We start from the raw sequence: 111142 nt of genomic DNA on the forward strand, positions 1-111142 counted from the left end.
GTGCCAGCGCCATGCCGTTTTTTAGCTGGGTGCTACTCAGCAGACGCGCCTGCGTCTGTCTCATCCTGGGATAGTGGTTCAAGGTATCGGTGAACATTGGCGGCTCCTGGGCACTGCGTTAACAGTACTCAGGCTTAGCACGAAACTCAATCCAGCGAACCACTCAACCGCAAGAATAGACAAACTGGCGCAATCGCGGGCAAGCCAACCAGCCGGGGTGAGCCGACACTATGGCTGACACTAACCACTCTGGAATGGCGAGCCATGAATAGCTTTTTGTATATCTCAACGGTTCTGATCTGGGGCTCGACCTGGCTGGCTATTGCCTGGCAAGTGGGCGACGTGGCAGTGCCGGTCTCGGTATTCTATCGTTTTCTCATCGCCGCGCTGGTGTTGTTAGCCGGGCTTACGTTGTTTCGCCGGCGCCAGGCTCTGCAGGCCAGGGATCATCTTTTCTGCCTAGTGCAGGGTGGCTGTGTGTTTGGTCTGAATTTCTACTGCTTCTATACCGCTGCGGGTTATCTCCCCAGCGGCCTGATCGCTATTCTGTTTTCGATGTCGATACTGTTTAACGCTGCCAATGGCTACCTGTTCTTTCGCACACCGGTGCCGCGAGTATTTTACTTGGCACTGGCCCTTGGTTTGCCGGGTATGGCGCTGATTTTCTGGCAAGACCTGGTCACCGTTGAGGCTACCTGGGAACTACTGGGTGCCATTGGCTTGACGTTGCTGGGTACCTACGGGTTTTCGCTGGGTAACATGGTGTCGGTCAGGCACCAGCGATGCGGTCTGCAAATCAACACCACCAACGCCTTTGCCATGTTGTATGGGGGGATGTTGATGGGGGTGATTGCCTGGGTTCAGGGGGCCAGTTTCAGCCTGCCAGCGGAACCGATATATCTAGGTGCCCTGGTTTATTTAGCCGTAATAGGATCGGTGGGAGGCTTTGGTGCCTACTTTATGCTGGTTGGCCGTATTGGGGCCGGTAAAGCGGCCTACGCGACGGTACTGTTTCCTTTGGTTGCGCTGGCACTGTCAACGGTATTCGAGGGTTACCAGTGGCATGCGGATGCACTTATAGGGTTAGCAATGATTGTGAGTGGCAACCTGCTGATGTTTAACGCCCATCGTTGGGTCTGGCGGTGGCGGCAGCCTGTTTAGTGACGAATAAAGAGGTCTCTGCCTTTCAGTTGCTGTGGTTGAATGCTACTACACTGTGCTCCAAGCATGCCTCAAAGCCGGATCCAAGGAGGAACTTTGAACCTTCTATTTATTCAGCTAAAACAGGCTGCGTAGCCCTGCCTGTTAACGGCACCGGCGCTGCATTTTTATCTCCTGCCCTTGGATCTCATGCTTTTCCAGACCAACCCCACCAGCGCAATCACCAACACGGCGAAAAGCGTTGTTGCGCCCGTCGAATCCAACACCTGCAGAGTCAGACCTGACACGACCAGCCAGAGTGTGGGAATGATGACGGCGACCCAAAGGGCGAACCCTCGTAGCAGAATAAGCACCAGGCCAAGCGTGGTCACTGCTGTGGGATCGGCATGGATGCCGAAGACTTCTGCCTGGTACCAGGAACCACCGCTCAGCGGCGCCACCAGCGGCATGATGATCAGGCCGTAGAGGGTGATGGCTATGCCGATAGTAACCGGTGGGTTTGTTGCGCGTGGCGTGTTATCCAAACCCCATCCCGTAAGCGCCATCACTATCAGTAGAACGACCTGGGCGATAAAAGTGAAACCGACATAGCCCCCGGCCCAGTTGAGTTCTGCATAGCGCTGAAAGAAAAACGCCACGGCGACAAAGGCCCAGAGCGGGGCGGGTAACAGGCAGGCGAGTCGCGTGCGGTGTCTTAGCGCCAGTGCCAGGGTGGCGGCGCCCAGGGCGAGGGTCAGTAATTGCAGCGGCCAGAAGGTTTCGCCCATGCGTTCCATCAGGCGAAAGTACACCTCCGCCGTGAAGGGAATAAAGTCCTGTAGCCGGTAACTTGTCCAGGCGTTCATAGCGACTCGATATAGTCAGCCATCCGCTGCCGGGCATCGGCAGAGGGCATAGGGGAGTGGCCGGCGCGCATGTTCTCGCGCATATGTTCGACCTGGGTGGTGGCGGGTATCGCGCAGGTGATCGCTGGCTGGCTGACGATGAATTTCAGCAGGAAGTCCGCCCAGGTTGTGCAGCCGCATTCCTCGTTGGCCCACTCGGGCAATGCCGCATTACGCTGCTTGAGATGCTTGATCAGGCTGCCGCCATCGTAAGGCCGGTTGGCGATCACGCCGATGCCCCGTTCTTCTGCCAGGGGCAGTAGCCGGTTTTCGGCTTCGCGGTGGGTGATGTTGTAGGTGAGCTGAACAAAGTCGATATCCTCAGACGACATGATCTGCTCGACCTCGTCGTGGCGGCGCCCGTGGGAGGTGGTAATGCCGACATGGCCGATAACGCCTTCGGCCTTCATTTCCTGCAGCGCAGCCAGGTGCTCGCGCCAGTCGGTCAGGTTATGCACCTGCATCAGGTCGAAGTGATCCACCGTCCAGCGCTCTTTTAGCTTCGCCACCTGCTCCCGGGCGGAGCCACCAGCGGGGCTCCAGACTTTTTCGGCGGAAAACAGGCTTTCGGGCATTCCAAGCTCTTGTAAGGCATAACCCATCACATCCGGCGCCGAGCCGTACATGGGCGAAGAGTCGATCAGGCCGCCGCCATGCTCGAAAAAAGCCTTCACCACCTCGGTACGCGCGTCGAGCAACTTCGGATCACTGCCAACGTTGAAGGTGCGCCAGGTGCCCATGCCAATCACGGGCAGCTTTTGGTCACTCCCCGCGAAGGCCTTCCGGTGTATACCGCCGGTGTTGGCAAGCAGCGGCACGCTTGGCAACATCGTCGCGGCCAGCGTGGCGCCGATGAGCGTAAGGCTTTCTCGGCGCGTGATGCGATGCTTGATGAGATAGCTCATAGCGGTCGCTCCTTCCATTTTTTGGGGCTCGGCACCGTGGCCGCCAACACCAGCACAAAGCAGGTCAATACAAACACCTTATTTACAAACCAGTTGGTACGCCAGATCGACCACTCGGGGTCATTGAGAAAGCGCACGGACAGGGTGCCGATGATGAGGATTTCAATAACGGACATGCCCACCGCCAATGCACGCGTGTAGCGGGGCTGTTTGAGCAGCGCCCAGCCTAGCCAGACGTGGGCCACTGGCCAGAGATCCCAATAGATATACCGCGCCCAGGGCTCGCCGTATGCCAGTGCATAGCCAACGGGGAATAGGTATTTGATAAACAGCGTCCACGCAGCGAGGATAAACAGCAGGTGGGCGAGGAAGCGGATCCAGGCATTGGGTGGGGCGGGCAGTGGCATGGCATCTCTCCAGTGCAGGGCCGTTGACGGCCTAGCCTTACACCATCTGCAAGGAGTGCTTGCGCGTTGGCGGAGGAAAGGCGGCGTCGATCTGAGCAAGGTCATCGTCGTCGAGTCTGACGGTATCTGCCTTGGCGTTCTGTCTGAGGTGATCCAGGTTGACGGCTTTGGGAATAGCGATCACCCCAGGGTGGCGCAGGGCCCAGGCGAGGGCGACTTGGGCGGTGGTGGCGTTGTGTTTGTCGGCAATGTGTTGCAGGGTGGCGTCACGCAGTAGCGTGCCGCCTTGGCCGATGGGGCAGTAGGCCATGAGCGGCATGTTGTGCTGTGCTTGCCAGGGTAGCAGATCGTATTCAATGCCGCGTGCTTCGGGGTTGTAGAGCACCTGATTGGTGGCGCAAGCGGGTGCGTCGAGCTCTGCCAAGTCGTCAATGTCAAAGTTCGACACGCCCCAGCGCAGGATCTTGCCCTGCTCGCGCAGTTGCTCAAACGCTTCCACTGTTTCGCTCAGCGGGTACTGGCCGCGCCAGTGCAGCAGGTAGAGATCGATAGTGTCGGTGCCCAATCGGCGCAGGCTTCGCTCGCAGGCGGCTTGCACACCCTCGGCGCTGGCGTTGTGGGGGTAGACCTTACTGACCAGATACACCTCATCGCGCCGACCTTGAAATGCTTGGCCAACGACCTCTTCTGCGCCGCCTTCCGCATACATCTCGGCGGTATCGATCAGCGTCATGCCCAAATCCAGACCTTCACGCAGCGCCCTGACCTCCGCCTGCCGCTGCCCGGCATTCTCGCCCATATGCCAGGTGCCCTGGCCGATACGGGGTACGCTTTCTCCGCCTAGCTCAATCGTCTGCATATTGCTATCTCCTGCTATGATGCAGCTCTGACAGCCCACATCCATCGCAGTTCATAGACTTAAAAACTGCACCTTGCGCAAACCTGCTTTCTGCGTCGTACAGCTTGAGGAAGTGCGTTTTGTCATCCAGCTTATCGGTAACTTAATCACCAAAGATAAGCGGCGTTAAATACATATTGGAGTGCTATGTTTAGGCTCGAAGTCGCGGCATTAGCTACTGGTTTAGCAAGTGTTGTAGTTGCTTTGTTCATCCCTCTTATCTGGAGTGTGTTCCCCGAAATAATGCGCATCTATTTCCTCGGTGGCGAGCCAGGGGCAGTGGTCGTTGGGTTCGGTGTTTTAGTTGGGATAGTAGGAAGTATGCTGTTCGTTATAAACCTGTTTCGCAGGCAGTTTACTCTGTGGTGGGTTAGGTTGTTAACGGTGTTGGCCCTCTACTTGGGTTTAGCCACCGCGGGTGCAGCCGGAATTTAACAAATGTAAGCATCAGGCAGCTATCCGCCCATCACGAACCACTTTAAGGGTGTGATTAGCTCCCCTTTACGCAATCTGCCTAGTTAACAATAAATTGCGCACCGTCTAATTTCTAATTGATTGATATTAATCTTTATTAGAGTATGAGAGCGAATCGGTTAGAAATGGACATATGATTAGCAACTTCACGATTGCCGGGTGGGGCAGTTATCGCCCTCGTATCCAGCAAACTTCGCGCGCCCTGGATGAGCGGCATGGTCATCCTCCTGGCTGGACTGAACGCCAGTTTGGTATCGCTTCGCGCCATGTCGCTAGCGAGGATGAGACCACCTCAATGATGGCGACCGAAGCCGCCCGCGAGGCGCTGAACCGCGCCGGCTGGCACAACACGCCGCCCGACGTGATCATCGGTGGCTGTGGCGTTATGGAGCAACCGATCCCGTCTACAGCCGCTTTAGTTCAGAACCGTCTCGGCTTTAGCCAGTTCGGCGTGCCTAGCTTTGACGTCAACCAGACCTGTTTATCCTTTATGGTGGCACTGGATATCGCCGCCATGGGCATTGCTTGTGGACGCTGGCGGCGCGCGCTGGTGTTCTCTAGCGACATCGCGTCGGCAGGGCTTAACCCCGATGAACCGAAAACGCGTTCCATCTTTGGCGATGGCGCAGCGGCACTGGCGATTGAGGCGACGACAGACACAACGTGTGGAATGCGTTCAAGCGTTTCGGTCACCCATGGTGCTCACCACGCGCTAGCGCAGCTTCGGGCGGGCGGCACAAAGTTGCGTATCGCTGAAGGTTACCAGGCTCTGGTCGCCGGTTCCTATTTCGAAATGGATGCCTTTGGTATTTTCAAGGCCGCTGCCAAAGCGTTGCCTGGTGTCATCGAGCGTGCGCTCGAGCAGGCGGACATAAGCAAGGAGGATCTCGCCTGCGTGATTTGCCATCAGGCCAGTGCACCTGGGGTCGAGCATATTAAGCGGCTTTTCGCGCCCAACAGTGACCGCGTGGTCAATATCTTTCCGAATACCGGTAACCAGATCGCTGCCTCAATCCCGACCGTGCTCGCCCACGCACTTACGGCGGGTGTCGCCAAGCCGGGTGACTATATCCTGCTGCTGGGCACCGCCGCGGGGATCAGTGCCAGTGCCATGGTGCTCAAGCTATGAGCCAACGGCGTATCCTTATCACCGGGGCGACCGGCGGGCTGGGCATGGCGCTGGTGCGCGAGGCGCTAAAACGCGGGCATGCTGTGCGTGCCACAGGGCGTTCGCAGGTTGCGGGCGAGGCGCTAACGTCACTCGGCGCGCAGTTCGTTAGGGTGGAGCTTACCCACCCAGAAACTGATTTTCGCGAGCTCCTGAAGGATGTCGATAGCGTGATTCATGCCGCCGCCTTATCGGCCAGCTGGGGCCCACCGCGAGCATTTGAGATCCACAACCTTCAACTGACCGAACAACTGCTTGAAGCGGCCAGCCGCTCGGGCGTAGAGCGTTTCGTGTTTGTTTCTTCGCCATCAATTTTTGCCGCGTATCGTGACCGGTTAGCCATCGGCGAATATGACGCCCCTACGCTTCAGCCACTTAACCACTACGCACGTACCAAGCTCGCGGCGGAACGTAGCGTGCTTGTGCGGTGTGAGGACGCCATGGCCTGCTGCGCCATTCGCCCGCGCGCACTGGTGGGGCCGGGCGATCGGGTGATCTTGTCCAAGTTGGCCGAACTGGCGGGGCGCGAGCGGATGCCGCTTCCGCGTGGCGGCCGGGCGCTGATTGAGTTGACCGATCTGCGCGACGCCGCATGGGCCATCTGCGCCGCTGAGGAGCAGGCAGTCGGGCTTGCCGGAAAGGCAATCAACATATCGGGAGGTAGACCCATTGCGGTACGAGAGGTGGCTGGTAAGCTCGCCAAGGCGTTGGGAAAAACACCGCAGCTTGTCTCACTGCCGGTTGGCTTGGCGCGTGCTATTGCTGTGCTCAGTGAAAACGCTGCGCTGCTGATGCGCTCTGCTCGCGAGCCGATGCTGACCCGTTACAAGCTGGCGACGCTGGCCTACTCTCAGACCTTTGATCTCGAGCCTGCTCAGCGACTACTCGGCTACCGACCCCAGCATGATGCACTGGCAACCCTGCTGGCCGAAGCGCGGCAGCTTGCCACGCAGGAAGAGCAGCCATGATTCGCGTCGGATTTCGTTGGCTTGAACGCGGTTTATGCCGCCATCCAGAGGTCGCCACTCTCTCGGGTGGGAGCCTATGTGCGGTTGATTTTCCCGCCATGGTGGGGGTGATTGAGCACCCCACGCGGGGTATTTTGTTGTTCGATACCGGCTATGATCCTGCTTTTATCGATGCAACCGAGACGTTCCCCGAGCGGTTCTATCGCTGGACAACGCCGGTCAACATTGATGCACAGCAGGCGTGGAGCGCCTGGCTCGCGACCCATGGGATTGAAGACAGCGCGATTGTTGGCACCATTATCTCGCATTTTCATGGCGATCATGTCGCCGGGATGTGCCACCTTGCCCAGCGGCCGCTCTATTGCGCCCGTGCGGGTCTGTCCGAATTGCGCCGGCCGGGTCGCTTTGGCCGCGTGCGCCAGGGCCTGCTGCCTTCACTGGTTCCCCAGGCAGCCGATGCCAATGCTCGCTTTTTTGAAGATGCGCCAGCAGTGTCACTACCCAGCGGGTTCGCGCCCTTTAGCGAAGGCCGTGACATCCTGGGTGACGGCAGCTTGGTCGCCGTCGAACTGCCCGGTCATTGCGTTGGCCACTGGGGGCTGGCACTGCGCACCAGCGACGATCGCCAGGTCTTGCTGGCTGCCGATGCGGTGTGGCTTGGCAAATCAATCACGCAACGCCGACCGCCGCCGTGGCTGACCACCGCACTTCTCGGCGATACCCGGCGTTATCGCGCTACGCTAAACCTGTTGAGCGAGGCGGCGTGCTGCAATGGCGACCTGGTCATCCTACCTTCACATTGCGCTGCCAGTGCCAAGCGTTTTGGCGGCCATGATGCGAACTGACCGGGTCTTAGCCGCGTGGATACGAACGCGCCGTGCGCTTAGCATGTCGCCGACGCAACTGGCTGCGCGGCGAGCCAGCATGTGGCGCAAGCTGCAGCCTGTCATTGCCCGTACGCCCGCACTGGCACGCTATGCTGGTCGCGATCTGGCGGAGTTTCCGGTCACTGACATCGCGGATCTTCGTGCTGATTACGGCGCCTGGAACAGCCTAGGCATGAGCGATGAGGAACTGCGCGGGTTGGCTGCCGCCGCAGAGCAAGGCACTGCCGTTGGCGAATTGTCGGCAGGCTGGTCGACTGGAACGGGAGGCGGTGCGCGAGGGCTATTTCTCGCCAGCCCCGCAGAGCGTGCCGACTACATCGGCCAGAGCCTGGCCCGACTGCTCCCAGCGCGTGCCTTGCTCAAGCGCCAACGGCTCGCCCTGCATTTGCGCGCCAGCAATGCGCTCTACAGCGATGTTGGGCGAGGGCGGTTTACGTTTGCCCATTTCCCTCTTGAAGCGTCGATTGATCAGAGCGCTGCAGAACTGGCGCACTTCGAGCCGACGATCCTGATCGCACCGCCGCATCGGCTGGCCGCTTTCGCAGCTGCAGGGGCGCATTTCCCCTCGCTGCAGCATCTATTTTGCGGCAGCGAGCCGACTAGCGAAGCTGAGTGCGATTTCCTCACTGAGCGGCTGGGGGTAAGGCCACGCCAAATATACCAAGCGACCGAAGGGTTTCTGGCCGCTGAGTGTGCGAACGGCCGGCTGCACCTCAACGATCATGCGATGGCTATCGAGCTCGAGCCGGTTCCCGGTACGCCTGGCTATCGACCGATTATTACCGACCTTCGCCGCACCAGCCAACCGATTGTCCGTGTTCGCGGCGACGATTATCTGGAACTCGACGCTTGTTCCTGCCCGTGCGGTTTTGCTGGTCGCGTCATCCATGCGCCACAAGGCCGGGTGAGCGATATCTGGCGCTTTGAGGGTCGCACCGTTACGCCACCTCAGGTGGTAGCCGCGCTTGAGGCGGTGCTGGGGGGCGACAAAATCTGGCAGGCAGAAGCAGGGCCTGAACGCGTCGTACTGCATTTCTCATCGCTTGGCCCTGCCGCTATCTCCACCCCGAGCGCAACGACGGCTGCTCGGGCGCTGAGCCAGGCATGCGATTTACCGGTGCCGGTTGAGGTCTTTCATGATCTGAGCGCGTGGAGCGGCCCCAAACGCCGTAAAGTGGTGTGGCGCGATGGCTAGACGCGTGCTTATTACCGGCGCTCGGGCGGTTGCCGCACTGGATATTGCCCGGGATTTCGCCGCCGCCGGATGGGAGCCGCATCTGGCTGACAGCGTACCGGTGCGTATGGCGCGCTGGTCGAAAGCCCCTGCGCGGGTTCACCGCTATCCCGCGCCCCGGCAGCAGGGCGCAGCCTTTCGCGCGCGTATTGTCGAGCTAGTCGATACCTTCGGTTTCGAGCGGGTAGTGCCGACCTGCGAGGAGGTTTTCCATCTGGCGGCGCCCGCCCTTCAGTGCCGATTGGGTGAGCGCCTGTTTGTGCCTGACCTTGCGACGTTGCGCCAACTTCACGACAAGTTCGCCTTTGCGCGCCAGTGCGGCGAATGGGGCCTGCCTGTACCGGAAAGCCATCCGATAGATTGCGTAGAAGAGTTGGATCGCTTCGCTAGCAGGAGTCGCGAGTGGGTGTTCAAACCGCGCTTCAGCCGATTTGGTGATAGCGCGCTGGTCGCCCCTGACCGGGCTGCGTTGGCCGCTATTGCACCCACCCCCGGCACACCCTGGATGGCACAAGCGCGTATACATGGCGAAGAAGTCTGCTTTCACGGCGTGGCGCATCGGGGAGCGTTGGTTGCCTTTGCTGCCTACCGTTCCAGCTGGCGCCTGGGCGGGGGAGCTGGCTATGCTTTTGAACCTGTCGCAGATCAGCATCGCGAAACGCTGCGCACAATGGCTGCTCGCCTGGCGCAGTGTGCCGCCATTCACGGGCAGTTCGCTTGCGATGCAGTGTTCGATGAAGCGGGGGCTGCCTACCTGCTCGAATGTAATCCGCGCGCAACCAGCGGCGTGCATCTGCTCACTGGTGCCGGTCATCTGGCCCATGCAATCGGTGATGGGGTCGCCGCACCTGAAGCCGCGCCACGCACTCTTTATCTTGGCCCGGCGATGGTCGTATTTGGCCTGCCGCAGGCGGTGCGTGGTGCGCGTATGCGCGATTGGTGGCGCTGCGTTGCTACCGGGCGCGACGTGGTGTCTCGGTCTGGCGATCGCTGGCCTTTGCTAGGCGCGCTTTGCGACGCCGCCTCCTTCGCCCTGACGGGTTTCAAACACAATATCTCGACAAATGCCGCCGCCACTTACGATCTTGAGTGGAATGGTGAGGAGCTGCCTTAATGACATTCCCCCAGTCAGTCCGTGATGCCTGGCACATGGTTGCCTTATCGAAAGATTTGAAGCGCGGTAAAGCGCAAAAGGTCATGTGCTGCGATACACCGATTGCACTCTTTCGCAGTGAAGAGGGGGTTGGCGCCTTGGTCGATCGATGCCCGCACCGCAATTATCCACTGTCTGAAGGGCGTGTTCACAAAGGGGCGCTCGAGTGTCCTTATCACGGCTGGCGCTTCGCAAGCGATGGAACTTGCACTGAAGTGCCCGGTTGCCTGGTCGATACGACCCATGAACAACGGCTCAAGGCTGAGGCATTGCGCGTGGTCGAGCGGCACGGGGGAGTCTTTGTGGCGCTTTCTGACGCGGCACCCGTCGAGCCAGCGTTACCTCCTGACTTCGGTAACCCTGAACTCGATCATTTCTGGTGGCAACAAGGCACCTGGGTGGGTCGCGCCTACGATGCGGTTGAAAATGTGATGGATCCGTTCCACACCAATCATCTGCACCATGGTTTTATTCGTCGTCGGGATCGACGCTTGCCAGTGGAGCTGATTGTTACCAGCTACGGTGACGGAATCGATATGGCCATCGAGCAAACCCAGCCCGACTATGGCCTGATGTCGCGCTTTTTGGAGCGTGATCGCTCGCGCAGCATCTCGCGCTACTATCCGCCCACTACGGTTCAAGCGCGCTGGGAAGGTGAAACCAAGTTGACGTTATGTGTTACTGCCATTTTCACACCAGTGACAGGAAGCAGTTTCACGCCTTTCGCGCGCTTTTCGACACCCAAAGGTATGGCGCCAAGCTGGCTCAAACAGTTGGCCATTCGGCTGTTCCTGGCTCCAGTGGTTTCGCAAGATCGTCGCGCATTAGAGCGCCAGCACGAAGTGATGACTCACTTCGGACAGCCTAAATTCATCTCTGGGCCTGGCGACATTCTTAAAACTCGATTGCATCGGCTCTGGGTGGGTGAGCAGTTAGAGCCTGGCACTGATCCAGCGGTGGAGGTAAGGCTTTAGCCTCGGTGGGCGTTGAGCTAACGAGTCGCTCTCCGTACATTTGGTATTTACATTAAATGATACTTATAAAAATCCTAGTTTTTTAAAGCTTTGGTTAGGTAAAGTTTACTTTTTTGCTCATGAGCCATAACCAGGAGAGAAGCATGTATCGAGTAGTGATCGTTCTATGTATTTTTTTAGCGGGCTGCACCACAAAACTGTGGGAGCCCAAGCCTGAAAGAGTGGTGGCCGTTAACGGCTTCTATGTTAACCAAGAAACGAATGATTTAGTGGTCACCACACGGCGTGAGGCTTATCTATTTCCCTCTCAGCAGCGACTTGGTCAGGCGTTGATGCTCAGCCGAGAGATTGAGTTTCTTCCCGAATTTAGCGGCTTCTCGCTCTCTAGCGCCAATGTGGTGACCGGCAGCATTAAGCTCACACTACATGAACAGAACCCTTCAGCCGAGCTTGTCAGCCAATTAACCGCATTGGGCTTTACGAAAAATCCTGTCACGAATAGCTTCCAGTTGATACGGGAGATTAGGGGCGAGCGATATACCATTGAGGGAAGTTTGCCGCTTGAAAAGCTCGAAAACGAGTATCAAGTCAGGATGAGCATGCCCAGGGGCCCCATCGATACCGCCGGACGTGTTATTGCAACGCCTGTAGCCATTACGTTTGATGCGGCCGCAACGGTCGTGGCAATTCCTCTCTTCGCACTTTTTGCGGTGTCACAGGGTTTGCTTGGGCCATGAACAAGCAGAGTGTGTTAATGAGCGCACAGGGAAAGTTGAAAACAGTTGCCCATAGCGCCAGGCCAATGACTAGTTTTTTCTGAAAAGTCTGCGAGCGGAGGCCAGACAAGGCAAAATCGGCGAAAAGAATCGACTATTGATTGCTCGGGTGGCGGAGGAGATGGCGGCAGTAAGTGAATCAGTAGCAGCGTTAATGTCGTGCTCGATAAACGCGAACCTGAGGCCTGGCTCGGCGACCACCTCATGTGAGCGTTGCGCTATTACAGTTGCTGGACGGCCAGCGCCAAGTTGGGCGCCAAGGGCAGCCGTGGCAGCAGCGTCGCCTGATAGGCGTGATAAAGATCGGGCTTGACGTCGCCCTCGACGGGATCAAGCCGCAGCTGTCCGTCCAACTCCTGGTGCCAGCCGCCCCGTGCGCGATCAATAAAGGCGGTGTCGACGAAATCCCAAAGCTGCTGATACCAGCGCTCGTAGTAGGCTTCGCCAGTGCGCTGAAGAAACACGGCAGCGGCGGCCAGTGCTTCGCAGTGAGTCCAGTGGCGACGCCGCAGGGAGTTTGGGCGTCCCTCCCAGTCCACGGTATACACTAGCCCCGGGGCGCCGTCGGTGGCCCAGCCGTCACGCAGGCTGGCATCAAACAGCGCCGCGGCGTCAGTGAATAGCCAAGAAGGAGCTGCGCGGCTGCGAGATTCAAGCGCCGCCTCCAGGTGCAGCATCAAGCGCGACCATTCGAAACCGTGACCCGGTGTGGCGCCATAGGGGTAGAAGCCATCGTCGGGGCGGTCAGCATTGTGTTCCGGCCATTCCGACCAGTCGCCATGAAAATGCTCGAGGATGCGGTAATCCCGGAGAGCTGCGTGGCGGTGAATCAGCCGTTCGACGATGCCCAGCGCGCGATTAAGCCACAGCGGTTCGTCGCGCACCTCGGCCAGCGCCAAGCACAGCTCTACGCCGTGCATGTTGCTGTTGCCGCCGCGGTAGTCGCTCAGTTGGCCCCAGTCCTGGCTGTAACTCTCCACGAAGGCCTGCTCCTCCGCCGACCAGAAGTGGGTGTTGATCACCCCGACGGCCTCTTCGAGCAGAGCCGCCGCGCCGGGAATGTCGGCATGGGTCGCAGTGGCGGCGCCGAGGGCGACGAAGTGATGGGTATAGCACTGCTTAGTGCGGTCATCGCTGGTGGCGGGGTCGGCGCAGAACCAGCCGCCGTATTGCTCGTCTCGGAGTTTTCCTGCCAACGCAAGAATCGCGTGTTCGGAGAGCGCAGCAGCGCCCGGTACGCCCTGTAGTGCCGCCAAAGCACAACTGTGCGCCATACGTGCGGTCAGCATGGTGTCGGCGCTGGCGCCGTGGGGAACACGCCCGTCTCCATCGAGCGCCGCAAAACCGCCTGAGGCCAGACGCGCCTGACGATGAAATTCGAACAATGCGAGCCCTTCGCGGGTCAGCCAGTGGTGATGGGTGGCACTATTTAGCCAGCGCCGGGGTTTTTGACCGGTGTCGTGGTTCATCGCAGCCATGCCTTATGTGATCAAGTGGGATCTCGCCTCAGCCATTGACGATGGTGCCACCGTTTGGGTGGATCGTTTGACCGCTGATGAAGGAAGCATCCTGGCTGGCCAGAAACACAAAGACCGGGCCGAGTTCGCTGGGCTGACCGGCTCGGCCCATCGGTGTATCCTCACCGAAGCCTTCCAGCCACTGTGAATCGTGGGCGCCTAGGGTGGCGGGCTGCAGCGGCGTCCAGACCGGGCCGGGCGCCACGGCGTTGACACGAATGCCGCGCCCTACTACTTGATTCGACAGGCTACGCGTGAAGCTGATGATTGCGCCCTTGGTAGCGGAGTAATCGACAAGAATTTCGGGGCCGACATAGGCATTGATAGAGGCGGTGTTGATAATCGAGTCACCCTCGCTCAGGTGCGGCAGCGCCGCCTTGGCGAGGTAGAACTGGCTGTGCATATTGACCTCGAACATTCGACGCCACTGCTCATCGGGCAGCTCGGTGAGATCTTCGCTAACCCACTGCGTACCGGCGTTGTTGACCAGCACATTGATCCCGCCCAGGTTATCCAACGTCTCGGCGATGCAGAAACGGCAGAAGTTGGCATCCGACAGGTCACCTTCGATCAGGTGACAGCGGCGTCCTTCCGCTTCTACCAAACGCTTGGCTTCATTGGCGTCCTCGGTTTCGCTGAGATAGACGATAGCCACGTCGGCCCCTTCGCGCGCAAAGTGGATCGCCACTGAACGACCGATACCACTATCGCCACCAGTGATTAGCGCGACCTTGCCAGCGAGTTTGTCGGCGCCCTTGTATCCGTCTCGGATCATCTCGGCCGCTGGATTCATAGCGGCCTCGCTGCCGGGCAGTGTCTGTGCTTGAGCGTGGATCTTAGGCTTACTGACCATGTTCACCTCCATGTGGTATATGAAGTCACGACAACAGGCTGTGCCTGTACCTAACGTAGACTTTGATCTACATCATCACAAGGTCGCTTATCGATGGAAGGCTATAGTGGAGCGTTGCTCAAGGGGAAGAGGTTAGTCTGTCTGGATATTCCCGACCACTACGAGTTAATGCAGCCTGAACACATCACCTTGCTCAAGGAAAGGGTTCCGGAGTACGTGCGGTTGCCGACAGTCGAAACATAGCTAGAAACCTGGGCCCCGGCCAGGCGCCAGCTCGGGCGGGCCTAGCGCTGTTACCATTGCTGGACTTCGCCGGTGCGCCGTAGGATTGAGAATAGCGCTGACGAGTCGCTCTCCGCTCATTTCAGGTTTATAGGAAATTAAACTTATTAAAATCCTGGTTTTTTTAAAGCTTTGGTCAGGTAAAGTTTACTTGGACTGCCATAGACAATAACCAGGAGGGAAGCATGTAGCGTAGTAGTTAACCAGAGGTTCCCTGGTATTTATTAAAGAACGGAGGTTAAGGGTGGGACTATTCGATAACTTCAAGAAGAAGCGCGCTATTAAAGGCTACATAGAGAAACTGCCTAACGTTTTGGTCAACGGTTATGGACGCCAGGAGTATTATACGCAGCTGCAGGTAAGGCGGAGTATTGAGCGCGCGGGGCTAAATAGCCAGCATCAGCACTATGCGCTGGCGATGTATACCAATCATCCAGAGTTTGTCGCTTATCAGAGCGAAATACATGAAAATTTCAGCTATGAAAAACTGCGTGAAGAGGTGGGCGGTGCCTACTTTTCAGGTAGCACTGACTTCAACTGTTCAAGCGTAATAGCAGCGTCAGCGAGTTTTGGAGGTGATACGTCTAGCATCGATTGCTCGGGCGGTGGAGGAGATAGCTCACCATAACGCCGCCGACAAGCTCGGCCCAGTGGTCGACGAACTTGCGCTCAAGATCAACAAGTCGCCGGACGCACTTGGAGCCGAGTGGGGAAATTTGGGCTACCACAACGGACTCTTTGTTGATGGGATAGCGCTCTCCTCTGTTCACGCAGTTTCAGCATAAATATCCTGGCATCGTGCTGGATGTCGCCGTATCCAACCAGCTGTTCAATCTGACGCGCCGAGAAGCTGACGTCGCCATCCGTCCATCCAACGCTCCCCCTGAAAATCTGATTTGGCGACCGCTGACCGCTATTGGACAAGCTATCTATGGACACCGAAGCCTCAATTTGACACCAGGGGCACCCATCAAGGCTCTTGCTAGCCAGCCCTGGATTGATCCGGATCACGATGGCAGGACTCAGCACTGGATCAGTGGATGGATAGCTGAAAAAGGCCTGTGTCTACCGTGTGGGTACCCTGGTTAATATATTCAGCGCTGTTCGTGCACAGAAACAACGCTTGGCCGGGCCATTATTGGGCTAGCTTGGTTCGCTAATATGTGGGCGTCATTGGCTTGACGTTGCTGGTTACCTACGGGTTTTCGCTGGGTAACATGGTGTTGACGGTCATAGGTGAGCTCAAGAATCGTGCAGATAATTGAGGGGGAAGAATGCAATTCATCGTAAACATTGATGTAGAGGACATGGGGAAAGCAATTACCTTCTACGAGAACGGGCTCGGTTTGCAGCTCATGCGGCAGCTATTTGGCGGTACGGTTGCAGAAATGGGGGGAGGGCCTGCCTCCATTTACCTGATTGAGCAGCCTGATGCGAGCATTGCGGCCCCAGGGATCTCTCTCCAACGTGATTACAGGCGGCACTGGACGCCAGTACATCTGGATTTCATTGTTGAAGATATTGACGCAGCAGTCGAGCAGGCAGTTTCGGTGGGTGCTGTCCAAGAAGGAGGAATCAAATCTTTTGATTGGGGGATGCTGGCGACAATGAGCGATCCATTTGGCAATGGGTTCTGCCTACTAGTGTTTGCTGAAGGCGGTTACGATCATGCTGAATAATCCCCTGTACATGACTACAACGCGTTCCGGGTTTCATTGGGCGTTACGAGGTCGGCTGAACCCTACCTAGCGATTGTTCTGAAACAGGCGGTCGTTAAGAGCCTGCTGTTGTGTGGGGCTAACGGCAGCAACGGGTGATATTGCTTCAAAAGATGTCGCGGCTGAGTGGGCAAAAGGCCAACTAGCAAAGGAACACTCAGCTTTATTGGACTACGCTAAGCAAGGTTACCTCGGAAATATTGAGGATCGATGGGAGGAGAAGCAGTGGGAGGGCAAGGCGCTCACCTGTTGTCTGCGAAAATCTTGTGAGGCGTGTCTTGGTATCTGGCAGCGAGAAGGTTCCGACGATCAGAATGAATATTGCTGAAAGCAGTTCATTCATCACTGCGTTATTATTTTCGAATTAGGCGCCATTGTTATTTGCTTGGCGACCAGTTCACCTATGCAGACATTCTCGTGGTTGCTGCATTAAGTCAGGTACCGCATACAAACCTTCTAGATATATTCCCGAATGTGATTTCCGGCTTAACGCGCTGCCGCGACCGGCCAGCGTGGCATAAATGCCTTGATGCTTACAATCGCCGCTTGGCCGTGTCAGTAGCCTTTACCGTCTTGGCTAAGACCCTTAGTGCTGGTGCGACGCGAAGTCACTCATGAAATACATAGGAGAGTGGGGTAATGGCAACCACTAAACAGCCGCTACCAAGTATCGTATCTTCAGAAGAGTGGGAATTAGCGCTGGATCAGCTTCTTATAAAAGAGAAAGCGTTGACCCGAGCACGCGATGCCTTGAGCGCTGAGCGTAGAAAGCTACCCATGGTGAAAGTAGACAAAAACTATGAATTCCATGGCGACGAAGGCCCTATATCTTTGCTCGAATTGTTCGCTGGGCGTCGTCAACTCATTGTTTATCACTTTATGTACGCGCCTGAATGGAAAGCGGGGTGCGACGGGTGTTCGTGGGTTGCTGACGCCATGACTCACCCGGCCCACCTGCATGCGCGTGATACCTCGCTGGTGATGGTGTCACGCGCTCCCTTAGAGAAAATTCAGCAGTACAAAACGCGTATGGGTTGGACGATTCCCTGGTACTCCTCTTTTGAAAGCGACTTTAATTATGATTTTGGGGTGACGACAGCGGAGGGAGAAAGGCACGGCGCCAGCGTATTTCTCCGCGACGGAGACGACATATATCGCACTTATTTTACCGGGGCGCGTGGCGTCGAATATTTAGGTAGCTTCTGGACGTACCTGGATTTAACACCGTATGGTCGCCAGGAAACGTGGGAAGACTCCCAAGAAGGCTGGCCTCAGACTAAACCGTATGAATGGAACCGCCGCCATGACGAGTATGACACTTAATCATCAGGAAACTCGCTTGGAGGGTTGCTGAATGGTGATTCAGATTATTCTCATCAGCTGCGGCAAACCTTTGTTGCTCCGGATCTCTTCTAGTTTGCCTGGTTACTTTTCATCTTAATTGCTACATCAATCAAGCGCCTGCTTCTCGCTCTTAGCTACACAAATATCTTTTACGATGGCTATGCCGATGATCGGGAATACAAGGGTACCCCAACAAGCACCAACAACAACCAGTTTGCATAGCACTAGCGTCTCAACGAAATCTAGCAAGTTTCGGGTCGGCACCAGGTAAGCGGCTTCTTATGATCTTCGCTGTTGATGGGGGGCTCTCCCTATCTCTGAACAGTGATGGAGGTCACAAAGATGGGTGCACTCGAAAATAAAGTCGCCATTGTTACTGGTGCCAGCGCAGGTATTGGCAGAGCGACTGCCCGGCTTTTCGCTAAGGAGGGGGCTACTGTAGTGGTCGCGGCCAGAAGAGCGTCAGAGCTGGATACGCTGGTGGATGCCATAAAAGAGGAGGGCGGCCAAGCGTTAGCAGTTGCTGGCGATGTAGGTGATGAGTATTTCGCCAAAAAGCTCGTTGATGAGACGCTCTCGCGGTTTGGTCAACTAGACGTAGCATTTAACAACGCAGGCATTTTAGGCGCGATGGGGCCAGTGCCCGAGATGTCATTGGCCGATTGGGATCAGGTAATCACGACCAATTTAACGAGCGCCTTTCTGGCAGCTAAGTATCAACTACCTGCCATGCGCTCGGCTGGCGGTGGCTCGTTAATTTTCACGTCGACCTTTGTTGGCCATACTGCTGGAATGCCTGGGATGGCGGCTTATGCATCCAGTAAAGCGGGGCTAATTGGACTGACGCAAGTCCTTGCTTGCGAATATGGTTCTCACAACATTCGAGTGAATGCATTACTACCGGGCGGAACGGATACTGCTGCAGCCAGAGAGTTTGCTAACACCCCCGAAGCATTAGCATTCGTAGCCAACCTACATGCAATGAAGCGAACGGCAAAGCCTGAAGAAATTGCCCAATCTGCACTCTACCTGGCTTCTGATGCCTCCAGCTTTACGACAGGGTCTGCGTTGTTAGTAGATGGTGGGGTGTCAATAAATCGTGTCTGAAGATAGGGCCCCACTCTGGTTGTAATCAGATTTAGAGGCCATGAGCTATCATCCGTACATGGCGACAGGCAGTCCGCTCCAGAGGAGTGGACTGCCCCTTTAAATTGGAGTGCTGTTAATTGCCAGGGTAAAAATTATGACACAACGGGCCGGCGTCACCCCCTGATTGAGTCACGCCTGCCCACTGGGTGGTCTCGTCAACAGAAGAGCCGGGCAGCTTCGCTGTCCCCGGCTCTCTTACTATCAGGCCGGGCGTTTTGAGCGTGGCCCAAACGACAGCACAAGCAGTGTTCCCAGGCTGGTAGTGATCAGGGCTAATAGCGGCCCACCTAAAGCGCCGAGGTAATCCACTAATATACCACCGCCTATGGCGCCACTGGCGATAGCAACCTGAAAGGCTGCAACTATCAAACCCCCTGCAGCTTCAACTTGATCCGGTGCAGCACGAACTATCCAGGTTTGAAACCCGATTGGAAAAGCGCCGAAAGCAAATCCCCACAATGCGATAGATACGGCAGTAACGCTGGCCAGACTGCCCGCGAACAGTAGTGTAATGGTGATCGCAATAATGAGTGCCCCGCCAAAGATAATGGCATTGCGCTCGCTACGCTCAGCGATAAATGCACCGGCGAAATTGCCAAAAAAACCACCAATGCCAAAGCCGAGCAGTACCGCAGAGATTGCACTAACGGATAGTTGTGCCACCTCTTCAAGGAGCGGCCGTATGTAGGTAAATCCGGCAAAATGGCCTGAAATCATCAGCACTACGGCTAGTAGCACAACGCGAACCTGCGTGCGTTTAAGCAGCTGGAAGAGAATGCGCAGGCTCGGGTTGTCTTTTGGCGGCATGGCGGGAATGGCGAAAAGCTGAGTCACGAGCGTCACCAGACTAAGGCAACTAGCGGCAATAAACGCACTGCGCCACCCCCAGAGACCACCAATATAGGCGCCCAGAGGCGCGGCACAAACAGTCGCGACAGATACGCCCGTCAGAACAATAGACATGGCGCGTGCGAACAGATTGTCGGGCACCATGCGCATGGCCATCGCGGCGGCCATCGACCAGAACCCCCCCAAGGCAATTCCCAGCAATACTCGAGCAATAATTAATACCAAAAAGCTATTCGCCGTTGCCGCCAGGGTGTTGGAAACGACGAGCAGCAGCGATAAACCAAGCAGCACAAACCTGCGATCAAAATTGCGGGTCAGGAGGGGGAGTGTAAGCGCGGCAAGCGCAGCGACCGCAGCGGTAGCCGTAACCGCCTGACCCGCGGCGCCAACGGAAATATTGAGGTCTGCTGCCATGGCCGTCAGCAGGCTGGCCGGTAAAAATTCGGCAGTCACTAAACCAAAAACCCCCAGCGCGAGGCTAACAATACCCATCCAATTGGCTGGGGCGGGTTCAGCGGTGGGCGATGCTGTTAGTAACGACTGGCTGGCGGAGCAAGTGGTGTTGTTCATTGCATGCCTACTAAAGTGTTAGTTGAAGCTGCAGTGTAAAATTAAGGGTTTGGCTTTTCTATGATGTAAAATCCATAAAGCATGACTATTTGTCCAAATCGAGTCCATTAACATGCGCGACACCTTAACTGAAATTCTGCTCGGCTTGCGTCTTGAGGGCGTGGAGTATGGGCGCTGCCTACTGCGCGCCCCTTGGGCCGTCGCAACCTCTGCCCAGCCAGCAGCACATTTTCATTTTGTGGCTCAAGGCGGGTGCTGGTTGCGCACCGAGACAACCGAGTGGACATACCTGAACGCTGGCGATGCGGTGCTCTTTCCGCGTGGAGCGTCCCACGGAATGGCCAGCTCGCAGGACGTGCCTGCAGTGGATAAGGCTACGTTGGCTCGTAGGCCAGTCTCTGAGAATATTTATCTGGTGAACAGTGAGTCCAAAGAGGGTGATATTGAGCCGGATGTGCTTTTCTGTGGTGCCATGCACTTCAATCTCGACCCGCTACATCCACTGATCGCGATGATGCCTGACATGATGCGCGCAAGCGATCTGGCGAAACGTGACCCATCGGTACCTGCCTTGCTGGAGGCAATGGAGCGAGAGATTAGTCTGGATCGGATCGGTGCCTGCGGCATACTTGCCCGTTTGGCCGATGTGCTGGCCGCCAGTATTATTCGCGCTTGGATTGAGTGCGCCTGCAGCGACGACTCCAGCGGTTGGATTGCAGCCGTGCGCTGCCCTCAGCTAGGCAAGGTGCTGGCAGCTATCCATACCCAACCGGAGCGCGATTGGTCAGTCGCCGAGTTAGCGGATGTTATGGGGGCTTCGCGCTCAAGCTTTAACGATAAGTTCAGCCGGATGTTAGGTGTGTCTCCTGCCAAGTATGTGGCGCGGGTAAAGATGTTTCAGGCTCGACAGTGGATAGCGCGGGACAATATGCGCATTGCCGTGGCCGCGAACCGGCTTGGCTATGACTCCGAAGCCTCATTCAGTCGTGCGTTCAAACGCATTATTGGACACCCACCGAGTGAGGCACGTGAAGCAGAGACCGCGTGATGGTTAAATTTTTGCTTCAATACCCGGTGAGTTGCTGAACGGCTTCCCGATAAGATACTTGAGCAAGCACAGTCTGCTTTTACGCAAGGTATAAATATGGCCGCCGCACTAAGTGGCGTCACCGTTTTGGCGCTTGTATTGATTAAGACGGGCTTCCAAGTTTAAAAGGGATCAAGGTTATAAATTGCTGGCTAAGCATTAAAAAAAGCCGTGTGCTCTGCCAGCACCGCTAAGCCAATCCCGATTAACACAATACCACCGATAAGCTCCGCCCAGTGGCCAACAAACTTACCGAGTTTATGACCCAGCAGCGTGCCGATAGAGGCCATTACCGTAGTAGCGAGGCCGATAGCAAGGCTGGTAGCGATAATACTGGCATCAATAAAGGCAAGGCTGGCGCCAACGGCCATGGCATCCAGGCTGGTGGCCGTTGCAGTGAGTACCAGTAGCCAGAGCGTTTGTTGACGATTCTCTATTTTGTCTTCTTTTTTGAGCCCGGCGTAAATCATATGCAGGCCTATGGCGGAAAGCAGGGTAAAGGCCACCCAGTGATCCCAGGCTTGCACGTACTGCTGTGAGGCCTTTCCTGCTACCCAGCCAAGAACAGGTGTAATTGCCTCGATAATGCCGAATACCAGGCCAATGCCAATAGCGTGGCGGAACCGGGGCTTGGTTAGCTCTGCGCCTTTGCTGATAGAAGCGGCAAAGGCATCCGCCGACATGGAAACGGCCAGGAATATTAAGGCAATCGGCGTCATGGAATATAAACTCGCTCGCTGGGAAAGTACCGCGATATCTACTCGTCTACAGAGCGGGAACGCTATGCTTGAGTGAAACGGTCGGGTATTCAATAGCGATGAATCCTACCATGATTTATTAAACAAACAAGGCGGAAGTTTAAAAATAAAGTTTGGGTTGGTGAACTAATATAGCCTTGGCTAACAATGTCTGTGTTAGCTTATTTTCTTGGTTTTAATATGTTATTAATGGTTTTTTGAAAAGCTTTATTGTTTTTTTTGGTTTTGTGGAGTGGCTTTTTTAAGTTCTGGGCTTATTAAAAGTTTTATATGGTTTTAACTTAAGAGCTTTACAGTTTGTACGCCGTAAGCTGGCGGGTAGGGAAATGAACAGGTGCCAATCGCGAAGACAGTGTACGTTCAAAGCCTAGGCGGGCAGCGGCGTCGCTCGAGCGCCACGCAACTGGCTAACATCAGCCCGCGGCGGGGCGCCAAACATGCGGCTATATTCGCGGCTGAAGTGGGAGGGGCTTTCGTAACCCACCCGGTAGCTGGCGGTGGCCGCTTCCAGCCCCTCGGCCAGCATCAGTCGCCGGGCTTCGTGTAGGCGCAACTTTTTCTGAAACTGGAGCGGCGACATGCGAGTGACTTCGCGGAAGCTGTGGTACAGCGTCGATTCGCTCATATTGGCAGTGGCTGCCAGCTCGCGGATACGCAGAGGCTGGGTGAAGTTCTCCTTGAGGGTATAGATGACCCGCGCGATCCGGTTAGCCTGGGAATCCGTGGCAGCGAATCGGCGCATGCGTGGACCCAGCCCTCCCATCAGCGCACGGTAGATCAGCTCACGCCGGGCCAGCGGCGAAAGCACCTTTATATCTTCCGGGGAGTCCAGCAGACTCAGCAGTCGGTAAAGCGCTTCCTGCATACGTACATCCATGGGCGCCGAGCTAAGACCACAGTCTATCTCAGAGCAGATGGCTTCATTACCCTCAGGCGGTGCCTTATCGCCTAGCTCCAGTATCAGCCCGGCCACCTCTTGGGGATCCACCGAGACTTTGACCGCCAGGTAGGGCTGCTCAGGGGTCGCGTGGTCAATCCTGCCTAGCACCGGTAGGTGAATGGCGCTTGCCATATAACTCGGCCCACTGTAGACGATCTCCTTGTCGCCCAACTGCACGGTCTTGCTACCTTGAATGACAAAGCAGATACACGGTTCATAGACTGCTGAGCAGTAGCTAGTGGCAGAATCTGCACGCACCAGTTGCACCTCGGCAATCGCCGTATCCTGAAGCTCCTCAAGCGGGCTCCAGCGACGGGCAACGCTGATCAACTGTTGCGACAGGTTGTCGCTGAGCTGGACAATCTGCTCAGGCAAGATAGTGGTCAATGGCTCTCCTCCCTAGTCGTTCGCAGTATATGCCTTCGCTGGGTAAATCGGAGGCTTTTTCAATTGATTTTGCAGAATCAGGCAAGCACCGCGTAGAAACCGGCAACCCGTGCCAGCTGTCACCAAACGGTCATGGTGCTTGAACATCGAAACAGCATGACGATTCAAAGACCCTACCAAGTGAAGCCTTTCACACCTCACGACAGAATTAGGCAATCTTCTCGCAGGAACCCGATACCCTCTTCGTCCCCGCACACCCTATGGTAAGCATTCTCTGGTAGGTGTTTCGCATTCAGCTCGACCCTGTCAGTCCGCCAGCCCTCCTTACTATAACAACACCACTGTCGATTCTGGCGCTACTCAAGCGACTAGATAAAAGCTGACCGCTCACGCGGTACGAAATAGATCACCAACGCTGCTATCGGTTTCCGGTAGCCATTGGAGCAAGTCATCATGGGAAGTTTGAATCAAAGAGCTCGCACAACAAGTGGCCGGGGGATCCTCCCGTTTTTGCTGTTAATGGCTTTGCTGGCGGGATGTGAAGCCAAGAGCGAGGAGGCAGCGACTGCGCCACCACCGCCGCCAGACGTCGACGTGGTGAATATCGTTGCTCAACCGGTCATGTTGAGTGAGTCTTTCACCGGGCGGGTAGAAGCGGCTGAAACGGTTGAGCTAAGGCCCAGAGTCAGCGGCTATATTGAGGAAGTGGCGTTCGAGGAGGGCGAGCTGGTGGAGCAGGGAGATCTGCTGTTCCAGATCGATCCTCGGCCCTATCAGGCGCGGGTCGGCGCCGCCCAGGCTGAGCTTGCCCAAGCCAGGAGCCAACTGGCCCAGGCTGGAAGCGAAGCCGAGCGTGCCCGTGTGTTACTGGGGCGCCAGGCTATTTCCCAGGAGGTACATGATCAGCGTCAATCGGCCCTGAGTAACGCTCGTGCCATGGTCGATGCCGCCGAGGCTGCGTTGCAGACCGCCGAGCTTGATCTTGAATACACCCGCATTACAGCACCTGTTAGCGGCCGTGCCGGCCGGGCGATGGTTACTCGCGGTAACCTGGCCAACGCTGACCAGAGCCTGTTGACCACGCTGGTCACCATCGATCCGATCCACGTCTACTTCGAGGCGGACGAGCAGGCCGCGTTTGCCAGCCATGCACTACTGATTGGAGAGGAGCCGAACAGCCTGCAGATCGAACTGGGTGGCGACGCCACGCGGCACTTCACGGGCACCCTGGACTTTATCGACAACCGTTTGAACCCTAACACGGGCACCCTGCAATTTCGGGCGCTGCTTGCCAATCCCGATGGTCGCATTCGTCCTGGGGAGTTTGCGCGCGTCGAAATGCCGGTAGCCCGGTTGGAGCAGGCACTGCTGGTGGATCGCAAGGCGGTTCTGACCGACCAGGATCGCCGCTACGTCTATGTGGTGGATGAGAATAACCTGACCGAGCGACGCCAGGTCGCCACCGGGCGCCAGGTGGACGAACGCATGGTTATCAGCGAAGGGCTCTCCGCTGGCGACCGGGTGATCGTCAACGGGGTGCAAAAAGTCTTTATGCCGGGCATGGAAGTGAGCCCTCAAACGGTGCCCGCCGCTCCGGCTGCTGACGCCCAACCCGCCATTGCTGCCAGGGAGGACTAGACCGCCATGAATTTCTCGCGTTTCTTTGTGGATCGACCGATATTTGCGGCGGTGCTGTCGATTATTATCCTGGCGGTGGGGCTGATCTCGATTCCCAACCTGCCGATCAGCGAGTACCCGGATGTTGTGCCGCCCTCCGTGGTGGTGCGCACGGTCTACCCTGGCGCTAACCCGAAGGAGATCGCCGAAACGGTCGCCACGCCCTTGGAAGAAGCCATCAATGGCGTCGAGGACATGATGTACCTCAAGTCCGTGGCGGGCTCTGATGGTGTGCTGCAAATGACCGTCACCTTCCGCCCGGGTACCGATGCCGAGGAGGCCGCCGTTCGGGTGCAGAACCGAGTCAGTCAAGCCGAGGCTCGGTTGCCGGAAGCCGTGCGTCGTCAAGGTGTCACCACCCAGAAGCAGTCGCCTACGTTTCTGATGGTCGTTCACCTGACCTCGCCCAGCGGTGAATACGACACCCTCTACCTGCGCAACTATGTGCGACTGAATGTCCGTGATCGATTGGCCCGGCTCGAAGGGCTCGGGGACGCGCAAATCTTCGGCGGAGGGGACTACGCCATGCGGGCATGGCTAGATCCTGATCGCATAGCTGCCCGTGGCCTTACGGCCAGTGATGTGGTGGGGGCCATGCGTGAACAGAATGTACAGGTCTCCGCCGGACAGTTGGGAGCCGAACCCATTGAGGATAGTGACTTTCTCACCCTGATTAATGCCCAAGGGCGGCTGGAAACAGTGGAGGAGTTTGGCGACATCGTGCTGAAGCGCGGCGAGGGCGGCGAGATCCTCAGGCTTTCGGATGTGGCTCGGCTGGAAATGGGCGCCGGAGACTATACGCTGCGCTCGCAGTTGGACGGCAACAACGCGGTGGGGGTGGGGATATTCCAGGCACCGGGTGCCAATGCGCTGGAGATTCGCGAGCAGGTCGTCGCCACCATGGACGAGCTCTCCGAGCAGTTCCCGGAAGGCGTGGAGTATGAAGCGGTCTACGACACCACGATCTTCGTTAATGACTCGATTGAGTCCGTGGTGAAGACGCTGCTGGAAGCCGTGCTGCTGGTGGTGCTGGTCGTCACGCTTTTCCTGCAAACCTGGCGTGCCTCCATTATCCCACTGCTTGCGGTGCCGGTATCGGTGATCGGCACTTTTGGGGCGCTCTATCTGCTGGGCTACTCCATCAACACGCTGACCCTGTTTGGGCTGGTGCTGGCCATCGGTATCGTGGTGGACGACGCCATCGTGGTGGTAGAAAACGTGGAGCGGAATATCGAGGAGGGTCTAAAGCCCCAGGCCGCCGCTCATCAGGCCATGCGAGAAGTATCCGGCCCTATCATCGCTGTGGGGCTGGTGCTGTGTGCGGTGTTTATCCCCATGGCCTTCCTGTCAGGGGTGACCGGTCAGTTTTATAGCCAGTTCGCGGTGACGATTGCCATCTCCACGGTGATCTCCACCATCAACTCGCTAACCCTGTCGCCCGCGCTGGCCGCGATGCTGCTCAAGCCCCATGACGCGCCCAAGGATCGACTCACTCGCGTGATCGATACGCTGTTTGGCTGGATTTTCCGTCCCTTCAACCGCTTCTTTAACGCCAGCTCCAACAAGTACCAGGGCGGCGTGGCTCGCTCTCTTAAGCATCGTGGCGCGGTGTTTGTGGTCTACGCACTGTTGCTGCTGGGCACTGGCGTAATGTTCAAGGCGGTACCGCCCGGGTTTATCCCGGTGCAGGACAAGCTGTACCTGATTGCCGGCGTCATCCTGCCGGAAGGGGCGTCGCTGGAGAGAACCGACCAGATGCTTCAGGACGTCGTGGATATCGCCATGGAAACCGAAGGTGTGGAGCACGCCATCGCCTTTCCCGGCCTGAACGCGCTGCAGTTCACCAACACCTCCAACACCGGGGTAGCCTTTCTAACCCTCAGTGCCTTTGGTGAGCGCAGCCTTAGTGCTGCGGAGATAAACGCCCGCATCAACCAGGGCATTGGTGGCTTGAAAGAGGGTTTTGCGTTCTCCTTCATGCCTCCGCCGATTCTTGGCTTGGGCAATGGGTCGGGGTTTCAGCTATTCATCGAGGATCGCGGCAATCTAGGCTACGGGGCGCTGCAGCAGGCGGTTAACCAACTCCAGGGCGCGATTGCGCAAACGCCAGGGATGGGCTTTCCGATCAGCAGCTATCAATCCAACGTGCCACAGCTGGATGCTGAAGTGGATCGGCTGAGAGCCAAGGCCCAGGGCGTGCCGTTGACCGAACTGTTCGACACCCTGCAGACCTATCTTGGCTCAACCTACGTCAATGACTTCAACCGCTTTGGCCGCACCTGGCAGGTGATTGCCCAAGCGGACGCCCCCTTCCGGGCCAGCGTGGAGGACATCGCCCGCCTGCGCACCCGCAACGACCAGGGAGAAATGGTGCCTATCGGCACGATGGTGAACATCACGCAAACCTTCGGGCCAGACCCGGTGCTGCGCTACAACGGCTACCCAGCAGCAGACCTGGCCGGCGAATTTGATCCCCGCGTGCTTTCTTCCGCCCAGGCGATGGACGCCATCAACGCTCTGGCGGAAGAGGTGCTGCCTCCGGGCATGGCGCTGGAGTGGACCGACCTGAGCTACCAGCAGTCCACCCAGGGTAATGCAGCTCTAGTAGTCTTCCCGCTGTCGATCCTGCTGGTATTTCTGGTGTTGGCGGCCCTCTACGAGAGCTGGACGCTACCGCTAGCGGTGATTCTGATCGTGCCCATGTCGATGCTAGCGGCGCTGATTGGTGTCTGGTTTGGCGGGGGCGATAACAACATCTTCGTGCAGGTGGGGCTGGTGGTACTGATTGGCCTGGCGTGTAAGAACGCCATCCTGATCGTGGAGTTCGCCCGGGAGCTGGAACTGCAGGGCAAGGGCGTAGTGGAAGCGGCCCTGGAAGCCTGCCGGTTGCGGCTGCGGCCGATCATCATGACCTCGATCGCCTTCACGGCGGCGGTGTTGCCTTCGGTAGTCGCCACCGGCGCGGGCGCCGAGGTACGGGCGGCGCTGGGAACGGCGGTGTTTGCTGGTATGATCGGCGTCACACTGTTTGGCTTGTTCCTCACCCCGGTGTTCTACGTGGCGCTGCGTAAACTGTCTGGCCCATTGGTCAGCCATCACAGCGCTACGTTAGAAACGTCACCTCATCCTACCAGCCATCCCCAAAGTTGATGATAGAGCGGAATACCAATCAACACATTGAAGGGGAAGGTGAGTCCTAACGACGCCAGCATGGCAAGGCCAATGTTGGCGTCTGGAATCGCGGCGCGAATGGCGACGGGCGCGGCAATGTAGGAGGCGCTGGCGGTAAGACTCGCCAGAATAACCGCTGAGCCAGCGGGCAGCCCAAGCCAGTATGCCATCGTCAAACCCAAGCAGGAGAGTGCAACGGGCGCTGCCAGGGCAAAGATGATCAAGCGGCTGTGCCCCCAGCGCAGGCTGCGCAGCGTCTCTGCCGCGACCAGGCCCATCTCCAACAGGAACAGGGCCAGAATGCCCTGGAAAGCGTTGGTATAAAGGCTTGTCACCGATTCACCGGCATTCGGCCCGTATAGCCAGCCGATTAAAACGCCGCCCACCAGCAGGATGACGCCGCGATTGGTCAGCGTTTCGTGCCACAGACCCGACATCGTAGTGGTTGAGCCTTCTTGGCTAAAACGACGATAGAGCAAAATCCCGAGCATGATCGCCGGTAGTTCAAGTAGCACCAGATAAAGCGTTACCTGCCCGCCGGTCATCAGGCTGTGTGCTTCGGTATACGCCAGGGCGACGGCGAAGGTACCGGCGCTAACCGAACCGTAGTGGGCAGCAAGGCTGGCGCTGTCTGCCAAAGAGAGCCGAACCAGGTAGCGAACAACGGGGAAGATGATCAGCGGGATTAAAATGCCCAGCAGGGTAACCCCGGCAAGCTCGATTAACAGAGCAGCATTCAGGCTTCCGTGCAGAGCCATGCCGCCCTTAAGGCCAATGGTCAGCATCAGCAGCAGGCTTAAGATGTCATAAGCAGCTTTGGGAATGCTGAGATCGGAGCGCACCACACCGGCCACCACACCTAACACAAAGAACATCACCACAATATCCGGCACGGAAAATCTCCTTTACAGGGTTTTAAAGTGGCTACTTTAGCGACCTAAAGAGATTGATGAAAACAAATAAACTTTATACAGTCATAGATAGTTATCTATGGTGTAAAGAATGAAAGTACGACAACTGACCTTCCGACTGCTGCAGGTTTATGCCGACGTGGTACGCACAGGTTCGATTACTGCCACCGCGAATCGACTTCACCTGACTCAACCAACGGTGTCTCAGCAGTTGAAACGGCTACGGGAAATTGTCGGTGAACCCATTGTGCGCCAGGAGGATGGTCGCGTGGTGCCCACTGAGGTCGGCCAAGCGCTCTATCAGCTAAGTCAGGACTTGCTTAGCCGCGCCGATGTGTTCAGCCAGTATCTGGATGAATATAACCGGGGTGGCCGCGGCCATTTTAGTATTGGCCTGGTCAACACAGCCCAGTACGTGCTGCCCCGTCTTTTAGGGCCCTTTAGCCAGGCTAACCCGCAGGTAGACGTCACGGTGGAGATCGGTAACCGTCAGCAGATGCTTAATCGCTTTGAGCGTCATGAAGACGATATCTATGTATTTAGCCACCCGCCCAGCGATGACGCGGTGCTCGCCGCGCCTTTTCTGAGCAACCCGCTGGTCGTCGTGGGGCCGACGGATTGCCGTTGGGAAGGCATGGAGGGCCTCACCATGGCGACTCTCAAGAATGAGCGATTCCTACTGCGCGAACCGGGATCCGCGACCCGGCATACCTTTGATGCCTGGTTATATAGTGCGGGTATCGAGCTGCGCTCCACCCAGCAGATCGCCAGCAACGAGGCGATTCGGCTTGCGGTGGCATCGGGAATGGGGTTGGCAGTGTTGTCGCGACATGTGGTTGCGGACTCTCCTAAAGGTGTTCAAGAGCTGCCCTTGCAGGATTTTCCGCTGAAAAGCCGCTGGCATTTTGTGGTGCGCCGGGAGCGACGCCTGCCGCCAGCTGCCTATCGCTTTTTGAGCTTTGTACAAGGGGCGCTTGCCCGTGAATTTGATGAGCCTGAAGGCGAAGCTGCCGTGGCTGAATTGCTTAAGGCATTAAATCAAGCGCGGCCCCTCTCCAAGCCGCAGTAGAGTACGGGTAGACGAACAGTTTGGCATCCGTTATTTGCCTTCTTCATGTTGCTCTTGATCCGCTGTCGCTGTCGCTGGGGCTATCGGCGTTGTTAAGGGGGTGTCTACTATTATTGATTCCCTGAATTACCCACTTGGTAGGCGTGGTAGAGATCGTCAAGCAGTGCGCCGATGTGCTCAAGCAGTACATCATCGTTCTCACAACGCTCCCTAGCCCCGGCTAACATGAGTTTCACACCGACTGCTTCGGGTACTGAGAGACCACCCACATCCAGGTAGTGAACTAGCTCGGCCACTCTGGTCAACGCCGGGTCACCTTCCAGGCTAAAACTTGTTATCAGCACCTCAAACGTGACCTTGTCGTCGACATGGGTGAACGTTGCGCCGTCGAAATCGAACCCCAACGCCTCCGGTGGGCACTGCGCTGGGCTTTCTAACCACAGGAAGCGCGCCTCAGAGTCGATAAAGCGCTGGATCAACCAAGCCGATGCCACGCGATCCACCCAAAGTCGGCGGCGTGTGGCCCAGACTCTCCCGCGAAATGCACTTCGAACTCGCCTGGGGATGTCGGCTTGGATAGCTCGGGGTTCATCAGGTACGAAGCAGCGGTTGTAGACCGCTTCAGCCTCTGCCAAAGCCGCGATGGCTCGTTCTCTTCCTAGCCCTGGGAAAAAATCGATGTCTACAATGGTCTGAAAACGCCGCTGAAGCTGAATTAATCGGCGCTGTGCTTCACGCTCCTCGAGGCTAGGGCATGCCTCTTGCCATTCGGCAACTTCCCCCACTAAATCCTGAAAATCTGAGGTACGGTCAAATAGCGGCAGCAGCTGTTCGGCGGTATCCATGGTGGAATCATCCACTTCCAGCAGAAGGGCCTTACCTCCTAGCTCCCGAATAGCGTCAGCCTGTTGCTGCAGCGCTTCTTTACGTAATGGGTTTGCCGGCAATAGGTAGACACCATCACGCATTACCGCTGCACCCAAACTGCGCAGTGCCCGCCAGATCCTCATGCGGGGTGTGCCCGCTCGCCCGCTGAGGCTCATGATCAGTATCAGCCAGCGTTGTGCGCTATCTGTCATGATATCGTTGCCGTTGTATGTGTAACATTCATGTTGTAGATTCTACAAAATAATTCCCCAAACGTCTTTAGAGAGTGTGCCATGCCGCCTATCAATGAGTCTTCTCACCAAATACCGTTCCGAGAGGCCGTTATGGTTTGGTTGCGTGTGGCCATGCTCAGCTTCGGCGGCCCCGCCGGACAGATCGCCGTGATGCATCGTATCCTGGTCGAAGAGAAAAAATGGATCGGCGAGCGGCGTTTTCTGCATGCACTCAACTACTGCATGATGCTGCCGGGGCCGGAGGCTCAGCAGTTGGCCATCTATATCGGCTGGTTAATGCACCGTACCAAAGGCGGTTTGGTGGCCGGGACACTTTTTGTGCTGCCTGGCTTCATCGCCATTCTCGCGCTGAGCTATCTCTATGCGGCATTGGGGAACGTGGGCGTGGTAGAGGGGCTCTTTTTCGGCCTGAAGGCCGCCGTATTGGCGGTGGTGCTTAATGCTGTCGTACGAATAGGAAAACGGGCGCTCCAAAATCGTACCATGCTGGGCCTAGCGGCAGTCGCCTTTGCTGCCATCTTCTTTTTTGATGTGGCTTTTCCGATCATCATCCTGGGTGCGGCCTTGCTGGGTTACTGGGGCGGTAAAAGGGGAATGGCGGCCTTTCAGGTGGGCGGCGGCCATGGCGATGGGAATGATCAGGCCCTAAGCGACCGAGACTCTCTGCTTGGTGAGGGGCTACCGGCCCATGCTCGCCCCAACCGCCGTTGGTCTCTACGCATGTCGGCGACCTTGTTACTGCTGTGGCTGACGCCGGTAGCGCTGTTGTTGGTCATGCTGGGTAGCGAGAACGTGTTTAGCCAGATCGCCGTCTTTTTCAGTAAAATGGCGGTGGTTACCTTCGGTGGCGCCTATGCGGTGCTTGGCTATGTCACTCAGGAAGCGGTGCAGAATTATGCTTGGCTGGCACCTGGGGAGATGCTTGATGGCCTGGGCATGGCTGAGACCACCCCTGGCCCCCTCATTCAGGTAGTCCAGTTTGTCGGGTTCATGGGCGCCTATCGTGAGGCTACGGGGCTTGATCCTATGGTGGCGGCGACCTTGGCAGCGGTGCTCACTACCTGGGTGACCTTCGTTCCTTGTTTTTTGTGGATTTTCTTGGGGGCGCCCTATGTGGAGCGCCTGCGCGACAATCGCGCCCTGAGCGCTGCGCTTTCCGCCATCACCGCAGCAGTGGTTGGCGTTATCCTCAATCTAGCCATCTGGTTCGGGCTCCATGTCATCTTCGCTGAGGTAGAGGAGCGGCATCTTATGGGGGCACGCCTATTGATCCCGAACCTAGCGTCTTTGGATCTGCTTGCCCTGCTACTCGCCGCCGGCGCCATGGTCGCCATCTTTTATTTCAAGGTGGGCATGCTCAAGGTGTTATTTGGCTGCGCGCTGCTCGGCGTTCTAGCCTCCCTGGTTAGCGTCTAACTACTTCGCTCTTTGACAAGGTGGCTAGAGCACTCTTGAAAAAGCTAGCCTACAAGCCCCCACTCAACGACACCAGCCGTTTCACTGAAGTAGGGGCGGTCGCCTTTCACCGTGACACGCTCACCCCTTCGTGCCTGCCCGGAGTAATCAAAAATAGCTCGGTGCTGGGTGCAGCGGTTATCCCAAATGGCCAAGCTGTTGGGTGTCCAATTTAGGCGTACAGTGAATTCCGGTGTTTCCTGGTGGCGATAGAGAAACTCCAGCAGCGCCTGACTCTCTGTGTGGGAAAGCTCAACAATCTCCCGAGTAAAACCGCGATTGACAAACAGGCTTTTGCGCCCGGTTTCAGGGTGGGTGCGTACCACGGGATGTACCGCCTCAGGGTAATCCGCACCGTTCTTAAAGCCGAACTGACTACGATCCGCAGCGGTTTGATTACCGTAATGCAGACGGTAAGTAGCTTCACCTGAATGAACCGCGGTTAAGCCTTCAAGCAGGGATTGCAAAGCGGGGGAAAGTGCTTCATACGCCGCATAACCACTGCTGAATAGGGTGTCGCCGCCATATTCAGGTACATCGCGTAGGTACAACAAACTTCCCAGTGGTGGCTCAACATCGCAAGAAACATCTGAGTGCCAATGGCCACCGTTTACCGCTCGCTTGCCGCCGCGAATCGCTTTCGGGTCGTTAGACGAGTTGGCATCGGCCTCAATGGGGAAAATTTCCGGGTAGCCCTCAGGGCCTTTCGCCATTGGGTGAACGTGCAGGTCGCCAAAGCGTTTACCCAGTGCAATATGCTGATCCCGCGTGAGTGCTTGGTTACGCAAAATCACTACCTGATATTGTAGAAACAGCGACTTTAGCTCTGCAAACGTTTCGTGGTTTAGATTGGCAAGATCAATCCCTTCGATCTCGGCGCCAATATGTCCGCTTAATGGGCGTACATGAAGCGTGCTTTGTGTGAGTGTTAGCGATGTCATGTGCAGTGCTCTCTTAAATGGAGTGTGAACCCACTATCGAAGCATCAGGTCATGAACCCAAATAATTTAAATAACCGTCCTTTTTATGATTTAGATGTCAGCATAAAGTGAATAAGTATTTCAGTTATTCGCTGATAAAGACTTCTCGAAAACTCACTTCTGAGTAATATCGGAGCGCCATAAGGTGGCCTGACATTTAATGCTCAGGAGCACCGTTATGTCTCGAACTCTCATTAGTAAATCTGTTACTGCCTCTGGTTTAGCCACGCTGTTGGCGGTGTCGCTGGTAAGTGCCAGCCCCGCTCAAGCTGCTGAGCAATTGCGTATCGCCGAACAGTTTGGCATCACCTATCTACTGCTCCACGTTGCCCGTGACCAGGGCCTGATTGAAAAGCACGGTGCCGAGCGCGGTGTGGATATCGATGTGGAGTGGTTGCAGCTTTCAGGCGGGGCGGCCGTGAATGATGCGCTGCTCTCTAACAGTATCGATATTGCCGGGGCTGGGGTGGGGCCGCTGTTAACGGTGTGGGATCGCACTCATGGCAACTTGAATGTGAAAGGCATCGCTTCCCTAGGCGAGTTCCCTAATTTTTTGATCACCAATAACCCCGATATTCAGACGTTAGAAGATATTGATGACAATGATCGCATTGCCGTGCCTGCAGTCGGTGTATCTGTTCAGTCACGTTTCTTGCAAAAGGCGGTCGCCGATACTTTTGGGCAGGATCAGTTTGATCGGTTAGAGGGCAATACCGTTGCACTGCCTCACCCAGATGCCACGGCGGCGCTCATCAGCGGCGGCACCGAGATTAATACACACTTTTCATCCATCCCTTTTCAATACCAGGCCTTGCAGCAAGAGGGCATTCACAAAATTACCGACTCCTACGAAATTCTAGGCGGCCCTGTATCTCCGACGGTGCTTTACGCCACCGAAGATTTTCGCAATGAAAATCCTGACATCTATGCTGCGTTCCTGGATGCACTGGATGAGGCCAGATCGGTAATAGAAGAAGACCCGCGCGAAGCTGCGAATATCTATAAACGAGTGACAGGCACGCAGTTAGATATCGATTTCCTGGAGTCGATTATTACTGACGAACAAGTGAGCTTCTCTCTGGTGCCGAACAACACTTTCCCGTTGGTAGAGTTTCTGTTTGACGTTGGCGCTATTCAGAATGAGCCCACTTCATGGCAGGACTACTTCTTTGAAGATATCCATGCCTGGGAGGGGAGCTAATGTCGATTGCACTGCGTAAGCGCCATGTGCTGGGTGAGGCCTCGCTGGATCGCGAGGCTTATTCACCGACAAATACGTCATCCGCAGCAGCAACTCCCAGGCTGGCAGTAGACAACGTTACCCTTGAATACCGGACTCGCCAACATGTCGTGAAAGCGACCCAGCAAGTGAGCTTTAACGTGCAGGAAGGGGATCGGTTTGTACTGCTGGGGCCATCCGGTTGCGGCAAGTCCACGCTGCTCAAAGCCATCGCTGGTTTTCTAACCCCTGCAGAAGGCAGCATTCGTCTGGATGGCAACACCATTCATGGCCCAGGGCCCGACCGTATCGTGGTGTTTCAGGAGTTTGATCAACTGCCACCCTGGAAAACCGTCAAGCAGAACGTAATGTTCCCGCTGGTGGCTTCGCGCACCTTGGGGCGCAAAGCGGCGGAGCAGCGGGCGTTAGAAACGCTAGAAAAGGTTGGGCTGGGGCGTTTTGCGGATGCCTATCCGCATACGCTTTCCGGTGGCATGAAGCAGCGTGTGGCCATCGCCCGTGCGCTGGCCATGCGGCCACGGGTGTTGCTGATGGATGAACCCTTTGCCGCACTCGATGCGCTCACCCGGCGCAAAATGCAGGAAGAGTTGCTGGCGTTGTGGGAGCAAGAAGGCTTTACGCTACTGTTTGTTACCCACTCCATTGAAGAAGCCCAGGTAATAGGTAACCGGGTACTGCTGCTGTCACCCCACCCAGGCCGGGTGCGCGCTGAGCTAGGCTGCGCCGACGATAGCCTGCACAGCTTGGGAAGTGAAGCCACCAAAGCGCGTACTCAAACCATTCATCGGCTGCTATTTGAAAATGAGGTGGCCCCATGAGTGCGTTAGTCAGCCCGCGTGTAGATGAAAAAGTCACTCCCTTAGCAGGTCAGCGTTATAGCTATGTTGAAGGGCTTTACTGCCCGCGCTGTGCTGCTGAATATGCCCATCAACACGTTCAACAGCTGTGCCAGTGTGGCTCGCCGCTGCTGGTGCGTTATGACTTGGAGGCGCTTAAAGCGTCATGGTCGAAGGCGGATCTTGTTTCGCGCCCCTGGAGCCTGTGGCGTTACCACGAGTTGCTGCCCGTGACGACGCCAGACGCCGTCGTCAGCCTAGGTGAGGTGGTTACACCGCTGATCGAATTGCCTGCGCTGGGTGCCGATATGCGCTTGGATAATTTGGTCATGAAAGACGAAGGGCTGCTGCCCACGGGGTCATTTAAAGCGCGGGGCGCGGCGGTGGGCATATCCCGCGCTAAAGAGTTGGGTGTTACCCACTTAGCCATGCCAACCAATGGTAATGCCGGTGCCGCGTGGTCGTTATATGCCGCCCGGGCAGGCATTAAAGCCACGATTAGTATGCCGGTAGATGCCCCCTTTATTACTCGCCAAGAGTGTGCCGCTGCCGGTGCCAGCCTAACCCTGGTCAATGGGGTGATTAGTGATTCAGGCAAGCAGATTGGCGAGTGGGTAAAAGCCACCGGCCACTACGATGCTTCCACCCTGAAAGAGCCGTATCGCATTGAGGGCAAGAAGACCATGGGGCTGGAGTTAGCCGAGCAGCTGGGCTGGCAGTTGCCGGATGTGATTCTGTACCCCACGGGGGGTGGTGTGGGGCTGATCGGTATTTACAAAGCCTTGCAGGAGCTTCAGACGCTGGCATGGGTAACCGGCAAGCTGCCGCGGCTAATTGCCGTGCAAGCCAAGGGTTGCGCGCCCATTGTGAAGGCGTGGCAAGCGGGCGCGCGGGTATCGGAATTCTGGGAGCGCAGTCATACCCATGCGTTTGGTATCAACGTCCCAAAAGCACTAGGGGATTTTCTAGTGTTAGACGCTCTTTATGCCACCGGTGGTCGCGCCATTGCGGTGAGTGAAACGGCGATTCGTTGGGAGCAAACCCGGGCGGCTCAGCTAGAGGGTACCTTTGTATGCCCAGAGGGGGCCGCTGTTCTCGCTGCCGCACGGGAGTTAAGCACGCTTGGCGAAATCGGCACTCATGAGCGTGTAGTGGCGCTGAATACCGGCGCAGGCATCAAATACCCGGATAGCCAATCGTTCCACGTTGACGTGCTGGATAAACAGAGCGCTATTCCCACTACAGGTTTCACGACGGCATCAGGAGATTCACATGAGCGTACATGACCTGCGTGGCCCCGTTGATTCACGGGTTGATCGCTTCTTTGATCTACCGCCCGTTGATGTGCGCGAGCTAAAAGTCGCTCGCAGTGTTGGCCAGCGGCTGTGGGATCAAAGCGTGGTGCGTAAAAGCGTCATTCTGGTGCTGTTGGTGGTCGCCTGGGAGGTGGTTGCCAGGGTACAGAACAATCCGCTGATGCTGCCCAGTGCCATGGAGACCGCGAGTGCCCTTTGGCATGGGCTGGCGTCAGGCGTTCTATTGGCACGGGTAAGTGCATCGCTGAGCGTGCTGCTAAAAGGTTTTGCCTTAGGTGCGTTTCTCGCTCTGGCGTTAACGACCTTGGCGGTCTCAACCCGTATTGGGCGAGACTTGCTCACCACGTTAACGTCCATGTTCAGCCCGCTGCCCGCCATTGCCCTATTGCCGCTGGCGCTGCTGTGGTTCGGCCTGGGCGAGGCCAGCTTGATCTTTGTATTGGTGCACTCGGTGCTGTGGGCCATGGCGATCAATATTCACGCAGGCTTTCAAGGCGTTTCAGAAACATTGCGCATGGCTGGGCGTAATTACGGCCTTAAGGGGCTGCGCTATGTGGCCTTCATTCTGATTCCTGCAGCGCTTCCGGCATTGTTGGCGGGGTTAAAAATTGGCTGGGCGTTTGCCTGGCGCACCCTGATCGCCGCCGAGCTGGTGTTTGGTGCTTCTTCAGGCAAAGGCGGGCTTGGCTGGTACATCTTCCAGAACCGTAACGAGCTTTACACCGATAACGTATTTGCAGGCTTGGTCGTCGTCATTGTGATTGGCCTGCTGGTGGAAAACATTATTTTTGACAGCGTTGAGCGCCTAACGGTGAAGCGCTGGGGCATGGTGCGCTGATGACAAAAAAGGAGACTTCCTAATGCCGTTAACACAAGTAACCAACTACCTTAACGATCACCTTCATGCCTTTAATCCAAATGCCAGCCTGCGACATCATGCAGCGTTTCATTGGGAGAATGGGCGGATATGGGGGCAGCTTTCCAATCTGACGCTGTATCCATCGCAGCAGCCTATCTTCTCATTGGAGTGGTTAGATATTGCCGCTTGGGAAGCCGGGGTAGAAATTCGTGATCAACACGACGTACCGCACCCATCAGACTGGCTTTATTTTCTCTCGTGGAATCAGGAAGATGTGGTTTTTTTAGACCGTTTTTTACGGGTTCTTCATGCCCTGAACCATTTGGCGCTGCATGGAGCCAGTACCAAGCCGCTGATTGTCGATGTGCACTGGCGTCATATCCAAGCAGTTGAGGTATCTCATGGCAGTGTATTTGAAAGCCTGTTAACCCAGTTGGGCCTGCATCCTAGACAAGTGGTCTTGCGGCTAGATGGCTCCGTGGTATTGGAAGAGGAACACGCCCAGACCGCAGCCCATAGTTTTCACCAGCGTGGCTATCCGCTGCTAGCACAAGCCGTGCCGTTGGGTACCACTTCTAACGAGTGGCAGCGCTTGAAACAGAGCGGTGTACGCTGGGTAACGCCACCGGCTGATGCGTTGCCGCTGGCGCGCAAAAGCCGCGAACACTTCCCCCACTTAACGGAGTGGAGCAAGGATGCAAGACGCGCAGGCTTAAAAGTGTGGTGGCCAAAACTTGATCGACCTGGAGACTTGGGAATTATGACTCAGTTGGAGCCGACGTTGGTGAGTGGTTTATTGATGGAGAATAGTGTCGAATTAAAGCTGGCATAAACGTCACTAGCTAAAGCCATCGTTTATATTTAATAGCCCCAGATTGCTCAAGGCCCATCAATCCAGTCGACAATGTCGCGCGGCCCAAACCAGAGAGTTGGCTGGGTTTTGTCAGAAGGGGGAGCGGGACGCTGGTGCAGTTTGCACCAGCGACGCCATTTGCCTACTAAACGCTTAGCCGTTTGCAACACGTTCATCAGGCAAGAACACGCGGCTATAGAGGGGGCGAATCCAAGCATCGCTACCTTGCGCTAAGCCCAAGGCGCGAAAGTGGTGCTTGGTAAGCTCTGCGTGAACAAGCTCTTCGCTATTGTCGGTGCGCAGTTCAAGACGAACGGTAGGGCCTACTACCGATACCAGCTCGATTTTGGCATGCAGTGCATCTGAGTGTTCACGCCCGGCGAATACCTCAATCTCATGTGGCCTTACGTACGCCTGACCTTGCTCATTTTTGTAACCTTGAAATTCAGGTGCAGGCAGTTGCACATCGCCAATACGGGCGATTCCATCATGAACCCGTGCATGGAACAGGTTCACATTGCCGAGGAATTGGTACACAAAAGGGTTGGCCGGGTGGTCATAAACATCCTCCGGTGAACCATCCTGCTCAACGCGGCCTTTGTTCATCACCACAACCCGGTCTGAGACTTCCAGCGCCTCTTCCTGGTCATGGGTAACGAACACGCTGGTCACGTGAATATCATCGTGTAGTCGGCGCAGCCAGCGGCGAAGCTCGGCGCGCACTTTGGCATCCAGTGCGCCGAAAGGCTCATCCAGCAACAGCACTTTGGGCTCCACCGCCAGCGCACGTGCCAGCGCAATTCGTTGGCGCTGGCCGCCAGAGAGCTGATGGGGGTAGCGGTGGGCGGTCCAGTCCAGCTGTACGAGTTCCAGCAGTCGCATGACTTTCTGCTTAATCTCGTCTTTGCTGGGGCGGGTTTTGCGTGGTCGAACGGTTAACCCGTAAGCGACGTTCTGAAACACGGTCATATGCTTGAATAAGGCATAGTGCTGAAAGACAAAGCCAACACCGCGCTCGCTGACATGCAGGTCGGTAGTGTCTTCGCCGTGAAAGCGGATTCGCCCAGTATCTGGCTGCTCTAGTCCGGCTATGATGCGCAAAAGCGTTGTCTTGCCGGAACCAGAAGGGCCGAGCAGGGCAGTGAGCTCGCCATCACGGAACGTTAGGCTGACATTGTCGACCGCGACAAAGTCGCGAAAATGTTTGTTAACGTGATCGATTTCAATACTCATAAATAGTCTCTTATCTCTGTGAAGCGCTAAGGGATCAGGCGGCAGCAATACGCTGACGGCGTTCTTCGTTCCACTCAACGGCGCTCTTAATCGCAATGGTGACTAGCGCAAGGCCTGTCAAAAGCGAAGAGACGGCAAAAGCGGCGGTAAACATGTATTCGTTGTAGAGCACTTCAATGTGAAGTGGCATGGTATTGGTTTCACCGCGAATGCGACCTGACACTACCGCTACCGCGCCGAATTCACCCATGGCGCGCGCGTTACACAGAATGATGCCGTAGATGAGTCCCCACTTAATATTGGGAAGGGTGACGTACCAGAAGGTTTTCCAGCCGTTGGCTCCGAGCGTTAACGAGGCTTCTTCTTCCTCTTTACCCTGCTGCTGCATCAGTGGAATCAGCTCACGAGCGATGAACGGCAGCGTTCCAAAGGCAATCACAATGATGATGCCAGGCACGGCAAAGATAATGCGCATATCGTGGGCTGAGAGCCAGGGGCCCAGCCAGCCTTGGGAGCCGAACAGAATGACGAAGATTAATCCCACCACCACGGGCGATATCGCAAAGGGCATATCAATCAGGGTGATGAGGATCGACTTGCCACGAAACTCAAATTTAGCGATTGCCCATGCAGCGGCAACACCAAACAAGGTGTTGAGTGGCACGACAATGGCGACAATTAGTAGCGTTAAACGAATAGCTGACAATGCATCAGGATCGCTGACCGCCGCATACCAAACCCCAATGCCGCGCTCAAAGGCGCCGTAAAGTACTACCGTAAGGGGCAGCACCAAAAAAAGGGTGAGAAACGTTAAGGCGATCGTGATTAAGGTAATCCGAATCCAGGCAGGCTCTTCTGTCGCGCGTCGCCAGCGTTTGGCAATAGTATCGTTGGTATCAATAACCGTAGAGGGAGTTGTCACGGTTTGCTCCTGTTATCCATGGCGACGGCTGGCCCACCACTGCAGGCCGTTAATAACCAGCAACATTAAAAATGCCGCCACAAGCATCACGGTGCCGATCGCAGCTGCTCCGTGGTAATCGTACTGTTCCGTCTTAGCAACGATGAGCAGCGGTGTGATTTCAGTGCGAAATGGCAAATTGCCGGAGATGAAAACGACGGAACCGTACTCACCTAGCGCGCGTGCAAAGGCTAGCGCGTAGCCGGTGAGTAAGGCTGGAAATAAAGCGGGAAAAATAACCCGGCGAATGGTGGTAAGTCGGTCAGCACCCAAACTTGCAGAGGCTTCTTCTAACTCGGCTTCTAGGTCTTCCAGTACCGGCTGCACGGTACGTACCACAAAGGGCAAGCCGATATAGGTGAGTGCAATTACAACGCCAAGCTGCGTATAGGCAACACGGATACCGAAAACATCCAAATATTGGCCCACCCAACCGGTACTGGCATAGAGCGTCACTAGAGCGATACCGGCTACCGCGGTAGGAAGGGCAAAGGGGAGGTCGACCAGTGCATCCACAAGGCGTTTGCCTGGGAATTTGTAACGCACCAGCACCCAAGCCACTAGCCCACCAAAAACCAGATTAATCGTCGCGGCAATTAATGAGCCACCAAAGGAGAGCTTGTAGGAAGCGACCACTTGGCGCTGGCTAATCGCATTCCAAAACGTCTCCCAACTCATCGTGGTGGTATAAAGCAAAAAGGCACCCACCGGAATAAGAAACACTAGGCCCATATACAGCAGAGTGAAACCCATGGTGAGACCGAAACCTGGAATGACCCGGCGTTTGGCAAGCGTAATTGATGACATATAGACTCTCATTAAAATGCCAGAAGGTAACTAACCTCCTGGCAAGTGGATCAATAAGCTCGTTTACTGTGTGTTGATATCTTCAAGAATGTCGTCGAATACGCCGCCATCGTTAAAGAAGCGCTGCTGAGCTTCCTGCCAGCCACCGAAAACGTCATCAATCGTGAAGAGATTAAGCGCTGGGAACTCATCACTGTACTCAGCCAAAATTTCCTGGTTGCTTGGGCGGTAATAGTGTTTGGCAGCTAAGTGCTGGGCTTCGTCTGTATAGAGGTGCTCTAAATAAGCTTCGGCTACTTCGCGGGTACCCTTCCGGTCAACATTGGCGTCTATAACGGTGACGGGTGGCTCAGCTAGAATGCTCTGAGATGGCACAATAATTTCGTACTCACCCTGTCCGAGCTGCTCTACTGACAAGAAGGCTTCGTTCTCCCAGGCAATAAACACATCGCCAATACGGCGCTGAACGAAAGTATTAGTCGCGCCACGAGCGCCTGGATCAAGAACAGGTACGTTTTCATAAACTTGGCGAACGAAATCATAAGTCTGTTCTTCATCGCCATCGAACTGCTCTAAACCGTAACCCCATAGCGCCAGGAAGTTCCAGCGCGCGCCCCCTGAGGTTTTCGGGTTTGGCGTAATCACCTCAACCCCTTCCTGAGCTAGATCGTCCCAATCTTGAATATTTTTCGGGTTGCCATCACGCACCAGTAGGACGATGGTGGACGTATAGGGAGAGCTGTTATTGGGTAGGCGTGACTGCCAGTCCTGGGGAATCAAATCAGCACGTTCATGGATCGCGTCAATATCGTAGGCAAGCGCCAGTGTCGCTACGTCAGCATCAATACCGTCAATAATTGCCCGGCCTTGCGAACCTGACCCCCCATGGGACTGACGAACAGTCACAGATTGACTCTGTTCGGCTTGCCAAAACTCGTCAAATAGCTCGTTGTATTCGCGATAGAATTCACGAGTAGGGTCGTAAGAGACATTGAGAAGCTCAACGCTTTCGCTTTGAGCTTGAGCGGATGTGCTGAGTGTGAGTGCACCGATGAGCAAGGCGCCGCCGAGAAGGGTGGCAGTGGTGAGTTTGGAAAGTTGCCAAATATTTGAAGTGTTAATAGCTTGCATAGCGGCTGCTCCAGTCAAAGAAACCAAGTAATCGTTTGTTGAGTTGATGATCACAGCCTAACCATGTCTTTTATTCTGATTAACCAATAAAAAATGGATTGCTTATATCTTTTTGTGATTAGCCATTCTTTACAAACCAGCGAGCTTACGTAGTGAAATCAGGCATATTGAAAAGCCACAACGGTCAGGTGGCGTGGTTACCTGCTCGTCATGGGGAGGTTGGAAAAGATGGAAAACGAAGGCGGTGAACGACAGCTAGTCCCTTCGGCCTGCTAATACTTGGTTTACAGTCTCTTCATCCAGGTTTTCGCGGCAAAGCTGCAAAAATTGATAAGCATAACCGCGCAGGAAATGGCCGCGTCGTAGCGCTAAATAAGTAGTATTGCGGGGAAATAGACCACTGGCATCTAGTAGCTTTAGCCCCTGATCACGCTGTTCGTGATACGCCATGGAGGCGATTAACCCAACGCCCATGCCCAGTTCTACATAGGTTTTGATCACATCCGCATCTAGTGCGGTAAGCACGATATCCGGGAATGCATCCGCCGCCGAAAATGCGGTATCAATACGGGTACGCCCAGTAAACCCTTCGTGGTAAGTCACAATCGGGTGTTCAGTTATGCGCTCAAGTGTTAATGGTAAGCCGTCATTGAGCGGATGCTCTTCCGGCACCACGACGCCGTGATACCAGTGGTAGAAGGGAAAGCAGGCGAATAGTTGCCCCTCTTCGTGCAGGGCTTCAGTGGCAATACCGATATCCACTTTGCCCGCTTTCAGCATTGAGACAATTTCTTCAGGGCTGCATTGGTGAAGTTCCAAATGTACTTTTGGAAATGCTTGCTTAAAACGGGCAATGATGGGCGGTAGGGCATAGCGTGCCTGGGTGTGCGTAGTTGCAATGGCAAGGCTGCCTTGATCCACATGGGTAAGCTGATGCGCTGAGCGTTTAAGATTTTCCACATCAAGCAAAATGCGCTCAATGAATTCCATCAGAGTGCTGCCCGCGACTGTCAGCCCAAGAATCCGCTTGCCCCTGCGCTCAAAAATCTCAACGCCTAGCTCTTCTTCCAAATCTCGAATGTGCTTACTTGCCCCAGACTGAGAGGTGAACAAGGCATTGGATGCTTCAGTAAGGTTAAAGTGCTGACGCACTGTCTCGCGTACGATGCGCAGTTGCTGAATATTCATAGCGAGGAGTATCCGATCAGTTGGCAGTTTTGATATTCCGTAAAAGAATATTAAGAATATCTTTTATTCCATAATTATATTTCACGATATCCTTATCGTTTTTTTTGTATTTAGCCGAGAGCGATACTCATCTTGAGGCACTTTGGCATAGAGGATGGGTTTCAGTGCAAAATTATTAAGTTCCAAGTGGAGGTTGATTTGGTGAGGATTTTGGTTTCTTGTCCTTCAAGATTGCCATCGATGTGACTCAAAAAGCTCGGCATGGTGAACGTTGATTCTGGTTTAGTCCGATGGTTTAACGCTTGTGGGGCTATAGTAAAAGAGCACCTAAAAAGTGGCGCTCTGGTGCTATCTAACGGGCCTTTGTGATTATTAAACGCTGCAAACGGAGGTAGCTATGCTGCTCAAAGGATCATGCCACTGCCAGGCAGTGACGTTCAGCGTAAGGTCTCAGCATCCCTATCCATTCAACCGTTGTTACTGCTCTATTTGCCGTAAAACGGCGGGCGGTGGCGGCTATGCCATCAACCTCAGCGGTGATAGTAAAACCCTCAACGTGAGTGGCGATGAGCACATCTCGGTCTATCGAGCGGTCATCGATGGCGTGCAAAGCACGGGCGAGCGGCATTTTTGCAAGCATTGCGCCACGTCGCTATGGGTTTACGATCCCGACTGGCCCGAGCTTGTGCATCCTTTCGCATCAGCAATCGATACACCACTGCCGACACCACCCAAGCGAACACACATGATGTTGGGAAGCAGGGCGGATTGGGTCGAGGTCAATGCGCAGTTCCAGGATAAGTGCTTCGATGAGTACCCCGATGAAAGCCTTGCTGAGTGGCACCAGCGTTTGGGATTAGAGTGTTAATTCTGCTTGCTATGCTTTGATTTTCGGTACAGCCACAAAATGTCAAAACCAAATGAATAGGTGAGAGATATCAATGCGCTAATGGCGAGCAGGCTGGCAAGAAAATGAGATGTGAGAGGGGTCAACGCCAGTAGTAGCGCTACCACCTGCCAGACACAAACAGCCTTGCGTCGAAAGCTGGCAAACAGCGGTTTTGAGAGCCACGGGAATCGCCAACTGGCAGCCATAAACAGGTAGCGCATTCCGCCTATCAACAGCACCCAAAGCCCCAGCGATTCCAGCCGTAGCAAGCCTGCACAGAGCAGTAAAATCAGTAAGGCATCCAGCTCCATATCGAAGCGCGCGCCGAACCGTGTGTGGCTTTTCGTGCGCCTGGCAATCCAGCCATCAACACCGTCCAATAGCAGAGCGACCACTGCAATTGCCAACCACTGCCAGATACCCCCTACAAAAGCATTGTCGGCGAGCGCGCCAGCTACGAGAGCAACCAAAACCGCTCGGGCCAACGTGACCCGGTTTGCCCAGCCCAGCGAGCCGTAGGGCCAGAAGATGAGGATCAGGGTGGAGATAAGCGTGTAGAAGCCTATAGCCAACCCCCAGTTAGCGGGAGTAGCCATCAAAAGGGGCAGACCTTTGCCCAAGGATATTAGCAGCATGCCACCCAGCAGTAGCTCTCCAGCGCCATAGAGACGTTTAGGCAGGGTGTAAGATGAAGCGTTAGAGAAGAGCGGCATGGTGTCTCACGAAGCGGAATCGCTGTCCGCAGTTGAAATAAATGATGCAACTATTTTTATATGTACCATTCTTGTAGAAGAAGGTAGGGTTGTCCATAGGATCAAGAAATAGATGGGTTAGTTTCAATTGTTCCAATTGGTTAATCGAATATTTTCTTTTCACCCGCTAAGCTGAAGATGGTGAACCATTGAAAACTGTTCTGCCTCGTGCCATGCAAAGCATGGTCACACATTACGCTAGGGGGTTGAGTCACACGACTTGCCTCTTACTGCTAACTTGCAGTGCAATGGTGCCAAGCCACATTCAACGGAATGAAAGAGAGCTCGGAACAAGTGGGCTCGTAACGAAAAGGAACGCTCATGTCGGCGCCTAACGATGTTGGCAATGCCTCCAATGCCGCCAAAGAAAACTGGGCCACCGCCTTCTGGGTGGTCAACCCAGGAGAAGGCGAGCTGCGGCGTGAACAACTTAGTCCTCCCGCTCAGGATGAGGTACGTGTACGTACCTTGTACAGCGGTATCAGCCGCGGCACTGAATCCTTGGTGTTCAATGGTCGCGTGCCTGAAAGCGAATTCTCCCGCATGCGTGCTCCCTTTCAGTCGGGAGAATTTCCCGCACCGGTCAAGTACGGCTACTGCAGTGTGGGAAAGGTTAAGCAAGGACCTGATGCCCTGCTGGATAAAACTGTTTTCTGCCTATTTCCCCATCAAGACGACTACGTGGTACCCGCTTCGGCGGTGCTCACCATACCTGACCACATGCCCGCTAAACGCGCTGTGCTAGCCGCCAATATGGAAACCGCCATTAACGGCGTGTGGGACGCAGAGCCTATGCTGGGTGAGCGAGTCTGTGTGATTGGCGCTGGCGTAGTCGGCGCGTTGGTGGCGTATCTGTGTGCTCAGATACCCGGCGTTGACGTGCATTTAGTCGATATTAACCCTGAGCGCCGCCAGCTCGCAGAACAGCTAGGTGTGGTGTTTTGTACCCCCGAACATGCTCCACAAGATCAAGACTGCGTGATTCATGCCAGCGGCCATTCTGAAGGGCTACGCAAAGCGATTGAACTGATCGGCAGTGAAGGGCGCATTGTCGAGATGAGCTGGTATGGTGAAGGCGATGTCGCAATACCGCTAGGCGGTGCTTTCCACTCCCAGCGGTTGACGCTAAAGGCCAGCCAGGTAGGCCAACTGCCGCCTAAATTACGCCCACGCTGGGACTATCAGCGCCGCTTAACATTAGCGCTGAGCCTGTTGGTGGATGAGCGGTTGGATGCACTGATCAGTGGCGAAAGCGACTTTGATCAGTTCCCCTCGCTGGCCCCTAAACTGTTTGGCCCAGGCAGCGTTGAGCTCTGTCACCGCCTGCGCTACACCGCATAACCCATTTGCCCATTTTTTGGAGACGCTATGTTTCGTTTATGTGTTCGTGACCACTTTATGATCGCCCACAGTTTTAAGGGGGAGATCTTTGGCCCCGCCCAGCGCACCCACGGCGCTACCTATGTGGTGGATGTGGTTTTTCAGCGCCCCGAGCTGGATGAGGATGGTCTGGTGATCGATATCGGTCTGGCCAGCGAAACGGTGAAAGCGGTACTGGCTGGCTACAACTTCACCAACCTGGATGAAGTACCTGAGTTTAAGGGCAAAAACACCACCACCGAATTTATGGCCAAGGTGATCTTTGACCAGCTCGCCAAGGCAATTGGTGAGGGGAAAATGGGCTCCACCGCCCAGGGGATTACCCATATGGAGATCAAACTGCATGAGTCCCATGTGGCTTGGGCTAGCTACGAAGGCGCGCTATGAGTCAGCGTTTCACCTTAATCGTTGCCGGTGACCCCACTCAGCGTACCGGCGGCTATATTTATGACGCCCAGATTGTCTCGGCCTTGCGTGACCAGGGTTGGGAAATTGACGTCGTCGGCTTGGCGGGAAGCTTTCCCGACGCGGATGCCGAGGCGGCGATAGCCCTCTCCCAGGCACTTGCGTCGCTTCCCGATCAGGCCGCGGTAGTGATTGATGGCCTGGCCATGGGGGCGCTGCCGGAGGTGGTTGCTCAGCATGCCCAACGGCTCGATATCACCGCCTTGCTGCATCACCCCTTAGGCGATGAATCTGGCCTTAATGAGGCCGATCAGCAGCGTTTTCATCGCAATGAGTTAACCGCCCTTGCCCACGTGGCACGGATTATTGTTACCAGCCAGTTTACTGCCCGGCGGTTACCTGAGCTTGCTGACCATTACGCTCTAACCCTCAATGCGAATGTAACAGTGGTTGAACCGGGCGTGGCCCGGGCGCCGATTAGCCCCGCAGCAGCGCCGGGTGAACCCCTACGCTTGCTGTGCGTGGCAACGCTAACGCCGCGCAAGGGGCAGGATGTGCTAGTGCAAGCGCTGGCGGGCGTTGCCGGTGATCACTGGCAGTGTGACTGCTACGGCGGCGCACGTGACCCTGAGTTCGCTCAGCGCGTAGAGCAACTGATTGAGCAGAACGGCTTGCAGGCCAGCGTGCAACTGCACGGCGAGTGCGATAGCGAGACGCTGGAAGCAGCTTATCGCAATGCCCACGTGCTGGTGCTGCCGTCCTGGTATGAAGGCTACGGCATGGTGGTCACCGAGGCCCTCGCTCACGGCCTGCCGGTAATTACCACCACTGGCGGGGCACTTCGCGATACCTTGCCGGAAGGTGCAGGGTTAAGCGTTGAACCGGGTGATAGTGAGGCGCTGCAAGACGCCTTGAGCCGTTTTTGCCATGATGGCCAGCTACGCCAGCAACTGCGGCAGGGCGCTGCCCAGGCCCGTAATGCGTTGAGCGACTGGCAGGCTGCGGGCGATAAGTTTGCCGTGGCGTTAACTGCGCGCAACGATTTTCCCGATTTGAACGCAGGCAGTCAGTTTGCGTCAGACTGGTTGGCGCTGCGTGAGGCGGCAGATGCCGTGTCCCGCAGCCAGCGCCTTGCAGCGCAAGCCAACGAGTGGCTGAACGTGCGCACTTCAGCGCCGCTGATAGCAGATCTTGGCTGTGGCCGGGGCAGTAATATGCGCTTTCTGGCGCCCCGCTTGGGTGGCCGTCAGCGCTGGAAATTGATCGATCACGACGCCCTTTTGTTAGCCCAGGCGCGGCAATGTTCCGCTGGGTTAAGCGATAGCCAAGGGCAGCCCGTTGCCGTTGAGACCCACTGCTTATCGTTGGAGCCGGTTGCCAATGTGCCGCTCGCCGATGCGCACTTGGTGACCGCATCGGCGCTGTTAGATCTGGTCTCCCAGCAGTGGATCGATACCTTGGTGGCCCGGATTGTCGGGCAGCAACAAGCGCTGCTGATAGCGCTTAGCGTGAACGGTGAATGGCACTTTATTGACCCTCAAGGCGGGCCGGTGCTGGATGACGAAGACCACTGGCTGCTGGCGCTGTTTCTGGCTCATCAGCAGCGCAATAAAGGCCTGGGCGACGCATTGGGCGGTCAGGCGCACCGGGCATTAGTCGCCGCTCTGGAGGCGGCTAATTATCGCGTTGAACAAGCTGAAACACCGTGGCAGCTCGCTGCGGGCAGTCAAGAGCAACTGCCATTAATGATGGCGCTGCTTGAAGGCTGGGCTGCCGCCGCCACCGAACAAGCTCCGCAAGCCGCGGCGCGCATTGCCACCTGGCTGCAACAGCGTCAGCAAGCGGTGGCCAATGGCGAGCAGGGCATTTGGGTGGGGCACTGTGACCTGCTTGCTATGCCTCAGGAAGAGGCGTAAGCCGATGAGACTTGCTGAGCGTTGGCATACTCGCCTGTCCAGTCCGTGGTTTCGCCGCGGGCTGGTTAGCGCTGCTCTGTTAGCGGCGGTGGCGCTGTGGGTTGAACCTCAGGCTGTCGTGGCGGAGGTACGGCGTTTCTCCGCCGAATGGGTCGTACTGGCGTTAGCCATCAGCACGCTTCAGATCATGCTCTGCGCCTGGCGCTGGCAGTTTACAGCGGGACTGATCGATGTGCCGCTGCGCTTTGCTTACGCCCTGCGTGAGTACTATCTGGCGCTACTGGTCAATCAACTGCTGCCCGGGGGGGTATTAGGCGACGCCGGACGGGCGCACCGCCATGCCACCCAAGCGCACTCTAAGGGGCGAGCCTGGCGAGCGGTGATTATTGAGCGCGCTTCAGGGCAGGTCGCCGTGGTCGTGCTTACGTTAACAGCGTTGCTGCTTTCACCGCTCTGGCATGCTGCGTTGGGAGGGGCATTGATCACCGCGGTGGGCTTAAGCGCATTAGCTGTGCTTGCGACGGTCATGGTCATTGGCTTGCTGCTGCGCCAGCGTTTTTGCCACTGGTTAGCAGGACTGCCGCACTGGTGCCAAGCCTTGGCTGGCGATGTAAGACGCGGTCTGTTGCGTCAAGGCGTGTGGCCCCAGCAATTGCTCTCGTCACTGGTGATTGTGCTTAGCTACGGTTTGGTTATGGTCTGTGCGGCTAGGGCGATTGGGGTTGCGTTACCGGCGCTGCAGGTGCTGGCACTGACACCGGTACTGCTGCTGGCCATGCTGATTCCTTTCTCGGTCGCTGGCTGGGGGCTACGTGAAGGCGCCGCTGCGGGTGTATGGGCGCTGGTCGGCCTGCCGCCCGCCCAGGGCGTGGCGGTGTCGTTGGCCTACGGCATGTTGGTGCTGTTGGCGAGTCTGCCGGGCATCTGGGTGGCGCTGAGTCGTCGCGAAAAAGCGCAGCCTTCAAGCGGTGGTATCCCGCAGTCGCAGGTCGAAGAGAGTGTCGTCACCACAGCGGAAAGTTCGCGAGGGCGGACGCAGCGCACTCTCAAGGGTCTCAATGGGCGTCATTTTCAGCCCTGGCCTGCCGGAGCCAATCAGCAGCGGGGCGACCAGCAGATGGAGTCGGTCAACGGCACCCGCCTCAATAAACTGAGACACCGTAATTCCGCCGCCCTCTATCAATATCCGCGGCAGGCCCTTCTCGGCCAGCAGGTTGACAACATCATGGGGGTTGAACTGCCCGCTGGCATTCAGCGGCAGTACGCAGCGTTCAACGTGGGCCAGGCTCGTCGTTGCCTGCAGCTCAGACCTTACGCCAGCCCCCACGATATGCAGCGTCGGGGCGCTATCGGTGTTCAGCAGCGCCAGGTCGCTGGGAATACGACCGCGTGGATCCAGCACCACCCGCGCCGGGTGAGTGCCGCTAACGTGGCGCACGGTCAACTGCGGGTTGTCGGCGCTGGCGGTACCCGCACCGACGACAACGGCATCGACCAGGGCGCGCAGGCGGTGCAAGTGAACCAGACTTTCATGGCCATTGATGTAGTGGGAGTGGCCGCTCTCCGTGGCGATGCGGCCATCCATGCTCTGTCCCAGTTGCGCCACTACCCAAGTCGGTCGACTAGCCAGCGGTGTCAGGCAGTCAAGCAACTCCCGCGCCTCAACGGTGACGCTTTGGGCTGTTTGCCACTCGCCGGTTGGCGTCAAGGTGATCGCGATATCGCAAGAGTGCCGATGACGCAACGCCAACAGCCATTCCCAGGCATCGGCCAGCGCAATCGTGTTGGCATTGAGTTCGGGCATGACGCCTCCGTGCTAAAAAATCCGTTTCATCATGCGGGCGCTATTGGGTCAAGAGCAAGCAGTTCAGGGCAACCATTAGTTCAGTTTAAAGCAAATAGCTCAGCGCAAGCGTGCGCCATCCCCCTTGTAAGGAAGCCAGGAGGCCTACATGTACCAGATTGAACGCGCTATTTTCGATATCCGTCGTGGATTGCCCGTGGTGGTGAATGCCGGTGAGCAACGTTTGCTCGTGCAGGCACTGGAAGGCAGTGATTCAGTCGAAGCGCTTGCCCTATTAGCGGGCGAGAGACCTTCGCTGGTGCTCACTCGTCACCGTCTGACGGCGATGGGTGTGAGCTTAACCGCTGAGGCCGCCAGCCTGCCGCTGCCAGCTCACATTAGCACCAATGAGTTGCATGGTTTGGCCACGTCAGAAACGCCCCCTCAACCTGCCGGTGGAGAGCTAAGCGGGCTAACGCCCGCAGGGCTAGCTGAACTAGGCGCCGTGACACTAATGCGCCGCGCCTTGCTGATCCCCGCAGCGCTGTGTGCCTTTGTTAGCGAAGAGGCCACCGCAGCGATTGAGCAGCAGTTGGCAGAAGGGCGCCTACTGCAAGTCAGCGCTGAAGACGCGGCCCAGTGCCTTGCCGGGGCGCCGGGTATGCTCAAGCGGGTGAGCGAAGCGAATATCCCCCTTGAGGATGCCGCCGACAGCCGCTTTGTGCTCTTCCGTGAGCCGGACGGTCTGCGCGAGCACGTTGCGGTGGTGATCGGCAAGCCGGAACGTTGGGAAAGCGCGGTGCCGCTACGCCTGCACTCGGCGTGTTTAACCGGCGACCTGTTTGGTAGTCTGCGCTGCGACTGTGGCGAACAGCTACGCAACGCCGTGTCGGATATTCAAACCATGGGGGGCGGCGTGCTGCTCTATTTGGCGCAAGAGGGCCGGGGCATTGGCTTAGCCAATAAGCTGCGTGCCTATACCTTGCAAGATGGTGGGCTGGATACCGTGGATGCGGATCAAGTGCTCGGTTTTGGTGATGACGAGCGCCAGTATGCCGTGGCGGTGGATATGCTCAACGCCCTCAATATCGATCAGGTACAGCTACTCACCAATAACCCGCTGAAGATAGAAGCGCTTCGCCAGGGCGGTATCGAGGTGGTCTCACGCCAAGCACTATATGGCAGCGTGACCGACCATAATCAGCGCTATCTGAATGCTAAAGCTACCCGCGGTGGACACTTGCTGGAAGACGTATTAAGCGGCCAGCGATGAACCTAATGGGGTGCTGGCTAAAGTTGCTTCCCGCTGGTTCAGTCATGTTAGTTGGCCAGCGGGGGCAGGTGTGCGGTTTCCGTCACCACGCTAGCCAACTGGCGGGCGTAGTGCTCCACGAGCCGTTTGCCTAATTCAGCGCTGGCGTGGCTGGCATCGCCAGCCACGCCTTGGGCGCTTAAGTCTTCCGCTAACCAGGAAAAGGCGGCAGCGCCTTCTGCGCTCACCAATGCACCACCTTCGGGGGCCGCAGGTGGAGTAGCTTGATAGTTCTCTAGCTGTACCAGCGTGGGTGCCAAATAGTGCATCATCGCGGTTTCGAGGAGCCCGCCATGCAAGCCGTAGCGGAGCTCTTCAGCGTCAATCGCGCCTTCCAGGGGCGGTAGCCGAGTATAGGTGGCTTTTACCACGCGCATGCGATACCGCCGTCGTAGGGTTAGCCCCGCCAAATCCATCACTGCCTTATTGCCTCCATGGCTGTTAAGCAGTACCAAACGACGAATGCCGGCGCGAGCTAAGCTGTCGCCGTAGGCCTCCAGGGTGGCAATCGCCAGCGGTGCGGGCAAGCTGAGCGTGCCTGGGAAACTGGTATGCTCATCGCTGGCGCCTACCGCAATCGAAGGCAGGCAGATAACATTTAAATGGGTATCAAGCATCTCCAGCATAGCGGTTTGCAGGCCTTCGCCAATCATCAAGTCAGTGGCTAAGGGGAGGTGCGTGCCGTGCTGCTCAATGGCGCCAAGCACCAGTACCGCGACCGGGTCACGTTGGGCGAATTCGGCTAACTGTGGAGCGGTGAGGGTTTGCCAGTGGTGAATCATTGCGTGACGTGCCTATGCCTATAGAGAGTTCAAATAGTGTGCGCAAAAATTAAAGCGAGTTAAGCAGTAGCGGATGGTCTGAGCGGCAGGCGTAGAGATCCCCGGATGGTAGGGCTTCGCCCCCTGCGCTGAGCCACTCGCTAAGCGCTTGCGGTGTTTGCCACTCTTCCCAGCGAAAATGGCGCTGCTCGCCCGCCACTACATTGTAGCGGTATTCGCCAAGACGGCTTAAGTGGTTAACGCACTCCTGGTTCACCTCCAGGGCGCCGGCGACAAACTCCACCGACAGCGCTGCCACTGGGCGGCTTAGTCCTGCCAGAACCTCGGCCTCAAAGCCTTCAACGTCAATTTTGATAAAGCTGGGCTCGCCATACTCATCAATTAACGCATCCAGCGTAGTCACCGGTACTCGCAGCCGTTGCTCCCAGCGTACCTGGCTAAAACCTGCGTTGCGTTCGCCAATTTGCTCCCGCCACTCGGTGGCCAGAGTAGAGAGGGTCGGGTTGCCGGGGCTGATAGCGATCTCGGCAAAGCCGCTTGCTGGGCCAGCTGCCATTGGCAGCAGATTAATAGTCGTTGGTTTCACTAGGCGTTTAAACCACTTGGCGAGGTCGGGCTGGGGCTCCAGCGCCACCACTCTGGCGCCCAGCGCATGGAAAGCCGCGCTACGGTCACCTAAATGCGCACCAATATCAAAAGCAACACTACCGGGTTGAATGAAAGGCTTATAGAGGCGTTGGAGGCCTCGCTGGCGCCCTGGCCGCCAGTAAATAAATAGCGAGCGGGCAAGCCCACCCGCGCTGCGCAGTCGTTGTAGCCCCATGTGCCGCATTAGTTAAGCTCTCTGAATGGACGTGCCTTGATCCAGACAGGCGCTGGCGATATAAGTTTTGCTTGATAAGGGCTACTCTTCATCGGGATACCACACGTAATTCCAGGTTTCGCTAACGGGTTCGCCATTTAAGGTGAGCCTTAGGCGCACATCGCTGGGTTGTTCGCTCGCGGGTAGCCGGAAGCTCGCCCGCCAGCCGTCGTTGGGCAGCGGAGTGACCTGGGGGAGCAGAACCTCACCGTGTTGGGAGCTGATATCGAGCTCGACGGGCTGGTCGGCGGTAATATCCGCTAACGCGCCGCCCTGAAAATCGACGATAAATTGGCGCTGCTCCAGCGAGGAAGAGTCCGCTTGCCCCGGCACGCCCGCGCGGCCATGGCGAGTACGAATGGCGCGGCCAAGGTTGTGTGCGTCAGGCTGAGTATTCAAGGTGTGAGTGAGATAGTGCAGGCGGCGGGATTCGCCTGCATCCAGCGTATCGTCTGCCACCCAGTAGGCGACAATGTTGTCGTGGGTCTCGTCGGGAGTGGGGATTTCGACAAGTTCCACATGACCCGGCCCCCACTCATCCAGCGGCACAACCCACTGGCTGGGGCGGCGGTGGTACTGGGCTTCGACGTCCAAGTAGCGATTGAAGTCACGCTCACGTTGCATTAACCCGAAACCCTCAGGGGAGTCGTCTACAAAGGTGGAGGTATGCAGGTAGGAGGGATTACTCAGCGGGCGCCAGATCCACTCGCCGCTGCCAGTGTGCATCAGCAGACCGTCGGAGTCGTGCACCTGGGGGCGAAAATCGTCTGGCCGCTCGTGGCTTGCTTCACCGAAAGTGAACATGCTGGTGAGCGGAGCGACGCCCAGCTTGGCGATATCTTCGCGGGCAAACAGCTCCGCTTCGACCTCGACTTGGGTATTCTCCCCAGGCTGGATAACAAACCGATAGGCACCGCTGACCGAGGGGCTGTCCATTAACGCCAGTAGCTCAATCTGTTCAGCATCCGCGTCGGGTTTATAGAGCCAAAACTCACGAAATGCCGGGAATTCTTCGCCATCAGGGGAAGCGGTATCGATCGCTAGCCCTCGGGTGGAGAGTCCGTACGCCTGGTCACGCCCCACAATGCGGAAGTAGCTGGCACCCAGAAACACAGCAAACTCATCGTCGTATTGATCGCTATTAAGGGGGTAGTGGAGACGAAAGCCCGCATGGCCGCTGCCGGTAAGGTCTTGCTCTTTGAGCGCTGCGGCATTGCCATCATAAGTGTAGTCTGCTGCAGAGAAGGGCAGGGGTGTTGCCGTATCGTTGTCGATAACGTTCAAGGCAATCGGGGTTTGGAAAAGAAAGCCGCTGTGAAATAGCTGTAGGCTAAAAGGACTCTCGTTTTTCCAGTAGGCATGTTCGGGGTCAAAGCGAATCTGCCGGTAGGTATCGTAGTCGAGCTCGCGCAATACCTCAGGTAAGCTCTCTTCCGGGGCTTGGTAAGCCTCTTCAGCAAGCTGCTGTGCGCGCTCAATGACCTTACTGAAATGCACATCGTCTTCAGCCAACGCAGGCACGGCGAGCATAGAGCCAATTAGCACGATCCATTTGCCAGTCCGCCCCTTGGCAACAGGCCTGCTAAAAAACGGTCTTCTACCAACACATTTACAACCCATGGACGAAATCCTTTCTGGTGAAGGCCTGCAAAACGCGTGGGCCTTATGCCAAGCAAAGCGTGAAGTCTTTACACAATAACTATACGATAAAATATGACAGTACATGATTATTGTGTTTTTCAGCAGCCTTATTCCTTGCTCTTGTGTCTTGTGATTGGGTACGCCCTCTCTTCAAGAGAGGGCGCTGGCAGGTTATGAGTGACATTGTAAGCAAGGGTAGTCCCAGATGAGAGTGCGATGAGTCGATTATTACTACTGTTTCTAGCGCTGAATTTCTTACTCATTGCACCGCTCTGGTGGCGTTTTGGCGAGGTTGGCACCCATTTGCTCGCTTGGGAGGCACTTATCATTGCGCCGCTCATGCTGCTGCTCCCTGTTGGCCCAACGCGCCGTGTAGTGGCTGTTGGAGTCGTCAGTTGGGTGATCCTCGCAACTGCCGTCAATTTAGGCACTGCCGCCACCCAAATGGCCTTTGCCCGGTCGCTCAATCTCTATCTTGATGTACCTCTGCTGCGCTCAATTTATCACTTGTTAGTAGGTAATGTAGGTCAACTGTTGGCAGTTTGCGCAATGCTGGCGGGGGTTGCCTCGTTGTTCGCCATCACACTGATTTTAGTGCGCCTGCTGCTGCCCCCTGTCGCCTACTCTGTTAAGCGCCTGCCTGGTGTGTTGGCATTAACGCTGCTAGTCATTGCCACTAGCAGTGCAGCGCTTGAGCTTAGTGGGATCCGGCTAGTGGATAGTGCTCGTTTACCGATGGTGAACACGACACGCTTTCAGTGGCAGCAAATAACCGATACCCACGCCGCTCGCCTCGCCTTTACAGCACAGTTGGCGTCAGCCCCATTGGAGGCTAGGCAGCTACCGGGGCTGGAGGGGCGTAATGTACTGCTCACCTTTATTGAGTCCTACGGTATCTCGGCGCTGGAAAATCCACGTTACTCCGGCGTTCTGCTACCTACGCTAGCCGAAATGCAGCAGCGGTTAGAGGCGCGAGACCTCCATGTGGTTTCTGGTATGTTGACAGCGCCTATTCGCGGTGGGCAGTCTTGGCTGGCTCACGCGACGACCCTCAGTGGGCGGTGGATCGACAATCAGTTGTGGTATCGGTTGATGCTAGACAGCGGCCACGCCACTTTGATCGATGATTTTCGTGCCACCGGTCAGCGCACCCTGAGTGTAATGCCCGCGATTACCCTGGCCTGGCCGGAAGGCGAGGCCTATGGCTTTGATGAGATCGCCGCAGCGAAAGATATCGCCTATTCCGGGCCTGCTCTCAACTGGGTCACCATGCCGGATCAGTTTACCCTCGATTATACCCAACGCTACTTGCTGGGCGAGACGCCAGTGTTTGCTCAGTTAGCGCTAATCTCCAGTCATGCACCCTGGACGCCGATTCTGCCGGTATTGGAGGATTGGTCATCGATTGGCGATGGGCGTATTTTTGCCCCCTGGGAGAGTGCTGGTGACCCACCAGAAGTGCTGTGGCAGGAGATTGAGCGCATTCGCGATCACTACGCTTGGTCAGTGGAGTACGCTGTAAAAGTCACCGGGCGGTGGGCCGAGCGCGTAGTGGATGATAATACCTTAATGATTGTGCTGGGTGACCATCAGGCCGCGCCACTGATTACCGGCGACGATGCCAGCGCTGCAGTGCCGGTGCATATTATTAGCGGTGACCCTGAACTGTTGGTGCCTTTTATAGAGCGTGGCTTTGTTCCCGGTACGCTGCCTACCCTCGAAGAGGCGAGCAGTGCGCCCAGGATGAGCCAACTTCGCCACTGGCTGCAGGCCGACTTTGGAGAGTTATAGGTTGGCCTAGGCACGGGTTCGGCAGCAGGGGTAGCCTCTGAGAAAAGAGAGTTCTCTGATTCAAGGACAACGACAAGGACGCAGCAATGATTCAGCCTGTGATTTTAAGTGGGGGCAGCGGCACGCGATTATGGCCGCTTTCCAGGGAGCAGATGCCGAAACAGTTTTTATGTTTAACCTCTTCCCAGAGTCTGCTCCAACAAACCCTAACCCGCCTAGCCGGGTTAACCGATGCAGCGCCAATGGTGATGGGCCATCATAGCCACCGCTTTTTAATGGCTGAGCAGCTGCGCGAAATGGATCAAACCGCTACCCTGGTGCTTGAGCCTGAGGGACGTAATACCGCCCCGGCAATTGCTTGTGCGGCGCTGTTGGCGCGTCACGCTGGCGATGATCCGCTGTTGCTAGTGCTCCCGGCAGATCATGTGATCGGCGATGTCCAGGCGTTTCAACACAGCGTTTCACTGGCCCTACCGTTAGCCGAAGCAGGCTACCTCGTTACCTTCGGCGTTGTACCTACACAGCCTGAAACGGGTTACGGCTATATTGCCTGTGGCGAGCCGCTGGAAGGTGGTCATCACCTTGCCGCTTTTATTGAAAAACCGGACGCCCAGCGTGCTGCAGCGTTAGTCGAAAGCGGCGATTATCTGTGGAACAGCGGTATGTTTCTGTTGCGCGCCTCGACTTATTTAGGCCAGCTCAAGCGGTTACAACCAACGATGCTGGAGGCTTGTGAGGAGGCGGTTGGTGGGGCGCGGCGAGACTTGGATTTTCTACGCTTGGGCGAAGTGGCATTTCGGCGCTGCCCGGCTGACTCGATTGATTACGCGGTGATGGAGCAGTGTGATCGCGCTGCTGTAGTGCCTCTGGCAGCCGATTGGAGCGACATCGGCAGTTTTGATGCGCTATGGGCAACCGTTACGCCTGACGCTGCGGGCAATGCCACCAAAGGCGATACCTGGCTGACCAATACGCAGGATTCGTTGGTGTTTGGCGAACATCGTCTGGTAGCCACACTGGGTGTGAATAATCTGATTGTCGTGGAGACCTCGGATTGCGTGCTGGTTGCCCACCGCAGTCAGGCGCAACAAGTAAAGCAGCTGGTGACATCGCTTACCCAAGCGGGCCGCACCGAACCCTGCACGGCGGCCCAGGTACAGCGCCCCTGGGGCAGCTTTCAAGCGATGGACAGCGGCGAGCGTTATCAGGTCAAACGTATTACCGTGAAACCTGGCGGGCGGCTATCGCTGCAGCGCCATCATCACCGGGCTGAGCACTGGATCGTGGTAAGGGGAACTGCGCAGGTAACGCTTGAAGAGCGCCGCTTTTTGGTAACTGAAAATCAATCCACCTATATCCCTATTGGGGCACTGCATCGGCTGGAAAACACCGGAAAAATTCCCCTTGAACTGATCGAGGTGCAGTCGGGGAGCTATCTGGGCGAAGACGATATTGAGCGTCTGGATGATGTTTACGCCCGTGATAGCAATGAGTGAAGGACGGAATAAGTCGCGGCTTACCAAAGCCAGCTATTAGGACGTGCCGGCGTTAGCCCTTTGCGCACATCGGCCCAGCCGAGCACGCATCGTACACCCAGCCATACCGCTAACAGTGGCCAGAGCAGGGTGCCCACTATCACAAGGCTGAGCAGGAAGGCGATGGAGGCATACAGGGTGCCGATCCAGAAGGTGCGGGTCAGGTAACGATAGTGCTGCTGCAGCCATGGTGCCGCTTCTTTACGATAAACATAGGCAATAATTACGCCAATCAACAGAGTGGTATTGGCTGTGACGATACCTGCCAAGTAGAGTGCGTAAATAATCTGTGGCGCGCGTCTGTCATCGCGCTTTACAGGGGGCTGTGTCATCAGTGCTCTCTTTTTCAGCCTAATAAAGGCGATAGTCGCGGAAATTGGCTAGATTTTGCTGCTCCTGTACTACTTTGCGGTAGCGTTTGTACTCCCATTGATACTGTGCCGGTTCCAAGGCAATTGCACTTTCGACACTCGCATTGACACCCGTGGCAGACTGCACATCCTCGTCGCTATAGACCCGCTCGTCGGCATCCAGAAAGTGAATCTCAAATCCTTTGCCAGGCACACGTAGTGCAACGCCTGTGACAACACGCGCCTGAGTCCGAGCAACTAGTTTGGGTAGCAGGGTGGCGGTATAGGCCTCTCGGCCAAAGAAGGGGGCAAAAACGCCGCTGCCCCAATCGGGCTCTTGGTCGGGCAGTATGCCAATCGCTTCGCTGCGTTTAAGCGCTTTAAGCAGCGCCGCCACACCGCGAGGATTGGTGGGCACTAAACTTGCCCCCATGCGCTCACGGCCATGACGAATGACCGGGTCGAGGGCGTTGATCTTGGGGGGCTCGTACATAGCGGTAAAGGGAAAGTGACTCGAAAGCCAGAAGTTGAGCACTTCCCAGTTACCGAAGTGGGGGGCAAGCACAATCACGCCGCGGCCTTCGGTACGGGCGCTATCGAGCTTATCGCGTCCGTGCACCGCTAAAATGCTGCTCTCTACCCTGTCAGGTTCCGCCATCCAGGCGTGGCCCAGTTCCAGCATGGTCGCTGTTGAGTGGCGTAAACTTTGCTGACCAAGCGTTTTACGTTCAGCAACGGACAGGTTTGGGTAGACAGCCGCTAAGTTGCGATCGGTTATCCAGCGCTCACGCTTATTAAAGCGGTAAACCAGAGGGCCGAGCGCCGAAGCAGTACGCCATAGGCGCGCAAGCGGCCAGCGTGACAGTTGACGCCATAGCCAACTGATCGCGCTGGCTTTGGAAAAGCGTCTAACGTTTTGAGCCCCCTGTGGCGCCATCGTTAAATCAACCAAGTATCTACATTGGAAGGTGCGCGCTTCTCTTGCAGCCCTTTGAAACCTTTAACACAGCGAATAATGAACCACACGGCTAGCGCCAGCAACAGCGGGAAACCGATCACCGCAAAGAGCAATATCGAGAAAATAATGCCGTATATCAACCCTATCCAGAAGGTGCGGATCTGGTAGCGGTAGTGCTCGTCCAGCCATACCGGGCCTTTGCCCTTATAGACATAGGCAATGACCACACCAATAATCGACGTAAAGCCAAGGATAAAACTGGCCAGATAGAGGGCATAAATAACCATGGCCATGGTGGTGTCGGGCTGGGAGTTCTGCTCTCCGTTGACGACTTGGCCGTCGAGTGGGGATTCTCTTTCGTTATCTAGCATAACGTTTCCTTTGATCGATCTGTATAAATACTGAAGTGGGTGATGATGCCAAGTACACATCAGTGCGCGCTGTTTAAGCGCGGCATATGATACCTTGATTCATTAGACTTAGCATTAGCGCGAAGTCGGTCGGCAAACCTCTAGCAGATTACCGTCCGGGTCACGTAGGTAGATCGACTCAATCGGGCCATTGGCACCTTGGCGGGCCACGGGGCCAAGCTCCACGTCAATCGCCAGCGCATCTAAATGCTGCTTGAACTCGTTCAGCGGCAGTTGGCAGCGCAGGCACAAATCCAGGCTGCCAGGCGTAGGCGTTGCTGAAATGGGGGCAATGTCAGTATCGGTCTGATGCAGGCGTAGTGCCGTATCCCCAAGCATCAAATCGACCCTTTGAGCATCGCGATAGCGTACGTCTAAGCCCAAAACCCGCGAGTAAAAATCCACTGCACGACTAATGTCGGTCACGGTAACAACAAGATGATCCAGACCTGATAGCATGCCACCTTCCTTAATACATAACGTTAAGCCAGAGAATACAATGATGCGCCGCTGTCCGCTCTGCGCTGAATCCACGACTGCGCTCTACCACCGGGCTCGGCGTCGTGACTACTACCAGTGTGCCACGTGCAAGCTGGTATTTGTCCCCCCTGAGCAGCATTTGAGTGCTGCTGAAGAAAAGGCTGAATACGATAAGCATCAAAACTCGCCGCATGATACGGGATATCGACGCTTTTTAGGGCGTTTATTTACCCCGCTATTAGCCAAGCTATCATCCCATGCTCGCGGGCTTGATTTTGGTTCAGGGCCGGGGCCGACGCTGTCGGTTATGTTTGCCGAGCAGGGTCACCCGATGACTATTTACGACCCCTTTTACGCTCCCGATGCCTCAGCGTTGACACAAAAATATGATTTTATCACTGCTACAGAAGTCGTTGAGCACTTGTCACAGCCTGGCCAGGTGTTTGCGCAGTTGATGAACCAGCTCGCCCCAGGTGGTTATCTGGGATTAATGACCAAACGCGTCACTTCGCCAGAAGCGTTTGCCTGCTGGCACTATATTAGCGACCCCACGCATATCAGCTTTTTTAGTGAGGAGACCTTCCGTTGGTGGGCGCAAAAGAATAGTTTAGTAGTGGAATTTCCTGGGCCAGACACGGTTATTCTACACAAAACGCTAACGTGAATAATTGTAACGTTAGAAAAGCATTGACTTTGCCCGCTTGAGGGCAATAATTGCGCGCCGCTATCCCGGCCTGACTCGACGTGCCAGATGAGATACCGGTTTCTGTGAACACATTCATCAGCGTTTTCACGCCTGTTTTCAGCCCCTGTTTTTCACTACTTTTAGGCAAGACGAGGTTTTCATGTCGCGGCAACTGCTAGCCATGGCGCTGGCGCCCCTGTTAGGGCTCTTTATTCTCGGGATTGGCAACGGTTTTCTCGCCACCCTAATTACCGTGCGTCTGGATGCTGCCGGTGAGTCCGCCACGGTCATCGGTATTGTGTCGTCCGCTTACTTTATCGGTTTAGCGTTAGGCGCCATGGTGAATGATCGCCTGTTGCTACGCATTGGCCATATTCGCGCCTACGGCAGTTTTGCCTCATTAGTTGCCGTCACGGTGTTGCTCCAGGGCTTGTTCTTCGACCCCTGGGCCTGGTTTGTACTGCGTCTCATTGGCGGCTGGGCCACGGTGGGGGTGTATCTGGTCATTGAAAGCTGGCTGCTCACATCGGGCGACCAAAAGGTTCGTGGCCGCCTGCTGGCGCTGTATATGATTTCGCTCTATGCCGCTGGGGTACTGGGGCAACTGCTGCTAGGCGTGACCAATGCTATGGGCGTCACCGCGCCCTTTATGGTGATTGGGCTACTAGCCTCGCTCTCAGTGCTGCCCATGGCGATGATTCCCCGTGTATCACCGATTATGGAGCATGCCGAGCCGCTTCCCCCGCACCGTTTGATCACGCTGACGCCTACCGGCGTGATGGGTAGCTTAGGCTCCGGGATGGTTGTCGCAGCGGCGTATACCCTGTTGCCGCTTTATCTGCAGCGCATTGGTATGAGTGTCAGCCAGGTGGGGCAGATGATGGCGGTAGTGATTATGGGGGCAATGTTGCTGCAGTACCCGATTGGTCGCTGGTCGGATCGCCATGACCGACAGATGGTACTGATCGGTATTAGTGGTTTCTGTGTGCTGATCTCGGCGGCGATGCTATGGCTACCGCTCTCTACGCCGCTGCTGGCGCTGCTGCTGTTCTTGCTTGGCGGTGGGGTATTTGCCCTCTACCCGGTGGCGGTGAGTCACGCCGCTGACCGCGCCCCAGCAGGGGCGCTGGTGCGCATGAGCCAGGGCCTGTTGCTGATCAACTCGATTGGCGCCACCATCAGCCCCCTTATGATCTCCCCGGTGATGACCGCCATGGGCGATGCGGGCCTGTTCTGGGCTTTCGGCTCACTAAGCCTATTCTTCTTAGTGTTCTTCTCCTGGCGGCGTAGCGTGCGCCCAGCGCCGGTGCCCGTGGCGCCCTTTACCCCGACTACGCCCATGACCGCTGCTGGTGCCGAGCTAGTGGTCACCGAAGAGTTGATTCAGGGGGCGTTGGAGCACGAGCATTTGGAGGATCTCTCCGATGCCGTATGGGATGTGGATGCCGCCGAACCGGTGGTAGGGCCGCCCGCGGAAGATGAAAGCCATATCACTTACTATGATGATGTGGAGCAAGTAAATAAGCGAAATTAAAACGGAGCAGAGACGTTGCTGATAACGGGTGATACCTTGGGCTAATGGTGTAGGTGAGAGAGTATTACTACTATCTAGGGCATGCTTTCAAACAATTGTTTAAATTTTCAGCCCGAGGTTCGCCATGAATGTTTACGCCGCACCGGTACGCGATTTGCGCTTTGTGCTCGAAGAGCTATTAGCGCACCGCTCGCTCAGCCTGCCGGGCTTTGAAGAAGCCACGCCCGACTTGGTCGAAGCGGTACTCGAAGAGGCCGCCAAACTGGCCGGTGACGTATGGGGGCCGCTTAATAAAGTTGGCGATCAGCAAGGCGCCAAGCGCCACACCGACGGCAGCGTGACCACGCCTGAGGGCTTCGCGGCGGCTTACCAGGCGTATGTCGACGGCGGCTGGAACGGTATTGGCGTTTCAGAGGCTCTAGGTGGCCAGAACCTGCCGGAAGTGGTAGCCAGCGCGGTGCAGGAGATGCTTCACGGTGCCAATATGGCGCTGGGGCTCTGCCCTATGCTAACGGCCGGGGCCATTGAGGCGCTGGCCCATCACGGCAGCGATGCACTCAAAGCGACTTACTTGCCCAAACTGGTGGAAGGCACCTGGACGGGCACCATGAACCTGACCGAATCCCAAGCGGGATCGGATCTCTCCCAAGTGCGCACCCGCGCCGTGCCTGAAAATGATCACTACCGCATCAGCGGCCAGAAGATCTATATCACCTGGGGCGAACACGACGCTGCGGAAAATATTATTCATCTAGTCCTTGCCCGTAAGCCCGACGCGCCAGCAGGCAATAAGGGTATTTCATTGTTTTTAGTGCCCAAGTTCATGGTTAATGAAGATGGCTCTTTGGGCGAGCGCAATGATGTCACCTGCGCCTCCATTGAGCATAAGTTGGGTATTCATGGTTCACCTACCTGCACTTTAAGCTTTGGCGAGAATGGCGGCGCTGTTGGCTATTTGGTTGGTGAAGAGGGGCGTGGTCTTAACCATATGTTCACCATGATGAATGAGGCGCGTCACAAAGTGGGCATTCAGGGCATTGGCGTAGCCGAGCGCGCCTGCCAGCACGCCTTTGCTTACGCTTTGGAGCGCACCCAGGGCCGTTCCCCCAAAGCACGGGGCGGTGAGAATTGTACTATTAGCGACCACTTGGATGTGCGCCGTATGCTGCTCTCCATGCGTTCACGTACCGATGCGCTGCGCGCCCTGGCGCTTTACTGCGCCGCCGAGTTGGATACTGCCCGCCACGCTGAAAGTAACGATGCCCGCCAAACTGCCCAGGCTCGTGCGGATATTCTGATTCCGGTGATCAAAAGCTTCTCTACTGATCAGGCAGTGGATATCGCCTCCATGGGCATTCAGGTACACGGTGGGATGGGCTATGTGGAAGAGACCGGTGCTGCCCAACTGCTGCGCGATGCACGCATTGCGCCGATTTACGAAGGTACTAACGGCATTCAGGCGCTCGATTTGGCGGGGCGTAAACTCCAGCGAGACAACGGCGAAGCGCTCACCATGCTGCTGCATGACGTTGCTGCTACCGTGGAGCAGCTCAACGCCGACCCTGCCCTGAAAGCGTTGGGCAGTGGTTTGGCCGCAGGGCTTGAAGATCTAAAAGCTGCCCAAGTGCTGGTGCTTGAGCAAGGGCGCGACCCTGAAACCGGCCCAGACGCAGTGCAGGCTTACGCTACGCCGTTCCTTAACTTGGCGGGGCATGTGCTGTGCGCTTGGCAGATGGGCCAGGCGGCGCTTAGTGCACAGGCAGCCCTTAACAACGGGAGTAATGATTCCTTCTATACTGCCAAGATGCGCAGCGCCGAATTCGCAATTACTCAATGGCTGCCGGTAGGCCGCGCACAGCGCGCGGTGATAGAGGCAGGGATGCAGTGTTTAAGCGAGTTTGAGGTTTATTAACGCAAATAGTTAGCTTCGCACCGCCGCCCCTTGAGGCGGCGGTGCTGTTTCTACACCGTCAAAACAGTTATTTAAAACAATCATTTAAAACGATTTTCAAAAAAGTTTTTAAAAAGGTTTTTAAAACCAATGCTTTCAGACTGTTCTTAAAACAAATTCAACAACACGCTTAATAATAAAACCAGGAGCCGACCATGACCGCTATCTTTGAGCAAGGCTTGCCCAAAACCGCTGCCAACCACGTGCCGCTTTCCCCGCTGACCTTTATCGAGCGCTCGGCGTCGATCTATCCTGACTACCCTGCGGTGGTTCATGGCAGCACGCGGCGTACCTGGGGAGAGACCTGGTCACGCTGCCGCCAGCTTGCCTCGGCGCTCGAAAAGCGCGGTATTCAGCCGGGCCAGACCGTGGCAGCAATGCTGCCCAATATCCCCGCCATGTTTGAGGCACACTTCGGTATACCGCTCGCAGGCTGCGTATTGAACACCCTGAATATTCGCCTGGATGCCGAGGCGATCAGCTATATGCTGGAGCACGGCGAGGCGAAAGCTATTCTGGTCGACCCTGAGTTTGCCGAGGTCATCCAACAAGCGGTGGCTAAGCTAGAACACAAGCCGCTGATCATTGATGTGGCTGATAGTGAGTTTCTTGGCGACACCCAGGGCATTGGAGAAATTGAGTACGAGGCGCTGCTTAATGAGGGCAGCGCTGACTTCGCCTATCAACTGCCAGCCGATGAGTGGGATGCAATCTCGCTCAACTACACCTCCGGCACCACCGGCAAGCCCAAAGGCGTGGTTTATCACCATCGAGGCGCTTATCTCAATGCGGTGAGTAACATTATGGAGTGGGCGATGCCCCATCATCCCATCTACCTGTGGACACTGCCGATGTTCCACTGTAACGGCTGGTGCTTCCCCTGGACGATTGCTGCCAACGCCGGGGTGAACGTTTGCCTTCGCCGCGTCGATCCTAAAAAGATTATGCAGCTAATTGCCGAGGAGAAGGTCACTCACTTCAGCGGGGCGCCGATCATTCTTAATGGGTTGGTGAACCTGCCCGCTGAAGATAAATGTGAGTTCGATCACCCGGTGAAAGTGACCACCGCCGGTGCTGCGCCGCCTGCCTCGGTGATTGCCGGGGTCGAGACGCTGGGTATTGAAGTGACCCATGTGTATGGCCTGACTGAAGTGTATGGGCCGGTGACCGTATGTGCCTGGCGTGAAGCCTGGGATGAGTTGCCGCTGGAAGCCCGGGCCAAAATCAAAGCCCGCCAGGGGGTGCGCTACCACATGCTCGAAGCATTGTGTGTGGCCGACCCGCTTACTCTGGAGCCGGTACCCAAAGATGGCCAGACCATCGGTGAGATACTGATGCGCGGTAACAATGTCATGAAGGGCTATTTAAAGAACCCAGAGGCCACCGAACAGGCGTTAGAGGGTGGCTGGTACCACACCGGCGACCTTGCCGTATGGCACCCGGATGGCTACATCGAGATTAAGGATCGTTCCAAAGATATCATCATCTCCGGTGGTGAAAATATCTCCACCATCGAAGTGGAAGACGCTATTTATGGCCACCCAGCGGTCGAAGAGGCGGCGGTCGTGGCGAAGCCCGACGAGAAGTGGGGGGAGACACCCTGTGCCTTTGTGAAACTCAAAGTGGGGTACGGAGAAGTCACCGAGGCCGATATTATCGCCCACTGTCGCGAGCATCTGGCGGGCTACAAAGTGCCCAAAACAGTCATATTCAGCGAACTTCCCAAAACTTCAACGGGCAAGATCCAAAAATTCGTGCTGCGTGAAGAAGCGCGTAACCATTCAAGCTAGTAAGGACTTAGGAACATGAGTAACAAACTAATCGGTGTGGTAGGCGCTGGCACCATGGGGCAGGGGATCGCCCAAGTGGTGGTCGGCAGTGGCTTTGACGTTTGCCTTTACGATGTGGCTGATGAGCAGCTTAGCCGTGCCCAGGCGAATATTGATAAAGGGTTGAGCAAGCTAGTCGCTAAAGAAAAAATCAGCGAAGCGGATAAAAGCGCTGCATTAGCGCGCCTTTCTACCACCACCGCGCTTGGTGCGTTGAGTGGCTGTGGCGTGATTATTGAAGCCGCCCCTGAACAGCCTGAACTGAAAGAGAAGCTGTTCCGCGATTTAAGTCACTTGAGCAACGATACCATCTTGGCCTCGAACACCTCGTCGCTGTCGCTAACCCGCTTAGCGGCGGTGTGTGAACACCCTGAGCGCGTGGTGGGTATGCACTTTTTTAATCCGGTGCCGGTGCTCAAGCTGGTCGAAGTCATTCGCGCCGAACAGACCTCGGATGCGACCGTTGCCGAGATTGAAATGCTCGCAAAGGCACTGGGTAAAACCGCCGTACCGGTAGGTGATGCGCCGGGCTTTGCGGTAAATCGCCTGCTAGTGCCCATGATCAATGAGGCAGCGTTTATCGTGCAGGAGGGCACCGCAACGCCGGAAGCAGTTGATAACGCTATGAAACTAGGCGCGGCTCACCCCATGGGCCCGCTAGCTCTGGCGGATCTGATTGGGCTGGATGTTTGCTTGGCAATCATGGAAGTGCTTCAAGAGGGCTTTGGCGATCCGAAATACCGTCCCTGCCCTCTGCTCAAACGCATGGTCGCCGCTGGCTATCTAGGCCGTAAAAGTGGTCGCGGTTTCTACTCTTACGATTAGCTTGCGCTGAACAAAAGAGCGCGGCAGAAAGAAGTCATTGCTACTCAACCAAGCGTTCGCTAGGGTTGAGTGGTGTTCACTTTCATATTCCATAACAAATCAAATAAGGAGTCCGCCATGAGCGAAGCAGTGATTGAGAAAGTTGATAACGATGGGTTGGTACGACTGACCATTAATCGTCCTAAAGCGCTGAATGCCCTGAACAGCGAAGTGCTTGCCGCGCTGGAAGCGCAGTTGGTAGAGCTTGAGTCCCACCCCACGCTACGCGGCGTAGTGATTACCGGCGCGGGCGAGAAATCCTTCGTGGCGGGTGCTGATATCACCGAAATGCGTGACAAATCACCCGAAGAGGCGAGGGCCTTCGCCAGCCAAGCGCTACGCACCATTAAACGCCTAGAGACACTGCCCGTGCCGGTGGTCGCGCTGGTGAACGGGTTTTGCCTTGGCGGCGGCTGCGAACTGGCGTTGGCCTGCGACTGGGCGGTAGCCAGTGACAACGCAGTGTTTGGGCAACCGGAAGTATTGCTGGGCGTCATTCCCGGCTTTGGCGGCACCCAACGTCTGCCGCGCCGCGTTGGGCCTGCGATGGCAATTGATCTGGTGACCACCGGGCGCAAAATTGACGCCCAAGAAGCGCTGCGTATTGGTTTGGTGAACCGGGTAATGCCGCAAGCAGAGCTAGAAAACTACGTTGAAGAGTTAACCAAACAGCTTAAAGGCAACGGCCCGCAGTCAGTGCGCGGTGCTAAGCAGGCGGTTCACGACGGGATGGATCAAGACCTAGACAGCGCGCTGGCGCTTGAAACCAGCCTGTTTGCCTTCTGCTTTGCCGGTGACGAGCAGAAAGAGGGCATGGCAGCGTTTGTCGAGAAGCGTAAAGCTAACTTCTAGGTTTTTATTAATTACCGTTTTATTCGTTCCAGTTTGGCTTATTTAGGGGGTGGCGCTTGCGTCATCCCCGTTTTATTCTCAAAGACTTCCTACCACTCATCTTTTCGGAATTGCCACGATGCAATGGGCCGCGTTTATCCTCGCCGCGCTGGGTTTTGCCTATCTTCCTGGGCCTGCGATGCTGTATACCGCAGCGCAAACCCTGGGGCGCGGCCGACGAGCAGGGTGGTTAGCGGTGATGGGTGTGCACATGGGCTGCTACGTTCATGTGGTGGCGGCCGCGTTGGGCTTGGCGCTGCTGTTTGCAGCGATTCCGCCTGCCTATATCGCCATGAAGATCATCGGTGGGCTCTATCTGCTCTGGATGGGGCTGCGGCTATGGCAACAGGGCATTCGTGCCCATGGCGATGAGGAACCGCTGGCCACCACTAAACGCGTTCTGCGCGATAGTTTTCTAGTGGAAGTGCTCAACCCTAAAACAGCGCTCTTCTTTGTCGCCTTTTTACCTCAGTTTGTGCAGCCCGAGAGCGCGATGCCGGTGGCTTGGCAACTGCTTTGGCTGGGTATTGCCACCAATCTACTGTTCTCCTCTGCGGATGTCGTGGTGGTGCTGCTTGCAAGCCCGCTGCGGGCGTGGCTACAAAAGTCCCAAGGCTCATCTCGCCTCATTCAGCGCATAGGCGGTAGTGTATTGATGGGATTAGGCGGTAACACGCTGGCTCAAGCGGCGCGTTAAAGATGCCTGCCCATATAGGCGAATTGTGTATCCTCATATTAAGGAGCGTTGCATGTTTGAGTTGTATATTGCCAACAAGAATTACTCGTCTTGGTCGCTGCGCCCTTGGGTGCTGATGAAAGCGCTGGAGATTCCGTTTAATGAGCATCTAATGCCCTTTGAAGGGGGCACCGGTGCAAGCCACGACACCTTTATTCGCTTTTCCCCCTCTGGCTTAGTGCCGTGTTTAGTGGATGACGATTTGGCTGTGTGGGACTCCCTGGCGATAGTGGAGTATCTAGCCGAACGGCACACCAATGTTTGGCCTAGTGATAAGAGCGCACGTGCCTGGGCACGCTCTGCAACCGCAGAGATGCACAGCGGCTTTGGTGCGCTGCGCGACGAGTGTCCAATGAATTGCGGTATGCGGGTGGCATTGGATAGCGTATCGGCCAAGCTCAAAGCGGATGTGGCGCGTTTGGATATACTTTGGCAGCAGGGGCTGGAGCGCTTTGGCGGGCCGTATTTAGCAGGCAAGTACTTTACTGCGGTCGATGCGTTTTATGCGCCCGTAGCGTTTCGCGTGCAGACATTCAACTTATCGCTCAGCGACGCGTCCCAAGCGTATGTTGAACACCTATTAGCGCTGCCCGCTATGAACGCGTGGTATCAAGCGGCGCTTGAAGAGCCATGGCGTGAGTCCATGCACGAAGCCGATACGCTGAAAAATGGCGCCCTTATCGCCGATTACCGTGCGCCTTAACCTGGCTCTGATGCCAAGATATACCGATAGCCCGCTGTAGTTGCTCTGGCAACTCACCAGGAACACCCTGCATCGGGTACACTGACGAAAATTTTCGTTTGGAAACTTCCATGGCTCTTAGCGCAACGCCCTATAAAGTTGATATTAATCTGACCGATCTGGATCGCGGGGTGTATGAAACGCTGCGCTTTACCGTAGCCCGTCACCCGTCAGAAACCGAAGAGCGCATGACCGCGCGCTTGCTCGCTTATGTGCTGTGGTATAGCGAGACCCTCGCCTTTGGGCGTGGGCTTTCTGATGTTGACGAACCGGCGCTGTGGGAGAAAAGCCTGGACGGGCGTCTACTGCACTGGATTGAAGTCGGTCTGCCGGATGCTGAGCGCATTACCTGGTGCTCACGGCGGGCTGAGCGCGTTTCACTGCTCGCCTATGGCCGGGTAGACCTTTGGGAGGGCAAAGTGCTGCCCAGCGTGGCATCGCTGAAGAATGTCCATGTGGCGGGACTGCCGCAAGAGGCTCTGGCGACTATCGCTAAAGATCTGCCCAGGGCGATTAACTGGGCGGTAATGATTAGCGAAGGATCGCTGTTTATTACTGATGAAAACGGCCAGCATGAAATTACCCCGCAGTGGCTGCTGCGCGACAGGTAGTGACTAAACTAAGCTATTAGTCTGCAAATTTTCTACTAGTCGGCTACGCTATACATCCAAGCAATCAACAGCAGAAGGGGGCTTATGAGCCACCCTTATTTTTTAGTGACTTAGCTTTTTTGTATAGACGTCAGCAAAAGTGTGCTTGCTATCTTTTTGCACAATTACATACAATCAACAATGTTTGTTGATGTTCATCAAGACGCACTCTGCAAAAATGCTCCCTAGGAAATTCTCAAGGAACGAGTAATGAAAGCAATTACCCCTCTAAGATGGCAGCTGCTCCCGTTAGTGGCTGTCGTAAGCCTGCTGTCAACGCTCGCGCAGGCCAGCGATAGTATCCTCTCTGTTAAGCACGCAAATGATGGTATGGCCAGCAGTGATGATGGCCACTTTACCAGCGGTTTTGAGCTCAACTGGGCGTTTGAACCCGAAGCGCAAAGTTGGACACAGCGTTTGGCCACTGCTTTGCCCGATAGCCTCATCGGCAATGCTGATATGGCAGCTTTCCGGCTTGTGCATCAAATCTACACACCCAACAATATTGAACAGCGTGGGTTGATTGAAGATGACCGCCCCTACGCAGGTCTCGTTTACGGCGGTATGTCGCTCTATGAAGATGTGCCCATGGGAAACTGGCGCCAGGCGACTGACCTGCATTTGGATATTGGTTTGGTAGGCCCCTCGTCACTGGCCGATAGTATTCAGCGTGAAGTGCATCGTATCACTGAAAGTGACCGGCCCAATGGTTGGAATAACCAGCTTGGCGATGAAGCTATTGTCAACGTCGCCATGCGCCGCCAGTGGTGGAATAGCGCCCCATTGATCGGCAAACAGTTTGCCCATGGGCCTAGTGTCGGTGCCGCTTTGGGTAACCTCTACACTTACGCAAGCGTTGGGTATAGCGTGCGTTGGGGGGATGAAGCACCAGGCATTCCTACTCTAACGCCTAGCCCTGGCAGCAGGCACCATATGACGGGTAAAGAGGGGTGGCAGTGGTACCTGTTTGCCAGCGTCGACGGTTACTACATGGCGCAAAACCTGACCCTTGACGGCAATACGTTTAGGAATAGCCACTCGGTAGATCGTAAAGAGTGGGTGGGCGATGTCTCAGCGGGGTTGGCGCTTGCCTGGGATGATTGGCAGGTCACTTACGCGGCTGTTCAACGCTCCCGTGAATTTGACGGCCAGGAAGAGCAGGATAAGTTCGGTTCTATCACGCTATCCAAGCGCTTCTAAAACGGTTCGGGTAGTCACTCGCGCCCACGGGAAAGGAGAATTGCTTATGGCCAACAAGTATCCTCATACCCCGGATGGGCGCTACTTCGTCGCCAAAAATCGGCTATGGCGCTGCACTGACCCGTGCTTAGGTGAAGATGAAAAGCGCACCCATATTAAAGCATTAATGAAGGCTCGTCGGGCGGTTAGAACAGCCCAACAGCAAGACGATGAGGACGCGATGCGACAAGCCCGCAGCGCGGTGCAAAGCGCTAAAGAAGCACTCGGTGAGCGTGGCCCCGTATGGTGGGATGATAACGCCCCCGATGAAGGCGGCCTTGCGCCCCATAACAGTTCCTATGCCCAGTGGTGGGAGAGTCAGCACTAATTCCCCCGGTAATCTATACAACTGATCCAGTCCTGCTAGCCTAAATGTTGAGATATTGGATGTTTACATAACGTTGGCGTTTAAGGGAGTAAGGGCTTATGGAAATGTATTTTTTTAATGGTTGGGGTAATTTACTGCGCGTTATTATTGTTGGGATACTGGCTTACGCTGCCCTCATTTTTTTCTTGCGCATATCGGGCAATCGCACGCTTTCGAAAATGAACGCCTTCGATTTAATCGTCACGGTGGCGCTGGGTTCCACATTGGCCACGGTTCTCTTATCTAAAGATGTGGCATTAGCTGAGGGCGCTGTGGCGATGGCCCTACTGATTTCTCTTCAGTTCATCATTACTTGGTTCAGTGTAAGAACCGCTTGGGTACGTCGGTTAGTGACGGGTGAGCCATTGATGCTGCTTTATCGTGGCGAATTTATTACCACCTCCATGCAAAAAGCACGGGTTACTCAGGATGAAGTTCAGTCGGCTATTCGCGGCAGTGGCATTGCTGATGTGGCGGCTGTAGAAGCCGTGGTGCTGGAAACGGATGGTTCCATGAGTGTCATTAAGCCGTATGCAGAGAGCAGCCATTCGAGTTTAGAGGGGGTTCGTGGCTCCCGGTGAAGTTAACACGCAGCTTATGTGTCTAAGTAATATTAATTTTCCCGTTCACGTTTGCACCTGGCGGTGGTATTCTTCGCCACTGTTAATTTTAAGGACGCGACGTGAATATCAAAGCTGATCTTTCCATTATCGATATCATCGGCCATCTGGTTGTTTGGGTGGTACTCAGCATCATTACCCTTGGGGTCGCGCTCTTCTTCTTCCCCTACTCGTTTTCGCGGTTTGTGATTAACCGTACCTCGGTAGTGGATGAGGCTGGCGTTGAGCGGAAAATGGTCTGTGATATCAACCTGTTCAGCAACATTGGCCATATTATCCTTTGGATGCTGATTTCGCTGGTTACCTTTGGGCTGGGGTATATTTTCTACTTCTACCGGGTATGGAATTACGCCTTGAATAACTCACGGGTTGCATAGTCTTAGCTTGTAAACTGAAAGCTACCAAGAGCCTACGCTGAGAGACCAAGCGTAGGCTCTTTTTTTGGCGGTTAGTTACTCGCTGTCAGCCAGTTTATCCTGCGTTTTGAGCTCAAAGTCACTGGCATCGTGACGTTCGTGCAACTGCTCATTAGGCTCGCCAAAGCTGCGGTTGACCATACGGCCGCGTTTAACGGCGGGGCGCTCATCAATCTCTTCCGTCCAGCGCAGAACATTCTTGTAAGTGTGAGCTTCCAAGAATTCAGCCGCTTCGTAGACACGATTTTTCACCAGCGCGCCATACCAGGGGTGAATCGCCATATCGGCAATGGTGTACTCATCGCCCGCCATAAAACGGTTTTCCGCCAAGTGGCGATCCAGCACATCGAGCTGGCGCTTGACTTCCATGGTGTAGCGGTCAATCGGATACTGGTACTTCTCCGGCGCGTAGGCATAAAAGTGACCAAAGCCGCCGCCTAGCATCGGTGCGCTGCCCATTTGCCAGAACAACCAGGAGAGACACTCGGTGCGTTTTGCCGGGTCGCTGGGTAAGAAAGCGTCAAATTTTTCAGCCAAATAGAGCAGGATTGCGCCAGACTCAAACACCCGTTGTGGGGGATTGGTTGAGTGATCCATCATCGCGGGAATTTTGGAGTTGGGATTCACCTCGACGAAGCTACTGCTGAACTGATCGCCTTCGCCAATGTTTATCAGATATGCATCGTATTCGGCGCCTGTAACGCCTCTCTCCAACAGCTCTTCAAGCATCACGGTGACTTTGACACCGTTGGGCGTGGCCAGGGAGTAGAGCTGAAGAGGGTGTTTGCCCACCGGCAGTGCTTTGTCATGGGTAGGGCCTGCGATTGGGCGATTGATATTGGCAAATTTACCGCCGTTGCCAGGTTCCCACTTCCAAACACGCGGGGGTGTATAGGTATTGTCGCTCATTCGTTTCCTCGCTATAAATAGTTTATCGATGATGCCGCGGCTATTATGGGTGGCAGATGGTGATTAGCTTGATAATAAAGTAGCTCATTTTCTTCAGAGGTGACGGATGCGTGTTATTGGTGTGCTGGGCGGCATGAGCTGGGAGTCTACCCAAGGCTATTACCGAGCCCTAAACGAGGGCGTAAAAGCAGCGCTAGGCGGCTTTCATTCAGCTAAGATCGTGCTGGTTAGCGTCGACTTTGCCGAAATTGAAACGCTGCAACAGCAGGGCGATTGGCACACCGCTGGTGAACTCCTGGGCAACGCTGCTCAAAGCGTTGAGCGCGCGGGCGCTGACTGCCTGCTGATTGCCACCAATACCATGCATAAAGTGGCGCCTGCTATTGAGCAGGCGATTACGATTCCGCTACTGCATATTGCCGATGCCACCGCGGAACAGCTTACCGCTGACGGAATCACTCGCGTCGGCCTATTGGGAACGCGCTTTACCATGGAGCAGGACTTTTATATCGGCCGCTTGGAAAAGCAGTTCGGTATTGAAGTCGTGGTGCCCGATCAGTCAGAGCGCGATACTATTCATCGGGTCATCTTTGATGAACTCTGCCAGGGGCGCATAGAAGATATATCGCGGCAGCGCTACCTGGCCATCATTGATTCCCTGCATGCCCAAGGGGCTCAGGCGGTGATTTTAGGCTGTACTGAAATCGCTATGCTGGTAAGCCAGCGTGATACCCAGGTGCCCCTTTACGACACCACCGCTCTGCATGCCCAAAGAGCGGTGGCGTGGGCACTTAGCGATTCAGCTAGTTAATCGTACTTAGGCTAGTGTCAAAGTAACGTTAATATTGCCGCGGGTGGCGTTGGAGTAGGGGCAGACAACATGGGCTTTCTCGACCAACTGCTGGGCAACGTCTTGCTCAAGGCCGGGCAGACTGATTTTTAGTTCGACTTCGATACCAAAGCCGGTAGGAATGGCGCCGATACCTACGTGACCATCAATCTTCGTATCCTGAGGAAGCTTTACTTTCTCCTGGCCAGCAACATGCTTAAGCGCGCCTAAAAAGCAGGCCGAGTAGCCGGCAGCAAACAGCTGCTCTGGGTTGGTGCCATCACCGCCTGCGCCACCCAGCTCTTTTGGCGTGCTGAGTTTAACATCCAGCGCGCCGTCAGATGATTTGGCTTGGCCTTCACGGCCACCGGTAGCGGTGGCGTGGGCGCGATAAACAACGTTTTCGATAGTGGTTGTCATTCTGTATCTCCTGTCAGTGTTTTCATTATGAACCTGCGCCATTAACTTAGCGCAGCTTTATTTTGCGCGCAATATAAATGGCAAATAAATCTCAATGCCCAGCGCCAGCAAGCGAAGGCTATTGGTTCTTTTGCAGGCTATCGCGTAGCCGCACCAAGTCCTCTTTCAGCATGGTCAGTGCCTCAATCGACTGCTCGCTGGCATGCACCACACAGCTGGGAATATGGCACGCCTGTTCGCGCAGCGCTCTGCCTTTCTCAGTGAGGTACAGCTCTACCACGCGCTCATCTTCGTGGCTGCGCTTGCGATTCAACAGCTGATCGGCTTCAAGACGCTTAAGCAGAGGCGTCAGTGAGCCAGGATCGGTTAGTAGGCGCTTACTCATTGTGCCTACTGTGATGCCATCGTTTTGCCACAATACCAACATGGCGAGGTATTGCGGGTAAGTAAGCCCCAACTTTTTGAGCAGAGGTTTATACACTTTGGTCATCATCAACGAGGTTGAATAGAGCGCAAAGCAAAGCTGGTGATCGAGCTCTAATTCGCTACAAGATGGTTGCACAAGTATGGGTTCCGATCCGAAATACGTCGTCTAATGTAGCGCGGGAAGCAGTTAGTGGCTATCCCTAGACGTTGGTCGTAAGTTGGCAGTTTTGTTTTGACACTTACAGAGCGGGTGGCTAGCCTTCGCTTATTGAATGTTACCGGTAACAAATTGCCTTTCATTGAGGTATTCATTAATAACCCCGCTATTGGCGGCTCAGCTATTAACAACTCAGTCATTAACAACTCAATCATTAACAATAATGAGTACTTGGAGATAACGCTATGACCCCTATTTGGCGCAACACACTGACCCTAGTCGGCGCGACCACCCTGACATTGGGTATGGCTCATGCCCAGAGCCCGGAACTCTCTGATCCGCCCGAAATTGAAGGGGAGGTGGTCGGTGATCACGGTTCACATATCTTACGTATGGGAATCGGTCTTGCGGAAAGCTCGCCGCAGTACCTATCCAGCCAATACTTTGGTGAGATTCTGGAGCAGCGTACTGACGGTCGTATTACTGTTAACGTATTCCCTAACAGTCAGCTAGGTGACGATGTACAGATGCTGGAAATGTTGCAAACCGGTACGCTGGACATGACCTATCCGTCTAGCTCGGCGACCACCGGCTATGTGGAACAGCTGGCTGCTTTTGACCTTCCTTTCCTGCTGCCAAGTCGTGAAGCTGCCGTAGCTGTCATGCAGAGCGATGTTGCTCAGGGTATGTTGGATGCTTTTGAAGGTACCGGCCTCAAGGCGCTCGCCTTCTCCGAAAATGGCTATCGTCAGCTCTCTAACAGTGCTCGCCCGGTGTCTAGTCCCGACGATGTTGCCGGTCTAGATGTGCGCGGTTTGAGCGTGCGCACCATGGAAAATCCGGTTCACTTGGCGATTTGGGAAGCATTAGGCGCCAACCCTACGCCCATGGCGTTTGGTGAGTTGTTCTCCGCGATGGAGCAGGGCGTGGTCGATGGTCAGGAAAATCCTTGGAGTACCATCCTGACCTCTAACTTCAACGAAGTGCAGGATTACGGCACCGAGACGCGTCACGTCTATACTCCCTTTATCATGATGCTTTCTGAGCGTACCTGGGATCGTATGGCGCCTGAGTATCAAGCGCTTGTGCAGGAAGCAGCGCGCCAGTCCGCAGAGTATGAAATTCAGCTCTCTGCTGAATACGATGATTGGTCTCGTGACCAGCTAGCAGAGCGTGGTATGGAAATTACCCGCCTGGACGACGAGCAGTTAGCCGCGTTTCAAGACGCCGTACAGCCGGTCTACGAAGAGTGGGCACCGCGCATTGGTGAAGACCTTATCGCCGACATTCAAAAGATTGTTGAAGAGAGCAGCAACTAAACCTTACGTTTAGCGCACCACTTGGGCAGGCCGTTGAGCCTGCCCGACGTGTCAGTGCCCTGGAGCTCCTATGTCACTCTCCTCTACACCCCCCAATACATCTACGCCGATTGAAGACCCCTCGGTGTATCTGGACGACCCCAATCGCAAGTCGCTGGAAATCGATACCGATACCCGCCAAGGCCCCGCCCTATTCCGCTGGCTGACCTTGGGCATGGAGTATCTGATCGGCGCTATTTTAGTGGCGTTGATAGTGTCTGTTTCCTGCAACGTAGTGGGGCGTGCACTCTTTAATCACTCCCTGCCTTGGGCGGATGAACTGGCGCGTATGCTTTTTATATGGCTGGTGTTTATCGGTGCTGCTGCCGCCTTTTCCCGCTATGAGCACATAGCCGTTGACGCCCTGGTTCGGCGCCTGCCGCTGCGCTTGGCGCATATGCTCTACCTGCTCCAACATGTGATTATTACCGGTCTGATGGTGGTCATGATTTGGGGCGGCTATCAAGTGTTGGCACGCTCGAGTGGGCGTTCGGCGATTATGAATGTACCGCTTAGCTTTATCAGCCTTTCGCTGGTGCTGTGCGTCATCTTCATTGCGGTAGTTTCGATTTGGCGGATATGGGTTAGTTTGAACGTTATTCGTCACCCTGAGCGGGAGCGCTAATCATGCTATGGATTTTTCTGGCTATTTTATTGGCCTCCATCGTTATTGGGCTGCCGATTGCCTTTGGTTTAGGCGTGGCAGCGTTGGTGATGGCGGTTCTCTCCGATATTCCACTGTCGATCATGATCGAACAGTCTATTCGTGGGGTTAACAGCTTTCCGCTGCTGGCAATCCCGTTCTTTATTTTAGTCGGCGAGGTGATGAGTAACGGCGGTATCGCGCGTCGCTTGATGGAACTGGCGGGCGCCTTGGTCGGCTTTATGCGTGGTGGTTTAGGGCAGGTGGCCATTACCGGTTCGATGTTTTTTGGTGGTATCAGTGGGTCAGCGGTAGCCGATACCGCCGCCACTGGCGCGATGATGATTCCTTCCATGAAAGAGCAGGGCTACACCGCGGCCAATGCCACCGCGATTAATACTGTCTCGTCGGTGATTGGAATCATTATTCCGCCTTCAATTCCGCTGATTCTGTACGGTATCGTCACCGAAACCTCCATTAGTCGCCTGTTTATCGCCGGTATTATCCCCGGTCTGTTGATTGGCTTTGCGCTCATGGTGACCACCTATATTCTTGCTAAAAAGGATGGTGGCGGCGTGCAGCAGTTCCGTTGGGATCGTCTCTGGAATGCTTTTAAAGCTGCCTGGTTGGCGCTCGTGCTTCCGGTGATTGTGATTGGCGGTATTATTTTTGGCGTGTTTACGGCTACCGAAGCGGCCGTGGCGGCCCTGCTATACTCGCTGGCGATTTCGCTGATCGTTTACCGGGAGTTTAAGCTTAAAGAGCTTGTCGGTATGCTGATCCGTACGGCTCGTCTGACCGGCATGGTCATGATGTTACTGGCGTTCGCGACGGTGATCGCTTGGTTCTTGACGATCAATATGGTGCCGCAAACCTTGGTTAGCCAGGTGCAGGCAATTACCCAAGATCCGTTTATGCTGCTGTTGATTGTCGCTTTCTTACTCCTGTTGGTGGGGTTTGTGATGGACTTAACCCCGGCGATGGTGATCATGGCGCCTATGCTAGCGCCAATTGTCACCTCAGTGGGGGTTGATGCAGCCTACTTCGGCGTGCTCATGGCGTTTGTATTAGGCATCGGGCTATTAACTCCACCGGTGGGCACCTGCCTCTATGTAGGCTGCGGTGTGGGTAAAGTCTCGATGGAGTCGTTGGTTAAAGCCATGCTGCCTTACTATGCGGCGCTCCTCGTGGTGTTGGTGGTTCTGATCGCCTTCCCAGGAATCGTTACTTGGCTGCCTGACCTCACCGCTGTACGCGGCAATTAACCAACAGGAGAGCCTCTGTGAAGAACCTCTCACAGCGTATTTTAGTGATGGGCGTGTCTGGTTGTGGGAAGTCACATATTGGCCAGCAGTTGGCGGAGACTCTAAGCTCGACCTTTATTGACGGTGACGATTATCACTCCCCAGCCAACGTGGCTAAAATGGCCAGTGGTACGCCGCTCAACGATGACGACCGGAGCGAGTGGCTGGATACCTTGGCGGCACTGTTTGCCGAGTATCGGGCAAGGGATGAGTCGCTGGTAATTGCCTGTTCCGGGTTGAAAAAACGTTACCGTGACCGACTGAGGCAAGGGGATCCCGCGCTGCAGATCCTCTATTTGGAGGGTAGCCGGGAGCTACTGCTTGAGCGGCTTGAAACCCGGGCAGGGCACTTCTTTAAAGGCGATACCATGTTGGCCAGTCAACTGGCCGACCTGGAACCGCCGAGTGAAGAGGAGGCCTTCAATGCCTCAATCACCTTGTCGCCCCAAGTGATTGTTGCTCAATTCGCGGCGACGCTGCCGGAGCCCCATCGCTCGCCCCGATAAAGAAAAGAGTGCACATTGGGGTCGCTCCCATTAGTTAGGCTCCAATGCTTGCATCTTGTATAAGGCAGTCACTTCTTGAAGAAAAAACGCCCCACCCTACAGGATATTGCCGACAACGTAGGGGCTACCAAAATGACGGTAAGCCGCTGCCTGAGAGATCCTGAAACCGTCTCGGAAGGCCTGCGTGAGCGCATTTTCTCGATTGCCGAGCAGATTGGTTATATTCCCAATCGTGCACCGGATTTGCTTTCCAGGGCGACCAGCCACTCCATAGGGGTGCTGGTACCGTCGCTCACCAACCAGGTATTCGCCGATGTGATCCTCGGTATCGAAACGCTGACGGAGCCTGCGGGCTATCACCTGATGCTTTCTCACTATGGCTATAGCCCTGAGCTGGAAGAGCGCAGCTTGGCCTCGCTGCTCTCCTATAATGTCGACGGGGTGATTTTGTCTGACCGTGACCATACACCGCGCAGCCTGCGTATGCTGGAAACTGCCGGTATCCCGATTGTTGAAATCATGGATACCCACCGCCCTCCGCTGCAGCAGGTGGTGGGTTACGATAACGTTCAAGCCGCGTATGACATGGTCAGCGAGATGATCGTACGAGGGCGACGCCAGGTGATTTACCTGGCGGTGCGCCTGGATGAACGTACTCGCCAGCGAGAGCGTGGCTACCGCGAAGCTATGCGAGAGCATGGCTTGACACCCGTTACGCTACAAAGCACCCAGCGCTCCTCTTACAGCGTGGGGGCGGCACTGCTGCAGCAGGTGATCGCAGATTACCCCGCAGCAGATGGCCTGTTCTGTACCAACGATGATGTTGCAGTAGGGGCCTATTTCGAATGCCTGCGGCGGGGAATCGATGTGCCAGGGCGGATGGCGTTGGCTGGTTTTCACGGCCACGATGTAGGGCAGGTGATGACGCCAAGACTCGCTAGTGTCGTCACGCCACGTCAGGCCATCGGCGAAACAGCCGCGAGGGAGTTGTTAGCACGGATCCGGGGAGAGTCGCTAACCCGGCCAGTGGTCGATTTGGGCTATCGTATTGAAACAGGCAGGACGCTATAGGCTCTGTTTTCGAGTAGCCGACAAGGCTGGGAGTGGCTAAAGTAGCCTTTTACTTTTGTCGCGAGGACGCCGTGGAGATTACTCAACTCAATATCTACCCTGTTAAATCCTTAAAAGGAATCAGCGTCAATCACAGCACGCTGCAAGAGCACGGGCTGGCCTGGGATCGCCGTTGGATGCTAGTGGATGCCCAGCAGCGTTTTGTCACCCAGCGCCAATTCCCGGCGCTCGCCACCGTGGAAGTCGCACTGACTGATAAGCACTTGGTGCTGTCGCACCCTAACGCCGAGCCGTTGAGCCTGTCACTGATCGAGCCAAAGGGAAATTTGCGCCTGGTTAAGGTGTGGAATGACCACTGTAAAGCACTGCCGGAGAGCGATGACGTATCTCGCTGGCTGGTCGCCGCCCTAGGTGAGCAGGCTCAGGGGCTTAGCATGGTGCGTTTTGCCACTGAGTTTACCCGTGCGGTTGAAGATGATTTCCTTGATGGTGGAGCAGCGCACACCTATTTCTCCGACGGTTATCCTTTTCTAATTGCCACCACGGGCTCATTAGACGCCTTGAATCAAGCCTTGGTAGCGAAGGGGGAGGCGCCAGTACCCATGAACCGCTTTCGGCCCAATATCGTGATAAAGAGCGATGAAGCGTGGGCGGAGGATCGTTGGGCAACGTTGTCAGAGCAAAGCGGCACTTTTCAACTGGCGTTACGCAAGCCGTGTAAGCGCTGCAAAATCACTACCATTGATCAGCATACCGCCGCGGTGCCTGCCCCGGCGGAGCCGCTGAAAACGTTGATAGAGCTGAATACTCAACCCTCCCAAAAAGGTGCGCACTTTGGTCAAAATGCCACCCTGCTCGAAGGCTCGGGCAGTGTTATTCGCGTAGGAGATAAATTATCGGTAACAGCCCGCAGCGTCTAAATCGCCCGGCATGCCTACTGCTTAAAGTGTGTTGTTTTTAATTAGTCAATATGGAAGATGTTATTAATTTAACGTTGACGCTTTTATAGGGAGTCTCTAGTGTCTTAAATACTAACATAATAGTATTTTTACACTGTGGGGAAGCGCTGTGGATCTCGCAACATTGATTGGCTTGGTAGGGGCTGCTGTATTAGTGGGCACCGCTGTGATTATGGGCACCTCACCAGAGGTGTTCATGAACCCCACTGGGCTGTTGCTAGTGGTAGGTGGGAGCCTGTTTGTGGTATTGGCTAAATTTAGTATTACGCAATTTAAATTTGCCTTTAAAGCAGCGGCACGAGCTTTTAAATTTCAACTGCCAAGTATTCAAGAGAGCATTGACGAGCTGGTTGAGTTATCAAAAGTGGCACGTCGAGAAGGGATGATTGCTCTGGAAAGTCGTGAAGTTAGTTCGCCATTTTTGCAGAAGGGGCTGCAAATGTTGGCTGACGGCTACAGTGCCGAGATGATAAGAGACATGATGGAAAAGGAGCGTCTGCTTACCTTGGAGCGTAATCAGGCGGGAGGGCAGGTGTTCTCAGCACTAGGAGAGGTGTCTCCTGCCATGGGGATGATTGGTACCTTGGTAGGCTTGGTGCAAATGCTCTCCAACATGGGCGATCCGTCACTCATTGGCCCAGCCATGGCCGTTGCCCTATTGACTACATTGTATGGTGCGATGATCGCCACGATGATCGCCAGTCCTATCGCAGATAAACTCTGGGTACGGATGAATCAGGAAGCCAAAATGCAGGAGCTGTGGATTGACGCAGTACTTGCCATTAAAGGCGATAAGAACCCCCGCGTGCTAGAGCAGATGTTGACGATATACCTGCCGCCGGAACACCGCAGTGCGTCAGACGCAGAAGCAGACAATACCGCAGGCGAGCGAACGTAACAACATGGCGCAAAAACAGACCAATATTCCAGCCTGGATGATCACCTACGCAGATCTCATGTCGCTGTTGCTGTGCTTTTTTGTGCTGTTACTCTCCTTTGCTGAAATCGATGCTGAAAAGTTTCGGCGGGTGGCGGACGAACTATCTAAAGCATTTGGTGTGCAGCGTGATATTGAAGCCACGCAGATACCGATGGGAACCAGTGCGGTAAAGCAGCATTTTTCCCCAGCTGTGCCAGACCGCACTTTGATAAACGAGGTGCGTCAGCAGACTCAGCAACAGCAGCCGCAGTTGGAATCCATGCGAAATGTGCTGGAAACCCAGCGCCAGTTGCAAAGCCTCCAGTTGGCTCAGAGTGTTGAAAAGCTGCTCGAGACATCGTTGCCAGAGGGCGTGGCAGAGATTGATATCGATCAGTTTCGCGTAGTGGTGCGAATTTCTGAAAATGGCACTTTTGGTTCGGGTAACGCTACTGTCACGCCCGCTTTTGAAGACGTATTGCAATCGCTAGCTACCCTTTTGGCCAATGTGCCAGGAACGATTTCCATTGATGGGCACACTGACGATGTGCCCATTCGGACATCCCAATTCCGCAGTAATTGGGATCTTTCAGCGATGCGGGCCGCTTCAGTGGCCAATGTCCTCACCGCCACCGGTGAGCTTGAGCCTAAGCGATTAATTGTTCAAGGCTTTGCCGACACTAGGCCATTGGCTTCTAACCTAACCAACGAAGGCCGGGCTGAAAATCGCCGCGTCGAGCTGATGATTGATTTGGATGCCGCTGTTACAGAGCGCGGTGAGCGTTCAGTTGAGTCATTGCAACCTGTTTCCCCCGACCCTATTGAATCTGTGGGGAACGATTCAACACCCTGATTCGGCATAAGCAAAGGAATCAGCTACGCTAGTAGCACGGTAAGCGTAGTTACCGTGTCTTATCGGAGCCCAATCGATAAGCTAACTATCACAGGAAAGGAGAACAGTATGGATAGTAAAGCAAGCGCACGCTGGGAAGGCGGGTTAAAGGACGGTAAAGGCAATGTATCTACTGAAAGCGGTGTATTAGATGCTGGCTACTCGTTTAAACAGCGTTTTGAGGGAGAGCCGGGTACCAATCCTGAAGAGCTGATCGGTGCGGCACACGCCAGCTGTTTCTCAATGGCGCTCTCAATGATTCTGGGTGAGAAAGGCTATACCGCTGACGCAATCGAAACCAGCGCAAAAGTAACCCTTTCCCAAAGTGATGCCGGTTTCGATATCTCGAAAATTCACCTGGACGTTGTTGCTGAGATCAGTGGCGCTGACGATGCCGCATTCCAGGAAGCAGCAGAAACGGCCAAAGCAAATTGTCCTGTTTCCAAAGTTCTAAATGCTGATATTAGCATGACGGCTAAGCTTAAATCCTAAGTTTAGATTTTGCTTTGCTTAAAAATAGGTTGTTTCCTTAACAAAGATGGCTCGCGTATAGATAGTGTGCGCGAGCCATTTTTTCCACTAAAAATCATTTTAGATTCCTGAGTGTTTATTGGTTTTTTAAATGATATGCATTAAAAAGCCCTGGCAATTGCCAGGGCTTTTATCTTCTGTCTAGTGTTTATTTGTTTTCATCTTCGTTACGGTTATACTCTTCAGCTGCTTCAAGGGCATCTTCTGAAGCATTAACGGTGATGACATAATTTTCGCCATCTTCGTCTTTGGTCAGCTCAAGTGAATCCCACTCGATAGCGACGTTTTTTTCGCCCATGCCCAGAAAGCCGCCAACGCCGACGACAACAGCATTAATTTGGCCATCTTCATCAATCACTAAGTCAGTGATGGTGCCGATATCTTCGTCATCTTCGACGCTGCTTTTAACTTGGTTACCGGTTAGGGCGTCAGCATGGAAAGTGCCTGCTGGCGTTTCAGTCAGGTAGGTTGCTTCCATGGTGGAGGTGTTCTCTTCAGCATTTACGGTGCCTGCGGCAAACATAAAGGCCGGAACCATGAGGGTGCCTAAAATAGTGGGTTTAATCATTTTCATTTTGCTTGCTCCTTGCGATTTTATTGGGCTTAACGACTCCGCGTAACAACCCGAATAAATCAATAGTGGCGGTATTGGCTTCGTTTAAAATAAGCGATAGCAATGCCGAAACTATTATTCCTAAGTGAGTTAATTACCCTAAATAACTAATACATTAAGGTATTGCATTAGGGTGATTGACGCTGTCTTGCGCTTCACTGCGCTAAGACACTTATTAGGTTAGCCGCTGTGTTCAAAAATACAACCATTCAATGAGATTTTTAGCTAATGGGGACGCTTCTATTTTTTGCCATTGCCCCACACGCGCGCCTTCGTGCGACAGTCTGTCGAGTTGACCCGCCCTCGATCAGTGGTCATATTCGTCTCCAAATGGCTCACTTGTATCCTCTGTTTGATAAAAGTGAGGTCGCATAAAAAGGAGAACCCCCTGACCATGAATCCCCACCCTTTGCAGACTATCAAGCAGCTCTGCGTCAGCAGTATTGCCTTAGGCGCATGGCTTTTTGCCTCAAGCGCGACAGCCGAAAACAGCGAGCTACCCAAAGGGCATTTTCTGCTGCCTGAAGTGGGCAATATGGTTGGCCAAGTGTATACCGTCACGGCGAACGAAGACGACACGCTGCTGGATATTGCCCGCATACACAATGTGGGCTATGAAGAAATTCGTATGGCTAATCCTGATGTTAGCCTCTGGGTTCCGGGAGAAGGGACAGAGGTCACCATCCCCGGGCAGTTTATCCTTCCCGATGAGGAGCGAACAGGCATCGTCATCAATGTGGCGGAGTTGCGCCTCTACTACTACCCCGATGTCGAGGCCGGAGAAGCGCCGCGGGTGGAGACTTATCCTATTGGTATTGGGCGTGACGCCTATAATACGCCGCTGGGGATTACCGAGACGACCATGCGCCTTGAAAATCCAGCCTGGTACCCACCTGAGTCGATTCGTCGTGAAGCTGCTGAGCGTGGTGATCCCGCCCCCGCGGTTGTGCCTCCCGGCGCCGATAACCCCTTAGGTAAGTACGCTATTCTGCTGGATATTCCCGGTTACCTGATCCATGGCACCAATCAGCCTGATGGCATTGGCATGCGCGCTAGCCGTGGCTGTATCCGCATGCACCCTGAAGATATTGAGTCGGTTTTTTGGCGGGTGCCAGTCGGCACGCAAGTCAATATTATCGATTCGCCGATCAAAGTAGGCTGGGATACCAGCGGTAAAGGCTACATCCAAGCGTTTACCGCCACGGATGAAAACGCTTATGGCATGGATACGCTGTTAAACGTGGTCGGGCTTATTGAACAGCACGAGGGCGGTAACACGCATAGCGCCAATTATGAGCAGGTGCGCGAAGTGCTGGAGCGGGCCAACGGGCAAATTGTTCCGCTTAGCTAGGCTGTTGTAGCGCTTAAAACCCTAACGTGCAGGATCAAGCACGCCACCCAGCGACGCATTGCGCCGAAACCAGCCGGCTATGCTGGTGCGCGGGTGGCGGGTTGGCAGTACTTCGTGGGGAATGGTTTCAGAGAGAAAACAGGCGAAAGTGCCTGCTTCGGGGATGACCCGGGCGACTTCCTGGCTGGGGTCGTCAGGATGATAAATCACCATTTCACCGCCGCCATCGCTTGGCCAGTTGGGGGTCAGATAGCCAACCGTTGAGATGACCCGGTTGGCGCGACCGCGAAAGCTATCCAAGTGTCGCTGATAGAAGGCGCCGGGGGGGTAGTGGGCAAAGTGAGCCTCGTACTCAAACAGGCCTAAAAACAGCGCGTGGTTAAGTGCCTGCCGTAGCTCGCTCATGGCGTCTAAGTAACGCCGTTGGGCAGCGCTCTCGCGATCCAGCCAGTGAATAGCGTCGCCACGGATATCTTTACGCAGTAGATGCTGTTGACCACGGCCAATACCCGCTTCATCCAAACCGTTATAAGCCGCCCGGTGCAGTAACTCTTGGTTCAGCGCTGCGCATAGTTCCAGGTCGATGGCCTCGCGGCCCACATACCAGCCCTGTTCAACCAGCGCATCTACCAGGGTGTTCTGCGTTGCAGGCTGGAGCGCAGGTGACGGTGTAGCAACATTGGGTGTCATTGGTTGGATCTCGATGGCGCCGAGCCCGAAACGGTCGTGGTGGAGTTTGAGAGACGGCTTTTGCGTTCAGGGTAGTGGCGCAAAGGCCCGTGGGGGCGTTGATATAGGTCGATCGGCATACCAAAACCTTCAGCCAGCAGTTCCACCAGCATCATGGCCGAAAGCCCCCAGATAACATGGCCGTCTACGTGGTAGCTGGGCACGTAGTGGGCCACCCCATCCACGGTAATCACATCGGTATGAGTACGGTGGTCGTCTAGAAAGTGGCTCAGCGGTACTTCAAAAATGGCGTCTAATTCGCCGGGGTCGGCAACCAAGGGTAGATCCGGCGGAATAATGCCCACCCAGGGGGTGACGCGAATGCCGTGAAGCGAAATAACGTCCGACAGCCGCCCCAGGGGTTGCACCAGGCCGGGGTCAAGGGCAATCTCCTCTTCTGCCTCGCGAAGCGCCGTAGCGTAGAGGTCAGCGTCAAAGGGTTCGCGCTTACCTCCCGGGAACGCCACCTGGCCGCTATGGGTGCTCAAATGGCTGGCGCGGCGGGTAAACAGTAAAGTAGGTGCTGGGCGTTCGACAATGGGCAGCAGGACGGCGGCCTCGGGCATCACGATGTGATCCAAGCGTTGAGGAGTCAGCTGTTGCAGCTGTTTACGCAGTTTCTCTAACATGGGGCATCCCATTACTTTGTTCTCTTTTACCCAGCAGCGGTCGTTGGCGTCAAGCGCGTCGAGACTTCTATTCACTAGCCGTTGAGAATATGCGATGAATTTCTGTAGCCAGTGTGGTGCTAAAGTACGTTTTGCCGTCCCGGAAGGGGATGACCGTCCGCGCTACCTGTGCGATGCCTGCGGCACGATACACTATCAGAATCCGCGCATCGTGGCCGGTACTCTGCCCGTTAGTGGTAGTAAAGTGCTGCTCTGTAAACGGGCGATTTCACCCCGTAAGGGGTATTGGACGCTGCCCGCTGGCTACATGGAAAACGCCGAATCGACCCAGCAGGCTGCTTCCAGAGAGACCCGGGAAGAGGCTTGCGCCGAGGTCGAACTGGCCAACCTCTACACGCTCATTGACCTGCCGCATATCAACCAGGTCTATATGATTTTTCGCGCTGAGTTAGTCGGTAGTTTCAGCGCCGGTCCAGAAAGCCTGGAAGTCGCGCTATTCGAGGAGCATGAAATCCCTTGGGATGAGCTGGCTTTCACCACCATCGAGCGTACGCTCAAACACTATTACGCCGACCGCCCTCACAACGAGTTCCCGCTGCATATCAGCATGGTAACGCCTGAAGATCGTGAACGTTACTTTGGTAGCGCTTAACACTAAAAGGTTTGATTATAGGTCGGCGAGCTGCCACACATCATAAGCGACCTCTTCGTAGGGATGGGCAAGTTTCAAGGCCGCAATAGCGCCGTGAATATGCGCTTCATCGCATAGCAGCTCGACTTTGAACTCTTCGACCTTTTCCAGACTGCCCACCGAGCCGATATGCGGGTGGGCGCCCTCCGTTGGGCGAAACTGGCCCGTACCGCGGGTTTGGAAACAGACGTTTTCGTAGGCGCCTACACGCCCTGCACCGGCCTCAAACACCGCCTGCTTGACGCTTTCGGCATCTTCTATGGGGACAAAAAAAGCGAGCTTATACATGGTGTATCTCCAAATGATCGGTTCATTGGAAAACGCTAAACGGTGGCTATCTTAGCGGATAGGTGACTATTGGTCTCGGGCTTGGCTTTGTATGATGATATTTTTATGACGTTTCCCCTATGACTGTTAGACGAGCCGCCTCATGGATAAATTTGAAGTAAAGTTGGATCAGGCCGCCAGGGCTGCCTGGATGTCCTACGTCGGTGGAATGACTCAGGATGAGATCGCCAGCCAGTTGGGGGTTTCACGCCCCGGCGTTCAGCGTTTATTAGCCTTGGCCCGCCAGGAGGGGCTGGTAAAAGTCCATATCGATCATCCGATCTCTCACTGTATGGCGCTGGGCAGCACACTGCGTGATCACTTCGGTTTGACCTACTGTGAAGTGGTGCCCGCTGATAGCCATGCCGCCGACAGCGCCGCCTCCTACTTGGCGGTTGCGGCCGCCGAGCGCATAGCGCAACTGGTTGAGCGCAGCGAACCGTTGACGCTTTCGCTGGGCACCGGACGTTCGGTGCGGGCAGCGGTAGAAGCGCTTAGCCGTGTCGAACGGCCCCAGCACCGTTTTGTGTCGCTGGTGGGCAATGTCGCCCGGGATGGCTCGGCCAACCGCTACGATGCGGTGATGGTGATGGCGGATAAAACCGGTGGCGAACGCTTCTTGCTGCCGGCACCCGTGGTCGCCGAGTCGCTGGCTGAAAAAGAGGCGATGCTTGCCCAGCGGCTGTTTAAGGCGATTGCTGATGTGGCCAGAGAGTCAGAGGCCGCCTTTATCGGTATCGGGCGTATTGATCGTCAGGCAACGCTGTTTCAAGACCACTTTATTAGTGAAAGCGAGCTGGACGAATTACTGGGACTGAAAGCAGTGGGGGAATTGCTTGGTTGGCCGCTGAACCGAGACGGCGAGGTGATTGACTGCTCCATTACACGGCGAGTCACCAGTCTTCCACTGGAGCGTTTTGGTAAACACCACATGGTAGCCATCGCGGGTGGCCACGAAAAAGCCCCGGCGATACACGCCGCGCTGCGCGGCAACTGGCTGAAAGGGTTGGTGACTGACGAAGTGGCCGCCCGACAGATTGTTGAGTCGCTATAGGTTCTGTGCACCGCAACATGCATTAGAGGTTATGAATTAGCGTAAAGTCTAAGCTAATCGGCTTTGCTTTTTTTTTGCTTACGTACGATCATTTGTTCGATAGTTGATCAATAAGATCAAGGCGACAACAATGCCAATACCAGCCCAAAGGAGTGCTTTATGCGACTCGCACGTCACTTGCCTGTCACCGCGCTAGCGGCCGCCATTGCCATGTCGGGCCAAGCCCAGGCGCAAACTGAAATTACCGTGGCCACGGTTAATAACAACGATATGGTGATTATGCAGAGCCTCACCGAGGCTTTCGAAGAGGCACATCCCGACATCACCCTGGACTGGGTGGTGCTGGAGGAGAACGTGCTTCGTCAACGCATGACCACCGATATTGCCACCGGTGGTGCCCAGTTCGATGTCATGACCATCGGTACTTACGAAGTGCCTATTTGGGCTGAGCGCGGCTGGCTTTCACCGCTGGATAATCTGCCCGACGACTACAATGAAGACGACCTGCTAGCCTCCGTTCGCGATGGTTTAAGCTACGACGATACGCTCCACGCACTGCCGTTTTATGCTGAAAGCTCAATGATGTACTACCGCACGGATCTATTCGAAGAAGCGGGCATTGAGATGAGCGAGCAACCCACCTGGGAAGAGGTGCGCGAGTGGGCGGGTGAGCTACATGGCACTCAGGATGGCTTGGCTGGAATCTGTTTACGTGGCAAGCCTGGCTGGGGCGAAAACATGGCGTTTGTCTCCACGCTGGTGAACACCTACGGTGGCCGCTGGTTTGACGAAGAGTGGAACCCTGAACTCAACTCTGAAGCCTGGGTGAACGCTATTCAATTTTATGTCGATTTGCTCAACGACTACGGCCCGCCGGGGGCTAGCTCCAACGGCTTTAACGAAAATCTGGCGCTATTCTCCCGAGGCAACTGCGCCATGTGGGTGGATGCCACCTCTGCAGCTGGCAAACTGTATGACGGCAATGAATCCGATGTGGCGGACAGCCTAGGGTTTGCCCCGGCACCCGTGGCCGAAACACCTAAGGGCTCCCATTGGTTGTGGTCCTGGGCGTTAGCCATCCCGGCTTCTTCAGAGAACCAGGACGCGGCGCTTGAGTTTATTACCTGGGCAACTTCCCAGGAATACATTGAGCTGGTCGGTGAAACCCAAGGCTGGACCAGTGTGCCACCAGGCACCCGGGAATCGACCTACGCCAATGAGCAGTACACCGAAGCCGCGCCCTTTGCTGACTTCGTGCTAAAGGCCATTAAGGACGCCGATCCCACGGACTCTACCCTGGAGCCCAACCCTTACGTGGGTGTTCAGTTCGTCGGTATTCCCGAGTTTCAGTCGATCGGTACCCAGGTGGGGCAAACCATTGCCGCGGCGTTAACCGGTGATACCACGGTGGAGCAGGCGCTAGAGAGTGCTCAGCGTGCCACCGAACGCACCATGCAGCGGGCTGGCTACATCGAACGATAAAAGAGAATGACGCCTGCCTTCCCCTTGTTTACTACAGCGGAGGCAGGTGTTTTATCGATGTTTTCGAGCAGTTTTTTGTAAACAGCCTCGTACTTCGCAGGTAACCCCATGACTAAAACACGTGCTTCCGGCCGTACCGTCGGTGGGCTGAGAACGCTGTCGCTCCAAGCGCCGGCCGTGACGCTACTGCTGCTATGGATGATTGTGCCGTTAGGCATGACGCTATGGTTCTCTTTTCAGTATTACAACCTGCTCATGCCCGGTATGACCGGCTTTGCCGGGTTGGAAAACTATGAATACCTGCTCACCGACCCAGCGCTGTGGGCAGCGATGGGTAACACGCTGCTGCTGGTGGGGTGGGTGCTGGCGATTACCGTGGTGGGCGGCACCCTGCTAGCGGTGCTCTTCCAGCAAGAGTTCGCAGGACGCGGGATCGCCCGTGTACTGGCGATCTCACCGTTTTTTGTAATGCCCACCGTGAGTGCTCTGGTGTGGAAGAACATGATGATGCACCCCTCGAATGGGGTGCTGGCGTGGCTGGCTGAGTCCATCGGGTTGCCCGCCGTCGACTGGTTTTCCTCGCTGCCGCTGACCTCGATTGTGATCATCGTGGCTTGGCAGTGGCTGCCGTTTGCACTGCTGATTCTGCTCACCTCCATGCAGTCGCTGGATGAGGATCAAGTGGAGGCCGCCAGAATGGACGGGGCAGGGCCGGTGGCGATTTTCTTCTTTATTACGCTGCCGCACCTAAAACGAGCCATTAGCGTGGTCATCATGATTGAGATGATCTTCCTGCTGACCATCTTTGCCGAGATTTTTGTCACCACCTCCGGTGGGCCTGGCTTGGCCACGACCAATCTGGCCTACCTGATTTACATTCGTGCGCTGCTGGATTTTGACGTGGGCACTGCCTCCGCCGGTGGGGTGATCGCGATCATTCTCGCCAATATCGTGGCGATCTTCCTGGTTCGAATGGTAGCCAAAAACCTGGAAGAGTAGACCGGCACTTGTGTCCTGGGAGTACTTTGATGACAACATTAAATTCCAAAACCGCCGCGCCTCACTCTGTGTCGCGGTGGCGGTCAGCGCAAAGCAAGCGCCTCTTGCTAACGCTCTTGGGTTGGTCGGTGGCGCTGGTGATCTTCTTTCCGATCTTTTGGATGATCCTGACCGGTTTTAAAACGGAATCGGCGGCGATTGCTGACCCCACGCTGATTTTTTCCCCTACCTTGGAGAGCTACCAGGCGGTACAGGCACGTTCGGGCTATACCCGATTTGCACTTAACAGCGTAGTGGTGGCGTTTGGTTCGACGTTCTTCGCACTGTTGATTGCGATTCCTTCAGCCTATGCCATGGCTTTTTTGCCGACTAAACGCACCAAGGGCACGTTGCTGTGGATGCTCTCTACCAAAATGTTGCCCTCGGTAGGTGTGCTGGTGCCGATTTACCTGATTTTTCGCGACGTTGGGCTACTCGATACCCGCACCGGCCTAATCATTGTCTATACGCTGATGAACCTGCCGATCGTGGTGTGGATGCTCTACACCTTCTTTAAGGATATGCCTAAAGACATTCTTGAAGCGGGGCGGATGGACGGTGCTTCGACACTGCAGGAAGTGTGCTTTCTGTTGCTGCCACTCACGCTGCCGGGGATCGCCTCAACGGGCCTGCTATCGGTCATTTTGAGTTGGAACGAGGCGTTCTGGAGTCTCAACCTAACGACCTCAAATGCTGCGCCGTTAACCGCCTATATTGCCTCATTCTCAAGCCCTGAGGGGCTGTTCTGGGCCAAATTGTCCGCCGCTTCCACCATGGCGATTGCGCCGATTTTGATACTTGGTTGGATGACCCAAAAACAAATGGTGCGCGGCCTCACCTTTGGTGCCGTCAAGTAAAGGATCTTCCTCATGGCAACACTACAACTGCACAATATTACCAAGCGTTTCGGCGATACCGAGGTGATCAAGGGCATCGACCTTGAGGTGAATGACCGCGAATTTGTGGTCTTCGTGGGGCCTTCCGGCTGCGGTAAATCGACCCTAATGCGCATGATCGCCGGACTGGAGAGCGCCTCCGACGGCGATATTCTGATCGACGGCCAGCGCATCAATGACGTAGGCCCAGCCGATCGCGGCCTCGCCATGGTGTTTCAGAGCTACGCGCTCTATCCGCACATGACGGTAGAGGACAACATGGGGTTCAGCATGCGCTTGGCGGGGGTGCCCAAAGAGGAGCGACGGGCCAAAGTGCTGGAAGCGGCCAAGATTCTGCAGCTGGAGCCACTGTTGGATCGCAAGCCCAAAGCGCTCTCCGGCGGTCAGCGCCAACGGGTAGCGATTGGCCGGGCGATTGTACGTAACCCCAGTATCTTCCTGTTTGATGAGCCGCTCTCCAACTTGGATGCTGCGCTGCGGGTTCAGATGCGTATCGAGCTGGCGCGCCTGCACGATGAGCTGGACGCCACCATGATCTACGTCACCCACGATCAGATCGAAGCGATGACCATGGCGGATAAAATCGTTGTCCTCCACGACGGTGTGGTCGAGCAGGTGGGCTCGCCCATGGCGCTCTATCATCATCCGCGTAATCGCTTTGTAGCGGGTTTTATCGGCTCGCCGAAAATGAATTTTCTGCCGGTAACGCTGACCAGCGTTTCGCCTGAAGGCGTGGGGATTCGGATGCCCGGTGGCGGTGAACGCAGCGTGCCGGTGGACGGTCAGCACCTGGAGGCCAACGCCCCCCTGGAGCTGGGTGTTCGCCCGGAACACTTAGTGCTCGAGGAGCAGGGGCCCCTGAGCGGAGAGATCAAAGTGCTGGAGCGGCTAGGCGGCCAGACCTCACTCTATGTCCAGATGGACGACGAACTCATCACTATCATGGCCGATGGCGACGTGGCTTACCGGGTCAACGATACGGTGCATTTCGGCTTTGCCCCTGAGCGTGCCCATCTTTTTGAGGCTAGCGGCCTGGCCCTGCCCAGCTTGCAGCAGCACCCTCTGGCGGGTCTGACCCGCCACGATAACCGTGCCCCCGGCTCGCCTTCTGAGGAGCCTGCATGAGGACACTCATCTTTGACTGCGATGGCGTGCTGGTCGATAGCGAAGCCCTTGCCGAAGGCACTCTGGTGGAGTACCTCTCCCACTGGCTGCCCGATCTGAATATCGATCAGGAACTGGGCCAGGCGCTAGGGATGACCACGGCGGCGATTCTCGCTCATCTCGAAGCATTAAGTGCCCACGCCCTGCCTGTGGATGCCACCGAACAGGTGGATACCGCCATTGAGGCGCGTCTGGCGCGAGAGCTTAAAGCCATAGAGGGAGCTGACAAGGCGGTTCGTGGCATCACATTGGAGAAGGCGGTGGTCTCCAACAGCCGCCGCAGCCGCGTGCTGGCTTCACTGGCGAGCACGGGATTGGCCGAGGCGTTTGGCGAGGTGCCTATTTTTACCGCTGACCAGGTGGCTAATCCCAAACCCGACCCTGCGCTCTATCGCTTGGCGGCCTCTCACTTAGGCCAAGTACCACGGGACTGCCTGGTGGTAGAGGATAGCGTGGCCGGGGTGACCGCCGCCCATGCCGCGGGTATGTGTGTGATTGGGTTCGTTGGTGCCAGCCATGTGGATGCAGAGCAGTCGGCGCGGCTGACCCAAGCTGGCGCTTGGCGCATTTTAGCGCATATGCATGGCCTGGAAGCGTTGGTGGATGAGTGGCAAGCCAGTGGTCAATAGATCACTTAATAAAGGGGTTCCGGCAATAACGGCGCAGCAAGAAATGAGAGCATAAAGATGAAGCTAAACAACAAAGTCGCGGTGATTACCGGCGGCGCGCGGGGCATCGGCCTGGCCATTGCCCAGCGCTATTTAAGCGAAGGCGCAAGCGTTGTGGTGGCGGATATTGACCGCCTTGCCATTGATGATGCAGTGGCGACACTGCAGCAGCAGGCGGATGGTGAAAAGGTGATGGGGGTTGAGCTCAATGTCTGCGTTCAGGCCTCGATAGATGCCATGGTAGAGGCAGTCAACAAGCGCTTTGGTGGCATCGATATTCTGGTCAATAACGCTGCGGTCTTTGATATGGCGCCGGTGCTTGAGGTGACCGAGGCGAGCTTCGACAAGCAGTTTGCGGTCAATACCAAAGGCATGTTCTTTACCCTGCAGGCGGTTGCCCGTTCCATGGTGGCCCGCGGCCAGGGGGGCAAAATTATCAATATGGCTTCCCAGGCAGGTCGCCGCGGTGAAGCATTGGTAAGCGTTTACTGTGCCAGTAAAGCCGCAGTAATAAGCCTTACCCAATCCAGTGGGTTGGATCTGATCAAGCACCGCATCAACGTTAATGGCATTGCCCCCGGCGTGGTGGATACGCCGATGTGGGAGGAGGTCGACGCGCTGTTTGCCCGTTTTGAAAACCGTCCGCTGGGTGAGAAGAAACGTTTGGTGGGAGAGGCAGTGCCGTTTGGGCGTATGGGGTTGCCCGAAGATCATACTGGCGCGGCGGTGTTTTTGGCCAGCCAGGACAGCGACTATGTGGTCGCTCAGACGCTCAATGTCGATGGCGGCAACTGGATGAGCTGAGGTGGTCATGAGCCCTGATCTAGATACGTTAGCCCGGCAGATTATTGGCGCCGCTGAAGGCGCATCACGCTACCTGGTGGCGCTGGCAGGGCCACCAGGGGCGGGAAAATCCTACCGCAGCGCCCAGCTCTGCGCTGCTATTAATCAACACCTGCCAGGCCAGGCGGGGCTGGTGCCCATGGACGGCTACCACTTCGATAACGCTGTGCTGGGCGAGCAGCAGGTGCCCGTCAAAGGTGCGCCCCATACCTTCGATGTGGAGGGATTGCGCTGCGACCTTGAGCGTATCCGCCAGGCTATTCACCCGGTAGCGGTGCCGGTATTTGATCGTCCGCTGGATCTCGCCCGTGCCGGTGGGCGCCTGATTACTCTTGAACAGCGCATTGTCATTGTTGAGGGTAACTACCTGTTGCTTGACCGCTCTCCCTGGCGCGAACTGCGCCCGCTGTTTGATTGGACGCTGTTTATAGACGTCGACGATGTCGTGCTGGTTGAGCGTCTGGTCAGCCGCTGGCTTGAGATGGGCCAAGATCGCACCGGGGCGCTTGAGCGCACCCACCACAAAGACATGCTCAACGCGCAGTTAGTAAAGAGTTGCTGTTTACCGCCCGACCAGCGCTGGCGCTAGTACTTTGTGTTAGCACACTTAAACCGCACCTTTTATCTATCTTTACCTACCTTTATTCACCCCATCGCGCCAAGTAGGCCTTGGCTGGAGAGTCCCATGACCCGACTTAACAATCACAACCTGGGCAAGCTAACCGACGATGTTGCTAAACCTAATTACGTTGCTAAACCTCAATATGACCGTAAGACGCTCACCCCCGGCATCGTACATATTGGAGTAGGCGGCTTTCATCGTGCCCACCAGGCGATGTACCTGGATACGCTGATGAATCAGGGCGAAGCGTTGGACTGGGGCATTGTGGGTGTAGGCGTGATGCCAGGCGACAAGCGCATGCAGCAGGCACTGGCAGCTCAGGATTATCTCTACACGCTGGTGGTTAAGCACCCTGATGGCCAGTATGAGCCACGGGTCATTGGCAGTATGGTCAATTATCTATTCGCACCGGAAGAGACCGAGGCGGTGATCGAGCAGATGGCTGACCCAGTGATTCGTATTGTGTCATTGACGGTGACCGAAGGTGGTTACAATTTTCACCCGGTAAGTGGCGAATTCGATCTCGATAACCCCCAGGTGCGTGGTGATCTTGCCAACCCTACTCAGCCTACTACCAGCTTCGGGCTAGTGGTGGAGGCGCTTGCCCGCCGCCGTGCCCGCGACATTGCGCCCTTTACCGTGATGTCTTGCGATAATATTCAAGGCAACGGCGACGTGGCCAAACGCATGTTCGGCGCCTATGCCCAGGCGCGGGATGCAGAATTAGGTACTTGGCTGGAAGCAGAGGTGGCATTCCCCAACGCCATGGTAGATCGCATTACCCCGGTTACGTCGCCCACGGATATTGATGAGCTTGCCCAGCGCTTTGGCGTTGAAGATGCTTGGCCGGTGGTCTGTGAGCCCTTCACCCAGTGGGTATTGGAGGATCACTTTCCCCTTGGTCGCCCGGCGCTTGATAAAGTAGGGGTTCAAGTGGTGGAAGACGTCGAACCCTATGAACTCATGAAGCTGCGCCTGCTTAACGCCAGCCACCAGGCATTGACCTATTTGGGCTATTTAGCCGGTTACCGCTACGCCCATGAAGTGTGTCAGGATCCACTATTCGTCGATTTTTTGCTGGGCTATATGCGTGAAGAGGGCACGCCCACTCTGGCACCGGTGCCAGGTGTTGATCTCGAAACCTACCGTTTAACGCTGATGGAGCGCTTCGCCAACCCGCAAATCAAAGATACTCTGGCACGGCTCTGCGCTGAAAGCTCCGACCGGATTCCCAAATGGCTGGTACCGGTGATTCGCCAGCAGTTGGCCCAGGGCGGTGAGATAGAGCGCAGCGCCACGGTAGTGGCCAGCTGGGCGCGCTACGCTGAAGGGGTGGACGAGCAGGGCGAACCCATAGAGATTGTGGATCGTTTGAAGGCACCATTAATGGCCATTGCTGCCGAAAATCGCTCGCGGCCCACGGCCTTTATCGAAAATCGCGAGCTGTTTGGCGACTTAATCGACAGCCCACGCTTTGTTGAAGCCTATTTAGCCGCGCTAAGTTCCCTGCACGAACGTGGCGCACGGGCTACCCTAGAGGGTCTGGCATCGTCCGAAGGAACAGTGTGATGTATATCGGGGTGGATTGCGGTACCCAGAGTACCAAAGTAGTCGTGGTCGACGTTGAGCGAGGAAAAATTCTCGCCGAAGCAAGCCGTCCTCACCGCTTGGAAGAGGGCGAAAATGGCCGCCGTGAACAGGCGCCTGTGGAGTGGTTAGCCGCATTGAAAGCGGCGTTTTTTGCCGCGTTGGACAAAGCCGCTGTATCGGCGAGCCAAGTGCGCGGCATGGGTGTTTCTGGCCAGCAGCACGGCATGGTGGCGTTGGATGGCAACGGTGTGCCGGTCTACCCCGCCAAGCTATGGTGCGATACCGAGACCAGTGCCCAGAATGCCGATTTAGTGGCTCGATTGGGGGGCGAGGCGGGTTGTTTGGAGAAGCTGGGGCTAGTGCTGCAAACCGGCTACACAGCCTCTAAAGTTGCCTGGCTGCGTGAGCATCAGCCGGAGGCGTATCGGCGTATCGAGAGTCTGCTGCTGCCCCACGACTACCTCAATTTCTGGCTGACGGGCGAGCGCGTTACCGAGGCGGGTGACGCCTCCGGCACCGGCTACTTTGACACCCGCAAACGCTGCTGGCAGCTAGACGTATTTGCACAGATAGCCCCAGAGTTAGACCCCGAAAGGGTGCTCCCCCGTGTGCTGGCAGCCCATGAGCCGGTAGGCGTCGTGTGCCCAGCCGTGGCCCGGGAACTGGGGCTCGGCGATCAGGTAGTCGTCTCCTCTGGCGGCGGTGATAATATGCTGGGTGCCATTGGTACAGGCAATATCACCCCAGGATTGATCACGCTCAGTTTGGGCACTTCCGGCACCGTCTGCGCCTACTCGGCGACTTCTGTTGAGTGCGATAGCGCCATGGTGGCCAACTTCTGTTCCAGTACCGGTGGCTGGCTGCCGCTGATCTGCACCATGAATGTCACCTCGGCGACTACACGGGTGCGTGAGCTGTTTGGATTGGATCTGGCCGCTTTTGGCGAGCGAGTGGCCAGCGCGCCCATAGGCGCTGAAGGCGTCACCGTGCTGCCATTTTTTAACGGCGAACGGGTGCCGATGCTGCCCGACGCCTCGGCGGACTTTCTTGGCCTGACCAGCTTAAACACCACCCAGGCTAATTTATGCCGGGCCGTGGTGGAGGGGGCCACTTTCGGGCTACGCTATGGGCTGGAGTTGTTGGGCGATTTAACCGCCGGGGCCAGCCAGATCCGTTTGATCGGTGGCGGTGCCAACAGCCCCGTGTGGCGGCAGATGGTTGCTGACATTACCGGCACCCAGGTAATTTGTCCTGAGATTACCGACGCGGCCGCGTTAGGTGCGGCGATACAGGCGGCCTGGTGCGACCAGCGTTCAGAGGGCGTCACCCTGGAAGCGCTGTGTGAAAAACTGGTCCACCTGGATGCCCAGTCACTGGCTGACCCCCATCCAGGGCGAGTGGCTGCTTACCAACCCATTTATAGGCGCTACTGCGCAGAACTTGAACAACGCCATGGCGGCGCTTAAACGCATACCAAGGAGATTTTATGACCAGCCAGCTGCAACAGCTAAAGCAACACTCGCTTGTCGTCGCCGACACCGGTGACCTTGAGGCTATCCGTCGCTATCAGCCCCAGGATGCGACGACTAATCCCTCACTGCTGCTCAAGGCGTTTAGTTTGTCGGGTTATCAAGCGCTGATTGATGAAGAGCTGAGCGGCGTCAAAGCCTCTGGCGGCAGCCGTGAAGAGCAGGTCAAGCATGCCGTTGACCGTCTGGCAGTCGCTATGGGGAGTGAGATTTCCGCCGTTGTGCCGGGGCGTGTTTCCACCGAAGTGGCGGCGCGGCTGTCGTTTGATACCCAAGCCAGTATTGCCAAGGCCCACGAGTTAATCGAGCTGTATGACGCCCGCGGTGTGTCCCGTGACCGTGTGTTGATCAAGCTGGCGTCTACCTGGGAGGGCATTCGCGCCGCTGAGGTGCTTGAGCGCGAGGGCATTCAGTGCAACCTGACGCTGCTGTTCAGTGAAGCTCAGGCCCAGGCCTGCTTTGATGCCGGCGTGTTTCTGATCTCGCCTTTTGTTGGTCGGGTGACCGACTGGTACAAAAAAGAGACCGGCAACGACTACACGCCGGAAAACGACCCGGGGGTTCAGTTTGTGCAAGGCGTTTGCCAGCGCGCCAACCAGGGCGGCTACGACACGGTGGTGATGGGGGCGAGCTTCCGTACCACCGGGCAGGTGCTTGCCCTGGCAGGCTGCCCGCGGTTGACCATTTCGCCTGCCTTATTAGAAGAGTTGGATGCCACCGAAGGTAGCGTTACTGCGCAAATCCAGGCAGCCGATGGTAGTGGCAAACCCAGTGAGCCGCTCAGCGAATCCGCTTTCCGCTGGGGCCACAACCAGGACGCCATGGCTAATGACAAGCTGGCCGAAGGCATCCGCCGCTTCCACGATGACCAGCTTGAGTTAGAGAGCCTGATCGATAAACGACTAGGCTAATAGGTTAGCCCATGGCGTCGGGGTTAGGGTGCAGCGGGGGGCGGCCATGGCGGTCAGATGGCGAAAGTAGTGCCCATGGATGGGTTAACAGCGCCCCCGCAGAACCCTAACCCTGACGCAGTTATTCATTCGGGGACAGGGAGAAAGCCTCATGGATGCCACCCTGAGCCAACTGTTGGAATCTATCGACTTAACCCCCACTGGCAATTTGCAGCCGCTCAGTGGAGGAGATATCGCCGCAGTGTATCGTCTGGAGACGCGCCAGGGGCAGGTGGTGATTAAGCACGACGATGCATCACGACTGCGCGGTGAAGCCGAAGGGCTACGTGCCCTGCGCAGCGCCTCTGGGCAGTTGGTGGTGCCTGAAGTGTTAGGCCTGTCAGCGGGCTGGCTAGTCATTGAGTCGCTGGATACAGTGCCTGGCGGGCCGCAGAGCGAAACCGCATTAGGCGAAGGGCTGCGCGGGTTGCACAGTGTGATTGGCGACGCCCACGGCTGGCATCAGGATAATGCCTGTGGGCGCACGCCCCAACCTAATGCACCGCTCAGTGATGGGCGGGCCTTCCAGCGCGAGCGGCGTTTATTACCCCTGTGTGAGGCGTGCCACCAGTGTGGTCTATTGGACGCAGCGCTACGTGGGCGTATCGATCGCTTGGCTCAGGAGTTGGAGCGCTGGCTGCCAGATGCGCCGCCCAGCTTGCTTCACGGTGACCTCTGGTCGGGGAATGTACTCTTCACCACAAAGGGGCCAGCGATTATCGATCCAGCGGTGTATCGCCACTACCCGGAGGTGGATATAGCGATGCTGACGCTCTTCGGCTCGCCGGGGGAGGCTTTTTTTGATGCTTACTGGAATGGCGACGCCCCGACCGACTGGCCGAGGCGTGAAGCGCTGTTTCAACTCTATCCGTTGCTGAATCACCTGCTGCTGTTCGGCGCCAGCTACCGTTCGGCGGTTGAACGCAGCGTGGCGAGGCTCGAGTCTTACACCTGAGCCTTACCAGCACTTGTGTTTTACCAGGATTTATAGGGCAAAAACTTGCCGTTTAAAGTGAGCAGTACCCGGTCGCCCTTGGGGTCTTCGACTTTGTCGACCTCCATGGTGAAGTCGATGGCGCTCATAATGCCGTCGCCAAACTTCTCCTGCACCACATCTTTCAGAGTCTCACCGTAAACACCGACGACCTCATATAAACGATAGATAAAGGGGTCTTGGGGGATCGCTTCATCCCAGGCTTTGGTGGGGAAGGCTACCAGGGCATCGGCGACCTCGCTCTCCACGCCCAGGGTGTCGCAAAGCTTAGCGGCAATCTCTTGGCTGGCGCTGTTCATGCCGTAGCAGGCCGAAGCGACCCACACCGGTGACATGCCAACGGCGTTACCAATATCGTCCCAGCTCATTTTTTTACGCGCTTTGGCGGCGAGCAGAGTGTGACGCATTTCGAGCTTATCCATGGTGATTCTCCTCTAGAGTGGGGGGGGCGAGTGACGCCCATTTTTTGGTTACTGGATCAAGACAACACTTTTTTGGGCTGAGTACGGACGTGGGTGGTATAGAGCACCAAACCTACCAGCGTCAGGCCGCCAACCAAGTTGCCTAGTACCGTGGGGATTTCGTTCCACATAATGTATTGATACAGGGTGAAATCGGCGCCCATCATCAGGCCAATCGGAAACAGGAACATGTTGACGACGGAGTGCTCGAAACCGAGATAGAAAAACACAATGATCGGCATCCACATGGCCATGATTTTGCCGGAAACCGTTGTCGAGATAGCGGCGCCCACTACGCCCATAGAGACCATCCAGTTGCAGAACATGCCTCTTAGAAAGAGCACAATCCAACCGGCAAATCCTGCCTCCTGGTAACCTACTGTGCGACTTTCACCCACAGTCATCATGGTTTGGCCGACCGCGTTGATCTCCTCGGTGCCGCCCATGGTGAAATTCAGGTAGCCAAAGGTGGCGATAAACAGGGCGCCCCCTAGGTTGCCGAGCCCTACCAGCGCCCAGCACTTCAGCATTCGTGGCAGGGTTACCCCAGGTCTTTTGTCGAGCCATGCAATAGGCACCAGCGTAAAAACCCCGGTCAGCAGGTCATAGCCCATCAAATAGAGCATGACGAAACCCACCGGAAAGAGCAGCGCCCCAATTAAGAAGTTGCCTGTTTGGGTCGCAATGGTGATGGCAAAAATAACCGCCAACGCAAGGGTCGCCCCCGCCATAAAGGCGCGGATAAGCGTATCCCGTGTCCCCATATAGACTTTTGACTCCCCCTGATCCACCAATTTGGTGACAAACTCACTGGGCATTAGATAAGACATATGTATGTCTCCTGTGTCATTTCGGTTAGTTAACGCTTAATCCAAGAGTTTTAGTGTTTCCTGATAAGAGCAATAAATAGGAGCAACAAAACCGATGGCTGCGCCGTCCTGGTGCAAAAGAGATTAAGCGTGTGGCGCAATCGCACTATTCACATAGCGTTTCCATCCAGCTATTCCACTTAGTTGTTCCGCCTAGTCGTTCCGCTTAATCATTGCTATTTATGTGCCAACTTGTGCGGAGGATTTTTAAGCAAATGTTTTAATTGAATTAATTTGTTTTTATAACGGGTTTTTGGAAAAGCTAGAATGGTCACGAAAAATCGTAATTAACGATCTTTCGTTGTTTTATTGACGAAATATCGTAAGTGGCGCGGGAATTGAATGGATAAGTGGAGACCACCTTGAAACCTGAGGTATGCGCCAATGGGTGAACATGCACGTACTCACACCGCCGCTCTAATGGGCGATTTTTCACCGCTTGCAATGATCGTGATTGATCCGTTTGTCGATCAACTACTGGACGCTAACCCAGCTGCCTGCGAGATGCTCAATATTATTCAAACGCTGCCTTTAGCGGCCCCGTTTAGCCACCGCTTGAGTGCTTCACTGCCGCTTTGGGTGAGCTTTACTGACGAGGCGCTGACACAAAAGACGGCCTGGTCAGATGATTTGGTAATGCTGGATATGCTGCGTCAGCCGTATCGCGTTGAGGTTTATGCTCAGCGTGTCGACGACTCTTCGCAGCTGTTATTAACATTGATTGACCGCAACAAGGCCGAGCAGCGCCGTGCCAAAGCCGAGCTAGGCCGCCAGCATCGTCAGGGGGAGGTTGGCTGGCAGCGGGTTGAGCAGGTGTTTGAGCGGATTGAGAAGCAGAACCAGCTTATTCTGGGCGCTGCGGGGGAGGGCATTTACGGCCTGGACGCTGAAGGCAAAACCACTTTCGTTAATCCCGCAGCAGAACGCATTCTGGGCTGGAGTACCGAGGACATGGTGGGCCACGATGCGCACCTTATGTTCCACCACACGCATGCCGATGGCAGGCATTTTCCGGTGCAGCAGTGCCCTATTCACGCCTCGTTTAGCGACGGCCAGGTACATCACGTCGATAATGAAGTGTTTTGGCACAAAAATGGCGAAGCAATTCCCGTTGAGTACACCAGCACACCGATATTCGAGATGGGACGATTGGTCGGGGCGGTGGTGCTGTTTCGTGATATTCGCGAGCGTAAGCGCGCTGAGCAGCAGCTACGCGATGCCCTTGCTGAGGTGGAGTCACTCAAGCAACGTTTGGAATTGGAAAATGAGTACCTTCAAGAAGAGATAAAAGCGGAGCTGAATCATCGTGATATTGTCGGCAACAGCCCGGCGGTGGCCAAGCTGATCCAGCAGATTGAGTTGGTGGCGCCCACCAGTGCCAACGTGTTGATTAGCGGCGAGTCGGGCACCGGCAAAGAGCTGATTGCTCGCGCTATTCATGCCGGGAGCACGCGCAGCGACCGACCGCTAATCCGCGTGAACTGCGCGGCTATTCCACGTGACCTGTTTGAGAGCGAATTCTTTGGTCACGTAAAAGGGGCTTTTACCGGCGCGGTACAAGATCGCCCAGGGCGCTTTGAGCTTGCTCACGGTGGCACTCTATTTTTGGATGAAGTCGGCGAAATCCCTCTGGAGCTGCAGAGCAAGCTGTTGCGAGTGCTGCAGGATCAGCAGTTTGAGCGCGTGGGCGATAATCGTACCCGCGAAGTGGATGTGCGAGTGATCGCAGCAACCAATCGCGAACTGCGCGATATGATCGATAACAGCCATTTTCGCGAAGATCTCTATTTTCGTCTCAACGTGTTCCCCATTGAGTCGGTTCCGCTACGCAAGCGAATTGAGGATGTGCCGCTGTTGGCGCGGCACTTCTTACAGCGCGCCTGCCTGAAATTTAATAAGCCAGGGGTGCGTATTCCGCCGTCCCAGCTGGAGATCCTGCAGCGCTATCCCTGGCCGGGCAATATCCGTGAACTGGAGAACATCATTGAGCGGCAAGTTATCGTGACCCAGGATCGGCGTTTGATGTTTGATGACCTGCTGCTGGGAGAGCCCACACGCAAGATAGGTCGCACTAACCCCATCTCTGCAGCGGGTCATGCCGGTGCAGAGCAGAATGAAGTAGCGCTGCTTACCGAGCAAGCGCTTGGCCAGCGTCAGCGGGAGAGCGCGATTGCCGCTCTGGAGCAAGCCGGAGGGAAAGTCTCTGGGGCAGGGGGCGCGGCGGAGCTGCTTGGCCTCAAGCCCACTACGCTGGCTTCGCGGCTAAATAAGTGGGGCATCGACACGCGAGAATTTCGCAAAAGCGCGCCGCATTAATCGCCAACGCATCGTGCTTTGGACTAGGGTAAGCTGGAAGCGACTTGACAACAGGCTGCTCACACATTTTTAGATTGTTCAAGGCTAGCATACATACATGAATGTAACTATAATGCTCATCTTTCTGAATGGCACCGTATTTCGAGTGATTTAGCGCGCTAATTGGCTTGGTTTTCTATAGCACAAGTCGAGTAAGCTGAGAGACTAAGCGCGTTTACCATCTGACACTGATACCTAGAGGCAATCCCATGCGACTGGCACACTGGGCAGTCAATGCCCCTTTACGACCCCTACTATTGGCGGTATTAACCGCTTCTTTTGTATTGCCTGCTCAAGCTGCCGATCTCATCACGATTACCCGTGATGCGTTAGACAATAACGCTGAGCTTGCTTCGGCGCGCTCGCAGTATCTGGGTGTAGAAGCAGGCAGAGACGTTGCACGAGGTGGGTTGCTTCCGCAAATTAACGCTTCAGGCACCGTGGCGCATAACGAGCAGTATGAAAGCCAGCGCTCATCCCAAGCCGGAGCTGGTGCTGGTGCTGGTGCTGGCAATGTGAGTGCCGGTGATGACCGTTACAACACCGTATCGCTCACCCTTGAAGCCACCCAAGCGCTTTATGATGAAGTGACACGTCGGCAAGTCACTCAGGCCGAGCGCCAGATCGACCAGCAGGTATATCTGCTTGCGGCCACCGAACAGCAGCTGCTAATTGACGTGGCCAGCGCCTATTTTGACATTTTGCGTGCCCACGAAGTACTCGAAGCGCGTTTTGCTCAAGAGCGTGCCATCGGGCGTCAGCTCGAGCAGGCGGGTGAGCAGTTTGAAGTTGGCTTAATAGCGATTACCGAAGTCGAAGAGGCTCGCGCCACCTTTGACCAGTCCCGTGCTGACCGGATTGCCGCAGAGAGCAGTCTACAGGTGGCTTTTGAGGCACTGGAGCAGTTGACCGGCCAGCGCTACGCCAGTATTGAAGCCCTGGGCGACAGCATGCCCATTGCGCTTCCTGAGCCAAGCAGCCGCGACTACTGGGTAGAGCAAGCCATCGAGCGTAATCCTCAGGTGTTGGCGCAACAGGCGGGGATTGAGGTGTCACGCAGCGGTGTGGAAATTGCCCGCGCGGGTCGTTTGCCTACCCTTTCAGCCTTCGGCAACTATCAGTATGGCGACAGTGATATTGATAACACCACCGGCAATGACTCCTCTAGCCAGGTAGGCATACGCGCTAATTTGCCCGTCTACACCGGCGGCAGTACCAGCGCAAGCATCCGCCAGGGCACTTATCAACTGGAGAGTAGCCAGTACGATTTCGAGTCTCAGCGTCGCTCGTCGATCCAGCAGGTTCGCTCGCTGTACACCCAAGTCAGCAACGATGTAGAAACCGTCGAGGCCCGTGAGCAGGCGATCGTCTCGAACCGTAGCGCGCTGGAAGCAACCCGCGCCGGCTACGAGGTCGGCACCCGTAATATCGTCGATGTTTTGAACGCTGAGCAGAATTTGTATAACGCCATCGCTAACTACGCAGAGGCTCGCTACGACTATGTCGTTAATCTGCTCTCGCTGCGCCAGCAGGCAGGACGCCTTGATGTGGACGCCATTGAAGAAGTCAATGCGTGGTTAACCGGTGATGAGGTGAACTTTACCTTGCCAGAGAGCATTGGCAATGACCGCTATGAGCCCGCGCTCAACATCGGTGCACCGCCCCAGCCCGGCACGTAATTGCCTGTTGGTTGGGAGTGATCCAGATGCGTATGTGCTATCGGTCACCTTAAAAAAGATATATGGGAATGCAACGTATGAAGAAGATGATTCACTCTCGCCGAGCGAGTCTGGTGACGCTAGTAGCTGCGCTGGCACTTTCAGCCTGCGGTCAAGAACAAGCCGAGGCGCCTCAACAGGGCCAAGGTGCTCAGCAAGAAGCCCCGCCCCACAAGGTCGAAGTGGCTGAAATGGTGCGTCAGGATATACCGCTGGATAAGTCGTACCCTTCGCTGCTGCGCAGTGACGATGAAGTTACTTTGGTAGCCCGTGTCAATGGGTTTCTGGAGGAGCGCCACTTTGAACCCGGTCAGTTAGTGGAAGAGGGCGATCGTCTTTACACCATCGAACCAGATCTTTACCAGGCAACTGTCAATCAGCGTGAAGCCGATCTGCAGAGCGCCCGTGCGGAGCTTTCCCGCGCTCAGCGCGACGCTCAACGTTTTGAGCAACTGCTAAGCCAGAATTCGGTTAGCCGTCAGCAGTATGATCAGGCACTGGCAGACCAACGGGTCGCCCAGGCAAACGTGGCACAGGCAGAGGCGGCGCTCTCCAGCGCTAATCTGGATCTGGGATACTCCCAGGTAACTGCCCCCGTATCGGGCATGATCGGATTGAGCCAAGTTAACGTAGGCAATCTGGTTACCTCCGGTACGGAATTAGCGACAATCACGCCGCTGGATCCCCTTGAGGTGCGTTTCCAACTGCCCCAGCGTGATGCCTTTGAACTGCGTCGCCAGTTGCGTGACGGAGGTGATACGTCGGATATCCGTGCGCGGTTGAGCATCCCTGGCGTGAGTGGTGGCAGCGACTCTGAGTTGGAAGGGCATTTAGACTTCCTGGGATCGCGGGTTGATAGCGGCACCAGCACCGTGCAAGCGTCCGCTACCTTTGAAAACCCCAATGCGGCAGTGCTACCCGGCCAATTTGTGCGTGTGCGCATTGAGGGCCTGAAGCGCTTTGAGGTCTTGGCAGTGCCTGAGATCGCGGTGACGCAAGGGTTAATGGGCCCGCAGGTGTTTGTCCTGGATGAGGACAACAAAGCCCGCGAGAGAACTGTTTCATTGGGCGAAGTGGCTGGCCCTTGGCAGTTGATTCGTGAGGGGCTAGAGCCGGGGGAACGTGTGGTGGTCGGCGATCCTGCTGGTTTAGAGCCGGGCATGACGATTGACCCTCAACCGTTTGATGGCAACGCTGAGGACATCGTTGAAGATGTGGAGAAAGAGGAGGCGCAACAGCAGGCTGAAGCGGCAGAGTCAATGGAAGAGGGGGCAGCCGATAGTCAGCCCGCTGAAGGGGAAGAGGGTGCGCAATAATGAACTTCTCTAACTTCTTCATCAGCCGCCCGATATTTGCCACGGTACTGGCGATTATCGTGACGCTGGTGGGCGTGATGTCGATGCGCATTCTGCCCATTGAGCAGTACCCCAGCGTGGTGCCGCCAACGGTATCAGTGCAGGCGCAGTTCCCTGGGGCGGATGCAGAAACCGTTGCACAAACCGTGGCGGCCCCCATTGCAGAAGCCATTAACGGCGTTGAGGACATGCTCTACATGACCTCTAACAGCGCTGATAACGGCCTTATGAGCTTGAGCGTTGCCTTCAATATCGGCACCGATGGTGATATTAACACCATCAACGTTAACAACCGGGTACAGGGGGCACTTTCGCAGTTACCTGAAGCCGTGCAGTCACAAGGTGTCACCGTTGAGCTGCGCTCTGACTCTATTTTGATGTTTATCGCGTTGACCTCACCTGATGGTGACTACGACAACATCTATATGCAGAACTACGCCACGTTGAACGTGCTTGATGAACTTCGTCAGGTGCCGGGTGTGGGTAATGCAGAAGTGCTGGGCGGCGGTGAGTTTGCCATGCGTATCTGGATGGATCCGGATAAGCTGGCCCAGTACGACTTGACGCCCAGTGAAGTAGCCAGCGCAATTAGGGCGCAAAATACTGAAGTGCCAGCGGGCAACTTGGCCTCGACGCCGCAGAGTGAGCCGCGGGCGTACACCTATACGATTACCGCTGGCGGTCGTCTCAGTAATGTCGACGACTTCCGTAATATCTACCTGCGTACCAATAGCGACGGCTCTTCGCTGCACCTTGAAGATGTCGCGCGTATTGAGCTTGGGGCATCTTTCTACGGGGTTGATGCGCGTTTGAACGGCTCAACCATGACGCCGATTATTATTAACCAGCAGCCCGGTGCAAACGCGCTGGAAACTGCTCAGGGTGTGCGGGATACGATGGAGGAGCTGTCTGGCCGCTTCCCGCCCGGGCTTGAGTATGTGGCACCTTACGATACAACCCTATTTATTGATGCCTCCGTGGAAACGGTGCTCCACACTTTTATTGAAGCCTTTCTGATCGTTATCGTCATTCTGTTTATTTTCCTACAGAACTGGCGCTTCACCGTGATTGCTATGTCGGTGGTACCGGTCGCTGTGGTGGGTACATTTGCTGGCTTCTATGTGTTTGGTTTTTCGATCAATCTGCTGACCCTGTTTGCCTTGGTTCTATCGATAGGGATAGTGGTCGACGATGCCATTCTGGTGGTAGAGAACGTCGAGCGCGTGCTGAGTGAAGAAGACGATATTAGCGTACGCGATGCGACTGTTCGGGCAATGAAAGAAGTTGGCGGGCCGGTCATTGCAACTTCGCTGATTATGGCCGCAGTGTTTGTACCCGTGGCGTTTCTGGGCGGTTTTACCGGTCAAATTTACCAGCAGTTCGCGATCACTGTCGCTATCTCGGTCGCCATTTCGGCGCTAATGGCGTTGACCTTTACGCCCGCCCTGTCGGCGATTTTTATCAAGCATAAAATCGCGGGAGCAGGGCAGTCCAAAGTTAAGCGTGCCTTGAATACACCGTTGCGCTTGTTTGACCGACTGTTTGCTGGCATTACCGCCGCCTATATGTGGGTAGTAAAAGGCTTGGTACGTTTATGGGTGTTAGCGTTAGCACTAACGGTGCTTACCGGGGTGGGTTCCTACTGGCTCTACGCCAATACGCCTTCGACGCTGGTGCCGGAAACTGATCAGGGGGTTGTGTTGGTGAGCGTGTCGCTCCCCGACGCCGCATCGCTGGATCGTACCCAGCGCTATATGGCAAAACTGAGTGCGGCGATTGAAGATATTCCCGGTGTGGAATACTCCTCAGCGGTGGCTGGCTATGACATTTTGTCGAGTTCCGTGAATACCGCTCGGGGGGTCATGTTTATCAATCTAAGCCCCTGGTCTGAGCGTGACCTGACGGCCACCGAACTCGTAGGGCGTATTATGGGATTGGGCGCCAGTATTGACGGTGGTTCCGCCATGGCCTTTAATTTGCCACCTATCATGGGGCTTTCGACCACCGGCGGGTTTACCGGCTATTTGCAGTCCTTTGAGGGTGCATCGCCCCGTGAGCTGTATGAAGCATCGCTACAAATCATGCAGAAAGCTAACCAGCACCCAGCCTTGAACCGGGTATTTACCACGTTCAACGTTAATGTACCGTCCTACCGCGCCAACATTGACCAGCAAAAAGCATTAAGTTACGGCGTGGCGCTGGAAAACATTAATTCGGCTCTGGGCAATACCTTTGGTAACGGTTTTGTGAACTACTTCAGCTATCAAAACCGTAATTTCCAGGTCTATCTGCAAAACGAAGATGAATTCCGCAAGACACCGGAAGACGTCAGTAGCGTTTACGTGCGTGGCGGAAATGGCGAACGTATC

At 55.7% G+C, this 111142-nt stretch carries 109 protein-coding genes and 1 pseudogene (2 of these 110 running past the window's edge); 74 read left to right on the plus strand and 36 right to left on the minus strand.

Going from position 1 to position 111142, the window contains the following annotated elements; genetic code table 11:
* Positions 1 to 97, minus strand: the beginning of a protein-coding gene (locus ACFIOZ_RS05635) for a helix-turn-helix domain-containing protein (RefSeq protein ID WP_386082713.1). Its footprint begins 785 nt before the window's first position; the window shows 97 of its 882 coding nt (coding positions 1–97); the start codon lies at positions 95 to 97; its stop codon lies off the left edge, out of view.
* Positions 98 to 264: 167 nt separating this feature from the next.
* Between ACFIOZ_RS05635 and ACFIOZ_RS05640 the strand changes: the two genes are divergently transcribed.
* Entirely contained in the window at positions 265 to 1161 is an 897-nt protein-coding gene (locus ACFIOZ_RS05640; RefSeq protein WP_386082714.1) for a DMT family transporter, read from the plus strand.
* 167 nt (positions 1162 to 1328) lie between these two features.
* On the opposite strand, the gene ACFIOZ_RS05645 is transcribed toward ACFIOZ_RS05640, so the two are convergent.
* From ACFIOZ_RS05645 to ACFIOZ_RS05660, 4 genes are read right to left on the minus strand one after another with little or no spacing between them, the layout of a single operon-like run.
* Complete coding sequence (locus tag ACFIOZ_RS05645; RefSeq protein ID WP_386082715.1) at positions 1329 to 2006, minus strand: DUF6064 family protein; 678 nt, start codon at positions 2004 to 2006, stop codon at positions 1329 to 1331.
* Positions 2003 to 2950 carry an aldo/keto reductase gene (locus tag ACFIOZ_RS05650; protein WP_386082716.1) on the minus strand — a complete coding sequence of 316 codons (948 nt, stop codon included), beginning with the start codon at positions 2948 to 2950 and terminating at the stop codon, positions 2003 to 2005. The genes ACFIOZ_RS05645 and ACFIOZ_RS05650 overlap by 4 nt, the downstream gene beginning before the upstream one ends.
* A complete protein-coding gene (locus ACFIOZ_RS05655) occupies positions 2947 to 3357 on the minus strand; it encodes a hypothetical protein (RefSeq protein ID WP_386082717.1) in 411 nt (136 codons plus the stop codon). Before ACFIOZ_RS05655 ends, ACFIOZ_RS05650 begins: the two co-directional genes overlap by 4 nt.
* 37 nt (positions 3358 to 3394) lie before the next feature.
* Positions 3395 to 4216, minus strand: a complete 822-nt coding sequence (locus ACFIOZ_RS05660; protein ID WP_386082718.1) for an aldo/keto reductase — start codon at positions 4214 to 4216, stop codon at positions 3395 to 3397.
* Between the two features lie 646 nt (positions 4217 to 4862).
* Here ACFIOZ_RS05660 and ACFIOZ_RS05665 point away from each other — a divergent pair.
* The 7 genes from ACFIOZ_RS05665 to ACFIOZ_RS05695 all read left to right on the plus strand — a co-directional run bounded on the left by ACFIOZ_RS05665 (position 4863) and on the right by ACFIOZ_RS05695 (position 11850).
* The gene (locus tag ACFIOZ_RS05665) at positions 4863 to 5858 is read left to right on the plus strand and encodes a 3-oxoacyl-[acyl-carrier-protein] synthase III C-terminal domain-containing protein (RefSeq protein ID WP_386082719.1); all 996 of its coding nucleotides are present in this window, start codon (positions 4863 to 4865) and stop codon (positions 5856 to 5858) included.
* Positions 5855 to 6865: an NAD-dependent epimerase/dehydratase family protein gene (locus ACFIOZ_RS05670; RefSeq protein ID WP_386082720.1), complete on the plus strand. Its 1011-nt coding sequence runs from the start codon at positions 5855 to 5857 to the stop codon at positions 6863 to 6865. Before ACFIOZ_RS05665 ends, ACFIOZ_RS05670 begins: the two co-directional genes overlap by 4 nt.
* On the plus strand, positions 6862 to 7710 hold the full coding sequence (locus ACFIOZ_RS05675) for an MBL fold metallo-hydrolase (protein WP_386082721.1): 849 nt from the start codon (positions 6862 to 6864) through the stop codon (positions 7708 to 7710). The genes ACFIOZ_RS05670 and ACFIOZ_RS05675 overlap by 4 nt, the downstream gene beginning before the upstream one ends.
* Before the next feature lie 43 nt (positions 7711 to 7753).
* Positions 7754 to 8947 carry a hypothetical protein gene (locus ACFIOZ_RS05680; RefSeq protein ID WP_386082722.1) on the plus strand — a complete coding sequence of 398 codons (1194 nt, stop codon included), beginning with the start codon at positions 7754 to 7756 and terminating at the stop codon, positions 8945 to 8947.
* Complete coding sequence (locus ACFIOZ_RS05685; protein ID WP_386082723.1) at positions 8940 to 10100, plus strand: ATP-grasp domain-containing protein; 1161 nt, start codon at positions 8940 to 8942, stop codon at positions 10098 to 10100. The genes ACFIOZ_RS05680 and ACFIOZ_RS05685 overlap by 8 nt, the downstream gene beginning before the upstream one ends.
* A complete protein-coding gene (locus ACFIOZ_RS05690) occupies positions 10100 to 11113 on the plus strand; it encodes a Rieske 2Fe-2S domain-containing protein (protein WP_386082724.1) in 1014 nt (337 codons plus the stop codon). Before ACFIOZ_RS05685 ends, ACFIOZ_RS05690 begins: the two co-directional genes overlap by 1 nt.
* A gap of 143 nt (positions 11114 to 11256) precedes the next feature.
* Entirely contained in the window at positions 11257 to 11850 is a 594-nt protein-coding gene (locus tag ACFIOZ_RS05695; protein WP_386082725.1) for a hypothetical protein, read from the plus strand.
* A 260-nt stretch (positions 11851 to 12110) separates the two neighbouring features.
* Here the strand turns inward: ACFIOZ_RS05695 and ACFIOZ_RS05700 are convergent, their stop codons facing one another.
* Together ACFIOZ_RS05700 and ACFIOZ_RS05705 are read right to left on the minus strand one after the other, a co-directional pair.
* Complete coding sequence (locus ACFIOZ_RS05700; RefSeq protein ID WP_386082726.1) at positions 12111 to 13358, minus strand: AGE family epimerase/isomerase; 1248 nt, start codon at positions 13356 to 13358, stop codon at positions 12111 to 12113.
* A 37-nt stretch (positions 13359 to 13395) separates the two neighbouring features.
* On the minus strand, positions 13396 to 14259 hold the full coding sequence (locus ACFIOZ_RS05705) for an SDR family oxidoreductase (RefSeq protein ID WP_386082727.1): 864 nt from the start codon (positions 14257 to 14259) through the stop codon (positions 13396 to 13398).
* A gap of 526 nt (positions 14260 to 14785) precedes the next feature.
* Between ACFIOZ_RS05705 and ACFIOZ_RS05710 the strand changes: the two genes are divergently transcribed.
* The 7 genes from ACFIOZ_RS05710 (at position 14786) to ACFIOZ_RS05740 (ending at position 18710) form a co-directional block, all read left to right on the plus strand.
* Positions 14786 to 15169, plus strand: a complete 384-nt coding sequence (locus ACFIOZ_RS05710; RefSeq protein WP_386082728.1) for a DUF6559 family protein — start codon at positions 14786 to 14788, stop codon at positions 15167 to 15169.
* A gap of 170 nt (positions 15170 to 15339) precedes the next feature.
* Positions 15340 to 15630 carry a hypothetical protein gene (locus tag ACFIOZ_RS05715; RefSeq protein WP_386082729.1) on the plus strand — a complete coding sequence of 97 codons (291 nt, stop codon included), beginning with the start codon at positions 15340 to 15342 and terminating at the stop codon, positions 15628 to 15630.
* 185 nt (positions 15631 to 15815) lie between these two features.
* Positions 15816 to 16220 (plus strand): VOC family protein, encoded by a 405-nt coding sequence (locus ACFIOZ_RS05720; RefSeq protein WP_386082730.1) that lies wholly within the window; start codon positions 15816 to 15818, stop codon positions 16218 to 16220.
* Between the two features lie 112 nt (positions 16221 to 16332).
* Positions 16333 to 16587 (plus strand): aminoglycoside adenylyltransferase domain-containing protein, encoded by a 255-nt coding sequence (locus ACFIOZ_RS05725; RefSeq protein ID WP_386082731.1) that lies wholly within the window; start codon positions 16333 to 16335, stop codon positions 16585 to 16587.
* Positions 16581 to 16877, plus strand: coding sequence for a glutathione binding-like protein (locus tag ACFIOZ_RS05730; protein WP_386082732.1), 297 nt, complete (start codon positions 16581 to 16583; stop codon positions 16875 to 16877). The genes ACFIOZ_RS05725 and ACFIOZ_RS05730 overlap by 7 nt, the downstream gene beginning before the upstream one ends.
* Before the next feature lie 21 nt (positions 16878 to 16898).
* Entirely contained in the window at positions 16899 to 17582 is a 684-nt protein-coding gene (locus ACFIOZ_RS05735; protein ID WP_386082733.1) for a DUF899 domain-containing protein, read from the plus strand.
* Positions 17583 to 17945: 363 nt separating this feature from the next.
* The gene (locus ACFIOZ_RS05740) at positions 17946 to 18710 is read left to right on the plus strand and encodes an SDR family oxidoreductase (protein ID WP_386082734.1); all 765 of its coding nucleotides are present in this window, start codon (positions 17946 to 17948) and stop codon (positions 18708 to 18710) included.
* 243 nt (positions 18711 to 18953) lie between these two features.
* On the opposite strand, the gene ACFIOZ_RS05745 is transcribed toward ACFIOZ_RS05740, so the two are convergent.
* Positions 18954 to 20171, minus strand: a complete 1218-nt coding sequence (locus ACFIOZ_RS05745; protein ID WP_386082735.1) for an MFS transporter — start codon at positions 20169 to 20171, stop codon at positions 18954 to 18956.
* Positions 20172 to 20283: 112 nt separating this feature from the next.
* On the opposite strand from ACFIOZ_RS05745, the gene ACFIOZ_RS05750 reads away from it, so the two are divergent.
* A complete protein-coding gene (locus ACFIOZ_RS05750; RefSeq protein WP_386082736.1) occupies positions 20284 to 21219 on the plus strand; it encodes an AraC family transcriptional regulator in 936 nt (311 codons plus the stop codon).
* A 191-nt stretch (positions 21220 to 21410) separates the two neighbouring features.
* Here the strand turns inward: ACFIOZ_RS05750 and ACFIOZ_RS05755 are convergent, their stop codons facing one another.
* The gene (locus ACFIOZ_RS05755; RefSeq protein WP_386082737.1) at positions 21411 to 21977 is read right to left on the minus strand and encodes a manganese efflux pump MntP family protein; all 567 of its coding nucleotides are present in this window, start codon (positions 21975 to 21977) and stop codon (positions 21411 to 21413) included.
* A gap of 406 nt (positions 21978 to 22383) precedes the next feature.
* Positions 22384 to 23343 carry an AraC family transcriptional regulator gene (locus tag ACFIOZ_RS05760; RefSeq protein WP_386082738.1) on the minus strand — a complete coding sequence of 320 codons (960 nt, stop codon included), beginning with the start codon at positions 23341 to 23343 and terminating at the stop codon, positions 22384 to 22386.
* Positions 23344 to 23796: 453 nt separating this feature from the next.
* On the opposite strand from ACFIOZ_RS05760, the gene ACFIOZ_RS05765 reads away from it, so the two are divergent.
* Both ACFIOZ_RS05765 and ACFIOZ_RS05770 read left to right on the plus strand, forming a co-directional pair.
* On the plus strand, positions 23797 to 24981 hold the full coding sequence (locus ACFIOZ_RS05765) for an efflux RND transporter periplasmic adaptor subunit (RefSeq protein WP_386082739.1): 1185 nt from the start codon (positions 23797 to 23799) through the stop codon (positions 24979 to 24981).
* Between the two features lie 6 nt (positions 24982 to 24987).
* The gene (locus tag ACFIOZ_RS05770; RefSeq protein WP_386082740.1) at positions 24988 to 28170 is read left to right on the plus strand and encodes an efflux RND transporter permease subunit; all 3183 of its coding nucleotides are present in this window, start codon (positions 24988 to 24990) and stop codon (positions 28168 to 28170) included.
* On the opposite strand, the gene ACFIOZ_RS05775 is transcribed toward ACFIOZ_RS05770, so the two are convergent.
* Positions 28143 to 29084, minus strand: a complete 942-nt coding sequence (locus ACFIOZ_RS05775; RefSeq protein WP_386082741.1) for a sodium-dependent bicarbonate transport family permease — start codon at positions 29082 to 29084, stop codon at positions 28143 to 28145. The two genes, ACFIOZ_RS05770 and ACFIOZ_RS05775, sit on opposite strands and share 28 nt — an antisense overlap.
* 109 nt (positions 29085 to 29193) lie before the next feature.
* On the opposite strand from ACFIOZ_RS05775, the gene ACFIOZ_RS05780 reads away from it, so the two are divergent.
* Positions 29194 to 30171 carry a LysR family transcriptional regulator gene (locus tag ACFIOZ_RS05780; protein WP_386082742.1) on the plus strand — a complete coding sequence of 326 codons (978 nt, stop codon included), beginning with the start codon at positions 29194 to 29196 and terminating at the stop codon, positions 30169 to 30171.
* 110 nt (positions 30172 to 30281) lie between these two features.
* Here the strand turns inward: ACFIOZ_RS05780 and ACFIOZ_RS05785 are convergent, their stop codons facing one another.
* Positions 30282 to 31250 carry a chromate resistance protein ChrB domain-containing protein gene (locus ACFIOZ_RS05785; RefSeq protein WP_386082743.1) on the minus strand — a complete coding sequence of 323 codons (969 nt, stop codon included), beginning with the start codon at positions 31248 to 31250 and terminating at the stop codon, positions 30282 to 30284.
* A gap of 81 nt (positions 31251 to 31331) precedes the next feature.
* On the opposite strand from ACFIOZ_RS05785, the gene chrA reads away from it, so the two are divergent.
* Positions 31332 to 32708 carry a chromate efflux transporter gene (chrA, locus tag ACFIOZ_RS05790; protein ID WP_386082744.1) on the plus strand — a complete coding sequence of 459 codons (1377 nt, stop codon included), beginning with the start codon at positions 31332 to 31334 and terminating at the stop codon, positions 32706 to 32708.
* A 44-nt stretch (positions 32709 to 32752) separates the two neighbouring features.
* On the opposite strand, the gene ACFIOZ_RS05795 is transcribed toward chrA, so the two are convergent.
* A complete protein-coding gene (locus tag ACFIOZ_RS05795) occupies positions 32753 to 33688 on the minus strand; it encodes a TauD/TfdA dioxygenase family protein (protein WP_386082745.1) in 936 nt (311 codons plus the stop codon).
* A gap of 217 nt (positions 33689 to 33905) precedes the next feature.
* Between ACFIOZ_RS05795 and ACFIOZ_RS05800 the strand changes: the two genes are divergently transcribed.
* The 5 genes from ACFIOZ_RS05800 to ACFIOZ_RS05820 are packed head-to-tail and all read left to right on the plus strand — an operon-like array spanning position 33906 to position 38810.
* The gene (locus ACFIOZ_RS05800; protein ID WP_386082746.1) at positions 33906 to 34928 is read left to right on the plus strand and encodes an ABC transporter substrate-binding protein; all 1023 of its coding nucleotides are present in this window, start codon (positions 33906 to 33908) and stop codon (positions 34926 to 34928) included.
* Complete coding sequence (locus ACFIOZ_RS05805) at positions 34928 to 35785, plus strand: ABC transporter ATP-binding protein (protein WP_386082747.1); 858 nt, start codon at positions 34928 to 34930, stop codon at positions 35783 to 35785. The genes ACFIOZ_RS05800 and ACFIOZ_RS05805 overlap by 1 nt, the downstream gene beginning before the upstream one ends.
* Complete coding sequence (locus ACFIOZ_RS05810; RefSeq protein WP_386082748.1) at positions 35782 to 37089, plus strand: threonine synthase; 1308 nt, start codon at positions 35782 to 35784, stop codon at positions 37087 to 37089. Before ACFIOZ_RS05805 ends, ACFIOZ_RS05810 begins: the two co-directional genes overlap by 4 nt.
* Positions 37076 to 37957 carry an ABC transporter permease gene (locus tag ACFIOZ_RS05815; RefSeq protein ID WP_386082749.1) on the plus strand — a complete coding sequence of 294 codons (882 nt, stop codon included), beginning with the start codon at positions 37076 to 37078 and terminating at the stop codon, positions 37955 to 37957. Before ACFIOZ_RS05810 ends, ACFIOZ_RS05815 begins: the two co-directional genes overlap by 14 nt.
* 22 nt (positions 37958 to 37979) lie before the next feature.
* Positions 37980 to 38810 (plus strand): hypothetical protein, encoded by an 831-nt coding sequence (locus ACFIOZ_RS05820; RefSeq protein WP_386082750.1) that lies wholly within the window; start codon positions 37980 to 37982, stop codon positions 38808 to 38810.
* A gap of 174 nt (positions 38811 to 38984) precedes the next feature.
* Here ACFIOZ_RS05820 and ACFIOZ_RS05825 read toward each other — a convergent pair whose 3' ends face one another.
* The 5 genes from ACFIOZ_RS05825 to ACFIOZ_RS05845 all read right to left on the minus strand — a co-directional run bounded on the left by ACFIOZ_RS05825 (position 38985) and on the right by ACFIOZ_RS05845 (position 44151).
* Positions 38985 to 40064 carry a sulfate/molybdate ABC transporter ATP-binding protein gene (locus ACFIOZ_RS05825; protein WP_386082751.1) on the minus strand — a complete coding sequence of 360 codons (1080 nt, stop codon included), beginning with the start codon at positions 40062 to 40064 and terminating at the stop codon, positions 38985 to 38987.
* Positions 40065 to 40098: 34 nt separating this feature from the next.
* Positions 40099 to 40965 carry a sulfate ABC transporter permease subunit CysW gene (gene cysW, locus ACFIOZ_RS05830; protein WP_386083993.1) on the minus strand — a complete coding sequence of 289 codons (867 nt, stop codon included), beginning with the start codon at positions 40963 to 40965 and terminating at the stop codon, positions 40099 to 40101.
* 33 nt (positions 40966 to 40998) lie between these two features.
* The gene (gene cysT, locus ACFIOZ_RS05835) at positions 40999 to 41832 is read right to left on the minus strand and encodes a sulfate ABC transporter permease subunit CysT (RefSeq protein WP_386082752.1); all 834 of its coding nucleotides are present in this window, start codon (positions 41830 to 41832) and stop codon (positions 40999 to 41001) included.
* A 63-nt stretch (positions 41833 to 41895) separates the two neighbouring features.
* Entirely contained in the window at positions 41896 to 42963 is a 1068-nt protein-coding gene (locus ACFIOZ_RS05840) for a sulfate ABC transporter substrate-binding protein (protein ID WP_386082753.1), read from the minus strand.
* A gap of 255 nt (positions 42964 to 43218) precedes the next feature.
* Positions 43219 to 44151 carry a CysB family HTH-type transcriptional regulator gene (locus tag ACFIOZ_RS05845; protein ID WP_386082754.1) on the minus strand — a complete coding sequence of 311 codons (933 nt, stop codon included), beginning with the start codon at positions 44149 to 44151 and terminating at the stop codon, positions 43219 to 43221.
* Positions 44152 to 44548: 397 nt separating this feature from the next.
* On the opposite strand from ACFIOZ_RS05845, the gene ACFIOZ_RS05850 reads away from it, so the two are divergent.
* Positions 44549 to 45019 carry a GFA family protein gene (locus ACFIOZ_RS05850; protein WP_386082755.1) on the plus strand — a complete coding sequence of 157 codons (471 nt, stop codon included), beginning with the start codon at positions 44549 to 44551 and terminating at the stop codon, positions 45017 to 45019.
* Here ACFIOZ_RS05850 and ACFIOZ_RS05855 read toward each other — a convergent pair.
* Positions 45016 to 45753, minus strand: coding sequence for a CDP-alcohol phosphatidyltransferase family protein (locus tag ACFIOZ_RS05855; protein ID WP_386082756.1), 738 nt, complete (start codon positions 45751 to 45753; stop codon positions 45016 to 45018). The genes ACFIOZ_RS05850 and ACFIOZ_RS05855 overlap by 4 nt on opposite strands.
* A gap of 360 nt (positions 45754 to 46113) precedes the next feature.
* Here ACFIOZ_RS05855 and ACFIOZ_RS05860 point away from each other — a divergent pair, with 360 nt between their 5' ends.
* The 4 genes and pseudogenes from ACFIOZ_RS05860 to ACFIOZ_RS05875 all read left to right on the plus strand — a co-directional run.
* Entirely contained in the window at positions 46114 to 47133 is a 1020-nt protein-coding gene (locus tag ACFIOZ_RS05860; protein WP_386082757.1) for a zinc-dependent alcohol dehydrogenase, read from the plus strand.
* A gap of 27 nt (positions 47134 to 47160) precedes the next feature.
* Positions 47161 to 47559, plus strand: a complete 399-nt coding sequence (locus ACFIOZ_RS05865) for a 6-pyruvoyl trahydropterin synthase family protein (RefSeq protein WP_386082758.1) — start codon at positions 47161 to 47163, stop codon at positions 47557 to 47559.
* Positions 47556 to 49493, plus strand: coding sequence for a glycosyltransferase (locus tag ACFIOZ_RS05870; protein ID WP_386082759.1), 1938 nt, complete (start codon positions 47556 to 47558; stop codon positions 49491 to 49493). Before ACFIOZ_RS05865 ends, ACFIOZ_RS05870 begins: the two co-directional genes overlap by 4 nt.
* Positions 49494 to 49497: 4 nt before the next feature.
* A pseudogene (locus ACFIOZ_RS05875) lies at positions 49498 to 50397 on the plus strand (lysylphosphatidylglycerol synthase transmembrane domain-containing protein); the annotation flags it as partial.
* Between the two features lie 57 nt (positions 50398 to 50454).
* Here ACFIOZ_RS05875 and ACFIOZ_RS05880 read toward each other — a convergent pair.
* Entirely contained in the window at positions 50455 to 51297 is an 843-nt protein-coding gene (locus ACFIOZ_RS05880; protein ID WP_386083995.1) for a RibD family protein, read from the minus strand.
* A 148-nt stretch (positions 51298 to 51445) separates the two neighbouring features.
* Here ACFIOZ_RS05880 and ribA point away from each other — a divergent pair, with 148 nt between their 5' ends.
* Positions 51446 to 52549 (plus strand): GTP cyclohydrolase II RibA, encoded by a 1104-nt coding sequence (gene ribA, locus ACFIOZ_RS05885; protein WP_386082760.1) that lies wholly within the window; start codon positions 51446 to 51448, stop codon positions 52547 to 52549.
* Between the two features lie 47 nt (positions 52550 to 52596).
* Here the strand turns inward: ribA and ACFIOZ_RS05890 are convergent, their stop codons facing one another.
* From ACFIOZ_RS05890 to ACFIOZ_RS05900, 3 genes are all read right to left on the minus strand, one after another.
* The gene (locus ACFIOZ_RS05890) at positions 52597 to 53370 is read right to left on the minus strand and encodes a creatininase family protein (RefSeq protein WP_386082761.1); all 774 of its coding nucleotides are present in this window, start codon (positions 53368 to 53370) and stop codon (positions 52597 to 52599) included.
* 49 nt (positions 53371 to 53419) lie between these two features.
* The gene (locus ACFIOZ_RS05895) at positions 53420 to 54202 is read right to left on the minus strand and encodes an FkbM family methyltransferase (RefSeq protein WP_386082762.1); all 783 of its coding nucleotides are present in this window, start codon (positions 54200 to 54202) and stop codon (positions 53420 to 53422) included.
* A gap of 72 nt (positions 54203 to 54274) precedes the next feature.
* The gene (locus ACFIOZ_RS05900) at positions 54275 to 55762 is read right to left on the minus strand and encodes a glucan biosynthesis protein (protein ID WP_386083997.1); all 1488 of its coding nucleotides are present in this window, start codon (positions 55760 to 55762) and stop codon (positions 54275 to 54277) included.
* Between the two features lie 327 nt (positions 55763 to 56089).
* Here ACFIOZ_RS05900 and ACFIOZ_RS05905 point away from each other — a divergent pair, with 327 nt between their 5' ends.
* Both ACFIOZ_RS05905 and ACFIOZ_RS05910 read left to right on the plus strand, forming a co-directional pair.
* The gene (locus ACFIOZ_RS05905; protein WP_386082763.1) at positions 56090 to 57664 is read left to right on the plus strand and encodes a sulfatase-like hydrolase/transferase; all 1575 of its coding nucleotides are present in this window, start codon (positions 56090 to 56092) and stop codon (positions 57662 to 57664) included.
* Positions 57665 to 57750: 86 nt separating this feature from the next.
* Positions 57751 to 59160, plus strand: coding sequence for a mannose-1-phosphate guanylyltransferase/mannose-6-phosphate isomerase (locus tag ACFIOZ_RS05910; protein ID WP_386082764.1), 1410 nt, complete (start codon positions 57751 to 57753; stop codon positions 59158 to 59160).
* Between the two features lie 20 nt (positions 59161 to 59180).
* Here ACFIOZ_RS05910 and ACFIOZ_RS05915 read toward each other — a convergent pair whose 3' ends face one another.
* From ACFIOZ_RS05915 to ACFIOZ_RS05930, 4 genes are all read right to left on the minus strand, one after another.
* Positions 59181 to 59531, minus strand: a complete 351-nt coding sequence (locus tag ACFIOZ_RS05915) for a DUF4870 family protein (RefSeq protein WP_386082765.1) — start codon at positions 59529 to 59531, stop codon at positions 59181 to 59183.
* A 19-nt stretch (positions 59532 to 59550) separates the two neighbouring features.
* Positions 59551 to 60486 carry a lysophospholipid acyltransferase family protein gene (locus ACFIOZ_RS05920; protein WP_386082766.1) on the minus strand — a complete coding sequence of 312 codons (936 nt, stop codon included), beginning with the start codon at positions 60484 to 60486 and terminating at the stop codon, positions 59551 to 59553.
* A 2-nt stretch (positions 60487 to 60488) separates the two neighbouring features.
* Complete coding sequence (locus tag ACFIOZ_RS05925) at positions 60489 to 60878, minus strand: DUF4870 family protein (RefSeq protein WP_386082767.1); 390 nt, start codon at positions 60876 to 60878, stop codon at positions 60489 to 60491.
* 114 nt (positions 60879 to 60992) lie between these two features.
* Entirely contained in the window at positions 60993 to 61376 is a 384-nt protein-coding gene (locus ACFIOZ_RS05930; protein WP_386082768.1) for a VOC family protein, read from the minus strand.
* A 40-nt stretch (positions 61377 to 61416) separates the two neighbouring features.
* Between ACFIOZ_RS05930 and ACFIOZ_RS05935 the strand changes: the two genes are divergently transcribed.
* The 13 genes from ACFIOZ_RS05935 to ACFIOZ_RS05995 all read left to right on the plus strand — a co-directional run bounded on the left by ACFIOZ_RS05935 (position 61417) and on the right by ACFIOZ_RS05995 (position 73882).
* The gene (locus tag ACFIOZ_RS05935; RefSeq protein WP_386082769.1) at positions 61417 to 62061 is read left to right on the plus strand and encodes a class I SAM-dependent methyltransferase; all 645 of its coding nucleotides are present in this window, start codon (positions 61417 to 61419) and stop codon (positions 62059 to 62061) included.
* Between the two features lie 181 nt (positions 62062 to 62242).
* Positions 62243 to 63616 (plus strand): MFS transporter, encoded by a 1374-nt coding sequence (locus tag ACFIOZ_RS05940; RefSeq protein WP_386082770.1) that lies wholly within the window; start codon positions 62243 to 62245, stop codon positions 63614 to 63616.
* A 124-nt stretch (positions 63617 to 63740) separates the two neighbouring features.
* Complete coding sequence (locus ACFIOZ_RS05945; RefSeq protein WP_386082771.1) at positions 63741 to 65528, plus strand: acyl-CoA dehydrogenase; 1788 nt, start codon at positions 63741 to 63743, stop codon at positions 65526 to 65528.
* A 194-nt stretch (positions 65529 to 65722) separates the two neighbouring features.
* Entirely contained in the window at positions 65723 to 67357 is a 1635-nt protein-coding gene (locus tag ACFIOZ_RS05950) for an acyl-CoA synthetase (RefSeq protein ID WP_386082772.1), read from the plus strand.
* A 15-nt stretch (positions 67358 to 67372) separates the two neighbouring features.
* Entirely contained in the window at positions 67373 to 68221 is an 849-nt protein-coding gene (locus ACFIOZ_RS05955; RefSeq protein ID WP_386082773.1) for a 3-hydroxybutyryl-CoA dehydrogenase, read from the plus strand.
* 117 nt (positions 68222 to 68338) lie between these two features.
* Complete coding sequence (locus ACFIOZ_RS05960) at positions 68339 to 69112, plus strand: enoyl-CoA hydratase/isomerase family protein (RefSeq protein ID WP_386082774.1); 774 nt, start codon at positions 68339 to 68341, stop codon at positions 69110 to 69112.
* A 118-nt stretch (positions 69113 to 69230) separates the two neighbouring features.
* Positions 69231 to 69848: a LysE family translocator gene (locus tag ACFIOZ_RS05965; RefSeq protein WP_386082775.1), complete on the plus strand. Its 618-nt coding sequence runs from the start codon at positions 69231 to 69233 to the stop codon at positions 69846 to 69848.
* 52 nt (positions 69849 to 69900) lie between these two features.
* The gene (locus ACFIOZ_RS05970) at positions 69901 to 70590 is read left to right on the plus strand and encodes a glutathione S-transferase family protein (RefSeq protein ID WP_386082776.1); all 690 of its coding nucleotides are present in this window, start codon (positions 69901 to 69903) and stop codon (positions 70588 to 70590) included.
* 110 nt (positions 70591 to 70700) lie between these two features.
* Positions 70701 to 71240 carry a YaeQ family protein gene (locus ACFIOZ_RS05975; RefSeq protein ID WP_386082777.1) on the plus strand — a complete coding sequence of 180 codons (540 nt, stop codon included), beginning with the start codon at positions 70701 to 70703 and terminating at the stop codon, positions 71238 to 71240.
* A 249-nt stretch (positions 71241 to 71489) separates the two neighbouring features.
* Positions 71490 to 72479, plus strand: coding sequence for a lipid A deacylase LpxR family protein (locus ACFIOZ_RS05980; protein WP_386082778.1), 990 nt, complete (start codon positions 71490 to 71492; stop codon positions 72477 to 72479).
* Positions 72480 to 72525: 46 nt separating this feature from the next.
* Positions 72526 to 72846 carry a hypothetical protein gene (locus ACFIOZ_RS05985; protein ID WP_386082779.1) on the plus strand — a complete coding sequence of 107 codons (321 nt, stop codon included), beginning with the start codon at positions 72526 to 72528 and terminating at the stop codon, positions 72844 to 72846.
* A gap of 98 nt (positions 72847 to 72944) precedes the next feature.
* The gene (locus ACFIOZ_RS05990) at positions 72945 to 73466 is read left to right on the plus strand and encodes a DUF421 domain-containing protein (protein WP_386082780.1); all 522 of its coding nucleotides are present in this window, start codon (positions 72945 to 72947) and stop codon (positions 73464 to 73466) included.
* Positions 73467 to 73567: 101 nt separating this feature from the next.
* Positions 73568 to 73882, plus strand: coding sequence for a DUF6693 family protein (locus tag ACFIOZ_RS05995; protein ID WP_386082781.1), 315 nt, complete (start codon positions 73568 to 73570; stop codon positions 73880 to 73882).
* Positions 73883 to 73957: 75 nt separating this feature from the next.
* Here ACFIOZ_RS05995 and yghU read toward each other — a convergent pair whose 3' ends face one another.
* Positions 73958 to 74830, minus strand: a complete 873-nt coding sequence (yghU, locus tag ACFIOZ_RS06000) for a glutathione-dependent disulfide-bond oxidoreductase (protein ID WP_386082782.1) — start codon at positions 74828 to 74830, stop codon at positions 73958 to 73960.
* A gap of 106 nt (positions 74831 to 74936) precedes the next feature.
* Between yghU and ACFIOZ_RS06005 the strand changes: the two genes are divergently transcribed.
* Positions 74937 to 75641: an aspartate/glutamate racemase family protein gene (locus tag ACFIOZ_RS06005; protein WP_386082783.1), complete on the plus strand. Its 705-nt coding sequence runs from the start codon at positions 74937 to 74939 to the stop codon at positions 75639 to 75641.
* A gap of 6 nt (positions 75642 to 75647) precedes the next feature.
* Here the strand turns inward: ACFIOZ_RS06005 and ACFIOZ_RS06010 are convergent, their stop codons facing one another.
* On the minus strand, positions 75648 to 76079 hold the full coding sequence (locus tag ACFIOZ_RS06010; protein ID WP_386082784.1) for an organic hydroperoxide resistance protein: 432 nt from the start codon (positions 76077 to 76079) through the stop codon (positions 75648 to 75650).
* 118 nt (positions 76080 to 76197) lie between these two features.
* Entirely contained in the window at positions 76198 to 76641 is a 444-nt protein-coding gene (locus tag ACFIOZ_RS06015) for a MarR family winged helix-turn-helix transcriptional regulator (RefSeq protein ID WP_386082785.1), read from the minus strand.
* A gap of 266 nt (positions 76642 to 76907) precedes the next feature.
* Between ACFIOZ_RS06015 and ACFIOZ_RS06020 the strand changes: the two genes are divergently transcribed.
* From ACFIOZ_RS06020 to ACFIOZ_RS06060, 9 genes are all read left to right on the plus strand, one after another.
* Positions 76908 to 77981, plus strand: a complete 1074-nt coding sequence (locus ACFIOZ_RS06020; protein WP_386082786.1) for a TRAP transporter substrate-binding protein — start codon at positions 76908 to 76910, stop codon at positions 77979 to 77981.
* 70 nt (positions 77982 to 78051) lie between these two features.
* Positions 78052 to 78645, plus strand: a complete 594-nt coding sequence (locus ACFIOZ_RS06025; RefSeq protein WP_386082787.1) for a TRAP transporter small permease — start codon at positions 78052 to 78054, stop codon at positions 78643 to 78645.
* A 2-nt stretch (positions 78646 to 78647) separates the two neighbouring features.
* Positions 78648 to 79928: a TRAP transporter large permease gene (locus ACFIOZ_RS06030; protein ID WP_211593363.1), complete on the plus strand. Its 1281-nt coding sequence runs from the start codon at positions 78648 to 78650 to the stop codon at positions 79926 to 79928.
* 17 nt (positions 79929 to 79945) lie between these two features.
* Entirely contained in the window at positions 79946 to 80473 is a 528-nt protein-coding gene (locus ACFIOZ_RS06035; RefSeq protein ID WP_386082788.1) for a gluconokinase, read from the plus strand.
* A 75-nt stretch (positions 80474 to 80548) separates the two neighbouring features.
* On the plus strand, positions 80549 to 81544 hold the full coding sequence (gntR, locus tag ACFIOZ_RS06040) for a gluconate operon transcriptional repressor GntR (protein WP_386082789.1): 996 nt from the start codon (positions 80549 to 80551) through the stop codon (positions 81542 to 81544).
* 71 nt (positions 81545 to 81615) lie between these two features.
* Positions 81616 to 82464: an MOSC domain-containing protein gene (locus ACFIOZ_RS06045; protein ID WP_386082790.1), complete on the plus strand. Its 849-nt coding sequence runs from the start codon at positions 81616 to 81618 to the stop codon at positions 82462 to 82464.
* A 148-nt stretch (positions 82465 to 82612) separates the two neighbouring features.
* On the plus strand, positions 82613 to 83401 hold the full coding sequence (locus ACFIOZ_RS06050) for a MotA/TolQ/ExbB proton channel family protein (RefSeq protein ID WP_386082791.1): 789 nt from the start codon (positions 82613 to 82615) through the stop codon (positions 83399 to 83401).
* Positions 83355 to 84275, plus strand: a complete 921-nt coding sequence (locus ACFIOZ_RS06055; RefSeq protein ID WP_386082792.1) for a flagellar motor protein MotB — start codon at positions 83355 to 83357, stop codon at positions 84273 to 84275. The genes ACFIOZ_RS06050 and ACFIOZ_RS06055 overlap by 47 nt, the downstream gene beginning before the upstream one ends.
* A gap of 108 nt (positions 84276 to 84383) precedes the next feature.
* Positions 84384 to 84806 (plus strand): OsmC family protein, encoded by a 423-nt coding sequence (locus tag ACFIOZ_RS06060; protein ID WP_386082793.1) that lies wholly within the window; start codon positions 84384 to 84386, stop codon positions 84804 to 84806.
* A gap of 187 nt (positions 84807 to 84993) precedes the next feature.
* Here ACFIOZ_RS06060 and ACFIOZ_RS06065 read toward each other — a convergent pair whose 3' ends face one another.
* Positions 84994 to 85419, minus strand: a complete 426-nt coding sequence (locus ACFIOZ_RS06065) for a PRC-barrel domain-containing protein (RefSeq protein WP_386082794.1) — start codon at positions 85417 to 85419, stop codon at positions 84994 to 84996.
* Positions 85420 to 85852: 433 nt separating this feature from the next.
* Here ACFIOZ_RS06065 and ACFIOZ_RS06070 point away from each other — a divergent pair, with 433 nt between their 5' ends.
* On the plus strand, positions 85853 to 86809 hold the full coding sequence (locus ACFIOZ_RS06070; protein ID WP_386082795.1) for a L,D-transpeptidase family protein: 957 nt from the start codon (positions 85853 to 85855) through the stop codon (positions 86807 to 86809).
* A 21-nt stretch (positions 86810 to 86830) separates the two neighbouring features.
* On the opposite strand, the gene ACFIOZ_RS06075 is transcribed toward ACFIOZ_RS06070, so the two are convergent.
* Together ACFIOZ_RS06075 and ACFIOZ_RS06080 are read right to left on the minus strand one after the other, a co-directional pair.
* Complete coding sequence (locus tag ACFIOZ_RS06075; protein ID WP_386082796.1) at positions 86831 to 87499, minus strand: 2OG-Fe(II) oxygenase; 669 nt, start codon at positions 87497 to 87499, stop codon at positions 86831 to 86833.
* On the minus strand, positions 87496 to 88167 hold the full coding sequence (locus ACFIOZ_RS06080) for a CoA pyrophosphatase (RefSeq protein ID WP_386082797.1): 672 nt from the start codon (positions 88165 to 88167) through the stop codon (positions 87496 to 87498). Before ACFIOZ_RS06080 ends, ACFIOZ_RS06075 begins: the two co-directional genes overlap by 4 nt.
* A 94-nt stretch (positions 88168 to 88261) precedes the next feature.
* Between ACFIOZ_RS06080 and ACFIOZ_RS06085 the strand changes: the two genes are divergently transcribed.
* On the plus strand, positions 88262 to 88819 hold the full coding sequence (locus ACFIOZ_RS06085) for an NUDIX hydrolase (protein ID WP_386082798.1): 558 nt from the start codon (positions 88262 to 88264) through the stop codon (positions 88817 to 88819).
* A 15-nt stretch (positions 88820 to 88834) separates the two neighbouring features.
* On the opposite strand, the gene ACFIOZ_RS06090 is transcribed toward ACFIOZ_RS06085, so the two are convergent.
* Complete coding sequence (locus tag ACFIOZ_RS06090) at positions 88835 to 89146, minus strand: NGG1p interacting factor NIF3 (protein WP_386082799.1); 312 nt, start codon at positions 89144 to 89146, stop codon at positions 88835 to 88837.
* Between the two features lie 142 nt (positions 89147 to 89288).
* On the opposite strand from ACFIOZ_RS06090, the gene ACFIOZ_RS06095 reads away from it, so the two are divergent.
* The 12 genes from ACFIOZ_RS06095 to ACFIOZ_RS06150 all read left to right on the plus strand — a co-directional run bounded on the left by ACFIOZ_RS06095 (position 89289) and on the right by ACFIOZ_RS06150 (position 101976).
* On the plus strand, positions 89289 to 90239 hold the full coding sequence (locus ACFIOZ_RS06095; RefSeq protein ID WP_386082800.1) for a sugar-binding transcriptional regulator: 951 nt from the start codon (positions 89289 to 89291) through the stop codon (positions 90237 to 90239).
* Between the two features lie 159 nt (positions 90240 to 90398).
* Positions 90399 to 91721 (plus strand): ABC transporter substrate-binding protein, encoded by a 1323-nt coding sequence (locus ACFIOZ_RS06100; RefSeq protein ID WP_386082801.1) that lies wholly within the window; start codon positions 90399 to 90401, stop codon positions 91719 to 91721.
* Between the two features lie 108 nt (positions 91722 to 91829).
* A complete protein-coding gene (locus ACFIOZ_RS06105) occupies positions 91830 to 92720 on the plus strand; it encodes a carbohydrate ABC transporter permease (RefSeq protein ID WP_386082803.1) in 891 nt (296 codons plus the stop codon).
* A 29-nt stretch (positions 92721 to 92749) separates the two neighbouring features.
* Complete coding sequence (locus ACFIOZ_RS06110) at positions 92750 to 93616, plus strand: carbohydrate ABC transporter permease (RefSeq protein WP_386082804.1); 867 nt, start codon at positions 92750 to 92752, stop codon at positions 93614 to 93616.
* A gap of 12 nt (positions 93617 to 93628) precedes the next feature.
* Positions 93629 to 94780 carry an ABC transporter ATP-binding protein gene (locus ACFIOZ_RS06115; protein ID WP_386082806.1) on the plus strand — a complete coding sequence of 384 codons (1152 nt, stop codon included), beginning with the start codon at positions 93629 to 93631 and terminating at the stop codon, positions 94778 to 94780.
* Positions 94777 to 95448, plus strand: coding sequence for an HAD family hydrolase (locus ACFIOZ_RS06120; RefSeq protein WP_386082807.1), 672 nt, complete (start codon positions 94777 to 94779; stop codon positions 95446 to 95448). The genes ACFIOZ_RS06115 and ACFIOZ_RS06120 overlap by 4 nt, the downstream gene beginning before the upstream one ends.
* Before the next feature lie 57 nt (positions 95449 to 95505).
* Positions 95506 to 96291 (plus strand): L-iditol 2-dehydrogenase, encoded by a 786-nt coding sequence (locus ACFIOZ_RS06125; RefSeq protein WP_386082808.1) that lies wholly within the window; start codon positions 95506 to 95508, stop codon positions 96289 to 96291.
* Positions 96292 to 96298: 7 nt separating this feature from the next.
* Positions 96299 to 96919, plus strand: coding sequence for a nucleoside/nucleotide kinase family protein (locus ACFIOZ_RS06130; RefSeq protein WP_386082809.1), 621 nt, complete (start codon positions 96299 to 96301; stop codon positions 96917 to 96919).
* A gap of 96 nt (positions 96920 to 97015) precedes the next feature.
* Positions 97016 to 98521: a mannitol dehydrogenase family protein gene (locus ACFIOZ_RS06135; RefSeq protein WP_386082810.1), complete on the plus strand. Its 1506-nt coding sequence runs from the start codon at positions 97016 to 97018 to the stop codon at positions 98519 to 98521.
* Positions 98521 to 100008 (plus strand): xylulokinase, encoded by a 1488-nt coding sequence (gene xylB / locus ACFIOZ_RS06140; protein WP_386082811.1) that lies wholly within the window; start codon positions 98521 to 98523, stop codon positions 100006 to 100008. Before ACFIOZ_RS06135 ends, xylB begins: the two co-directional genes overlap by 1 nt.
* 20 nt (positions 100009 to 100028) lie before the next feature.
* Positions 100029 to 100982 (plus strand): transaldolase, encoded by a 954-nt coding sequence (gene tal / locus ACFIOZ_RS06145; RefSeq protein ID WP_386082812.1) that lies wholly within the window; start codon positions 100029 to 100031, stop codon positions 100980 to 100982.
* Between the two features lie 151 nt (positions 100983 to 101133).
* Entirely contained in the window at positions 101134 to 101976 is an 843-nt protein-coding gene (locus ACFIOZ_RS06150) for a fructosamine kinase family protein (RefSeq protein WP_386082813.1), read from the plus strand.
* A 20-nt stretch (positions 101977 to 101996) separates the two neighbouring features.
* Here the strand turns inward: ACFIOZ_RS06150 and cynS are convergent, their stop codons facing one another.
* Positions 101997 to 102437, minus strand: coding sequence for a cyanase (cynS, locus tag ACFIOZ_RS06155; RefSeq protein ID WP_386082814.1), 441 nt, complete (start codon positions 102435 to 102437; stop codon positions 101997 to 101999).
* A gap of 56 nt (positions 102438 to 102493) precedes the next feature.
* Positions 102494 to 103306, minus strand: coding sequence for a formate/nitrite transporter family protein (locus ACFIOZ_RS06160; protein WP_088701059.1), 813 nt, complete (start codon positions 103304 to 103306; stop codon positions 102494 to 102496).
* A 423-nt stretch (positions 103307 to 103729) separates the two neighbouring features.
* On the opposite strand from ACFIOZ_RS06160, the gene ACFIOZ_RS06165 reads away from it, so the two are divergent.
* From ACFIOZ_RS06165 to ACFIOZ_RS06180, 4 genes are all read left to right on the plus strand, one after another.
* Complete coding sequence (locus ACFIOZ_RS06165; RefSeq protein WP_386082816.1) at positions 103730 to 105661, plus strand: sigma-54 interaction domain-containing protein; 1932 nt, start codon at positions 103730 to 103732, stop codon at positions 105659 to 105661.
* A gap of 248 nt (positions 105662 to 105909) precedes the next feature.
* The gene (locus ACFIOZ_RS06170) at positions 105910 to 107379 is read left to right on the plus strand and encodes a TolC family outer membrane protein (RefSeq protein ID WP_386082817.1); all 1470 of its coding nucleotides are present in this window, start codon (positions 105910 to 105912) and stop codon (positions 107377 to 107379) included.
* Positions 107380 to 107456: 77 nt separating this feature from the next.
* Positions 107457 to 108734 carry an efflux RND transporter periplasmic adaptor subunit gene (locus ACFIOZ_RS06175; RefSeq protein WP_386082818.1) on the plus strand — a complete coding sequence of 426 codons (1278 nt, stop codon included), beginning with the start codon at positions 107457 to 107459 and terminating at the stop codon, positions 108732 to 108734.
* Positions 108734 to 111142: the 5' portion of an efflux RND transporter permease subunit gene (locus ACFIOZ_RS06180; protein ID WP_386082819.1), read on the plus strand. Its footprint extends 780 nt past the window's final position; 2409 of the gene's 3189 nt are visible here — the first part of the coding sequence; it begins with the start codon at positions 108734 to 108736; its stop codon lies off the right edge, out of view. Before ACFIOZ_RS06175 ends, ACFIOZ_RS06180 begins: the two co-directional genes overlap by 1 nt.

The organism is Vreelandella sp. F11, from assembly GCF_042466685.1.
Classification (GTDB): Bacteria; Pseudomonadota; Gammaproteobacteria; order Pseudomonadales; family Halomonadaceae; genus Vreelandella.

What these genes read in the sequence shown, in the direction of transcription:
- ACFIOZ_RS05915 (WP_386082765.1), bottom strand. Translation starts at nt 59,531, where the DNA reads ATGACACAGCCCCCTGTAAAGCGCGATGACAGACGCGCGCCACAGATT.
- ACFIOZ_RS05895 (WP_386082762.1), bottom strand. Translation starts at nt 54,202, where the DNA reads ATGCGGCACATGGGGCTACAACGACTGCGCAGCGCGGGTGGGCTTGCC.
- ACFIOZ_RS06065 (WP_386082794.1), bottom strand. Translation starts at nt 85,419, where the DNA reads ATGAAAATGATTAAACCCACTATTTTAGGCACCCTCATGGTTCCGGCC.
- ACFIOZ_RS05720 (WP_386082730.1), top strand. Translation starts at nt 15,816, where the DNA reads ATGCAATTCATCGTAAACATTGATGTAGAGGACATGGGGAAAGCAATT.
- ACFIOZ_RS05940 (WP_386082770.1), top strand. Translation starts at nt 62,243, where the DNA reads ATGTCGCGGCAACTGCTAGCCATGGCGCTGGCGCCCCTGTTAGGGCTC.
- ACFIOZ_RS06070 (WP_386082795.1), top strand. Translation starts at nt 85,853, where the DNA reads ATGAATCCCCACCCTTTGCAGACTATCAAGCAGCTCTGCGTCAGCAGT.
- ACFIOZ_RS05900 (WP_386083997.1), bottom strand. Translation starts at nt 55,762, where the DNA reads ATGCTCGCCGTGCCTGCGTTGGCTGAAGACGATGTGCATTTCAGTAAG.
- ACFIOZ_RS06095 (WP_386082800.1), top strand. Translation starts at nt 89,289, where the DNA reads ATGGATAAATTTGAAGTAAAGTTGGATCAGGCCGCCAGGGCTGCCTGG.
- ACFIOZ_RS05670 (WP_386082720.1), top strand. Translation starts at nt 5,855, where the DNA reads ATGAGCCAACGGCGTATCCTTATCACCGGGGCGACCGGCGGGCTGGGC.
- ACFIOZ_RS06110 (WP_386082804.1), top strand. Translation starts at nt 92,750, where the DNA reads ATGACAACATTAAATTCCAAAACCGCCGCGCCTCACTCTGTGTCGCGG.
- ACFIOZ_RS05860 (WP_386082757.1), top strand. Translation starts at nt 46,114, where the DNA reads ATGTCGGCGCCTAACGATGTTGGCAATGCCTCCAATGCCGCCAAAGAA.
- ACFIOZ_RS06005 (WP_386082783.1), top strand. Translation starts at nt 74,937, where the DNA reads ATGCGTGTTATTGGTGTGCTGGGCGGCATGAGCTGGGAGTCTACCCAA.
- ACFIOZ_RS05855 (WP_386082756.1), bottom strand. Translation starts at nt 45,753, where the DNA reads ATGCCGCTCTTCTCTAACGCTTCATCTTACACCCTGCCTAAACGTCTC.
- ACFIOZ_RS05985 (WP_386082779.1), top strand. Translation starts at nt 72,526, where the DNA reads ATGGCCAACAAGTATCCTCATACCCCGGATGGGCGCTACTTCGTCGCC.
- ACFIOZ_RS05645 (WP_386082715.1), bottom strand. Translation starts at nt 2,006, where the DNA reads ATGAACGCCTGGACAAGTTACCGGCTACAGGACTTTATTCCCTTCACG.
- ACFIOZ_RS05815 (WP_386082749.1), top strand. Translation starts at nt 37,076, where the DNA reads ATGAGCGTACATGACCTGCGTGGCCCCGTTGATTCACGGGTTGATCGC.
- ACFIOZ_RS05890 (WP_386082761.1), bottom strand. Translation starts at nt 53,370, where the DNA reads ATGATTCACCACTGGCAAACCCTCACCGCTCCACAGTTAGCCGAATTC.
- ACFIOZ_RS06165 (WP_386082816.1), top strand. Translation starts at nt 103,730, where the DNA reads ATGGGTGAACATGCACGTACTCACACCGCCGCTCTAATGGGCGATTTT.
- ACFIOZ_RS05820 (WP_386082750.1), top strand. Translation starts at nt 37,980, where the DNA reads ATGCCGTTAACACAAGTAACCAACTACCTTAACGATCACCTTCATGCC.
- ACFIOZ_RS05910 (WP_386082764.1), top strand. Translation starts at nt 57,751, where the DNA reads ATGATTCAGCCTGTGATTTTAAGTGGGGGCAGCGGCACGCGATTATGG.
- ACFIOZ_RS06080 (WP_386082797.1), bottom strand. Translation starts at nt 88,167, where the DNA reads ATGTTAGAGAAACTGCGTAAACAGCTGCAACAGCTGACTCCTCAACGC.
- ACFIOZ_RS05930 (WP_386082768.1), bottom strand. Translation starts at nt 61,376, where the DNA reads ATGCTATCAGGTCTGGATCATCTTGTTGTTACCGTGACCGACATTAGT.
- ACFIOZ_RS06125 (WP_386082808.1), top strand. Translation starts at nt 95,506, where the DNA reads ATGAAGCTAAACAACAAAGTCGCGGTGATTACCGGCGGCGCGCGGGGC.
- ACFIOZ_RS05870 (WP_386082759.1), top strand. Translation starts at nt 47,556, where the DNA reads ATGAGTCAGCGTTTCACCTTAATCGTTGCCGGTGACCCCACTCAGCGT.
- ACFIOZ_RS05975 (WP_386082777.1), top strand. Translation starts at nt 70,701, where the DNA reads ATGGCTCTTAGCGCAACGCCCTATAAAGTTGATATTAATCTGACCGAT.
- ACFIOZ_RS05955 (WP_386082773.1), top strand. Translation starts at nt 67,373, where the DNA reads ATGAGTAACAAACTAATCGGTGTGGTAGGCGCTGGCACCATGGGGCAG.
- ACFIOZ_RS05825 (WP_386082751.1), bottom strand. Translation starts at nt 40,064, where the DNA reads ATGAGTATTGAAATCGATCACGTTAACAAACATTTTCGCGACTTTGTC.
- ACFIOZ_RS06170 (WP_386082817.1), top strand. Translation starts at nt 105,910, where the DNA reads ATGCGACTGGCACACTGGGCAGTCAATGCCCCTTTACGACCCCTACTA.
- ACFIOZ_RS05640 (WP_386082714.1), top strand. Translation starts at nt 265, where the DNA reads ATGAATAGCTTTTTGTATATCTCAACGGTTCTGATCTGGGGCTCGACC.
- ACFIOZ_RS05840 (WP_386082753.1), bottom strand. Translation starts at nt 42,963, where the DNA reads ATGCAAGCTATTAACACTTCAAATATTTGGCAACTTTCCAAACTCACC.
- ACFIOZ_RS06120 (WP_386082807.1), top strand. Translation starts at nt 94,777, where the DNA reads ATGAGGACACTCATCTTTGACTGCGATGGCGTGCTGGTCGATAGCGAA.
- ACFIOZ_RS06135 (WP_386082810.1), top strand. Translation starts at nt 97,016, where the DNA reads ATGACCCGACTTAACAATCACAACCTGGGCAAGCTAACCGACGATGTT.
- ACFIOZ_RS05970 (WP_386082776.1), top strand. Translation starts at nt 69,901, where the DNA reads ATGTTTGAGTTGTATATTGCCAACAAGAATTACTCGTCTTGGTCGCTG.
- ACFIOZ_RS05755 (WP_386082737.1), bottom strand. Translation starts at nt 21,977, where the DNA reads ATGACGCCGATTGCCTTAATATTCCTGGCCGTTTCCATGTCGGCGGAT.
- ACFIOZ_RS05950 (WP_386082772.1), top strand. Translation starts at nt 65,723, where the DNA reads ATGACCGCTATCTTTGAGCAAGGCTTGCCCAAAACCGCTGCCAACCAC.
- ACFIOZ_RS06025 (WP_386082787.1), top strand. Translation starts at nt 78,052, where the DNA reads ATGTCACTCTCCTCTACACCCCCCAATACATCTACGCCGATTGAAGAC.
- ACFIOZ_RS05655 (WP_386082717.1), bottom strand. Translation starts at nt 3,357, where the DNA reads ATGCCACTGCCCGCCCCACCCAATGCCTGGATCCGCTTCCTCGCCCAC.
- ACFIOZ_RS05735 (WP_386082733.1), top strand. Translation starts at nt 16,899, where the DNA reads ATGGCAACCACTAAACAGCCGCTACCAAGTATCGTATCTTCAGAAGAG.
- ACFIOZ_RS05785 (WP_386082743.1), bottom strand. Translation starts at nt 31,250, where the DNA reads ATGACAGATAGCGCACAACGCTGGCTGATACTGATCATGAGCCTCAGC.
- chrA (WP_386082744.1), top strand. Translation starts at nt 31,332, where the DNA reads ATGCCGCCTATCAATGAGTCTTCTCACCAAATACCGTTCCGAGAGGCC.
- ACFIOZ_RS06010 (WP_386082784.1), bottom strand. Translation starts at nt 76,079, where the DNA reads ATGACAACCACTATCGAAAACGTTGTTTATCGCGCCCACGCCACCGCT.
- ACFIOZ_RS05990 (WP_386082780.1), top strand. Translation starts at nt 72,945, where the DNA reads ATGGAAATGTATTTTTTTAATGGTTGGGGTAATTTACTGCGCGTTATT.
- ACFIOZ_RS05905 (WP_386082763.1), top strand. Translation starts at nt 56,090, where the DNA reads ATGAGTCGATTATTACTACTGTTTCTAGCGCTGAATTTCTTACTCATT.
- ACFIOZ_RS05780 (WP_386082742.1), top strand. Translation starts at nt 29,194, where the DNA reads ATGAAAGTACGACAACTGACCTTCCGACTGCTGCAGGTTTATGCCGAC.
- ACFIOZ_RS06175 (WP_386082818.1), top strand. Translation starts at nt 107,457, where the DNA reads ATGAAGAAGATGATTCACTCTCGCCGAGCGAGTCTGGTGACGCTAGTA.
- ACFIOZ_RS05800 (WP_386082746.1), top strand. Translation starts at nt 33,906, where the DNA reads ATGTCTCGAACTCTCATTAGTAAATCTGTTACTGCCTCTGGTTTAGCC.
- ACFIOZ_RS05770 (WP_386082740.1), top strand. Translation starts at nt 24,988, where the DNA reads ATGAATTTCTCGCGTTTCTTTGTGGATCGACCGATATTTGCGGCGGTG.
- ACFIOZ_RS05805 (WP_386082747.1), top strand. Translation starts at nt 34,928, where the DNA reads ATGTCGATTGCACTGCGTAAGCGCCATGTGCTGGGTGAGGCCTCGCTG.
- ACFIOZ_RS05845 (WP_386082754.1), bottom strand. Translation starts at nt 44,151, where the DNA reads ATGAATATTCAGCAACTGCGCATCGTACGCGAGACAGTGCGTCAGCAC.
- ACFIOZ_RS06100 (WP_386082801.1), top strand. Translation starts at nt 90,399, where the DNA reads ATGCGACTCGCACGTCACTTGCCTGTCACCGCGCTAGCGGCCGCCATT.
- ACFIOZ_RS05880 (WP_386083995.1), bottom strand. Translation starts at nt 51,297, where the DNA reads ATGCCCGAACTCAATGCCAACACGATTGCGCTGGCCGATGCCTGGGAA.
- ACFIOZ_RS06085 (WP_386082798.1), top strand. Translation starts at nt 88,262, where the DNA reads ATGAATTTCTGTAGCCAGTGTGGTGCTAAAGTACGTTTTGCCGTCCCG.
- ACFIOZ_RS05740 (WP_386082734.1), top strand. Translation starts at nt 17,946, where the DNA reads ATGGGTGCACTCGAAAATAAAGTCGCCATTGTTACTGGTGCCAGCGCA.
- ACFIOZ_RS06130 (WP_386082809.1), top strand. Translation starts at nt 96,299, where the DNA reads ATGAGCCCTGATCTAGATACGTTAGCCCGGCAGATTATTGGCGCCGCT.
- xylB (WP_386082811.1), top strand. Translation starts at nt 98,521, where the DNA reads ATGTATATCGGGGTGGATTGCGGTACCCAGAGTACCAAAGTAGTCGTG.
- ACFIOZ_RS05980 (WP_386082778.1), top strand. Translation starts at nt 71,490, where the DNA reads ATGAAAGCAATTACCCCTCTAAGATGGCAGCTGCTCCCGTTAGTGGCT.
- ACFIOZ_RS05945 (WP_386082771.1), top strand. Translation starts at nt 63,741, where the DNA reads ATGAATGTTTACGCCGCACCGGTACGCGATTTGCGCTTTGTGCTCGAA.
- ACFIOZ_RS05850 (WP_386082755.1), top strand. Translation starts at nt 44,549, where the DNA reads ATGCTGCTCAAAGGATCATGCCACTGCCAGGCAGTGACGTTCAGCGTA.
- ACFIOZ_RS05920 (WP_386082766.1), bottom strand. Translation starts at nt 60,486, where the DNA reads ATGGCGCCACAGGGGGCTCAAAACGTTAGACGCTTTTCCAAAGCCAGC.
- ACFIOZ_RS05765 (WP_386082739.1), top strand. Translation starts at nt 23,797, where the DNA reads ATGGGAAGTTTGAATCAAAGAGCTCGCACAACAAGTGGCCGGGGGATC.
- ACFIOZ_RS05690 (WP_386082724.1), top strand. Translation starts at nt 10,100, where the DNA reads ATGACATTCCCCCAGTCAGTCCGTGATGCCTGGCACATGGTTGCCTTA.
- ACFIOZ_RS05745 (WP_386082735.1), bottom strand. Translation starts at nt 20,171, where the DNA reads ATGAACAACACCACTTGCTCCGCCAGCCAGTCGTTACTAACAGCATCG.
- ACFIOZ_RS05750 (WP_386082736.1), top strand. Translation starts at nt 20,284, where the DNA reads ATGCGCGACACCTTAACTGAAATTCTGCTCGGCTTGCGTCTTGAGGGC.
- ACFIOZ_RS05935 (WP_386082769.1), top strand. Translation starts at nt 61,417, where the DNA reads ATGATGCGCCGCTGTCCGCTCTGCGCTGAATCCACGACTGCGCTCTAC.
- cysT (WP_386082752.1), bottom strand. Translation starts at nt 41,832, where the DNA reads ATGTCATCAATTACGCTTGCCAAACGCCGGGTCATTCCAGGTTTCGGT.
- ACFIOZ_RS05705 (WP_386082727.1), bottom strand. Translation starts at nt 14,259, where the DNA reads ATGGTCAGTAAGCCTAAGATCCACGCTCAAGCACAGACACTGCCCGGC.
- cynS (WP_386082814.1), bottom strand. Translation starts at nt 102,437, where the DNA reads ATGGATAAGCTCGAAATGCGTCACACTCTGCTCGCCGCCAAAGCGCGT.
- ACFIOZ_RS05865 (WP_386082758.1), top strand. Translation starts at nt 47,161, where the DNA reads ATGTTTCGTTTATGTGTTCGTGACCACTTTATGATCGCCCACAGTTTT.
- ACFIOZ_RS05665 (WP_386082719.1), top strand. Translation starts at nt 4,863, where the DNA reads ATGATTAGCAACTTCACGATTGCCGGGTGGGGCAGTTATCGCCCTCGT.
- ACFIOZ_RS06115 (WP_386082806.1), top strand. Translation starts at nt 93,629, where the DNA reads ATGGCAACACTACAACTGCACAATATTACCAAGCGTTTCGGCGATACC.
- ribA (WP_386082760.1), top strand. Translation starts at nt 51,446, where the DNA reads ATGTACCAGATTGAACGCGCTATTTTCGATATCCGTCGTGGATTGCCC.
- ACFIOZ_RS06105 (WP_386082803.1), top strand. Translation starts at nt 91,830, where the DNA reads ATGACTAAAACACGTGCTTCCGGCCGTACCGTCGGTGGGCTGAGAACG.
- ACFIOZ_RS06075 (WP_386082796.1), bottom strand. Translation starts at nt 87,499, where the DNA reads ATGACACCCAATGTTGCTACACCGTCACCTGCGCTCCAGCCTGCAACG.
- ACFIOZ_RS05675 (WP_386082721.1), top strand. Translation starts at nt 6,862, where the DNA reads ATGATTCGCGTCGGATTTCGTTGGCTTGAACGCGGTTTATGCCGCCAT.
- ACFIOZ_RS05965 (WP_386082775.1), top strand. Translation starts at nt 69,231, where the DNA reads ATGCAATGGGCCGCGTTTATCCTCGCCGCGCTGGGTTTTGCCTATCTT.
- ACFIOZ_RS05795 (WP_386082745.1), bottom strand. Translation starts at nt 33,688, where the DNA reads ATGACATCGCTAACACTCACACAAAGCACGCTTCATGTACGCCCATTA.
- ACFIOZ_RS05680 (WP_386082722.1), top strand. Translation starts at nt 7,754, where the DNA reads ATGTCGCCGACGCAACTGGCTGCGCGGCGAGCCAGCATGTGGCGCAAG.
- ACFIOZ_RS06020 (WP_386082786.1), top strand. Translation starts at nt 76,908, where the DNA reads ATGACCCCTATTTGGCGCAACACACTGACCCTAGTCGGCGCGACCACC.
- ACFIOZ_RS06090 (WP_386082799.1), bottom strand. Translation starts at nt 89,146, where the DNA reads ATGTATAAGCTCGCTTTTTTTGTCCCCATAGAAGATGCCGAAAGCGTC.
- ACFIOZ_RS05960 (WP_386082774.1), top strand. Translation starts at nt 68,339, where the DNA reads ATGAGCGAAGCAGTGATTGAGAAAGTTGATAACGATGGGTTGGTACGA.
- ACFIOZ_RS05650 (WP_386082716.1), bottom strand. Translation starts at nt 2,950, where the DNA reads ATGAGCTATCTCATCAAGCATCGCATCACGCGCCGAGAAAGCCTTACG.
- ACFIOZ_RS05925 (WP_386082767.1), bottom strand. Translation starts at nt 60,878, where the DNA reads ATGCTAGATAACGAAAGAGAATCCCCACTCGACGGCCAAGTCGTCAAC.
- yghU (WP_386082782.1), bottom strand. Translation starts at nt 74,830, where the DNA reads ATGAGCGACAATACCTATACACCCCCGCGTGTTTGGAAGTGGGAACCT.
- tal (WP_386082812.1), top strand. Translation starts at nt 100,029, where the DNA reads ATGACCAGCCAGCTGCAACAGCTAAAGCAACACTCGCTTGTCGTCGCC.
- ACFIOZ_RS06030 (WP_211593363.1), top strand. Translation starts at nt 78,648, where the DNA reads ATGCTATGGATTTTTCTGGCTATTTTATTGGCCTCCATCGTTATTGGG.
- ACFIOZ_RS06060 (WP_386082793.1), top strand. Translation starts at nt 84,384, where the DNA reads ATGGATAGTAAAGCAAGCGCACGCTGGGAAGGCGGGTTAAAGGACGGT.
- ACFIOZ_RS05695 (WP_386082725.1), top strand. Translation starts at nt 11,257, where the DNA reads ATGTATCGAGTAGTGATCGTTCTATGTATTTTTTTAGCGGGCTGCACC.
- ACFIOZ_RS06160 (WP_088701059.1), bottom strand. Translation starts at nt 103,306, where the DNA reads ATGTCTTATCTAATGCCCAGTGAGTTTGTCACCAAATTGGTGGATCAG.
- ACFIOZ_RS05700 (WP_386082726.1), bottom strand. Translation starts at nt 13,358, where the DNA reads ATGAACCACGACACCGGTCAAAAACCCCGGCGCTGGCTAAATAGTGCC.
- ACFIOZ_RS06150 (WP_386082813.1), top strand. Translation starts at nt 101,134, where the DNA reads ATGGATGCCACCCTGAGCCAACTGTTGGAATCTATCGACTTAACCCCC.
- ACFIOZ_RS05660 (WP_386082718.1), bottom strand. Translation starts at nt 4,216, where the DNA reads ATGCAGACGATTGAGCTAGGCGGAGAAAGCGTACCCCGTATCGGCCAG.
- ACFIOZ_RS05685 (WP_386082723.1), top strand. Translation starts at nt 8,940, where the DNA reads ATGGCTAGACGCGTGCTTATTACCGGCGCTCGGGCGGTTGCCGCACTG.
- ACFIOZ_RS05810 (WP_386082748.1), top strand. Translation starts at nt 35,782, where the DNA reads ATGAGTGCGTTAGTCAGCCCGCGTGTAGATGAAAAAGTCACTCCCTTA.